Source organism: Pseudomonas sp. DR48 (genome assembly GCF_019823085.1).
GTDB lineage: Bacteria > Pseudomonadota > Gammaproteobacteria > Pseudomonadales > Pseudomonadaceae > Aquipseudomonas.
The window spans coordinates 3,466,961-3,580,820 of sequence record NZ_CP081946.1 but is presented as its reverse complement, the minus strand read 5'-3'; the positions used below and the strand labels follow the sequence as shown (position 1 = coordinate 3,580,820).

Annotated in this window: 106 protein-coding genes, 1 tRNA gene and 2 pseudogenes (1 of these 109 only partly in view); 35 read left to right on the top strand and 74 right to left on the bottom strand. The window is 59.6% G+C overall.

The window, feature by feature from the left end; all coding sequences use genetic code 11:
• Positions 1-732: the 5' end (the start) of a ShlB/FhaC/HecB family hemolysin secretion/activation protein gene (locus K5K95_RS16190; protein ID WP_222590239.1), read on the bottom strand. The gene continues 975 nt to the left of window position 1, outside the view; 732 of the gene's 1,707 nt are visible here — the first part of the coding sequence; its start codon is at positions 730-732; the stop codon falls past the left edge of the window.
• A 287-nt stretch (positions 733-1,019) separates the two neighbouring features.
• Here K5K95_RS16190 and K5K95_RS16185 point away from each other — a divergent pair, with 287 nt between their 5' ends.
• Entirely contained in the window at positions 1,020-1,295 is a 276-nt protein-coding gene (locus K5K95_RS16185) for a hypothetical protein (protein ID WP_222590238.1), read from the top strand.
• A gap of 70 nt (positions 1,296-1,365) precedes the next feature.
• Here K5K95_RS16185 and K5K95_RS16180 read toward each other — a convergent pair whose 3' ends face one another.
• The gene (locus tag K5K95_RS16180; RefSeq protein ID WP_090181378.1) at positions 1,366-2,712 is read right to left on the bottom strand and encodes a DEAD/DEAH box helicase; all 1,347 of its coding nucleotides are present in this window, start codon (positions 2,710-2,712) and stop codon (positions 1,366-1,368) included.
• 193 nt (positions 2,713-2,905) lie between these two features.
• Here K5K95_RS16180 and K5K95_RS16175 point away from each other — a divergent pair, with 193 nt between their 5' ends.
• Positions 2,906-4,204 carry a mechanosensitive ion channel family protein gene (locus K5K95_RS16175; RefSeq protein ID WP_222590237.1) on the top strand — a complete coding sequence of 433 codons (1,299 nt, stop codon included), beginning with the start codon at positions 2,906-2,908 and terminating at the stop codon, positions 4,202-4,204.
• A 136-nt stretch (positions 4,205-4,340) separates the two neighbouring features.
• On the opposite strand, the gene K5K95_RS16170 is transcribed toward K5K95_RS16175, so the two are convergent.
• Positions 4,341-4,985, bottom strand: coding sequence for a hydrolase (locus K5K95_RS16170; RefSeq protein WP_222590236.1), 645 nt, complete (start codon positions 4,983-4,985; stop codon positions 4,341-4,343).
• Between the two features lie 160 nt (positions 4,986-5,145).
• On the opposite strand from K5K95_RS16170, the gene K5K95_RS16165 reads away from it, so the two are divergent.
• The gene (locus K5K95_RS16165; protein WP_222590235.1) at positions 5,146-6,033 is read left to right on the top strand and encodes a LysR family transcriptional regulator; all 888 of its coding nucleotides are present in this window, start codon (positions 5,146-5,148) and stop codon (positions 6,031-6,033) included.
• A gap of 8 nt (positions 6,034-6,041) precedes the next feature.
• Here K5K95_RS16165 and K5K95_RS16160 read toward each other — a convergent pair whose 3' ends face one another.
• The 3 genes from K5K95_RS16160 to K5K95_RS16150 all read right to left on the bottom strand — a co-directional run bounded on the left by K5K95_RS16160 (position 6,042) and on the right by K5K95_RS16150 (position 8,333).
• Positions 6,042-6,908 (bottom strand): carboxylate/amino acid/amine transporter, encoded by an 867-nt coding sequence (locus tag K5K95_RS16160; RefSeq protein WP_222590234.1) that lies wholly within the window; start codon positions 6,906-6,908, stop codon positions 6,042-6,044.
• 345 nt (positions 6,909-7,253) lie between these two features.
• Positions 7,254-7,853, bottom strand: a complete 600-nt coding sequence (locus tag K5K95_RS16155; protein WP_222590233.1) for an FMN-dependent NADH-azoreductase — start codon at positions 7,851-7,853, stop codon at positions 7,254-7,256.
• 150 nt (positions 7,854-8,003) lie between these two features.
• Positions 8,004-8,333: a 3-phosphoglycerate kinase gene (locus tag K5K95_RS16150; protein WP_222590232.1), complete on the bottom strand. Its 330-nt coding sequence runs from the start codon at positions 8,331-8,333 to the stop codon at positions 8,004-8,006.
• A gap of 49 nt (positions 8,334-8,382) precedes the next feature.
• Here K5K95_RS16150 and K5K95_RS16145 point away from each other — a divergent pair, with 49 nt between their 5' ends.
• The 5 genes and pseudogenes from K5K95_RS16145 to aqpZ all read left to right on the top strand — a co-directional run bounded on the left by K5K95_RS16145 (position 8,383) and on the right by aqpZ (position 13,590).
• Positions 8,383-9,306 carry a LysR family transcriptional regulator gene (locus tag K5K95_RS16145; protein WP_222590231.1) on the top strand — a complete coding sequence of 308 codons (924 nt, stop codon included), beginning with the start codon at positions 8,383-8,385 and terminating at the stop codon, positions 9,304-9,306.
• 14 nt (positions 9,307-9,320) lie between these two features.
• Positions 9,321-10,126, top strand: a pseudogene (locus K5K95_RS16140) (alpha/beta fold hydrolase).
• Between the two features lie 3 nt (positions 10,127-10,129).
• Positions 10,130-10,687: a peptidylprolyl isomerase gene (locus tag K5K95_RS16135; protein WP_222590229.1), complete on the top strand. Its 558-nt coding sequence runs from the start codon at positions 10,130-10,132 to the stop codon at positions 10,685-10,687.
• A gap of 84 nt (positions 10,688-10,771) precedes the next feature.
• On the top strand, positions 10,772-12,604 hold the full coding sequence (locus K5K95_RS16130) for an ABC transporter ATP-binding protein (RefSeq protein WP_222590228.1): 1,833 nt from the start codon (positions 10,772-10,774) through the stop codon (positions 12,602-12,604).
• Positions 12,605-12,894: 290 nt separating this feature from the next.
• Positions 12,895-13,590 (top strand): aquaporin Z, encoded by a 696-nt coding sequence (gene aqpZ, locus K5K95_RS16125; protein WP_222590227.1) that lies wholly within the window; start codon positions 12,895-12,897, stop codon positions 13,588-13,590.
• A 16-nt stretch (positions 13,591-13,606) separates the two neighbouring features.
• On the opposite strand, the gene K5K95_RS16120 is transcribed toward aqpZ, so the two are convergent.
• Positions 13,607-14,731 carry a GNAT family N-acetyltransferase gene (locus tag K5K95_RS16120; protein WP_222590226.1) on the bottom strand — a complete coding sequence of 375 codons (1,125 nt, stop codon included), beginning with the start codon at positions 14,729-14,731 and terminating at the stop codon, positions 13,607-13,609.
• 282 nt (positions 14,732-15,013) lie between these two features.
• Between K5K95_RS16120 and K5K95_RS16115 the strand changes: the two genes are divergently transcribed.
• Entirely contained in the window at positions 15,014-16,345 is a 1,332-nt protein-coding gene (locus K5K95_RS16115; RefSeq protein ID WP_222590225.1) for a putative porin, read from the top strand.
• 135 nt (positions 16,346-16,480) lie between these two features.
• Here the strand turns inward: K5K95_RS16115 and K5K95_RS16110 are convergent, their stop codons facing one another.
• From K5K95_RS16110 to aceK, 5 genes are all read right to left on the bottom strand, one after another.
• On the bottom strand, positions 16,481-16,717 hold the full coding sequence (locus tag K5K95_RS16110; protein ID WP_222590224.1) for an anti-sigma factor family protein: 237 nt from the start codon (positions 16,715-16,717) through the stop codon (positions 16,481-16,483).
• Entirely contained in the window at positions 16,711-17,322 is a 612-nt protein-coding gene (locus K5K95_RS16105) for an RNA polymerase sigma factor (RefSeq protein ID WP_222590223.1), read from the bottom strand. The genes K5K95_RS16110 and K5K95_RS16105 overlap by 7 nt, the downstream gene beginning before the upstream one ends.
• Positions 17,323-17,475: 153 nt before the next feature.
• Complete coding sequence (locus K5K95_RS16100) at positions 17,476-18,597, bottom strand: beta-ketoacyl-ACP synthase III (RefSeq protein ID WP_222590222.1); 1,122 nt, start codon at positions 18,595-18,597, stop codon at positions 17,476-17,478.
• Between the two features lie 329 nt (positions 18,598-18,926).
• Positions 18,927-22,838 carry an ATP-dependent RNA helicase HrpA gene (gene hrpA, locus K5K95_RS16095; protein WP_222590221.1) on the bottom strand — a complete coding sequence of 1,304 codons (3,912 nt, stop codon included), beginning with the start codon at positions 22,836-22,838 and terminating at the stop codon, positions 18,927-18,929.
• Between the two features lie 117 nt (positions 22,839-22,955).
• Complete coding sequence (gene aceK / locus K5K95_RS16090) at positions 22,956-24,674, bottom strand: bifunctional isocitrate dehydrogenase kinase/phosphatase (protein ID WP_222590220.1); 1,719 nt, start codon at positions 24,672-24,674, stop codon at positions 22,956-22,958.
• A gap of 157 nt (positions 24,675-24,831) precedes the next feature.
• Here aceK and K5K95_RS16085 point away from each other — a divergent pair, with 157 nt between their 5' ends.
• Positions 24,832-25,740, top strand: coding sequence for a DMT family transporter (locus K5K95_RS16085; RefSeq protein ID WP_222590219.1), 909 nt, complete (start codon positions 24,832-24,834; stop codon positions 25,738-25,740).
• 133 nt (positions 25,741-25,873) lie between these two features.
• Here the strand turns inward: K5K95_RS16085 and K5K95_RS16080 are convergent, their stop codons facing one another.
• The 5 genes from K5K95_RS16080 to K5K95_RS33055 all read right to left on the bottom strand — a co-directional run bounded on the left by K5K95_RS16080 (position 25,874) and on the right by K5K95_RS33055 (position 31,586).
• On the bottom strand, positions 25,874-27,454 hold the full coding sequence (locus K5K95_RS16080; RefSeq protein ID WP_222590218.1) for an aldehyde dehydrogenase (NADP(+)): 1,581 nt from the start codon (positions 27,452-27,454) through the stop codon (positions 25,874-25,876).
• Between the two features lie 42 nt (positions 27,455-27,496).
• Entirely contained in the window at positions 27,497-28,492 is a 996-nt protein-coding gene (araD1, locus tag K5K95_RS16075) for an AraD1 family protein (RefSeq protein ID WP_222590217.1), read from the bottom strand.
• A 53-nt stretch (positions 28,493-28,545) separates the two neighbouring features.
• Entirely contained in the window at positions 28,546-29,721 is a 1,176-nt protein-coding gene (locus tag K5K95_RS16070; protein WP_140677315.1) for an L-rhamnonate dehydratase, read from the bottom strand.
• A 724-nt stretch (positions 29,722-30,445) separates the two neighbouring features.
• A complete protein-coding gene (locus K5K95_RS33060) occupies positions 30,446-31,024 on the bottom strand; it encodes an IS3 family transposase (RefSeq protein ID WP_261398156.1) in 579 nt (192 codons plus the stop codon).
• Between the two features lie 256 nt (positions 31,025-31,280).
• The gene (locus K5K95_RS33055; protein WP_261398055.1) at positions 31,281-31,586 is read right to left on the bottom strand and encodes a transposase; all 306 of its coding nucleotides are present in this window, start codon (positions 31,584-31,586) and stop codon (positions 31,281-31,283) included.
• Between the two features lie 399 nt (positions 31,587-31,985).
• On the opposite strand from K5K95_RS33055, the gene K5K95_RS33050 reads away from it, so the two are divergent.
• On the top strand, positions 31,986-32,291 hold the full coding sequence (locus K5K95_RS33050; RefSeq protein ID WP_261398055.1) for a transposase: 306 nt from the start codon (positions 31,986-31,988) through the stop codon (positions 32,289-32,291).
• Between the two features lie 76 nt (positions 32,292-32,367).
• Positions 32,368-33,123, top strand: coding sequence for an IS3 family transposase (locus tag K5K95_RS16060; RefSeq protein ID WP_261398155.1), 756 nt, complete (start codon positions 32,368-32,370; stop codon positions 33,121-33,123).
• A gap of 202 nt (positions 33,124-33,325) precedes the next feature.
• Here K5K95_RS16060 and K5K95_RS16055 read toward each other — a convergent pair whose 3' ends face one another.
• Genes K5K95_RS16055 through K5K95_RS16045 form a run of 3 tightly spaced genes read right to left on the bottom strand, consistent with a single transcriptional unit; the run spans position 33,326 to position 36,616 of the window.
• Positions 33,326-34,330 (bottom strand): 4-hydroxythreonine-4-phosphate dehydrogenase PdxA, encoded by a 1,005-nt coding sequence (locus tag K5K95_RS16055; RefSeq protein WP_222590216.1) that lies wholly within the window; start codon positions 34,328-34,330, stop codon positions 33,326-33,328.
• On the bottom strand, positions 34,327-35,283 hold the full coding sequence (locus tag K5K95_RS16050) for an amidohydrolase family protein (RefSeq protein WP_222590215.1): 957 nt from the start codon (positions 35,281-35,283) through the stop codon (positions 34,327-34,329). The genes K5K95_RS16055 and K5K95_RS16050 overlap by 4 nt, the downstream gene beginning before the upstream one ends.
• Positions 35,276-36,616, bottom strand: coding sequence for an MFS transporter (locus tag K5K95_RS16045; RefSeq protein WP_222590214.1), 1,341 nt, complete (start codon positions 36,614-36,616; stop codon positions 35,276-35,278). The genes K5K95_RS16050 and K5K95_RS16045 overlap by 8 nt, the downstream gene beginning before the upstream one ends.
• Positions 36,617-36,992: 376 nt before the next feature.
• Between K5K95_RS16045 and K5K95_RS16040 the strand changes: the two genes are divergently transcribed.
• From K5K95_RS16040 to K5K95_RS16025, 4 genes are all read left to right on the top strand, one after another.
• Positions 36,993-38,009: a Bug family tripartite tricarboxylate transporter substrate binding protein gene (locus tag K5K95_RS16040; RefSeq protein ID WP_208671751.1), complete on the top strand. Its 1,017-nt coding sequence runs from the start codon at positions 36,993-36,995 to the stop codon at positions 38,007-38,009.
• Between the two features lie 52 nt (positions 38,010-38,061).
• A complete protein-coding gene (locus tag K5K95_RS16035; RefSeq protein ID WP_222590213.1) occupies positions 38,062-38,595 on the top strand; it encodes a tripartite tricarboxylate transporter TctB family protein in 534 nt (177 codons plus the stop codon).
• Positions 38,592-40,121 (top strand): tripartite tricarboxylate transporter permease, encoded by a 1,530-nt coding sequence (locus K5K95_RS16030; protein WP_222590212.1) that lies wholly within the window; start codon positions 38,592-38,594, stop codon positions 40,119-40,121. The genes K5K95_RS16035 and K5K95_RS16030 overlap by 4 nt, the downstream gene beginning before the upstream one ends.
• A gap of 69 nt (positions 40,122-40,190) precedes the next feature.
• Positions 40,191-41,132: a LysR family transcriptional regulator gene (locus tag K5K95_RS16025; protein WP_208671748.1), complete on the top strand. Its 942-nt coding sequence runs from the start codon at positions 40,191-40,193 to the stop codon at positions 41,130-41,132.
• 38 nt (positions 41,133-41,170) lie between these two features.
• Here the strand turns inward: K5K95_RS16025 and K5K95_RS16020 are convergent, their stop codons facing one another.
• Positions 41,171-42,034 (bottom strand): DMT family transporter, encoded by an 864-nt coding sequence (locus K5K95_RS16020; protein ID WP_222590211.1) that lies wholly within the window; start codon positions 42,032-42,034, stop codon positions 41,171-41,173.
• 333 nt (positions 42,035-42,367) lie between these two features.
• Between K5K95_RS16020 and K5K95_RS16015 the strand changes: the two genes are divergently transcribed.
• Both K5K95_RS16015 and K5K95_RS16010 read left to right on the top strand, forming a co-directional pair.
• Positions 42,368-43,018: a hypothetical protein gene (locus tag K5K95_RS16015; protein ID WP_310504352.1), complete on the top strand. Its 651-nt coding sequence runs from the start codon at positions 42,368-42,370 to the stop codon at positions 43,016-43,018.
• A gap of 42 nt (positions 43,019-43,060) precedes the next feature.
• The gene (locus K5K95_RS16010) at positions 43,061-43,240 is read left to right on the top strand and encodes a hypothetical protein (protein ID WP_222590210.1); all 180 of its coding nucleotides are present in this window, start codon (positions 43,061-43,063) and stop codon (positions 43,238-43,240) included.
• Positions 43,241-43,283: 43 nt separating this feature from the next.
• Here the strand turns inward: K5K95_RS16010 and K5K95_RS16005 are convergent, their stop codons facing one another.
• Both K5K95_RS16005 and cysK read right to left on the bottom strand, forming a co-directional pair.
• A complete protein-coding gene (locus tag K5K95_RS16005; protein WP_222590209.1) occupies positions 43,284-44,222 on the bottom strand; it encodes an aspartyl/asparaginyl beta-hydroxylase domain-containing protein in 939 nt (312 codons plus the stop codon).
• Between the two features lie 221 nt (positions 44,223-44,443).
• Positions 44,444-45,418, bottom strand: a complete 975-nt coding sequence (gene cysK / locus K5K95_RS16000; protein WP_222590208.1) for a cysteine synthase A — start codon at positions 45,416-45,418, stop codon at positions 44,444-44,446.
• 126 nt (positions 45,419-45,544) lie between these two features.
• Here cysK and K5K95_RS15995 point away from each other — a divergent pair, with 126 nt between their 5' ends.
• The 3 genes from K5K95_RS15995 (at position 45,545) to K5K95_RS15985 (ending at position 49,001) form a co-directional block, all read left to right on the top strand.
• On the top strand, positions 45,545-46,621 hold the full coding sequence (locus K5K95_RS15995; protein WP_222590207.1) for a DUF748 domain-containing protein: 1,077 nt from the start codon (positions 45,545-45,547) through the stop codon (positions 46,619-46,621).
• 330 nt (positions 46,622-46,951) lie between these two features.
• A complete protein-coding gene (locus K5K95_RS15990; protein WP_222590206.1) occupies positions 46,952-47,797 on the top strand; it encodes an AAA family ATPase in 846 nt (281 codons plus the stop codon).
• A 25-nt stretch (positions 47,798-47,822) separates the two neighbouring features.
• A complete protein-coding gene (locus tag K5K95_RS15985) occupies positions 47,823-49,001 on the top strand; it encodes a vWA domain-containing protein (protein ID WP_090181333.1) in 1,179 nt (392 codons plus the stop codon).
• 123 nt (positions 49,002-49,124) lie between these two features.
• Here K5K95_RS15985 and K5K95_RS15980 read toward each other — a convergent pair whose 3' ends face one another.
• The 4 genes from K5K95_RS15980 to K5K95_RS15965 all read right to left on the bottom strand — a co-directional run bounded on the left by K5K95_RS15980 (position 49,125) and on the right by K5K95_RS15965 (position 52,866).
• A complete protein-coding gene (locus K5K95_RS15980; protein WP_222590205.1) occupies positions 49,125-50,051 on the bottom strand; it encodes a biotin-dependent carboxyltransferase family protein in 927 nt (308 codons plus the stop codon).
• Entirely contained in the window at positions 50,048-50,752 is a 705-nt protein-coding gene (locus tag K5K95_RS15975) for a 5-oxoprolinase subunit B family protein (RefSeq protein WP_222590204.1), read from the bottom strand. The genes K5K95_RS15980 and K5K95_RS15975 overlap by 4 nt, the downstream gene beginning before the upstream one ends.
• On the bottom strand, positions 50,749-51,501 hold the full coding sequence (locus K5K95_RS15970; protein ID WP_222590203.1) for a 5-oxoprolinase subunit PxpA: 753 nt from the start codon (positions 51,499-51,501) through the stop codon (positions 50,749-50,751). The genes K5K95_RS15975 and K5K95_RS15970 overlap by 4 nt, the downstream gene beginning before the upstream one ends.
• 78 nt (positions 51,502-51,579) lie before the next feature.
• A complete protein-coding gene (locus K5K95_RS15965; RefSeq protein ID WP_222590202.1) occupies positions 51,580-52,866 on the bottom strand; it encodes an MFS transporter in 1,287 nt (428 codons plus the stop codon).
• A gap of 147 nt (positions 52,867-53,013) precedes the next feature.
• Here K5K95_RS15965 and K5K95_RS15960 point away from each other — a divergent pair, with 147 nt between their 5' ends.
• Entirely contained in the window at positions 53,014-53,928 is a 915-nt protein-coding gene (locus K5K95_RS15960) for a LysR family transcriptional regulator (protein WP_222590201.1), read from the top strand.
• A gap of 121 nt (positions 53,929-54,049) precedes the next feature.
• On the opposite strand, the gene K5K95_RS15955 is transcribed toward K5K95_RS15960, so the two are convergent.
• Genes K5K95_RS15955 through K5K95_RS15945 form a run of 3 tightly spaced genes read right to left on the bottom strand, consistent with a single transcriptional unit; the run spans position 54,050 to position 55,906 of the window.
• Complete coding sequence (locus K5K95_RS15955; RefSeq protein WP_222590200.1) at positions 54,050-54,592, bottom strand: DUF2937 family protein; 543 nt, start codon at positions 54,590-54,592, stop codon at positions 54,050-54,052.
• A gap of 13 nt (positions 54,593-54,605) precedes the next feature.
• Positions 54,606-55,382 carry a class II glutamine amidotransferase gene (locus tag K5K95_RS15950; RefSeq protein ID WP_090181320.1) on the bottom strand — a complete coding sequence of 259 codons (777 nt, stop codon included), beginning with the start codon at positions 55,380-55,382 and terminating at the stop codon, positions 54,606-54,608.
• 26 nt (positions 55,383-55,408) lie between these two features.
• Complete coding sequence (locus K5K95_RS15945; RefSeq protein ID WP_222590199.1) at positions 55,409-55,906, bottom strand: MFS transporter; 498 nt, start codon at positions 55,904-55,906, stop codon at positions 55,409-55,411.
• Between the two features lie 152 nt (positions 55,907-56,058).
• On the opposite strand from K5K95_RS15945, the gene K5K95_RS15940 reads away from it, so the two are divergent.
• Positions 56,059-58,113, top strand: a complete 2,055-nt coding sequence (locus K5K95_RS15940; protein ID WP_222590198.1) for a S9 family peptidase — start codon at positions 56,059-56,061, stop codon at positions 58,111-58,113.
• Positions 58,114-58,333: 220 nt separating this feature from the next.
• A complete protein-coding gene (locus K5K95_RS15935) occupies positions 58,334-58,807 on the top strand; it encodes a cyclic nucleotide-binding domain-containing protein (RefSeq protein WP_222590197.1) in 474 nt (157 codons plus the stop codon).
• Here the strand turns inward: K5K95_RS15935 and K5K95_RS15930 are convergent.
• Positions 58,804-59,094, bottom strand: coding sequence for a hypothetical protein (locus tag K5K95_RS15930; RefSeq protein ID WP_222590196.1), 291 nt, complete (start codon positions 59,092-59,094; stop codon positions 58,804-58,806). The two genes, K5K95_RS15935 and K5K95_RS15930, sit on opposite strands and share 4 nt — an antisense overlap.
• An 80-nt stretch (positions 59,095-59,174) precedes the next feature.
• Between K5K95_RS15930 and K5K95_RS15925 the strand changes: the two genes are divergently transcribed.
• The 4 genes from K5K95_RS15925 to K5K95_RS15910 all read left to right on the top strand — a co-directional run bounded on the left by K5K95_RS15925 (position 59,175) and on the right by K5K95_RS15910 (position 61,414).
• Positions 59,175-59,861 (top strand): spermidine synthase, encoded by a 687-nt coding sequence (locus tag K5K95_RS15925; RefSeq protein ID WP_222590195.1) that lies wholly within the window; start codon positions 59,175-59,177, stop codon positions 59,859-59,861.
• Between the two features lie 47 nt (positions 59,862-59,908).
• On the top strand, positions 59,909-60,283 hold the full coding sequence (locus tag K5K95_RS15920; protein WP_090181308.1) for a YajD family HNH nuclease: 375 nt from the start codon (positions 59,909-59,911) through the stop codon (positions 60,281-60,283).
• 191 nt (positions 60,284-60,474) lie between these two features.
• The gene (locus K5K95_RS15915; RefSeq protein ID WP_090181306.1) at positions 60,475-60,945 is read left to right on the top strand and encodes an RNA methyltransferase; all 471 of its coding nucleotides are present in this window, start codon (positions 60,475-60,477) and stop codon (positions 60,943-60,945) included.
• 91 nt (positions 60,946-61,036) lie between these two features.
• Entirely contained in the window at positions 61,037-61,414 is a 378-nt protein-coding gene (locus K5K95_RS15910; RefSeq protein ID WP_222590194.1) for a DUF2892 domain-containing protein, read from the top strand.
• 109 nt (positions 61,415-61,523) lie between these two features.
• Here K5K95_RS15910 and K5K95_RS15905 read toward each other — a convergent pair whose 3' ends face one another.
• Together K5K95_RS15905 and K5K95_RS15900 are read right to left on the bottom strand one after the other, a co-directional pair.
• Entirely contained in the window at positions 61,524-62,753 is a 1,230-nt protein-coding gene (locus K5K95_RS15905) for a hypothetical protein (protein ID WP_222590193.1), read from the bottom strand.
• Positions 62,754-62,789: 36 nt separating this feature from the next.
• Entirely contained in the window at positions 62,790-63,239 is a 450-nt protein-coding gene (locus K5K95_RS15900; RefSeq protein WP_007898698.1) for a YcgN family cysteine cluster protein, read from the bottom strand.
• 278 nt (positions 63,240-63,517) lie between these two features.
• On the opposite strand from K5K95_RS15900, the gene K5K95_RS15895 reads away from it, so the two are divergent.
• On the top strand, positions 63,518-64,111 hold the full coding sequence (locus K5K95_RS15895; protein WP_222590192.1) for a nitroreductase family protein: 594 nt from the start codon (positions 63,518-63,520) through the stop codon (positions 64,109-64,111).
• A gap of 126 nt (positions 64,112-64,237) precedes the next feature.
• Here the strand turns inward: K5K95_RS15895 and K5K95_RS15890 are convergent, their stop codons facing one another.
• From K5K95_RS15890 to K5K95_RS15865, 6 genes are all read right to left on the bottom strand, one after another.
• Complete coding sequence (locus tag K5K95_RS15890; RefSeq protein WP_222590191.1) at positions 64,238-65,170, bottom strand: D-2-hydroxyacid dehydrogenase; 933 nt, start codon at positions 65,168-65,170, stop codon at positions 64,238-64,240.
• Between the two features lie 121 nt (positions 65,171-65,291).
• Positions 65,292-65,585, bottom strand: coding sequence for a YcgL domain-containing protein (locus tag K5K95_RS15885; protein WP_007898694.1), 294 nt, complete (start codon positions 65,583-65,585; stop codon positions 65,292-65,294).
• Positions 65,582-66,715, bottom strand: a complete 1,134-nt coding sequence (rnd, locus tag K5K95_RS15880; RefSeq protein ID WP_222590190.1) for a ribonuclease D — start codon at positions 66,713-66,715, stop codon at positions 65,582-65,584. The genes K5K95_RS15885 and rnd overlap by 4 nt, the downstream gene beginning before the upstream one ends.
• 123 nt (positions 66,716-66,838) lie before the next feature.
• Positions 66,839-67,501 carry a class I SAM-dependent methyltransferase gene (locus K5K95_RS15875; RefSeq protein ID WP_222590189.1) on the bottom strand — a complete coding sequence of 221 codons (663 nt, stop codon included), beginning with the start codon at positions 67,499-67,501 and terminating at the stop codon, positions 66,839-66,841.
• Positions 67,502-67,572: 71 nt separating this feature from the next.
• Positions 67,573-69,219 (bottom strand): phosphoethanolamine transferase, encoded by a 1,647-nt coding sequence (locus K5K95_RS15870; protein ID WP_222590188.1) that lies wholly within the window; start codon positions 69,217-69,219, stop codon positions 67,573-67,575.
• Between the two features lie 179 nt (positions 69,220-69,398).
• Positions 69,399-70,781 carry a glutamine synthetase family protein gene (locus K5K95_RS15865; protein WP_222590187.1) on the bottom strand — a complete coding sequence of 461 codons (1,383 nt, stop codon included), beginning with the start codon at positions 70,779-70,781 and terminating at the stop codon, positions 69,399-69,401.
• Between the two features lie 515 nt (positions 70,782-71,296).
• Between K5K95_RS15865 and K5K95_RS15860 the strand changes: the two genes are divergently transcribed.
• Positions 71,297-72,481, top strand: coding sequence for a cyanate transporter (locus tag K5K95_RS15860; RefSeq protein ID WP_222590186.1), 1,185 nt, complete (start codon positions 71,297-71,299; stop codon positions 72,479-72,481).
• Between the two features lie 178 nt (positions 72,482-72,659).
• Positions 72,660-73,595, top strand: a complete 936-nt coding sequence (locus tag K5K95_RS15855; RefSeq protein ID WP_222590185.1) for a LysR family transcriptional regulator — start codon at positions 72,660-72,662, stop codon at positions 73,593-73,595.
• A gap of 3 nt (positions 73,596-73,598) precedes the next feature.
• On the opposite strand, the gene K5K95_RS15850 is transcribed toward K5K95_RS15855, so the two are convergent.
• The 6 genes from K5K95_RS15850 to K5K95_RS15825 all read right to left on the bottom strand — a co-directional run bounded on the left by K5K95_RS15850 (position 73,599) and on the right by K5K95_RS15825 (position 79,206).
• Entirely contained in the window at positions 73,599-73,964 is a 366-nt protein-coding gene (locus tag K5K95_RS15850) for a 5-carboxymethyl-2-hydroxymuconate Delta-isomerase (protein ID WP_222590184.1), read from the bottom strand.
• 57 nt (positions 73,965-74,021) lie between these two features.
• Positions 74,022-74,948 (bottom strand): LysR family transcriptional regulator, encoded by a 927-nt coding sequence (locus tag K5K95_RS15845; RefSeq protein ID WP_222590183.1) that lies wholly within the window; start codon positions 74,946-74,948, stop codon positions 74,022-74,024.
• Between the two features lie 72 nt (positions 74,949-75,020).
• On the bottom strand, positions 75,021-77,144 hold the full coding sequence (locus K5K95_RS15840) for a DUF6311 domain-containing protein (protein ID WP_222590182.1): 2,124 nt from the start codon (positions 77,142-77,144) through the stop codon (positions 75,021-75,023).
• The gene (locus K5K95_RS15835; RefSeq protein WP_222590181.1) at positions 77,141-77,527 is read right to left on the bottom strand and encodes a GtrA family protein; all 387 of its coding nucleotides are present in this window, start codon (positions 77,525-77,527) and stop codon (positions 77,141-77,143) included. Before K5K95_RS15835 ends, K5K95_RS15840 begins: the two co-directional genes overlap by 4 nt.
• Positions 77,524-78,234 carry a class I SAM-dependent methyltransferase gene (locus tag K5K95_RS15830; protein WP_222590180.1) on the bottom strand — a complete coding sequence of 237 codons (711 nt, stop codon included), beginning with the start codon at positions 78,232-78,234 and terminating at the stop codon, positions 77,524-77,526. Before K5K95_RS15830 ends, K5K95_RS15835 begins: the two co-directional genes overlap by 4 nt.
• A 3-nt stretch (positions 78,235-78,237) precedes the next feature.
• On the bottom strand, positions 78,238-79,206 hold the full coding sequence (locus K5K95_RS15825) for a glycosyltransferase family 2 protein (RefSeq protein ID WP_222590179.1): 969 nt from the start codon (positions 79,204-79,206) through the stop codon (positions 78,238-78,240).
• Positions 79,207-79,483: 277 nt separating this feature from the next.
• On the opposite strand from K5K95_RS15825, the gene K5K95_RS15820 reads away from it, so the two are divergent.
• Entirely contained in the window at positions 79,484-79,675 is a 192-nt protein-coding gene (locus tag K5K95_RS15820; RefSeq protein ID WP_090181275.1) for a YegP family protein, read from the top strand.
• Positions 79,676-79,829: 154 nt separating this feature from the next.
• On the opposite strand, the gene K5K95_RS15815 is transcribed toward K5K95_RS15820, so the two are convergent.
• The 19 genes from K5K95_RS15815 to K5K95_RS15725 form a co-directional block, all read right to left on the bottom strand.
• A complete protein-coding gene (locus K5K95_RS15815; RefSeq protein WP_222590178.1) occupies positions 79,830-80,534 on the bottom strand; it encodes an NAD(P)H-dependent oxidoreductase in 705 nt (234 codons plus the stop codon).
• Positions 80,535-80,543: 9 nt separating this feature from the next.
• Complete coding sequence (locus K5K95_RS15810; protein WP_222590177.1) at positions 80,544-82,199, bottom strand: ABC transporter ATP-binding protein; 1,656 nt, start codon at positions 82,197-82,199, stop codon at positions 80,544-80,546.
• A gap of 2 nt (positions 82,200-82,201) precedes the next feature.
• A complete protein-coding gene (locus K5K95_RS15805; RefSeq protein WP_222590176.1) occupies positions 82,202-83,029 on the bottom strand; it encodes an ABC transporter permease in 828 nt (275 codons plus the stop codon).
• A gap of 3 nt (positions 83,030-83,032) precedes the next feature.
• Entirely contained in the window at positions 83,033-83,992 is a 960-nt protein-coding gene (locus tag K5K95_RS15800) for an ABC transporter permease (protein WP_222590353.1), read from the bottom strand.
• Positions 83,993-84,158: 166 nt separating this feature from the next.
• Positions 84,159-85,760: an ABC transporter substrate-binding protein gene (locus tag K5K95_RS15795; RefSeq protein WP_222590175.1), complete on the bottom strand. Its 1,602-nt coding sequence runs from the start codon at positions 85,758-85,760 to the stop codon at positions 84,159-84,161.
• A 106-nt stretch (positions 85,761-85,866) separates the two neighbouring features.
• A complete protein-coding gene (locus K5K95_RS15790) occupies positions 85,867-87,282 on the bottom strand; it encodes an aldehyde dehydrogenase family protein (RefSeq protein ID WP_222590174.1) in 1,416 nt (471 codons plus the stop codon).
• Positions 87,275-88,465: a pyridoxal phosphate-dependent aminotransferase gene (locus K5K95_RS15785; protein WP_222590173.1), complete on the bottom strand. Its 1,191-nt coding sequence runs from the start codon at positions 88,463-88,465 to the stop codon at positions 87,275-87,277. Before K5K95_RS15785 ends, K5K95_RS15790 begins: the two co-directional genes overlap by 8 nt.
• A gap of 27 nt (positions 88,466-88,492) precedes the next feature.
• On the bottom strand, positions 88,493-90,100 hold the full coding sequence (locus tag K5K95_RS15780; RefSeq protein WP_222590172.1) for a 5-guanidino-2-oxopentanoate decarboxylase: 1,608 nt from the start codon (positions 90,098-90,100) through the stop codon (positions 88,493-88,495).
• 10 nt (positions 90,101-90,110) lie between these two features.
• Entirely contained in the window at positions 90,111-92,201 is a 2,091-nt protein-coding gene (locus K5K95_RS15775; protein ID WP_222590352.1) for an acetate--CoA ligase family protein, read from the bottom strand.
• 27 nt (positions 92,202-92,228) lie between these two features.
• Entirely contained in the window at positions 92,229-93,389 is a 1,161-nt protein-coding gene (locus tag K5K95_RS15770; protein ID WP_222590171.1) for an acyl-CoA dehydrogenase family protein, read from the bottom strand.
• 42 nt (positions 93,390-93,431) lie between these two features.
• The gene (locus tag K5K95_RS15765) at positions 93,432-94,223 is read right to left on the bottom strand and encodes an enoyl-CoA hydratase/isomerase family protein (RefSeq protein WP_222590170.1); all 792 of its coding nucleotides are present in this window, start codon (positions 94,221-94,223) and stop codon (positions 93,432-93,434) included.
• 627 nt (positions 94,224-94,850) lie between these two features.
• Positions 94,851-95,585, bottom strand: a complete 735-nt coding sequence (locus K5K95_RS15760) for a hypothetical protein (protein ID WP_222590169.1) — start codon at positions 95,583-95,585, stop codon at positions 94,851-94,853.
• 185 nt (positions 95,586-95,770) lie between these two features.
• Entirely contained in the window at positions 95,771-97,177 is a 1,407-nt protein-coding gene (locus K5K95_RS15755; RefSeq protein WP_222590168.1) for an amino acid permease, read from the bottom strand.
• Positions 97,178-97,363: 186 nt separating this feature from the next.
• Positions 97,364-99,628, bottom strand: a complete 2,265-nt coding sequence (locus tag K5K95_RS15750; protein WP_222590167.1) for an ATP-binding protein — start codon at positions 99,626-99,628, stop codon at positions 97,364-97,366.
• On the bottom strand, positions 99,625-100,398 hold the full coding sequence (locus K5K95_RS15745; protein ID WP_222590166.1) for a substrate-binding periplasmic protein: 774 nt from the start codon (positions 100,396-100,398) through the stop codon (positions 99,625-99,627). Before K5K95_RS15745 ends, K5K95_RS15750 begins: the two co-directional genes overlap by 4 nt.
• 5 nt (positions 100,399-100,403) lie before the next feature.
• Positions 100,404-101,120, bottom strand: coding sequence for a response regulator (locus tag K5K95_RS15740; RefSeq protein ID WP_222590165.1), 717 nt, complete (start codon positions 101,118-101,120; stop codon positions 100,404-100,406).
• A gap of 92 nt (positions 101,121-101,212) precedes the next feature.
• A complete protein-coding gene (locus tag K5K95_RS15735) occupies positions 101,213-101,860 on the bottom strand; it encodes a TetR family transcriptional regulator C-terminal domain-containing protein (protein ID WP_090181253.1) in 648 nt (215 codons plus the stop codon).
• Positions 101,861-102,107: 247 nt separating this feature from the next.
• Positions 102,108-102,887, bottom strand: coding sequence for a class II aldolase/adducin family protein (locus K5K95_RS15730; protein ID WP_222590164.1), 780 nt, complete (start codon positions 102,885-102,887; stop codon positions 102,108-102,110).
• Between the two features lie 75 nt (positions 102,888-102,962).
• Positions 102,963-104,000 carry an ABC transporter substrate-binding protein gene (locus K5K95_RS15725; RefSeq protein WP_222590163.1) on the bottom strand — a complete coding sequence of 346 codons (1,038 nt, stop codon included), beginning with the start codon at positions 103,998-104,000 and terminating at the stop codon, positions 102,963-102,965.
• 216 nt (positions 104,001-104,216) lie between these two features.
• Here K5K95_RS15725 and K5K95_RS15720 point away from each other — a divergent pair, with 216 nt between their 5' ends.
• Both K5K95_RS15720 and K5K95_RS15715 read left to right on the top strand, forming a co-directional pair.
• The gene (locus K5K95_RS15720; protein WP_222590162.1) at positions 104,217-106,178 is read left to right on the top strand and encodes an FAD-dependent oxidoreductase; all 1,962 of its coding nucleotides are present in this window, start codon (positions 104,217-104,219) and stop codon (positions 106,176-106,178) included.
• Between the two features lie 69 nt (positions 106,179-106,247).
• Positions 106,248-106,847: a cupin domain-containing protein gene (locus K5K95_RS15715; protein WP_222590351.1), complete on the top strand. Its 600-nt coding sequence runs from the start codon at positions 106,248-106,250 to the stop codon at positions 106,845-106,847.
• Positions 106,848-106,937: 90 nt separating this feature from the next.
• Here the strand turns inward: K5K95_RS15715 and K5K95_RS15710 are convergent, their stop codons facing one another.
• From K5K95_RS15710 to K5K95_RS15690, 5 genes and pseudogenes are all read right to left on the bottom strand, one after another.
• Entirely contained in the window at positions 106,938-107,315 is a 378-nt protein-coding gene (locus K5K95_RS15710; RefSeq protein WP_222590161.1) for a hypothetical protein, read from the bottom strand.
• On the bottom strand, positions 107,308-107,607 hold the full coding sequence (locus tag K5K95_RS15705) for a hypothetical protein (protein WP_222590160.1): 300 nt from the start codon (positions 107,605-107,607) through the stop codon (positions 107,308-107,310). The genes K5K95_RS15710 and K5K95_RS15705 overlap by 8 nt, the downstream gene beginning before the upstream one ends.
• A gap of 316 nt (positions 107,608-107,923) precedes the next feature.
• Positions 107,924-108,256, bottom strand: a complete 333-nt coding sequence (locus tag K5K95_RS15700) for a hypothetical protein (protein ID WP_222590159.1) — start codon at positions 108,254-108,256, stop codon at positions 107,924-107,926.
• A 91-nt stretch (positions 108,257-108,347) separates the two neighbouring features.
• Positions 108,348-108,578, bottom strand: a pseudogene (locus tag K5K95_RS15695) (type II toxin-antitoxin system HicB family antitoxin); the annotation flags it as partial.
• Positions 108,575-108,880 (bottom strand): hypothetical protein, encoded by a 306-nt coding sequence (locus K5K95_RS15690; RefSeq protein ID WP_222590157.1) that lies wholly within the window; start codon positions 108,878-108,880, stop codon positions 108,575-108,577. The gene K5K95_RS15690 and the pseudogene K5K95_RS15695, both read right to left, overlap by 4 nt.
• Before the next feature lie 244 nt (positions 108,881-109,124).
• On the opposite strand from K5K95_RS15690, the gene K5K95_RS15685 reads away from it, so the two are divergent.
• Positions 109,125-109,415 carry a DUF3077 domain-containing protein gene (locus tag K5K95_RS15685; RefSeq protein WP_222590156.1) on the top strand — a complete coding sequence of 97 codons (291 nt, stop codon included), beginning with the start codon at positions 109,125-109,127 and terminating at the stop codon, positions 109,413-109,415.
• A gap of 671 nt (positions 109,416-110,086) precedes the next feature.
• Here K5K95_RS15685 and K5K95_RS15680 read toward each other — a convergent pair.
• From K5K95_RS15680 to dapA, 5 genes are all read right to left on the bottom strand, one after another.
• Positions 110,087-110,176: transfer RNA gene (locus K5K95_RS15680), tRNA-Ser, on the bottom strand.
• A gap of 83 nt (positions 110,177-110,259) precedes the next feature.
• Positions 110,260-110,973: a phosphoribosylaminoimidazolesuccinocarboxamide synthase gene (gene purC / locus K5K95_RS15675; RefSeq protein ID WP_008034929.1), complete on the bottom strand. Its 714-nt coding sequence runs from the start codon at positions 110,971-110,973 to the stop codon at positions 110,260-110,262.
• A gap of 28 nt (positions 110,974-111,001) precedes the next feature.
• Positions 111,002-111,760, bottom strand: coding sequence for an MBL fold metallo-hydrolase (locus K5K95_RS15670; protein ID WP_222590155.1), 759 nt, complete (start codon positions 111,758-111,760; stop codon positions 111,002-111,004).
• Between the two features lie 4 nt (positions 111,761-111,764).
• The gene (gene bamC / locus K5K95_RS15665) at positions 111,765-112,880 is read right to left on the bottom strand and encodes an outer membrane protein assembly factor BamC (protein WP_222590154.1); all 1,116 of its coding nucleotides are present in this window, start codon (positions 112,878-112,880) and stop codon (positions 111,765-111,767) included.
• A gap of 17 nt (positions 112,881-112,897) precedes the next feature.
• A complete protein-coding gene (dapA, locus tag K5K95_RS15660) occupies positions 112,898-113,776 on the bottom strand; it encodes a 4-hydroxy-tetrahydrodipicolinate synthase (RefSeq protein ID WP_222590153.1) in 879 nt (292 codons plus the stop codon).
• Between the last annotated feature and the right edge of the window lie 84 nt (positions 113,777-113,860).

Here is a 113,860-nt window from a genome sequence, read left to right as displayed (position 1 = left end):
CCACTGCTGCTCGCCGGTGCTGCGCTGGCCGTCGTTGCTGCGCGACAAACCGGCACGCCACGGCTTCTGTGGAGTGTTCTTGACCAGCACTTCGCTGCCGCCGACGTTCTTGCCCGGCGCCAGTTCCATCTGTGCCTGGTTCGATGGCAAGCGATTGAGTTGATCGACCAGTTGCTCGATTTCGCGCAGGTTGACCAGCTCGCCGGTCTTGCCCGGAAAAGCCATGGCCAGTTCGCGGTCTGACAGCTGGCTGTCTTGCGCGCCCTTCAACCCTTCGAGCTTGCCTTCGACCACCAGCACCTTCAAATGCCCGCCGGACAAATCCTGTTGTGGCAAGTAGGCGCGGCTGGTGACCAGGCCTTTTTCGATGTAGTGATCGGTGATGACTTTCAGCAATTCGTTGAGCTGCGTAACGCCCAGGCATTGGCCGATGTACGGCTTGAGCAGACGTGTTTTTTCGCGATCGGAAAGGCTGTCGGCGCCTTTGAGTTCGATGTCCTGGATCGGGAAGCAACGCGTGTCGGCAGGTGCCGTGGGTGCGGCGGGCTTGGCTTCCTTGCCGGGTAGTTCCTTGAGCTCTTCGAGACGCCGACGCTGGTCTTCGAGCAAGCGATCCTGGCGTTCGCGGATCAGATCGGTTTCACCGGGGGTGGGGGCGGAATAAGCAGGATTCAGCGGAGAAAGGCACAGCAAAGCCAGGCACAACCTCGCCACGAGGGCGGGTGGGCACATGTTCGATCCCTCGAAATGAAGAGTGATAGCAAAATAGTGGCGCGATATTAGAGAGCCACTATTCTGGCGTCAAATAATGGATCCATTCGAGTAGGTTAGGCGACGAACGGTCTTGGTTAAATCAGCTGCTTCCGGCAGGGCTGCAGGACGTTTCCTGATGGAGCCGAGAAAAGAGGCCGTATTTGACGAGATATTTCCGAAGAGCGATGCGTCCTACAGCCAGATGAACTTTCAGCTACCCGCAACCTCAACCGTTTAACCGCCAAATACGGAATTCGAGGCTTGCCATGAAAACCCTGATAACGCTCACCCTCGCCGCCACGTTTGCCTGTGCCCTCCCCGCTTGGGCCTGCACGCCGGAGGAAGCCACCGCCAAGCGCGAACAGCTGGCCAAGGAAGTGTCCAGGCTCACCGAGCAGAATCCGACCAAGGCCAAAGAAATCAACGCCGAGTTGCAGAAGATGGATCTGGGGACCGCCAGCAAGGATTTGCCGGACAAGTGCCAGTTGATTGATCAGCGTCTGAAGGAGTTGCAAACGGCAGACAAAAAAGTCGAAGGCTGATCAGTCGTTAAATCCTGGGTATAAAAAAACCGGACATCAGTCCGGTTTTTTTATGGGTCGCTACAACGGCTTATTCAGCTGCTGGCGCTTCCGGCTTGCGGCGCTTGAGTGGCGCCATGCCGTCCTTGCTGACCAGCGACAGTGCGTCGGTCTTCGGGCGGTTAGCGATCTTGCGCTTGGTCGGTGCCTTGGCGCCGGTTTTCTTCTTGTCGCCCTTGGCGTCGACCTTTTTCTTCTTCACGCCAACGGCTTTGCCCGAGGCCTTGACCTTTTTCGGTCCGCCGTAGGTGCCTTTGACTTCCTTGATGGTGCGGCGCTCGAAGCTCTGCTTGAGGTAGCGCTCGACGCTCGACATCAGGTTCCAGTCGCCGTGGCAGATCAGCGAGATGGCCAGGCCATCGTTGCCGGCGCGACCGGTACGACCGATGCGGTGAACGTATTCGTCGCCGCTGCGGGGCATGTCGAAGTTGATCACCAGATCCAGGCCTTCCACGTCGAGGCCGCGAGCGGCGACGTCGGTGGCGACGAGGATCTTCACGCCGCCTTGCTTCAGGCGGTCGATGGCCAGCTTGCGGTCCTTCTGGTCCTTGTCACCGTGCAGGACGAACGCTTTGTAGTCCTGCGCCACCAGGCGGCCGTAGATACGGTCGGCCATGGCCCGGGTGTTGGTGAACACGATGGCCTTCTGATAGGTCTCGTTGGCTAGCAGCCAGTTCACGATCTGTTCTTTGTGCTGGTTGTGGTCAGCGGTAATGATCTGCTGACGGGTGGTCGCGTTCAGATCGCTGACGTTGTTCAGCTGCAAGTGTTCTGGATTGTTCAGGACCTTGGCGACCATCTCGCGCAGGCCCGAACCGCCGGTGGTGGCGGAGAACAGCATGGTCTGCTGGCGGTTGGTGCACTCTTCCACCAGGCGCTGGACGTCTTCGGCAAAGCCCATGTCGAGCATGCGGTCGGCTTCGTCGAGGACCAGCACTTCGACTTCCTTGAGGTCAAGGTTGCCGGCGTTCAGTTGCTCGATCATCCGGCCCGGCGTACCGATCAGGATGTCCGGCACCTTGCGCAGCATAGCGGCCTGGACCTTGAAGTCTTCACCGCCGGTGATCAGGCCGGATTTGATGAAAGTGAACTGCGCAAAGCGCTCGACTTCCTTGATGGTCTGCTGCGCCAGTTCGCGGGTCGGCAGCAGGATCAGGGTCTTGATGCTGACGCGGACTTTCGCCGGGCCGATCAGACGGTTGAGGATTGGCAAAACGAATGCAGCGGTCTTGCCGCTACCTGTTTGCGCTGTCACCCGCAGGTCACGCCCTTGGAGCGCCAGCGGAATAGCCGCTGCTTGCACTGGCGTTGGCTCGACAAATTTAAGCTCGGCCACGGCTTTGAGCAGGCGTTCGTGCAGGGCGAATTGGGAAAACACGGGTGCTACCTCGAAGAAATACAAAAAAACAGCTGCATAGGGTAACGGTTTCGAGCGCGAAGGCCGAGTGTCTTTATACAAACGACGGTAAACAGTGGCTTTTTTGTTGCCTGATTTGTCTCCAAACGTCATGCATTGCGTCTTAAATGCTCTAATCGCCCCGTCGCGTCCCATAGAAGAACCGTTTTCGCCCATGGATATCAAACAGCTCTGGCTCAACGCCCAAGACCTTTGGGGTGCCCTCGATCAGCACCCGCTCCTGCATTCCAGCCTGGCGCTGATCCTGCTGCTGATGATTGCGCTGGTCCTCGGACGAGTGGCGCGCTACCTCATTCTGCATGCGACCAAAATCCTCGGTCGCCAGCCAGCGCTGCACTGGATCAACGACTTTCGCCACAACAAAGTGTTTCATCGGCTGGCGCAGATGACGCCCTCGCTGGTGATCCAGTTCGGCCTGCATCTGGTGCCGGAATTGAGCAAGACCAGCCTGATTTTCCTCGGCAATGTCGCGCTGTCGTTCACCATTCTGTTCCTGTTGCTGGCGGTCAGTGCCCTGCTCAGCGCCCTTCTGGACATCTACGCGCGCACCGAGCATGCCCGCACCCGCTCGATCAAAGGCTACGTGCAGCTGACGAAAATGGTGCTGTATGTGTTTGGCGCGATCATCATCGTCGCCACGTTGATCGACCGCTCGCCGCTGTTGCTGCTGTCTGGCCTGGGTGCCATGTCGGCGGTGATTCTGTTGGTCTACAAGGACACCCTGCTGTCGTTCGTTGCCAGCGTGCAACTGACCAGCAACGACATGCTGCGGGTCGGCGACTGGATCGAGATGCCGCAAGTCGGTGCCGACGGTGACGTGGTGGACATCACGCTGCACACGGTGAAAGTGCAGAATTTTGATAAGACCATCGTCTCCATCCCGACCTGGCGCCTGATGTCCGAGTCGTTCAAGAACTGGCGCGGCATGCAACAGTCCGGCGGGCGACGGATCAAGCGCAGCCTGTTCATCGACGCCAGTGGCGTGCGCTTCATCCGCGATGACGAGGAGTTGAAGTTGTCCCAGGTTCACCTGCTGACCGACTACATCAGCCGCAAACAGGCCGAACTCAAGGCCTGGAACGAGGCTCAGGGCAATGTGGCGGCGATGTCCGCCAACCGTCGGCGGATGACCAACATCGGCACCTTCCGCGCCTATGCACTGGCCTACTTGAAGAGTCACCCGGAGGTCCAGCCGAACATGACGTGCATGGTCCGCCAGATGCAGACCACCGCCCAAGGCATCCCGCTGGAAATCTACTGCTTCACCCGCACCACGGCGTGGGCCGATTACGAGCGGATTCAGGGGGATATTTTCGATTACCTGCTGGCGGTGCTGCCGGAGTTTGGCTTGAGCCTGTATCAGCAACCGAGTGGTGGGGATTTGCGGGCTGGGTTGCTGCCGGCAATGCTCGGTGCCAGCCACATTCCCGAGCCTGAAAAACACATCATGTAACCCCCGCAGAACCCAAAGTGGGAGCGGGCTTGCTCGCGAAAGCGGTGTGTCAGTCAAAGCAGATGTCGACTGACACTTCGCCTTCGCGAGCAAGCCCGCTCCCACAGGGGATTGCATCGTTTTCGGGATGGACGGGTTACTTGATCTGACGCTGCGGTGCCTTGTGCACCATGGTGTAAGCGTAATCCACGCCCATGCCATACGCGCCGCTGTGTTCCAGCACCAATTCCATTACCGCTTCATAAGTGTCCTTGTGTGCCCAATCACGCTGATACTCAAGCAGGACCTGTTGCCAGGTTACCGGTACCGCACCGGCCTGAATCATCCGCTGCACCGACATGTCGTGTGCTTCCTTGCTGGTGCCGCCGGATGCATCGGTGACGATGTATACCTCGTAGCCTTCAGCCAATGCTTCGAGTGCCGGGAAGGTCAGGCAGACCTCGGTCCACAGCGCGGCAATGATCAGCTTCTTGCGGCCGGTGGCTTTCACTGCGTCAACCAGTGCCTTGTCTTCCCACGAGTTCATCGAGGTGCGCTCGATCGGCTTTTGCTCCGGGTGAACCGCCAGCAACTCGGGCCAGATGTAACCGCTGAAGCTTTCAGTTTCAACAGAGGTGTAGATGGTCGGCACGTTGAAAATCTTGGCGGCCTTGGCCAGGCCTACCGTGTTGTTCTTCAGCGTTTGACGGTCGATTGACTGCACGCCAAAAGCCATTTGTGGCTGGTGGTCGATCAGGATCAGGGCGGAGTTGGTTGGGTTGAGCAGTTCACGAATAGACATGGCGCGTTCCTTTTGATGTCGATTTTTCAAAGTCAGTAATGGGTGAGTCGACGTTGCCGTCAGCGGCTTTGTCGTCGGCTTGGATGTCACTTTAGAAGCTGGCACAAAAAGGGACAATCCCATAAAATCGAGAATCATTGATTCTAAAATAGGGACAATCATGGATCGCATCGAATGCATGCGCGCCTTTGTCGTCACGGTCGGCGAGAATGGTTTTGCCGCGGCTGCACGGGCAATGGATGTGCCGCGATCAAAAGTCAGTAAACAGATTCAGGCGCTGGAGGAAGCCATCGGTGTGCAATTGCTGCAGCGCACCACCCGCAGCCTGCACTTGACCGAGGCTGGCGCCGAATACTTCGACGCCGCCCGCGAAGTGCTGGCCGCACTGGACGATGCCGAACAGCGCGCGCGTAACGGCATCGGCGAATTGCGCGGAGTGTTGCGGGTCAATGCGCCGATGTCCTTCGGCCTGCGTCGACTGGGGCCGCTGATCCCGCTGTTCCATGAGCAGCACCCGAACATCGAGTTGCAACTGGTGCTCAGTGACCAGCAGGTTGACCCGGTGCGTGGTGGTTTCGACGTGACCATCCGCATCGCCAGCCTGCCGGACTCGACGATGATCGCCCGGCAGCTGGCGCCGGCTCCGCGCATCATGGTGGCGTCCCCGGCGTATCTGGCGCGCGCAGGCATACCGCAGACCCCGCAAGACTTGCGCGCCCATCAGTGCCTCAACTACGGGTACCTGCAAAGTGGCGTCAGCTTGCAGCTGTGTAACGGCACGGAAACTCAACGGGTCAACGTGACCGGCCCTTTACACGCCAACAATGGCGACTTGCTCGCCCAGGCCGCCGAAGCCGGCATGGGCATCGCCCTGTTGCCAAACTTCATTGTCGAGGATGCACTGGCGGCTGGCCGCCTGGTGCCGGTGATGTGTGAATGGCAGGCCCCCGCGATCACGATCAACGCGGTGTACCCTTCGGCACGTAAGGTCCCGCAGAAAACCCGGACGTTCATTGAGTTTTTGGTGGAGCAGTTATCGGAGAAATAACGCAGGGTTTAGTGTGCGATTGCAGGTTTGCGGATGCCCAACCGACTGATCCACACCGCCGCCAGAATCACCGCCCCACCAAAGAACAATCGCCCCAACTCCTCATGCTGATTCCAGATCAGCAGATTGATCAGCAACCCCAGAGGGACATGCAGATTATTCATCACCGCCAAGGTCCCGCCGTTCACCAGGCACGCGCCCTTGTTCCACCAGTACATTCCCAACGCGGTCGAGACCAGGCCGAGGAATACCAGCACGCCCCATTGCAGCGGTGCTTCAGGCAGGAAGTTCTGTTTGCCGAACAGCAGGAACGCCGGCAATACCACCGCCAAGGCACCCAGATAGAAATAGCCAAACCGTCGATAATGCGGCAGATCGCTCGGATGTCGCGCCACCAGATGCTTGTAAAGCACCTGCCCGGCGGCGTAGGTGAAGTTGGCCAGTTGCAACAGCAGGAAGCCCATGAAGAAGTCCGGGTTGATCCGGTCGTAGCGAATCACTGCCGCGCCCATCACCGCCACCAATGCCGCGACCAGAGCCCACGGATTGAAGCGCCGGTTCAGCGCGTCTTCGATGAGGGTCACGTGCAGCGGCGTGAGGATGGTGAACAGCAACACTTCCGGAACGGTCAGCACCCGGAAGCTCAGGTACAGGCAAACGTACGTCACGCCGAACTGCAACGCACCGATCAGCAGCATACCGCGCATGAACGCCGGTTCTACCGAACGCCAGCGTGTCAGCGGAATGAACACCAGCCCCGCCAGCAACACCCGCACCAGCACCGCGAAGTAACTGTCGACGTGACCGGCCAGGTATTCGCCGATCAGACTGAAGGAAAACGCCTGGATCAGCGTGACAAAAAGTAGATAGCCCATGCTCGCCTCGTTTCGAATGGCGGCGACGATAGCGGTTTTTTTTCGTTATCGCGAACAGTCCGCCAACACACATCCCCTGTGGGAGCGGGCTTGCCCGCGAATGCGGTGTGTCATTCGACTTCAATGCAGCCTGATACACCGCTATCGCGGGCAAGCCCGCTCCCACAGGGTTATGGGTATGCCCGTCAAATCGCAGGCAAAAAAAAGCCCGATCTCGCTAAAGCGTTCAATCGGGCTACAGCACTCAGGAGCAACAAGTGCAAAGGGAGGTTCGATACGCGTAAAGCCTTGAAGGGGTTGCGCCAGGTCACTTGAACATCAAGGGATTATCTGGCGATTAAAGCCTCAAGCCACTTGGGAAAGTTTGGCATTGGCCTGGTTCAGGCCTTTCTCCTGGAAGTCACCGCCCAGGTTCATGCCTTCGGCGTGAATAAAGGTCACGTCGTGGATCCCGATGAAAGCCATTACCTGACGCAGGTACGGTTCCTGGTGATCAGAGGTGCTGCCGGCATAGATCCCGCCGCGAGCGGTCAGCACGTAGGCGCGCTTGCCGCTGAGCAGGCCTTGCGGGCCGGTCTCGGTGTACTTGAAGGTCACACCGGCACGCAGCACATGGTCGAGCCAGGCTTTCAAGGTGCTAGGGATGGCAAAGTTATACATCGGTGCGGCCATGACCAGCACGTCGGCAGCCAGCAGTTCGTCGGTCAACGCATTGGAGCGATCCAGGGCAACCTGTTCGATGTCGTTGCGTTGTTCGGCAGGTTTCATCCAGCCGCCGAGCAGGTTGATGTCCAGGTGCGGCACCGGGTTCACCGCAAGGTCACGCACGGTGATCTGGTCGGCGGGGTGGGCGGCTTGCCACTGGCTGATGAAGGTCTGGGTCAGTTGACGAGAAACCGAGTCTTGCTGACGGGCGCTGCTTTCGATGATCAGAACGCGTGACATGGGATGTAGGCTCCATCTGAGAATGCTGTAAGGCGATGGAGTGAAGGTTAAACAGAGTCATATCGATGAAAAAGCGCAAATAACTGCTATAACCCATCAATAATTTCGTTTATAAGCGGAGCATGCCGTGTGGGTGTGCTCCGCCGGGTGTCATTTAGGCAAGCACGTCAGGTCGATGCGCATCTTGATGATGGTGCGGGTGAACTTGGCAGTTGCGTTTTTGTGTTTGCCGGCGGGCACTTCGATCTTGCGGGTGCGCGGCGCTTCCGGGCCATTGTTGAACACCACCGTACAATTCGCATCGGTGGTGCCGTAGTTGTTCACCTGGATGGAGGCGATGTCGCTATCCGTGTCATACGCGTTGTAGTCGATGCTCATGCCGTTCAGCTTTTTTTGAACATCGACCGGATAAGCAAACGCCGTCAGCGGCAGCATCGCCAGCAGCATGCAACCCGATACCACACAACAAAGCTTTTTCATTCAGCAGTCTCCATAAAGGGCTGCCAGCTTAGGACAAGAGGAGCTATCCATGAAAGCGCCCCGCGTGACCCTTGATCAATGGCGAACGTTACAGGCCGTGGTCGACCACGGTGGTTTCGCCCAGGCCGCCGAAGCGCTGCACCGCTCGCAATCGTCGGTGAGCTACACCGTGGCGCGCATGCAGGACCAGCTTGGCGTACCGCTGCTGCGCATCGACGGCCGCAAGGCGGTGCTGACCGAGGCCGGCGGCGTGTTGTTGCGTCGCTCGCGACAACTGGTGAAACAGGCCAGTCAGCTGGAAGACCTGGCTCACCACATGGAGCAAGGCTGGGAAGCGGAAGTACGGCTGGTGGTCGACGCCGCGTACCCGAGTGCGCGCCTCGTGCGAGCCCTGACGGCGTTCATGCCGCAAAGCCGCGGTTGCCGGGTGCGCCTGCGTGAGGAAGTATTGTCTGGCGTCGAGGAAGTGTTGCTCGAAGGCGTGGCTGACCTGGCCATCAGCAGTTTCAGCATTCCGGGTTACCTGGGGGCGGAGTTGAGCGACGTCGAATTCGTCGCGGTCGCTCACCCCGAACATGCCCTGCATCGCCTCAACCGCGAATTGAATTTCCAGGACCTTGAAAGCCAACTGCAAGTGGTGATCCGCGACTCCGGTCGCCAGCAACCCCGGGACGTCGGCTGGCTCGGCGCAGAACAGCGCTGGACCGTTGGCAGCCTGGCCACCGCAGCGACCTTTGTCAGCAGCGGCCTGGGTTTCGCCTGGCTGCCCCGACACATGATCGAACGCGAACTCAAGGAAGGCACGCTCAAGCTGCTACCGTTGGACCAGGGTGGCAGCCGCAATCCGAGCTTCTACCTGTATTCGAACAAGGAAAAACCCCTGGGCCCGGCCACGCAGATTCTCATCGAACTGCTGCGTACCTTTGATACCGCGCCGCTGGATGCAGCGTTTGCCGCCCCTGAACAAGCCTGACACGGAGTGAACCCATGGCTTATTTCGAACACGAAGGTTGCAACCTGCACTATGAGGAATACGGCCACGGCACGCCGCTGCTGCTGGTCCACGGCCTGGGTTCCAGCACCCTGGACTGGGAAGAACAGATCCCGGCGCTGTCGGCCCGTTACCGGGTCATCGTCCCGGATGTGCGCGGCCACGGCCGCTCGGACAAGCCCCGCGAGCGCTACAGCATCGCCGGGTTCAGCGCCGATCTGGTCGCCCTGATCGAGCATCTGAACCTGGGGCCGACACACTATGTCGGACTTTCGATGGGCGGCATGATCGGCTTTCAACTGGCCGTGGATCAGCCGCAATTGCTCAAAAGCCTGACCATCGTCAACAGCGCGCCCGAGGTCAAATTGCGCAGCCGTGACGACTATTGGCAATGGTTCAAGCGCTGGAGCCTGATGCGCGCCCTCAGTCTGGGCACCATTGGCAAAGCCTTGGGCGCCAAACTGTTCCCTAAACCGGAACAGGCCCATTTGCGTCAAAAGATGGCTGAGCGCTGGGCAAAAAACGACAAACATGCTTATCTCGCCAGCTTCGATGCGATCGTTGGCTGGGGGGTTCAGGAACGACTTTCAAAGGTGTCCTGTCCAACCCTCATCATCAGTGCCGACCGTGACTACACACCGGTCTCGCTGAAAGAGGCGTACGTAAAATTGCTGCCCGATGCGCGGCTGGTGGTGATCGCCGATTCGCGCCACGCCACCCCGCTGGATCAACCGGAACGCTTCAACCAAACGCTGCTCGAGTTCCTCACCGCAGTTGACACCACCCCACTCAGGATCACTGACCCATGCTGAAAAAAATTGCCCTCGTCGCTGGCTCCGTACTGTTTGCCGCCAACCTGATGGCTGCCACGCCAGCCAAGGCGCCGCACGTTGAATTGATCACCACCAACGGCACAATTGAGATCGAACTGGACCCGGTCAAGGCGCCGATCAGTACCAAGAACTTCCTTGATTACGTGAACAGCGGCTTCTACAACAACACGATTTTCCACCGTGTGATCCCGGGCTTCATGGTCCAGGGCGGCGGTTTTACCCAACAAATGCAGCAAAAAGAAACCAAGGCAGCGATCAAGAACGAGTCCAAGAACGGTCTGCATAACGTACGTGGCACATTGTCCATGGCTCGCACTTCCGATCCGGATTCGGCCACCAGCCAGTTCTTCATCAACGTCAAGGACAACGATTTCCTCGACAATGGTGACGGTTACGCCGTGTTCGGCAAAGTGGTCAAGGGCATGGACGTGGTTGACGTCATCGTCAACTCCCCGACCACCACCAAGAGCGGCATGAAAGATGTTCCGGCTGACCCGGTATTCATCAAGTCCGCCAAAGTCATCAACTAAACTGCACAGGAGTGCTTGAGCGGCTGCCGTATCCGGCGCCGCTCATTTCGTTCAAAGGAAAGCCCGCGCGCGGGCGGAGAACTGATGCTTTATCGCCGTTTTGAAAAACTGATCGACATTTTCCGTGATGCACCGACGGCGGCTCCGCCGGATCGGGTTCTCCCCTTCTATACCTATTACCTGAAGCAGGTCTGGCCGAGTTTCGCCGCCCTGCTGATCGTCGGCCTGTTTGGTGCACTGATCGAAGTGGCGCTGTTCAGCTATCTGAGCCGCATCATTGACCTTGCCCAAGGCGCGCCCGACGTCAACTTCTTCAAGGAACACGGCATCGAGCTGGCGTGGATGGCCGTCGTGGCGCTGATCCTGCGCCCGGTGTTCGTGGGTCTGCACGACCTGCTGGTGCATCAGACGCTGAGCCCCAGCATGACCAGCATGATCCGCTGGCAAAACCACAGTTATGTGCTCAAACAGAGCCTCAATTTCTTCCAGAACGACTTCGCCGGGCGTATCGCCCAGCGCATCATGCAGACCGGCAACTCGTTGCGCGATTCCGCCGTACAAGCGGTGGACGCGCTATGGCACGTGCTGATCTATGCGATCAGTTCGCTGGTGCTGTTTGCCGAAGCCGACTGGCGCCTGATGATTCCATTGCTGAGCTGGATCGCCGCCTACGTCGGTGCGCTGTACTACTTCGTGCCACGCGTGAAGGAGCGCTCGGTGGTGTCCTCGGATGCGCGCTCAAAACTGATGGGGCGCATCGTCGATGGCTACACCAACATCACCACGTTGAAGCTGTTTGCCCACACCAATTTCGAACAGCAATACGCCAAGGAAGCCATCGAGGAACAGACGGTCAAAGCCCAACTGGCCGGCCGCGTGGTCACCAGCATGGACGTGGTCATTACCACCATGAACGGCTTGCTGATTGTCACGACCACAGGCCTGGCCCTGTGGCTGTGGACACAGTCGCTGATCACGGTCGGCGCCATTGCATTGGCCACCGGCCTGGTGATCCGCATCGTCAACATGTCCGGTTGGATCATGTGGGTGGTCACTGGCATTTTCGAAAACATCGGCATGGTCCAGGACGGTTTGCAGAGCATCTCGCAGCCGGTCAGTGTCACCGATCGCGATCAAGCCAAACCGCTGGCTGTCGCCCGTGGCGAAGTGCGCTTCGAGCATGTGAATTTCCACTACGGCAAGAAGAGCGGGATCATTGGCGACCTCAATCTGGACATCAAGCCGGGTGAGAAGATTGGCCTGATCGGTCCGTCCGGCGCCGGTAAATCGACGTTGGTCAACTTGCTGCTGCGCCTGTATGACGTCGAGGGCGGACAGATTCTGATCGACGGGCAGAACATCGCCGACGTCGGCCAGGAAAGCCTGCGCGAACGGATCGGCATGATCACTCAGGACACTTCGCTGCTGCACCGCTCGATCCGCGACAACTTACTGTATGGCAAACCCGACGCCACCGACGCGCAACTCTGGGAAGCGGTGCACAAGGCCCGGGCCGATGAATTCATTCCCTTGCTGACGGACTCCGAAGGCCGCACCGGTTTCGATGCGCATGTGGGTGAACGCGGGGTGAAACTCTCCGGCGGCCAGCGTCAGCGGATTGCGATTGCTCGCGTGCTGCTCAAGGACGCGCCGATCCTGATCATGGACGAAGCCACCTCGGCGCTGGACTCGGAAGTCGAAGCGGCGATCCAGGAAAGCCTGGAAACCTTGATGAAGGGTAAAACCGTGATCGCCATCGCCCACCGGCTCTCGACCATCGCCCGGATGGACCGGCTGGTAGTGCTGGAAAACGGCAAGATCGCCGAAACCGGCAGCCACGCTGAGCTGCTGGCCCATGGCGGATTGTATGCACGGCTGTGGCAGCACCAGACGGGCGGCTTTGTCGGGATCGACTGACTCGAATTCACCACCTACCCCCTGTGGGAGCGAGCTTGCTCGCGATGACGGCGTAACAGCCGACATGTGTGCCGACTGGCACGCCGCCATCGCGAGCAGGCTCGCTCCCACAGGGGTCTGCGACAACTTGAAAACCGCCACAACCCGTCAACCACGGGCTCTGGCTGTTTTTTATCGCCACTGGAAATCCGCAAAAATCCTGCTGTACTCAGCCAAGGTTCTGGATCCGAGCCTGTCGTAACTGCAGGAAGCATCACTCAATGATAGGTCCGCCTATCAAGGACGCTCTCATGTCTCTGTTCAAACGTTCAGTCACTGAGTTGTTGGGTACGTTCTGGCTGGTGTTGGGAGGTTGCGGCAGTGCAGTCCTCGCCGCATCTTCTCCGCTTGGGATTGGAGTGCTGGGCGTGGCCATCGCGTTTGGCCTCACCGTGTTGACCATGGCGTTCGCCATTGGCCATATCTCAGGTTGTCACCTTAATCCCGCCGTCTCGGTCGGATTGTGCGTCGGGGGTCGCTTCCCGGCCAACGAGCTGCCCGCCTACATCATCGCCCAGGTCATTGGCGCGATTATCGCTGCCGCTTTGATCTACTACATCGCCAGCGGCAAGGAAGGCTTCGACCTTTCGGCCGGACTGGCCTCCAACGGCTACGGCGAACATTCTCCGGGCAAATACTCGATGGCCACGGGCTTTGTCTGTGAACTGGTGATGACCGCAATGTTCGTGCTGATCATCCTCGGCGCCACCGACAACCGCGCCCCCGCCGGGCTGGCTCCGATCGCCATCGGCCTGGCCCTGACGCTGATCCACTTGATCTCGATTCCCGTCACCAACACCTCGGTCAACCCGGCACGCAGCACAGGCCCGGCGCTGATCGTCGGCGGCTGGGCCATCGCGCAATTATGGATGTTCTGGGTGGCGCCGCTGCTGGGCGCGGTGATTGGCGGCGCGACCTATCGCTGGCTGGGCAAGGCAAGCACTTGATGCCTCCCGGCGAGGATCAGTCTTGGCGATACGGCAAGGCGGTCCTCGCTTCCTCGGCATAGGCCAGCACGCCGAGACGCTCCTGCTGCAGGAAGTCTTTTACCGCCGCTTTCAGGCCGGGGTGGCGCAAGTAATGCCAGGAATGGGTGATGACCGGTTCAAAGCCGCGAATCAGTTTGTGCTCGCCCTGGGCGCCAGCATCGAAACGCTGCAAGCCATGGGCGATCGCGTAGTCCATGCCCTGATAAAAACAGGTCTCGAAGTGCAGGCGGTCGAATTCCGCCAGGCACCCCCAATAACGCCCGTAAAAGCTGTCGCCACCCACCAGACTGAAAGCCATCGCTACCGGCCGTGAGCCTTGCTTGGCCAGGACCACGCGAATGGATTCGGGCATGCGTTCGGCCAGCAGACTGAAAAACTCGCGCGTCAGGTACGGCGCTTGCCGACGCACCGCGTAGGTATTGGCGTAACAGGCGTAGACGAAATCCCACTGCGCCTGATCCAGCTGTCCACCTTCAAGCCATTCAAACTCGATGCCCTGCCCCGCCACCTGCTCGCGTTCCTTACGCATCTGCTTGCGCTTGCGAGAACTGAGCGCATCGAGAAAGTCCTGAAAATCCCGATAACCGCGATTCTGCCAATGGTACTGGCAGCCAATCCGTTGCAGCCAGCCTGGCTGTTCGGCCAATGCGGCGTCGGTGAACGGGTCGGTGAAATTGATGTGAGCGCTGGAAAGTTCTTCGATCTCAAGGTAGCCCGGCAGGCTCTTCAGCAATTCGAAACCGTCTTCGACACTGGCCGCCAGCAAGCGCGGCCCGCTGACCGGACTGAACGGCACGGCGGTCAACAGCTTGGGGTAATAGTCGATACCGGCGCGCTCGCAGGCATCGGCCCAGGCGTGATCGAACACATACTCGCCGTAGGAATGCCATTTGCGGTAACTGGGCAACGCCGCGATCAGCCGCCCGCCTTCGGTGTGCAGTAAATGCTCGGGCTGCCAGCCGGAATGCGGGCCGAGGCTGGCGCTGTCTTCCAGCGCACTGAGGAACGCGTGGCGCAGGAACGGCTGAGCCTGCGGCACCAAGGCATCCCAGGCGCGCGGTGAGACATCGGACAGACTTTCCAGGCGTTGCAACGGCATCAACTTCCTCTCCACTTCTTGGCGCGACAGCCCCGCGAGTATCGCTTATCGCGGCGCAATCCACACTCGCGATTCGCTGACAAAGCCCGGAATAGAAAGTTCACTCGCGCTTTGTATCGTCATCGACCCGCCATCACTTTGCCACTGGTTTGTCATAAACCATCGCGATACTGGCGCCAGTTTTTATAGCGCCGGGTTCTAAACCTTTCCCTGTTTCCGTCCATCAATGGTCGGTTGTGTCCTGGATGGCTTTGTCATCCCCTTACATCTTCGGAGATTGATATGCGTCTTGCTTCCACGAAAACTGCGGCGGCCCTGTGTGGCGGTCTGCTGCTGGCCATGAGCGTTCCGGCCAGCGCCGCAGTCGACGCCAAACTGCTCGACATGCTCAAGGCGAACGGTTCCATCACGCCTTCTCAGTACACCGAACTGCAAGCCGAGCTGGCCAGGGATCAGAAAGACCAGCAAATCGCCCGTCAGGCTCAACAAGAGACCAACGAGCAAATCGCAGCGACTGCGAAGAAAACAACGGAACTGAGCACCTTCGACCAGAAACTCGCCTGGGCCGCCAAGACCCAATTCAAGGGTGACGTGCGGTTCCGTCAGGAAACCGTGAAAAACGATGGCGTTCCAAACAACAAAGACCAGGATCGCCAGCGCATTCGTGCCCGCCTGGGTGCCTACAGCGAAATCAACCCGCAAGTCGACACCGGCATTCGCATTGCAACCGGCAGCAACGATGATGCCCGCTCCACCAACCAGGACCTGAACAACTACTTCGACAAGAAGTCGATCTGGCTGGACCAGGGTTACGTCGATTACCACCCGGACGCGATCAAGAACCTGCACCTCGTCGGCGGCAAGATGCCGCAACAATGGGTGAGCATGGGCGACATCATCTGGGATAGCGACATCAACCCGGAAGGCCTGGCAGCGACTTACAAATACCCGCTGGGCGGCAGCACCGAGCTGTTCGGTAGCGCCGGTCACTACACCCTCAAGGACAACGTCGACGGCGAAGGCGTGCAGTTCAAACACGACCTGCGTCTGTACGCTGGCCAGTTGGGTGCGCGCTTCGCCATCACCGACAGCATGAAAATGACCTTGGGCGGCAGTGTCTATTCGTACGACAACGACGCGAACAGCGCCTGCCCGACCACCGGCACTGTCACCGCGCCATGCGCCCTGGCCGTCAACGGCAACAGCCCGAACGAACGCTTCAAACTGTATGAAGGCTTTGGTCAACTCGACTTCAGCAACCTGCCAGTACCGCTCTCGTTGTACGGTCAGTACGTCAACAACAAAGACGCGAGCAACGATCAGGACACTGGTTGGTTGGCCGGCGTCAAGTCCAAGATCTACGGCTTCGCAGTGGACTACAACTACCGCGATGTACAGCGTAACTCGGTTGTCGGCGCCTTCACCGACTCCGACTTCGCCAACGGCTTCACCGGTTCGCGCGGCAGCAAGTTGAAAGTGAGCTACGAGTTGGACAAGAACTTCAACCTGGGCGCGACGTACTTCCTGGCGACGTCTGACCAAACCAACGCCAACATCAACAAGAAAGATTCGGACATCAACACCCTGCAACTGGATGCCGAAGCCAAGTTCTAAGCACCACCGCCATACGCCTCAGGTCATGGACGCTTGAGGCGCTTTTACAGTCTGGCCTGGATGGATCGATCCCCATCATCCGTTCGGTGCATCCACGCCGGCCTGCTTCTCCTCCCCCGCGACAACTTCATCGATCTACGGAATGTCCTTGCGACGCTCCGCGGCGAGACGCTCGGCGAGCGCATCGATATCCGGCACAACCTTCTGCGGCAAAATACGCAACGTTGCCTGCATCAACCGCATCTGCCGAATGAACCGCCGACAATTGGGGCAGAACATCAGATGATGGCGCACCATCAGTCGCTCACGAAAACTCAGTTGGCCATCGAGGTAGTCGCTGGAGCGTGCCACTTGTTCCTTGCAGGTCAGCATTCGCCGGTTTCCTCAAAATGTTCTACGGTCGCAAAGACCTTCAACCGTGCCCGATGCAGCAGCACGCGAACATTGGAGAGAGAGATTTCCAGAAGATTACAGATCTCTTCCAGCTCCAGTCCCTGACGCTCGCGAAGTAACAGAACACTGCTTTGCAGTTCCGACAAGCTTAGCAAGGTGTGCTCAAGGCACTCGCGCAACTCGTTTTCGGTCAACAGCGCCTCAGGAGTGTCTTGATGCCAGGCGAACGGGGCGATCAGCCAGTGGCCATCTCCGGGTGAAAAACGATCGTCATCGAGGGTGCCGTGAGGCGATGGAAGGTCATCGAGCAAGACTTCCCGACGATTTTGCTTGTAGCGACCCTTGGCCGAGTTTGCGGTGATGGTCAGCAACCAGGTCTTGAGGCTGGAACGCCCCTCGAACCCTTTCAGGCTGCGTACCACCGACAGCCAGGCATCCTGCACCACTTCGTCGGCATGCCGGTTACCCACAATGGCGTACGCCACTGCGCGCATGGCGCTCTGGTAAGTGCTGACCAACTCTTTGAAAGCCAGTTGCTCACCTGCCAGTAACCGCTCCAGCAGTTGCGCGTCGTCAGCCGCCATTTGCAAATCCCCTTGTCCCGACCTCGAATATGAGCCAGCAGGATCTTGCCGTAAGCAAAGTCCTGCTGTCATGTCCGAAAATTACAACGTCCTGACGACTTCGAATGTAGGAAAAGTCTTCGAGAGCCAAAGGAAAGTGCGACAACCGCTCACTTAACGCTTGCGCAGAATCACGCTGCCAATCGAGTAGCCGGCACCGAACGAGCTGAGCACGGCCAGCGAACCCGCGGCCAGATCGTCCTGATTCTTGTGAAACGCAATCACCGAACCGGCCGAGCTGGTGTTGGCGTAGGTGTCCAGAATCACCGGCGCTTCTTCTTCGGTGGCTTCGCGACCCAGCAGTTTCTTGACGATCAGGTGGTTCATGCTCAGGTTGGCCTGGTGCAACCAGAAGCGTTTCACGTCACCGATGTTGAGTTTGTTTTCTTCCAGGTGGGTAGCGATCAGCTCGGCCACCATCGGGCAGACGTCGCGAAACACTTTGCGGCCTTCCTGGACGAACAGCTTGTCTTTGGTGCCGATACCCTCTTCCGCCGCGCGGTTGAGGAAGCCGAAGTTATTGCGGATGTTGTTGGAGAACTTGGTCAGCAGTTTGGTGCTGACCACATCGAACTGATACTTGGACGTCGCCAGATCAGCACGCTCGATGATCACTGCCGTGGCGGCGTCGCCGAAGATGAAGTGGCTGTCGCGGTCGCGGAAGTTCAGGTGACCGGTGCAGACTTCCGGGTTGACCATCAGGATCGCCCGGGCCTGGCCCAGTTGCACGCTGTTGGCGGCCGCCTGGATACCGAAAGTCGCCGAGGAGCACGCCACGTTCATGTCGAAACCGAAACCCTGGATGCCCAGCGCTTCCTGAACTTCGATGGCAATGGCCGGGTAAGCCCGTTGCAGGTTGGAACACGCGACGATTACGCCGTCGATGTCCGCGGCGGTCTTGCCGGCGCGCTGCAAGGCTTGCTCGGCGGCACCGATGGCCATCTGGCAAAGCACCGACCATTCGTCGTTGGAACGCTCAGGCAGCCGTGGCGCCATGCGTTTCGGGTCGAGGATGCCGTCCTTATCCATGACAAAGCGGCTTTTGATGCCAGACGCTTTTTCGATGAACGCAGCGCTGGACTCGGTCAACGCTTCGACTTCACCACGGGCGATGGCCTCGGCGTTGTCGGCGTTGAACTGCGCGACGTAAGCGTTGAAAGACTGCACCAGCTCTTCGTTGGAAATGCTGTTGGCCGGGGTGTACAGGCCGGTGCCGCTGATGACGACGTTATGCATGGTCGTTTCTCTAATCTGTTCAGGCAGAAAGTATTGGCACCGACGTACCAACACACAAAGGGTCTGCTTCCGTCACGGGAAGCACACCTGGCATCGCTTTATTCCGTACCGCCCGAACCTGAAGGGGCTCAAAACCGCGGGACCGGCGTTTATAGGCGCGAAGTTTGCCATAAACCTCGTGGTTTGGCCCTATTTGCTGGATCAAACACATACCAAATGTGGGAGCGAGCTTGCTCGCGATAGCGGAGTGTCAGTCAACATTGATGTTGAAGCTGACGGCCTCATCGCGAGCAAGCTCGCTCCCACAGGGTATTGCGCAAGCCTTGGATTCAGGGTTCGACCTGGGTCCACTGCTTGTTCAGGCGCTTATCGGAGATCGGCACCTTGGTCCCCAATTGCTGGGCGAACAGCGAAACCCGGTATTCCTCCAGCCACCAGCGATAAAGCTCCAACTGCGGATCGCGCTTGCCTTCCTGGGCGTGTTTGTTGGCACGGGTCTGGTATTGCGTCCAGAGACCGGACAATTCGCCGCTCCAGACCCGGTCCCTTTGTACCTGAGCGCCGATTTTCTCGAAGCGCTGCTCGACCGCTTTCAGATAGCGCGGCAGTTCCTTGAGCCATTGCATCGGGGTTTCCCGCACGAACCCCGGATACACCAGATGACTGAGCTGCTGCTTGATGTCGTTCAGGGCCACGGCTTGCGCCAGGTCGATCTTGCCCTTGAAGCGTTTTTGCAGGCCATGCCAGAGCTTCAAAATCTCCAGCGTCAGCTTCGCCAGGCGTTCGGCGTGCTCGGTCCAGCCGCCGCGCTTGCGCTCGGCCAGCGACGCCAACCCGGCGCCATCGCGAGGCAACGGGTCTTCGCCATCGAGAATGCAGTTGTCGAGGCTAGCCAGCAGGATGTCTTCCACCAGCGCATCGATGCGCCCCAGCTCGCGGTACATCAACCCCAGCTCGGTCAGCCCCGGCAACTTGCCGCGCAAGAACTTCGCCGGCTCGGCCAGTTGTTGCATGAGCAAACGCTGCAACGCACGACGATGCTGGAACTCGGCTTCGGCCGGGGTCGAAAAACGCCCTTCCTTGACCGTGCCGCTCTCCTCCACCAGCGCCGGATACACCGTCATCGACAGCCCGGCGATCTTCTGCTGGGTTTTCTCGGCAACCGCGGCAAAGACTTTCGGCTCGACCGGCCGTTGATTCTTCGCGGTTTGCGGCACGGCCAACGCAGCCTGACTGGCTTCGGCAAAGCGTGCAGTCAGTTCCGCCAGATCCCGTCCTTCGCCGAGAAACTTGCCTTGGCCATCGACGATTTCCAGGTTCATGCGCAAATGGCTGTCGACCTGTTGCGCGGCTTCCGCCCAGGCTTCGTCGCTGACCCGCGCACCGGTCATGCGCAGCAGTTCACGGCCCAAGGCCTGAGGCAACGAACCTTCGGCGAAGGTCATGCGCTGCAAGGCGGCTTTGACGAAGTCCGGCACCGGCACGAAATTCTTGCGCAGGGCTTTAGGCAGGTTACGGACCAAGGCAATGCACTTGGCCTCGATGACGCCCGGCACCAGCCATTCCAGGCGTTCCGGCGGCAGCATCGGCAGCAACGGCGCCGGCACGCGCAGGGTCACGCCGTCGCGCGGGTGGTTAGGCTCAAAGTGGTAACTGAGCGCCAACTCCAGATCGCCGATGTGCAACGTGTCCGGGTAATGCAACGCAGTGACTTCACTGGCCTCGCGGGCCAGCACGTCTTCTTCGCGCATGATCAGCAGTTGCGGGTCTTTCTGGCTGTTGACCCGGTACCAGCTGTCGAAGGTGGCGGTCTGGTGAATCTCCGCCGGCAGTCGCGCATCGTAGAAGGCGAACAGGGTTTCTTCGTCGGCCAGAATGTCGCGACGGCGGGCCTTGGCTTCCAGTTCGTCGAGCTGTTCGAGCAACTGCGCATTGGCAGTCAGGCACTTGGCCTTGGATTGAATCTCGCCGCGCACCAGGCCTTCGCGAATGAAAAACTCACGAGAAACGACCGGATCGATCGGCCCGTAATGCACCGGGCGACGACCGACGATGATCAGCCCGAACAAAGTGATCTGCTCAAACGCCACCACTTGGCCGCGCTTCTTTTCCCAATGCGGTTCGAAATGGTTTTTCTTGATCAAGTGCCCGGCCAGCGGCTCGATCCAGTCAGCGTCGATCTTGGCGACCATCCGTGCGTAAAGCTTGGTGGTTTCCACCAGTTCGGCGGTCATCAGCCATTGCGGGCGTTTTTTGCCCAGCCCCGAGGACGGGTGAATCCAGAACCGCCGCTGACGGGCGCCAAGGTAATCGCCTTCATCGGTTTTCTGGCCGATCTGGCTGAGCAGGCCCGACAGCACGGCTTTGTGCAGCTTCGGGTAATCCGCCGGCTCTTTGTTGATGCTCAGTTGCATGTCGCGGCAGATCAGGCTCAGTTGGCGGTGAGAATCGCGCCATTCGCGCAGACGCAGGTAATTCAGGAAATTCTTGCGACACCAGTTACGCAACGGGCTGGCCGTCAGTTCCAGGCGCTGCTCTTCAAAACCGCGCCACAGATTGACCAGCCCGGCGAAATCCGAGTCCACGTCTTTCCACTGCGCGTGGGCCTGATCCGCCGCTTGCTGGCGTTCCGGCGGACGTTCGCGCGGGTCTTGAATCGACATGGCGCTGGCGACGATCAGCACTTCCTGCAAGCTGCCCAGTTTCGCCGCTTCCAGCAGCATGCGACCCATGCGCGGGTCCACTGGCAGGCGCGCCAATTGGCGACCGAGCGGTGTCAGCTGACTGTTGCGGTCGACTGCAGAGAGTTCTTGCAGCAGGTTGAATCCGTCGCTGATGGCTTTGCCATCCGGCGGCTCGATAAACGGGAAATCGGTGATCTCGCCGAGGCGCAGATGCAGCATCTGCAAGATCACCGCCGCGAGGTTGGTACGGAGGATTTCCGGGTCGGTAAATTCCGGGCGGCCGAGGAAGTCTTCTTCGGCGTACAGGCGGATGCAGATACCAGGCTCGACCCGTCCGCAACGGCCTTTGCGCTGGTTGGCGCTGGCCTGGGAAATCGCTTCGATGGGCAGGCGCTGGACTTTGGCGCGGTAGCTGTAACGACTGATGCGCGCGGTGCCGCTGTCGATCACGTAGCGGATGCCCGGCACGGTCAGCGAGGTTTCAGCGACGTTGGTCGCCAACACCACGCGACGACCCGGGTGCGACTGGAATATCCGCTGCTGCTCGGCCGGCGACAAGCGCGCGTACAACGGCAGAATCTCGGTGTGCTTGAGCTGGGCCTTGCGCAGCATGTCCGCCGCGTCGCGAATCTCGCGCTCGCCGGGCAGGAACACCAGCACGTCGCCGGGGCTCTTGCGCTCGCTGCGTTCGAACGCGGCGATTTCGTCGAGGGTGGCAAGGATCGCCTGATCGACGGTCAAGTCATCCTCGACCCGATTGCCCTCTTCGTCCTGCTCCAACGTCAGCGGGCGATACCAGGTTTCCACCGGAAAGGTACGGCCCGAGACTTCGACGATGGGCGCATCATCGAAATGCTTGGAAAAGCGCTCAAGATCGATGGTTGCCGAGGTGATGATGACTTTCAGGTCCGGACGACGGGGCAGCAGGGTTTTCAAGTAACCGAGCAAAAAGTCGATGTTCAGGCTGCGTTCGTGGGCTTCGTCGACGATGATCGTGTCGTAGCGTTCGAGGTAGCGGTCGTTCTGGGTTTCCGCCAGCAGGATGCCGTCGGTCATCAGTTTGATCAGGGTGTTGGAATCGCTCTGGTCCTCGAACCGCACCTGATAACCGACCAGCGCGCCCAACGGCGTCGCCAATTCCTCGGCAACGCGGCTGGCCACGCTGCGCGCCGCGATTCGGCGCGGCTGGGTATGGCCGATCAGGCCATGCTGGCCACGACCGATTTCCAGGCAGATCTTCGGCAACTGGGTGGTTTTGCCCGAGCCGGTTTCGCCGGCGATGATCAGCACCTGGTGCTTGAGCAACGCTTCCTTGATTTCATCGCGCTTGGCGGCGATCGGCAAACTGTCGTCGTAACGAATCACCGGCAGGCTGGCACGCCGGGCCAACACCTGATCACAGGACGCCTGCATGCGCGTCACCCACTGGGCCAGTTTGGCCTCGTCGGGTTTCTTGCGCAGCTCAAGCAACTGCCGCCGCAGCCGGTGGCGGTCGGCAAGCATGGCGTGATCGAGGTTTTTCAGCAGTTTGTCGATGGAGGGCGATTCGTCAGTCATAGAAGCAGCGGCAAGCTGTAAGCCAAAAGCGGCAAGGGTAACAGAGAAGCGGCTGCAAGCTGCAAGTGGCAAGCTTCAAGCAGATCGGCTTTTAACTTGCAGCTTGCAGCTTGCGGCTTATAGCTGATCTCCTCCTTTACGCCGATACGGGAACACATCAATGATCTTCCCCGCCCGAATCGCCTCTTGCAGGCTCTTCCAGTAATCGGCGTTGTACAACTCGCCATGCAACTGATCGAACAACTTGCGCTGCCCGGCATCGGCAAATAAAAACGGCGGAAACTCTTCGGGGAATACGTCCAGCGGTCCGATCGAGTACCACGGCTCGGACGCCATCTCGTCTTCCGGCGTGCGCGGTTGCGGGATGTGGCGGAAATTGGCTTCGGTCAGGAAGCAGATCTCGTCATAGTCATAAAACACAACGCGGCCGTGACGGGTCACGCCAAAGTTCTTCAGCAGCATGTCGCCCGGAAAAATGTTCGCCGCCGCCAGTTGCTTGATCGCCAGGCCGTAATCTTCCAAAGCCTCGCGAACCTGCGCGTCGTTGGCGTTTTCCAGATACAGGTTCAACGGTGTCATCCGCCGTTCGGTCCAGCAGTGACGGATCAGCACCGTATCGCCTTCCACCGACACGGTGGACGCCGCTACCTCAAGCAGTTCTTCCAGGCAAGCCGGATCGAATTTGCTCAGCGGGAAACGGAAGTCAGCGAATTCCTGGGTGTCGGCCATGCGCCCGACCCGGTCGACGCTTTTCACCAGTCGGTATTTTTCGATCACCGTCGCGCGGTCAACGTTTTTCGACGGTGAGAAACGGTCCTTGATGATTTTGAAAACGGTGTTGAAACCCGGCAGGGTAAACACGCTCATCACCATCCCGCGCACACCCGGCGCCATGATGAACTGGTCGTCGGTGTTGGCCAGGTGATTGATCAGCGCGCGGTAGAACTCGGACTTGCCGTGTTTGTAGAAACCGATCGAGGTGTACAGCTCGGCGATGTGCTTGCCCGGCAGGATGCGCTTGAGAAAACCGATGAATTCCGCGGGCACCGGCACATCCACCATGAAATACGAGCGGGTGAACGAGAAGATGATCGACACGTCCGCTTCATCGGTAATCAGCGCATCGATCTGAATTCCGCGGCCCTCGCGGTGCAGCAGCGGAATCACCAGTGGCCACTGTTCATCCTGGGTATAGATGCGACCCACCAGGTACGCGCCTTTATTGCGGTACAACACCGAGGAAAACAACTCGACACTCAGTTCCGGGTCCTTGCAGACCCAGTCCGGCAGGTTTTCGCGCAGTTGTGCTTCGAGGCGGCGCAGGTCGCCGGCAAGGTCGGCGTAGTCTTCGCTGAACCGGTAGTCGGCAAAAATGCTCGCAAGCATGCCGGACAGCTGGCCCTGTGGCTTGTAGGTACGGGTTTGCGCGGCGCGGGCACGGCGCAGGCTCGGCCGGGTGGTGTGGATGAACATGCAGCCGTCGCTGATCAGGTCATGACTGAACAGCCCGCAGAAAATCGAGTTGTACCAGGTTTCGGACAGTTCATCGTCGAAACGCAGGTCGATCAGGGTGATGTAGGCGTTTTTGACCAACGGCCAGCAGCTGACGTCCAGGGTGTCGGCGTCAAAAGCGATGTGCAGGCGTTCTACCGTTTCGCCGACCTTCTCTTCGTACAGATTGATCCGTGCAGCCGAGGCGACCTGCGCCTCTTGCCACTTGGCCTGCTCGAAGCGGGCCCGGGCGCCGTCGGTGATCTGCCGGAAATGCTCGCGGTAATCGTCAAAGCCATCGAGGATCATTCGGGCGATGTCGGCGGCTGGCCATTGCTGCGGCATGGTGAGACCTCTGCGGGAATTCGGAAGCCCTGAGCTTAGCCAGTGAACCGGGTGCAGGAGAAGCGTAATTTTCGAGCAGAATTATTTGCTCGTTTTCCGGTTGCCATCGATCAGGCGCTCGGCAACACTCTCGTCCCCATCCAGCAAGGAGCACACCGTGAACCCCGTCGATATTTTCCGTTTACTGTCACTGGCGGCGATTTGGGGTGCGAGCTTTCTGTTCATGCGCATCATCGCCCCGGTGATTGGCTCGATCCCCACGGCTTTTTTCCGTGTGTCGATTGCCGCCGTCGGCTTGCTGGTGATTCTGGGGTTGATGCGCATCAGCTGGGACTTCAAAGGCAAACTCAAGACAGTAATGCTCCTGGGGGTGATCAACTCCGGCATTCCGGCGACGCTCTATTCGGTGGCCGCCCAGGTATTGCCAGCCGGTTACTCGGCCATTTTCAACGCCACCACGCCGCTGATGGGCGTGCTGATCGGCGGTCTGTTCTTTCATGAAAAACTCACGGCCGCCAAGCTGGGCGGGGTGCTGCTCGGCCTGATGGGGGTCGGCATCCTGACCCGTGCCGGCCCGGTGGCGTTCGACCTGCAATTGCTGATGGGCGCCCTCGCCTGCCTGCTTGCCACCACGTGTTACGGCTTCGCCGGCTTCCTGGCGCGCCGTTGGCTCGATCACGCTGGCGGTCTGGACAGTCGCCTGTCGGCGGTGGGCAGCATGATGGGGGCCACGTTGTTTTTGCTGCCGCTGTTCGGTTACAGCGTGATTACCCAGCCACCGGCAAGCTGGGGTGGCTGGAATGTCTGGCTGTCGCTGCTGGGGCTGGGCCTGGTGTGCACGGCCTTGGCGTACATTGTTTACTTCCGCCTGCTCAGCTCGGTCGGGCCGGTGAAGTCGATGACCACGACCTTCCTGATCCCGCCGTTCGGCGTGCTGTGGGGGGCGTTGCTGCTGGATGAACCGCTGTCGATGGCGCATCTGTATGGCGGGGTGTTGATAGCGGCAGCGTTGTGGCTGGTGTTGAAGCCTGCGGTGGTGAAGCCGAAAGAGGCAGTTGCCCGCTAATTCTGCGGCGCCGCTACTTAAGCCTTCGCGGGCAAGCCCGCTCCCACAGGGGGATCTGAAGTGGACACACAGTTTGTATTCACACAGGTCAAATGTGGGAGCGGGCTTGCTCGCGAAGGCGTCGACTCAGACGCTACAAAGCTGACTGACTCACCTCCCCATCCACCAATCGCCGAATCCCCAGGGGATTGGCGTTCTGCAACGCCTCGGGCAGCAGTGCATCCGGATAGTTCTGGAAGCACACCGGCCGCAGGAAACGATCGATGGCCAGCGTTCCCACCGACGTCCCGCGTGAATCCGACGTTGCCGGATACGGCCCGCCGTGCACCATCGCCTCACACACCTCGACCCCGGTCGGATAACCATTGAGCAGAATCCGCCCGACCTTTTCCTGAAGCAACTCGGTCAGCCAACGGTACTCCAGCAATTCATCCGGTTCACCGATCAATGTCGCCGTCAGCTGCCCGCGCAACCCCTGCAATGCCGCTGCCAGCTGCGCCCGGCCCTCGACTTCGACAACGATGGTGGTCGGCCCGAAAACCTCTTCCTGCAGCAATTCATCGCCCTTGAGCAACAGGCTGACGTCGGCCTTGAACACCTGCGGTTGAGCCTGATTGCCCTGTTGCGGTTTGCCCGCCAGGTGCGTCAGCCCCGGGTGTTCGTGCAGCTCGGCCAGGCCTTGGCGGTAGCTGACCAACGCGCCGGCATTGAGCATGGTTTGCGCCGGTTGCTGGTCCATGTTGGCGCAAAACGTTTCCAGGAACCGGCTGAACTGCGGTGAACGCAGGCCGATCACCAAGCCCGGATTGGTGCAGAACTGACCGCAGCCCAACGTCACCGAACCGGCCAGTTGTGCAGCGATCTGCTCGCCTCGCAGGGCGAGCGCTTCGGGCAGCAGGAACACCGGGTTGATGCTCGACATCTCGGCAAACACCGGGATTGGTTGCGCCCGGGTGGCGGCCATGTGGGCCAGGGCATTGCCGCCCTTGAGTGAGCCGGTGAAGCCCACAGCCTGAATCGCCGGGTGCTTGACCAGCCATTCGCCGACGCCCCCGCCAAAGGTCATGTTGAACACACCGGCGGGCATTTCGGTTTTTTGGGCCGCGCGAATGATCGCATCCGCGACCCACTCGGCCGTCGCCATGTGCCCGCTGTGTGCCTTGAATACCACCGGGCAACCCGCGGCCAGTGCCGAGGCGGTATCGCCGCCGGCGGTGGAAAACGCCAAGGGAAAGTTGCTGGCGCCGAACACCGCGACAGGCCCTAACGCGATGCGGTATTGACGCAGGTCCGGACGCGGCAATGGTTGGCGATCCGGCAGTGCCCGATCAATGCGCGCCCCATAGAAATCACCGCGACGCAGGACCTTGGCGAACAAGCGCATCTGGCCGCTGGTTCGACCGCGCTCGCCTTGAATGCGCCCTGCGGGCAAAGCGGTTTCGCGGCACACGGTGGCGACGAAATCATCGCCCAGTGCATCGATTTCATCGGCAATGGCATCGAGGAATTGCGCACGTTTCTCCGCGCTCAGGTTGCGATAGATCGGGTACGCAGCCGCCGCAGCGTTCGCGGCCGCGTCGACTTCGGCTTCGGATGCCTGGAAGAAGCTGCCGGGCAGTGCCTCGCCGGTGGTCGCGTCGAGGCTTTGCAGCTGAACGGTGCCTTCGGCGCTGCGGCGACCGCCGATGTAGTTATGTCCAAGTAGCGTGGTCATGAGGGTTTCCTTGACCGGCGGGTTGCGCCGGTGATTAGAGACTTAAAGCACGCGGACCTGGCCGATGGCCAACGGCTGGGTGCCTTCGCCAATCCCGTTTTCCAGGGGCGCGCCGAACTCATCGAGGCAGATCTGGAAGCGGTCACCCGGCTGGGTTTTCACACCGTCAGCAAACGACAGTGTGGCGGTGCCGAAGTAATGCACGTGAACATCACCAGGGCGCAAAAACTGAGCGTATTTGAAGTGGTGAAATTCGAGGTTGGCGAGGCTGTGGCACATGTTGTCCTCGCCGCTGAGAAACTCTTTTTCCCAGAGCGTTTCACCATTGCGAATGATGCGGCTGGTGCCAGCCAGATGCTTGGGCAACTCACCCACACGCAGCTCCGGACCGTAGGCGCAGAAGCGCAGCTTCGAATGGGCGAGGTACAGGTAATTGCGCCGTTCCATCACATGGTCGGAGAACTCGTTGCCCAAGGCGTAACCGACGCGGTACGGCTGGCCGTCGTCGCCGATCACATAGAGGCCGGTCAGCTCCGGCTCTTCACCGGCATCTTCGGCAAACGGCGGCACCGGGAAGTCTGCGCCGGGACGCACAACGATGCTGCCGTCGCCCTTGTAGAACCATTCCGGTTGAGCACCGACCTGGCCGGCCGCCGGTTTTCCGCCCTCCAGCCCCCATTTGAAAATGCGCATGGTGTCGGTCATGCCGGCTTCGACCGCGCCATCGTGCTGGTGCATTTTGTCCCGGGCCGAGGCGCTGCCCAAATGGGTCAGGCCGGTGCCGCTGATCAGGCAATGGGCCGGGTCTTCGTGGTCCAGTGGCGGCAGGACGCGACCCTGCTGCAACAGTTGCGCGTAATCCGGGCCTGGCGCAGTGCCGCACCGGGCGACTTCTTCTTGCAGGCTACGTTGCGCGCGGATGGCCGCGAGTGCCAGTTCACGGGTGCTACGGATGCCGTTGAGCACCTGGAGCTGTGCGCCCTCGACGAGGCCCACCTGGCGTTCACCGGCAGTGTATTCAAATTGAATCAGGCGCATGACGGCCTCCAGAAAGTCGTGAATGGCGCCGCCTTGTTTGCGGCGCCTCAAGATCACTCGATGATGTTGAAATCGCTCAGGTACTCATCAGAGATTTCCAGGCCCAGGCCAGGCTTGTTATCGTCGAGCTGGATGTAGCCGTTGACCGGTTGCGGCTCGCCCTTGAACACGTAGTAGAAGAGTTCGTTGCCAACCTCGACGTCGAACACCGGGAAGAACTCGGCCATTGGCGAGGCGGTGGTGGACATGGTCAGGTGATAGTTGTGCATCTGCCCGGCGTGCGGGATCACCGGCACTGACCAGGCTTCAGCCATGGCGTTGATCTTGCGCGCCGCGGTGATGCCGCCGACACGGTTGGTGTCGTACTGGATCACGTCGACGGCACGGCGCTCCAGCAGGTCTTTGAAGCCGTAGGAAGTGAACTCGTGCTCGCCGCCGGAGATCGGCATGATCCCCATTTTTTTCAGCTCGATATAGCCTTCGATGTCGTCGGCAATCACCGGTTCTTCGAGCCAGCGCGGTTCGAACTCGGCCAGTTTGGGCAACATGCGGCGGGCATATTCCAGGGTCCAGCCCATGTAGCATTCGAGCATGATGTCGATGTCGGGACCGGCCAGGTTACGCAGCGCCCGCACTTGCTCGATGTTCTTGCGCATGCCCGCCGGGCCGTCTTTCGGGCCGTAGCCGAAACGCATTTTCAGCGCGGTGAAACCCTGGTTCAGGTAGCCCTGGGCTTCTTCGAGGAACAGGTCGAGGTTGTCGTTGGCGTAGAGCTTGGAGGCGTAAGTCCAGATCTTTTCCTTGGTGCGCCCGCCTAGCAGTTTGAACACCGGCTTGTTCACCGCTTTGCCCATGATGTCCCAGATGGCGATGTCGATCGCCGAGATCGCCGCCATGCCGATGCCTTTGCGGCCCCAGGCATGGCTCTGACGGTACATTTTCTGCCAGATGTATTCGTTGTCGAACGGGTCTTCGCCAATCGCAATCGGCGCCAGATAAGTGTCGATGATTTCCTTGGCCACACGCGGTGCCAGGGCGCAGTTACCGATGCCGACAAGACCGGTGTCGGTCTCGACTTCCACCACCAGCCAGCCGTGGAAACGGAACGAGCCCATGGCATCGCCGCGCTCGAACAGGATGTCGCTGGCGTTGGTGCAGAAGTGCGCTTGCGGGGGAACGACTTTACCTTTCCACTCGAAAACGCGGGTACGGATGGCTTTGATTTTCATGAATACAGTTCCTTGCGCTACCGGCTTTTTGTAGTTGTTGGGTCGCTGCGCAGAGCCGTTCGTGCGGCCGGCTCCGGGCATTCGATGGAGCGACTTTAGCCAGCGCCCGGGTCGTGCGGATAATCACTTATGCGTATCCGGCGATAACCTGGGGTGATCGCAAAAACACGATATCCGTCAGATCGGGTTATCAGCCCCAACACAAAAAAATGTGGGAGCGAGCTTGCTCGCGATGGCGGTCTGACAGTCACTTCAAGGTGTCTGTACTGTCGCCATCGCGAGCAGGCTCGCTCCCACAGTGGTTGTTGGTGTTACTTGGATTTTGTGTTCAATACAAAACCCTGTGGGAGTGAGCCTGCTCGCGATAGCGGTTTGTCAGTCACTGAAAGGGTGACTGAACCGCCGTCATCGCGAGCAGGCTCGCTCCCACAGCGGTTGTTGGTGTTACTTGGATTTTGTGTTCAATACAAAACCCTGTGGGAGTGAGCCTGCTCGCGATAGCGGTTTGTCAGTCACTGAAAGGGTGACTGAACCGCCGTCATCGCGAGCAAGCCCGCTCCCACAGTGGTTGTTGGTGTTACTTGGATTTTGTGTTCAATACAAAACCCTGTGGGAGTGAGCCTGCTCGCGATAGCGGTTTGTCAGTCACTGAAAGGGTGACTGAACCGCCGTCATCGCGAGCAAGCTGAACTGGTCAAGTAAATCCGGACACCGGTTACGGTGTTTATGCCGCTTTTTGCTCCATGGCTATTGGCGACAAGTATTTGTTGTAGCTGTGGAGCCTGGTGCGGTTGTAGTACATGAAAAAACGGACCATGTCGGTTTGTGCTTCTTCGCTCGTGCCATAGCCGCCACGCGGCACCCATTCTGACTTCAGAGTGCCGAAAAAGCGTTCTGTTGGAGCGTTGTCCCAGCACTGCCCGCGATGACTCATGCTTTGCAAGATGCCATGACGCGTCAGCTCCTCTTGAAACTTGCGGCTGGTGTACTGACAGCCTTGATCCGAATGGAACATCAGTCCAGGTATGCACACTCGAAGCTCTGTCGCCATCCGTAGCGCTTTGCTAACCAAGTTGGCGTCATTAACCAGGGAAAATGCCCAACCAATGACACGGCGCGCAAACAAGTCGATCACGATGGCCAGGTGAACCCAGCGCTTACCCACCATCAAACTGGTAACGTCGCCACACCAGACTTGGTTGACCGCGGCTGGCTTGAAATTGGCGCTTAAGCAGATTGGGCGCGACAAATGCTTCAACTCCTTTGGATCTGAATGGGTGAGGCTGGCGCTGTTTACTGACAATGTTGGCCTCCCTCATCAGTGCTTTAGCCAGGCTTCTGCCTACAGCTATGTTTTGGGCCTGAAGATGCCTTGCTGATCGCTCTGGACCCCATGGCTTCCCGGCTTTCGCTGTGTAACTCGACGACTTTGCCTCTTAGTTCTTCGCGTCTGATCCTTGGCTTGGTGCACCGCTGAACCCATTCATAAAAACTACTGCGCTTAACGTCGAAAACGCGACACAAGATGGCGGTCGGGTATGACTCTCTTAGCTCCGCGATCATCGAAAACGATCGGGGTCCGACATCAAGAGAGCGGTAGCCTTTTTTAAGATCTCGGCCTCCATTTCCATGCGTTTGATTTTGGCTTTCAAATCCTGAATCTGGCGCTGATCTTCGGTAATGGCCTTGGTGCCTTGAACCGGTTGCCCCTTGTGTTCCTTGCGAACCTGATCCACCCAACGTCGTAAGGCTGTGGCACTAATGTCCAGCGACGCGCAGACTTCCTGTACCGAACAATTGTCATCAATCACCATGTTGGCCGCACGGTGTTTGAACTCGCGGGAAAAGACTCTTCTTTCTTTCATGGAACCTCCAAATTGGCGAAATCATATCGCCCTTAAGAAGTGTCCGGAATTATTAGGCCAGTTCAAGCCCGCTCCCACAGTGGTTGTTGGTGTTACTTGGATTTTGTGTTCAATACAAAACCCTGTGGGAGTGAGCCTGCTCGCGATAGCGGTTTGTCAGTCACTGAAAGGGGGACTGAACCGCCGTCATCGCGAGCAAGCCCGCTCCCACAGTGGTTGTTGGTGTTACTTGGATTTTGTGTTCAATACAAAACCCTGTGGGAGTGAGCCTGCTCGCGATAGCGGTTTGTCAGTCACTGAAAGGGGGACTGAACCGCCGTCATCGCGAGCAAGCTGAACTGGCCTAATAATTCCGGACACTTCTTAAGGGCGATATGATTTCGCCAATTTGGAGGTTCCATGAAAGAAAGAAGAGTCTTTTCCCGCGAGTTCAAACACCGTGCGGCCAACATGGTGATTGATGACAATTGTTCGGTACAGGAAGTCTGCGCGTCGCTGGACATTAGTGCCACAGCCTTACGACGTTGGGTGGATCAGGTTCGCAAGGAACACAAGGGGCAACCGGTTCAAGGCACCAAGGCCATTACCGAAGATCAGCGCCAGATTCAGGATTTGAAAGCCAAAATCAAACGCATGGAAATGGAGGCCGAGATCTTAAAAAAGGCTACCGCTCTCTTGATGTCGGACCCCGATCGTTTTCGATGATCGCGGAGCTAAGAGAGTCATACCCGACCGCCATCTTGTGTCGCGTTTTCGACGTTAAGCGCAGTAGTTTTTATGAATGGGTTCAGCGGTGCACCAAGCCAAGGATCAGACGCGAAGAACTAAGAGGCAAAGTCGTCGAGTTACACAGCGAAAGCCGGGAAGCCATGGGGTCCAGAGCGATCAGCAAGCATCTTCAGGCCCAAACATAGCTGTAGGCAGAAGCCTGGCTAAAGCACTGATGAGGGAGGCCAACATTGTCAGTAAACAGCGCCAGCCTCACCCATTCAGATCCAAAGGAGTTGAAGCATTTGTCGCGCCCAATCTGCTTAAGCGCAATTTCAAGCCAGCCGCGGTCAACCAAGTCTGGTGTGGCGACGTTACCAGTTTGATGGTGGGTAAGCGCTGGGTTCACCTGGCCATCGTGATCGACTTGTTTGCGCGCCGTGTCATTGGTTGGGCATTTTCCCTGGTTAATGACGCCAACTTGGTTAGCAAAGCGCTACGGATGGCGACAGAGCTTCGAGTGTGCATACCTGGACTGATGTTCCATTCGGATCAAGGCTGTCAGTACACCAGCCGCAAGTTTCAAGAGGAGCTGACGCGTCATGGCATCTTGCAAAGCATGAGTCATCGCGGGCAGTGCTGGGACAACGCTCCAACAGAACGCTTTTTCGGCACTCTGAAGTCAGAATGGGTGCCGCGTGGCGGCTATGGCACGAGCGAAGAAGCACAAACCGACATGGTCCGTTTTTTCATGTACTACAACCGCACCAGGCTCCACAGCTACAACAAATACTTGTCGCCAATAGCCATGGAGCAAAAAGCGGCATAAACACCGTAACCGGTGTCCGGATTTACTTGACCAGTTCAAGCCCGCTCCCACAGTGGTTGTTGGTGTTACTTGGATTTTGTGTTCAATACAAAACCCTGTGGGAGTGAGCCTGCTCGCGATAGCGGTTTGTCAGTCACTGAAAGGGTGACTGAACCGCCGTCATCGCGAGCAAGCCCGCTCCCACAGGGAAGTTGTGTTGTTTTCAGTAGTTGTTGGTGCCCATCCGGCAGGCGATTTCGAATGCCTGGCGGATCGCGCCGACGTTGGCCTTGCCCTGCCCCGCGATATCGAACGCGGTGCCGTGTGCCGGCGTGGTGATAGGGATCGGCAACCCGCCCTGCACAGTCACCCCACGGGAGAAGCCCATCAACTTGATCGCGATCTGTCCCTGGTCGTGATACATGGTCACCACCGCGTCGAACGCACTGGCATCGCCTTGCACTTTGAGGAAGATCGTGTCGGCGGGGTATGGCCCTTCAGCCGCAATCCCCAGTGCCTGGGCCGAACGCACGGCCGGGCCAATGATGTCCAGTTCTTCGCGGCCGAACGAGCCGTTATCGCCGTTGTGCGGATTCAGCCCGCACACGCCAATGCGCGGTTTTTCCAGGCCGTTGCGTTTGAGCGCGGTGTCGATAAGCTGGATCGCTTCCACCACTCGCGTCTGGCTGAGCATGCCCGGTACTTCGGCCAGCGCCACGTGGGACGTCACGCGTGAGGTCCAGAGGTTGTCTAGCACGTTGAATTCGCAGAACGGCCCATGGAAATCCAGCAGCTCGGCGAACCAGTGCAGCTCGTCGCTGTGGGCCATGCCGGCCATGTGCAACGAGGTCTTGTTCAACGGGCCGAACAGCACCGCGTCGGTGGTCCCGGCCTCGGTCAGGCGCAGGGCTTGCTCCAGGGTGTCGAGGCTGTAGCGACCGCCGATGACACTGGCTTCACTGCGCGGGAACTCACCCACCGTGTCGCCGCGAAAGTCATAGAACAACGGCGTGTCATCGACAAATGACAACTGCTCCAGCGACTCCACGCGACGGTATGGAAATTCCGTCCCGGCGATGCGCATGCCCCGGCGCATTTCGGCCTCGTCAGCAATCAGGATCACGTTGGCCTGACTGCGCACCGAAGGCTCTGCGAGCAGACGCGCGATCAGTTCCGGACCGATGCCCGCCGGGTCACCCAGCACCATGGCGATAGTGGTTTTGTTCATGCTTCACTCCTCAAGGATTCAGGCCGCACCCGGTCAATGGCGCAAGGCTCGCAGCGATAGACTTGCTTCGCGTTGCTGTAGAAAAGTCGTTGCTGATCGGCACTCGGAAAATCGGCAACGATGGATTTGAAACCGCTGTAGATCTCGTCGAACGAGCCACACAGGCTGTCCACGGGAAAGTTGCTGGCGAACATCGCCCGATCGCTGCCGAACATGGCGATGACTTCGCGCACGATCCAGGCGTTGTCCTTGGCCCGCCAGCGTTGACCGCCCTGCCCGAGGCCGGAAATTTTCACCCGCACGTTCGGCCACTGCGCCAGCCGCGCCATCGCCAGACGCCAACCCGCCAGGCCTTCGGCGCTGCGGTCGTTGGGCAAGCCAGCGTGGTTGAGAATCAGCGTGGTGCCGGGGAAATCCCGGGCCAGGCGCTCGGCTTCGTGCAGATTCCACCAAGGTGTTTGCAGGTCGAAATGCAGGCCCAGGCCTTCGAGCGCGGCGTAACTGCGGCGCCAGTGTTCGTCGCTCATCAAGCTACGCAGGTGCCCAACCTGCTCCGGCGCGATCGGTCCGCCGGGTTTGTGGCGCACGCTGCGCACGCACTTGAAACTTGCTTGCTCGGTCAGCACTGCTATGGCGTCCGGGTGGTCGAGCCAGGCTTGCGCGACGATGGCGTTCGGCACGCCGTAGCGAGCGGCCAAGGCCTCGATGAAACGGGTTTCGCCAATCGGGTCTTTCGGGTTCCATTCGGTCTCGACGTACACCGTTTGCACGACGTTATGGGCACCGGCATCGGCGAAGTAGTCATCGGGAAAATAGCGACGCTTGATCGCGCTGTAGTCACCGTAGCGAAACGGTATGTTGGCCTCGGGCGCGAGCCACGGATGGTCATTGATCGCGGGGTCCCAGAAATGGTGATGGGCATCTACGATCGGGCCGTTCCACAACTTAGTCATGACGCACCTCATCCAGGCTGATAAACAACGTCGCCAGCACAAACACTGCCGAGCACGCCGCAAAGAATCCCAGCACCGGCGCAAACCCACCGGCCATTTGCACAATCACCCCCACCAGAATCGGCACCGCGATGCCACCGGTGCTGCCGGCCATGTTCATCACGCCGCCGATCAACCCGACCCGCGCCGGTGCCGCCAGCAACGCCGGGAAGCTCCAGTAGAGGCTGCCCCACATCAGAAAAAACGCGGTCATGGCCAACAACGCCACGGCTGCAAAAGGATTGCTCAGGGTCGGCAGCAACAGGAAGGCACCGAGGGCCACCAATCCGGAAAACGCCAGCAGGCTCTTGACCGCCACCCCACGGCTGACGCCTTTGCGAATCAGGCCGTCGCAGAGGAAACCGCCGGTCAACGAACCCAACGCACCACACACAAAAATCACGAACGTGGCCGCGCCAATGCCCTTGATATCAAAACCGCGAGCCTGCGCCAGATAACTTGGGCCCCAGGTCAGCAAGCCAAAATAGACCATCGCCCAACTGGCACGACCGATCAGCAAACCGCTCAGCGAGCGGGCCGCGATGCCCAGGCCCTTGACCGGCAAACGGGCGGCTTCAGCCGCTGGCGTTGCGCGCCCGGCGTTGATCTTTTCGAGTTCTTCGGCGTTCACCTGCGGGTGAGTGGCCGGGTCGTCACGCAGGTAACGCCGCGCCAGCCAGGCCAGCACCAGGGTCGCGATACCGGCGATCACAAACGCCAGGCGCCATGAATCCAGCGAGGCAATCAGGTACGCAATGATCAAGCCGCCCAGCGCCACGCCCAACGGGCTGCCGCTGTCCATCAGCACCGCACCGCGACTGCGCTCGCTCGGCGCCAGCCACAACGAAATCAGTTTGCCGCCCGATGGAAACAACGGAGCCTCTGCGGCGCCAAGCGCGACCCTGGCGAACAGCAATGACAACCCGCCCGTGGCAAATGCCGCGATCACCTGGAAAGTCCCCCACAACCCGGTGGACCAACTGATCACCCGGTGCGGTCCGAAGCGGTCGATCAACCAGCCGCCGGGAATCTGCAGCAGCGCGTATGCCCAGAAGAAGCTGCTGAGGATCAGCCCCTGCATGCTCGGAGAGAGGGAAAATTCATGGGCGATGGTCGGCATCGCAATCGACAACGACACCCGATCGATCAGGTTGACCATGGTCAAGGCGAAGATGATCGCGAAGATCCGCCAGCGCACGCTGCTGGCCTTGGTGGTGCCGGTCAGCGGTGCGGCCGCGGCGATCGGTTGGGCAACTGCGCCGGGCAGATGCAGGGAAGCACTGGGACGAGCCATGGTGCGTACCTCATTTATTATTTTTGTGGATGCAAAACGCAGCTTCTGGGCGGCGCTGGTGAGCACTATCGAAGGCTCAGTGATAACCGTCTAATCAAAACTTGAAATAAGGCGATAGCCTCGGGTTATGGCATGCCCGGCTTTCATTGAGCTTTCAGCCGATGCCCCTGCTATCGGATTTCAATGAAAAAGGCTCTGGGGCAGAGTCTTGAGCCATCACCGTCACATTGTCCGGCGCGACGTATAACTCCAGGCTATCGGTGTATGTATTGTTTTGACTAGACGCGGGGACCGAGGCTTCACACACTCACTCCAGGCTTGCGGCTTTACCGCTCTGACAAGCCACTCATAACAACTACAAAAACGAGGCCCTTCCATGCGAAATGCATTCGTCCGTCGCACATCCCGTCTGTTTCTTGGTTGCACTCTGGTCGCCGCCGGCGTCCTTCCCGCATTGGCCAGCGCCGCCTGGCAACCGGACAAAAACGTCGAAATCGTTGTCGCTGGCGGGCCCGGTGGCGGCACCGATCAACTCGGCCGGCTGATCCAGTCAATCATCACCACCCACAAGTTTCTCGACGTTAATACCATCGTCCTCAACAAGGGCGGCGGCAATGGCGCCGAAGCCTTTCTCGACTTGAAGATGAACAAGGGCGATCCGGAAAAACTGGTGATCGGCACCAACAATATCTACCTGTTGCCGCTGGTGTCCAAGCTCGGCTACCAATGGCAGGAACTGACCCCTGTAGCGGCCGTGGCCGAAGATGACTTCATCCTCTGGAGCTACAAAGACGCCCCCTGGAAGGACGCCAAAGGCTTCTACGAAGCGGTCAAGGCCGACCCGTCGAACCTGCGCATGGGCGGCAGTCAGTCCAAGGATGTCGACCAGACCCTGACCCTGCTGCTGAACCAGACCAACAACAGCAAACTGGTGTACATCCCGTTCAAGAGCGGCAGCGAAGCCGCGACCCAGCTGGCCGGCAAGCACATCGCCGCCAACGTCAACAACCCCAGCGAAAGCATCAGCCAATGGCGCGGCGACCAGGTCGAGCCGCTGTGTGTGTTCAGTAAAGAGCGCATGAGCTACACCGAGAAAGTGGCCGGTGACAAATCCTGGGCCGATGTGCCGACCTGCCACGAACAAGGCCTGGGCATCGATCAGTATCGCTTCCCGCGCACCGTATTCATGCCGGGCGAAGTCACCGCCGAACAGCGCGCGTTCTATGTCGAACTGATGCGCAAAGTCACCGAGACCCCGGAGTTCAAGGCCTACGTCAAGCAGAACGCTTTGGTGCCGACCTTCCTCGAAGGCGAGCCACTGACCGCCTACATTGAGAAAGACACCGCCCGCGTCACCCCGGTGTTCAAAGAAGCCGGCTGGCTGAAAAACTGAGTTGTTCTCGGCCGTCCGCTTGCGCACGGCCGTCACCTCTGGAGGTGTTTTGATGTCCCATTCTTCGGATTCACCGGCGCTGGTCGGCACCCGCTGGGTCGAACTCGGCCTGGCACTCTTCACCATGCTGATCGGCGTGGTGGTGATGTTCGGCAGCGTCGAACAAGGTATTGGCTGGGGCGATTCCGGGCCCGAGCCGGGTTACTTCCCCTTCTATATCGGCCTGCTGTTGAGCGCCGCCAGCGTCGGCAACGGTGTGTTGACCGTGGTGCGCTGGCAGGCCCTGAGCCTTTCATTTGTCAGCCGCAGTGCGTTCAAGCAAGTGATGTCGGTATTCATCCCGATTGCGCTGTTCGTCGGCGCCATGCCATTCACCGGCATTTACGTGGCTTCGGCCTGTTTCATCGCCTGGTTCATGTGGCGTGACAAGGTCCGCGTCAAACCCTATGGCAAGTGGATGATCGGCACCGTATCCCTCGGCGCGGTACTCGCCAGCTACCTGATTTTCGCGCTGTGGTTCAAGGTCCCGCTGGATGCCGGCCCAATGGGCGACTGGATTAGCCTGGCCGGGAGAAGCTTCAAATGAGTGAGTTCGATTCCCTGCTGCAAGGCATGAACCTGATCCTGACCCCGGGCCATATCGGCCTGATGGTGATCGGCGTGCTGCTGGGCATTCTGGTCGGCGTATTGCCCGGCCTCGGCGCCCCCAATGGCGTGGCGTTGCTGCTGCCGCTGACGTTCACCATGTCGCCGGTGTCGGCGATCATTCTGCTGTCGTGCATGTATTGGGGCGCGCTGTTCGGCGGCTCGATCACCTCGATTCTGTTTAATATCCCCGGCGAGCCCTCATCGGTGGCGACCACGTTCGACGGCTACCCGATGGCCCGCGAAGGTCGCGCCGCCGAAGCCCTGACCGCCGCGTTCAGCTCGGCACTGATCGGCGCGTTGGCCGGGGTGTTGCTGCTGACGTTCCTGTCGACCCGGATTGCCGCGTTCGCCATGTCGTTCAGCTCGCCGGAGTTCTTCGCGGTGTACCTGTTGGCGTTCTGCACCTTCGTCGGCATGAGCAAGAATCCGCCGCTGAAAACCGTGGTGGCAATGATGATTGGCTTCGCCATGGCTGCGGTGGGGATGGACACCGTCTCCGGTAACCTGCGTCTGACCTTCGACCAGCCAATCTTGATGACCGGCATCAGCTTCGAAGTAGCGGTGATCGGCCTGTTCGGCATCGGCGAAATCCTCTGCACCGTCGAGGAAGGCCTGGTGTTTCGCGGCGAGCATGCGCGCATCACGCCGATGGTCATCCTGCGCACCTGGGCCAAATTGCCGCGTTACTGGTGGACGATTGTGCGCAGCACGTTGGTCGGTTGCTGGATGGGCATCACGCCGGGCGGTCCGACGGCCGCCTCGTTCATGAGCTACAGCCTGGCGCGGCGCTTCTCGAAGAACCGCGAGAACTTCGGCAAGGGTGAACTCGAAGGCGTGATCGCCCCGGAAACCGCCGACCACGCGGCCGGCACCAGTGCGCTGTTGCCGATGCTGACGCTCGGTATTCCCGGTTCAGCCACCGCAGCAGTGATGCTTGGCGGCTTGATGATCTGGGGTTTGCACCCCGGCCCGACGCTGTTCGTGGAGCAACATGATTTTGTCTGGGGCCTGATCGCCAGCATGTACCTGGGTAACGTGGTGAGCCTGATCGTGGTCCTGGCCACCGTGCCGCTGTTCGCTTCGATCCTGCGCATTCCGTTCTCGATCATCGCGCCGATTATCATCATGGTCTGCGCCATCGGCGCTTACTCGGTGCACAACTCGTTCTTCGACGTGGTGCTGATGCTGGGCTTTGGCGCGCTGGGTTATCTGTTCAAGAAACTCGGTTACCCGATCGCGCCACTGGTGCTGGCGGCGGTGCTGGGGGACAAGGCCGAAGATGCGTTCCGTCAGTCGATGCTGTTCTCCGACGGGCACCTGGGTATTTTCTGGTCAAACCCCTTGGTTGGCAGCCTGACCACGGCAGCGCTGTTGATGCTGTTCTGGCCGTTGATTTCCAAGGCACTGGGCACCTTGACGGGCCTGCGCAAACCCCACATCGCCAAGACCAAATCGGTGCTGTGACACAGCAATGCTGGCAACGCCTGACATTTGTTGTCAGGCTTGCCGCAGTCCTTTTTGCGAGCACGGCCCATGACCCGAATTCCTGCTGCCAATGTGATCCACAGTCGACTGCGCCTGCGCCAATTGCGGCTGATGCTGGCGTTGCAGGAATTCGGTTCGTTGCGCCGCGCCGCCGATCACATCGGCATGACCCAACCGGCTGCGACCAAGATGCTGCACGAAGCCGAGGACTTGCTCGGCGTCGAGCTCTTCGAGCGTCTGCCTCGGGGAATGCGCTCCACCCCGTTCGGGGAAACCGTCATCTATTACGCGCGCATGGTGTTTGCCGAACTCAGCGGCATGCGCGAAGAACTGGTTGCACTGGAATCCGGCAACCTCGGCCGGGTCGCGGTCGGCGCGATTCCGGCGCTGGCCTCGGGGCTGTTGACCCGCACCATCGCGACCTTGAAACAAAGCCACCCGCGGCTGTCCATGAGCATTCAGGTCGACACCAGCGACGTGCTGGTGCAGGCGCTGTTGCAGGATCAACTGGACATTGTATTGGGGCGGATTCCGGCCGGTGCACGGGCCGAAGAATTGCTCTTCGACAGCCTCGGTGAAGAAGCCTTGTGCGTGATTGCCGGCGCGCAACATCCGCTGGCGAAGGAAAAACAGCTGAGCTGGGCTGAATTGCAGAACATGACCTGGGTGTTGCAACAGCACCCGAGCCCGATGCGCGCGATCATCAATCAGGTGTTCCACAACGCGCGGGTCGACATTCCCAGCAGCATCGTTGAAACCACCTCGATCATGACCTTGCTCTCGTTGATCCAGCAGACCGACATGCTCGGCGTGACGCCCGTCTCGGTGGTCGAGGACTATCCGGGGCGTGATTTGCTGGCGGTGTTGCCGATCAAGTTCGAGGCACGGTTGCCGCCGTACGGACTGATCACCCGACGCCATCGCATTCAATCATCGGCGATGCAGGCGTTCATGAATTCGGTGCGGGCCGAGCATGCGCTGGCCAAATGAAAAAGGCCCGGAGTGCATGCCCCGGGCCTTGTTTTGCTTCAAGCGGTTTTACGGAACACGAACACCAGACCGATGATGATCAGCAGCATGCCGAGCTTGCTCAATGCCGCCAGCCGATTACCGAAAATCAGATAGTCCATGACCGCCGTCACCGCCGGCACCAGGTAAAACAGACTGGTGACATTCACCAGATTGCCCCGGGCGATCAAGCGGTACAGCAACAATGTCGCCAATACCGACACCACCAATCCCATCCACAGCACGGGCACAAAGAACCCGGTGCTGTGTTCAAAATGAAACGGCTGGAACGGCACGAAAATCCCGCAGAGCAACAACCCCGCCAGGTACTGCACCGGCAGCGTGCCGAGGGGATTGTCAGTGATGCGTTTCTGCATGATCGAGCCGAACGTCATGCTCGCCAGCGCCAGCAGACCGAAGAGCATTCCGGCCAACGACATGCCGGCCAGACCGATGCCCTGGTAAACCACCATGATCAGCCCGGCCAAGCCCAGCATCAGACCGAACATTCTGCTGGCTGAGCGCTGACGTTCCATGATCGCCACCGTGAGAATCGGTTGCACGCCCATGATCGTGGCCATCACCCCGGGCGTCACCTTCAGGTCCAGGGCCAACAGATAGAAAATCTGATAAGCCCCCAGCAGCAGCACGCCCGTGGCCATCGCATACAACATCGGTTTGCCGCCCTTGGGCAGCTTCAGCTTGAGCAACGGCACCAGCAGCATCAATCCGCACAAGGCGATGACGAAGCGAATCAGCAGAAACGCAAAGGGTGATGCGTGGGCCAGGCCCCATTTGGAGAAGATCGCCCCGCTGCTCCACAGCAGAACGAACAGGCTCGTGGACGCCGCCGCGAGCGCGGATTGTTTCGAAAGGACAAACATGAATACCACCTGTCATCAGGCAAAAAGCCAACTCAGCCGAAGCTGAAGTTCAGTAGTTTTTCTGGCGGGCAAAGGGCAACAGCAAAAAGAAGCTGATCAGCCCGAAATGCCAACGCCCGGCGGTGATACGACTGCGCACACCGGCGTGCTACGAACAGGCGGGGGGTAGTGACTGATCTGCGCAGGCTGCTGATTCCCGCACGGCACCACGACAGCGTTGAGCGCTGAATCGAGGACCGCATTGATGAGGGAAGCTGGCATGGGCTGATCTTTTTTGATGGGGTGAATGGTGGAGTGGAAATCACCGAGCGCCGACTATAACCAGCGACTGACATGGATTGCAATGACTTGGACAAAGGGCCAGCAGCGACAGCGCGTACCGCACAATCTACCTTGGAGGTGAACAAACGCCCAATTGTGGGGACATGGAATGCAAGAGATCACATGCCAAGGGAACGGACTCAACTTCGGTATCAGTTGTACAGGTCAAAGGCTCGAAAACTGGCCACTGTCACTATCACTCGGCTTCACCATGAACTGGAACAGAAAGGGTTAGCCTATGTGGACTTATCCAGAGTTCGTTTCGAAGCGATCACGCCCCAGGCAATGAACGCTTTCCGACACTGGAATGACCCGCACTTTTCATGGAACGAGGTCGCAGGATGGAAAACAAGAGAGCCAATGTGTTTCGATTTAGCGATCTGGTTTGATTTGGAGCTATGCGGGCTGTGTTTCGCAAATCCGAACCAGAGTCGGCAACGCGTAAAAATAGTCCGTCTTGAAGGAAGTTCAGCCAAGTGTCATCCCCTGAAGAGTCTCATCGCATCGCTGTCACTGACCGCCGTGACTCACTATGCGCAAATCATTGGCAGCAAGCAGATCGAAATTCAGGAACCCGTGGAAGGGGCTATCCCAACCTATCAGCAACTTGGTTTCAAATTCGACATACAGGGTCGCCTTGTGATGCTTGTTGAGTGCGATTAGTATCGAATCACTGTTCATTTAATGATCACTGCTGGAGACGCAATGAAAGCGCTCGCTGAAAAAAATGCTTCTGATGGGCAGCCCATCAAGATAAATCGGAAACGTCCATCTACAGAGTTGCCTGAAAGTGTCTTGCGTCGTATCCGAGATACGCTGACAAACCCCGTAGCCGATGAACCTGCCGGTGTTCTCGCGGGCAAGTCATTTAAATTTTCCTCATAAAAAAACCACTCCTCAGGAGTGGTTTTTCATTTCGTGTCCGGTTTCACCCAAACAACCAATACCCCAACAACGTCAACACCACCACCGCCAACACCGGCCGCAATACGCGGTAGGCCTTGGGATTACGGCGTTTCCAGCGTTTGACTACGCCACTGAATTTATCGCTGGAGTTCTTGCTCCAGGCGTAAGCCCGGTTAATCCCGCCGACACGTTCATCATCAAGGTTCTGCGGGGCGGTGGCGCGACCGAGCAGGCCGCTGATCCAGCGGTTGATGCGGGTCATGACGCGATTGCTCAGCGGCCGTTCGACGTCGCAGAACAGAATGACGCGGGTTTTCTCGGTTTCGTTCTTGACCCAGTGTACGTAGGTTTCATCGAACATCACGTCTTCGCCATCGCGCCAGGCGTAAACCTGGCCGTCGACGAAGATGCGGCAATCATCGGAATTCGGCGTCGACAGCCCCAGGTGATAACGCAGGGAACCTGCGAACGGATCGCGGTGCGGGTTGAGGTGACTGCCGCCCGGCAGCAACGCGAACATGGCACCTTTGACATTGGGAATGCTGCTGACCAACGCCACGGTTTTCGGGCACAAGGCTTCAGCCGAAGGCAGCGGTTTGTCATACCACTTGAGGTAGAAACGCTTCCAGCCCTTCTTGAAGAACGAACCGAAACCGGCGTCGTTGTTCTTTTCGGCGGCGCGGATATACCCCTCGTCGAACAGGTGCATGGCTTCGTCGCGGATGACTTCCCAGTTGTCCTTGAGCACGTCCAGCTCCGGGAACTTGCTGCGGTCCAGATACGGCTTGGACGGCACACCCGAGAACAGGTACATCAAGGCGTTATAAGGCGCAAACAACGCTGAGTGGTTGACGAACTGACGCAAGACCGGCAACCGCGCCTTGCCACGCAAATGCACATAGAGAGTGCTGCCGAGGAACAGCAACAACACTGACGCTTTCGCGGCTAAGGAAAAGGTCATTAATGACTCCTTGAGAATAGGCTCTATGCGCAACGCCTCTTACCCGACGTGGCAGCCGGCCATGATAAACATTACCGGCCTCGAGAAAAACCCGCAAAACCAAACATTCAGTATTAAGCATCGTGCAACAAAGCACTTATTAACATAGGGCTCCTGAACAGGGGCTGATCTGGATCAGCTCCTGTTCAGCCGCCGACTATCCGCGCGTACGTAGCGCCTTGTTACTGTTCATTCTCCTGATCGGTAAACAGATCGCTGAACAACATGCTCGTCAGGTAGCGCTCGCCGGAGTCCGGCAGGATGACCACAATCGTCTTGCCCTGCATTTCCGGTGTTTCGGCCAGACGAACCGCAACCGCCATTGCTGCACCGCAGGAAATCCCGCACAAAATCCCTTCTTCCTGCATCAGGCGCAGTGCCATGGCCTTGGATTCCTCATCGGTCACCAGCTCAACGCGGTCGACCATCGACAAGTCCAGGTTTTTCGGGACAAAACCGGCACCAATGCCCTGGATTTTATGAGGGCTTGGCTTGATCTCTTCACCGGCAATCGCCTGGCTGATCACCGGCGATACCACCGGCTCTACCGCCACCGAGATAATCGGTTTGCCCTGCGTATTCTTGATATACCGCGAGACTCCGGTAATGGTTCCACCCGTTCCTACCCCGGCCACCAGCACGTCTACCGCGCCGTCGGTGTCGTTCCAGATTTCCGGGCCGGTGGTTTTCTCGTGAATCGCCGGGTTGGCCGGGTTTTCAAACTGCGCCGGCATGAAGTATTTGGCCGGGTCGCTGGCAAGGATCTCGCTCGCCTTCTCGATGGCGCCTTTCATGCCCTTGGCCGGTTCGGTCAGCACCAGTTCTGCGCCCAGGGCTTTCAGCACCTTGCGACGCTCGATACTCATGGAGGCCGGCATGGTCAGCATCAATTTGTAACCACGAGCCGCCGCAACGAACGCCAGGCCAATGCCGGTGTTGCCCGACGTCGGTTCGATGATGGTCATGCCAGGTTTGAGTTTGCCGGAGCTTTCGCCGTCCCAGATCATGTTCGCGCCGATCCGGCACTTGACCGAATAACCGGGGTTGCGCCCTTCGATCTTGGCCAGGATGGTCACGCCGCGCGGGGCAATGCGGTTGATCTGCACCAGCGGTGTATTGCCGATGGAATGGGCGTTGTCAGCGTAAATACGGCTCATGGCTGGGTCCTTGTACAGCGTTGAATTAGCTCCCAAAGGTATGCCTGTTGCCGCTGGTCGTCCAGTCAGGTCGAACGTCCGCTGTCCGGCGCAGTCAATCCTTTACATAGCCAGAGGTATGCCACCATGAAACGTCGATACAGTTGGCCTCTGTGGACACTCGCCGGCCTTGCTCTGGTACTGATTGCCCTGCATATCACTCTGCCGTACCTGGTGCGTGATTACCTTAATGACAAACTGGCGAACATGGGCGATTACCGAGGTCAGGTGACCGACGTGGACCTGGCCTGGTGGCGCGGCGCCTACAAAATCAACGGACTGAAAATCGTCAAGATTGAAGGCAAGGTGCCAGTACCGTTCGTCAACGCGCCACTGATCGACCTCGCTGTCAGCTGGCATTCGCTGATCTATGACCATGCCGTGGTGGCCGAAGTGAAGTTCTTCAACCCCGAGGTGAACTTCGTCGACGGCGGCGCCAACAAACAGAACTCCCAAACCGGTAAAGGCACCGACTGGCGCGCGCAGTTGAGCAAACTGGCGCCGATCACCCTGAACGAGGTGCGCATATACGACGGCAAGATCAGTTTCCACAATTTCAGCTCCACTCCCCCAGTCAACATGAACGCCACTCAAGTCAACGCCAGCATTTTCAATCTGACCAACGTGGTCGATACCGAAGGCAAACGCGATGCCCGCTTCGAGGGTAAGGCGCTGTTGCTGGGGCACGCGCCTCTGGAAACCAGTGCCACCTTCGACCCGTTGAGTAATTTCGAAGACTTCGATTTCCGCCTGCGGGCCAAGAACATCGAACTCAGACGCATGAACGACTTTGCCTCGGCCTACGGCAAGTTCGACTTCAATGCCGGTCACGGCGACGTAGTGATTGAAGCGCAAGCCAAAAAGGCAAAATTGACCGGCTACATCAAACCGCTGTTGAAGGACGTCGACGTGTTCAATTGGCACCAGGACGTGGAAAACAAGGACAAAGGGCTATTCCGTTCAATCTGGGAGGCCATTGTCGGTGGCTCCGAAACCGTGTTGAAAAATCAGGGCAAGAACCAATTCGCAACCCGGGTTGAACTAAGCGGCAACGTGCATCAGCAAGATATCAGCGCGTTCGGTGCGTTTTTGCAGATTTTACGCAATGGTTTCATTCAGGCATTCAATGCCCGGTATGAACGGCCGAAGCCGGAAGCTGGTTAAGGCTTGCGGGTCACGGTGTAGCGACCGGTGTCTTCGGCAGCCCGCGCCGGGCTTGATTGCTGCTGGAGGAAGTCCCACCCCAGACAGGCGAGTGCCAACGAACGTGGCACCGCTTCACGGCCACTGCTGTAGCGCGTGATGCTGCGGGCGCTGATGTATCGCTGCGCTGGCTAGCAGCCGAGACTGAGTCAAGATGTGACGCTCCATTCAGAGACTGAATAAGTCGTCTGCGTTCACAGTCGACCGGCCTGCGCGTTATAGTCGGGCACTACAATTATTGCGCCCCGCCCTGCCCCGTTCAGGTCGGCGTTACCGTTCGAGGATTAGCAGATGAAGTTCGAAGGCACCCAGGCCTACGTCGCCACCGATGACTTGAAGCTGGCGGTCAACGCCGCCATTACCCTGGAGCGTCCACTGCTGGTCAAGGGCGAACCGGGCACCGGCAAGACCATGCTCGCCGAGCAACTGGCCGAGTCCTTCAACGCCAAGCTGATCACCTGGCACATCAAGTCCACGACCAAGGCGCATCAGGGTCTGTACGAGTACGATGCGGTCAGCCGTCTACGCGACTCGCAGTTGGGCACCGAGAAGGTCCACGACGTTCGCAACTATCTGAAAAAGGGCAAGCTCTGGGAGGCTTTCGAGTCTGAAGAGCGGGTGATCCTGCTGATCGACGAAATCGACAAGGCCGACATCGAGTTCCCCAACGACCTGCTGCAAGAACTCGACAAGATGGAGTTCTACGTTTACGAGATCGACGAGACGATCAAGGCCAAGAAGCGCCCGATCATCATCATTACTTCCAACAACGAGAAAGAGCTGCCGGACGCCTTCCTGCGTCGCTGCTTCTTCCACTACATCGCGTTCCCCGATCGCGTGACGCTGCAGAAGATCGTCGACGTGCACTACCCGGACATCAAGAAAGACCTGGTCAGCGAAGCGCTGGACGTGTTCTTCGATGTGCGCAAGGTCCCGGGCCTGAAGAAAAAACCATCGACCTCCGAACTGGTGGACTGGCTCAAACTGCTGATGGCCGACAACATCGGCGAAGCCGTACTGCGCGAACGCGATCCGACCAAGGCCATCCCGCCACTGGCCGGCGCGCTGGTGAAGAACGAACAGGACGTGCAATTGCTCGAGCGCCTGGCGTTCATGAGCCGTCGTGGCACTCGCTAAGCTCCATTAGATAGAGGCCAACGCCATGCTGCTCAACCTGTTCAATGAAATGCGCGCCGCCAAAGTGCCGGTCTCTGTGCGTGAGCTGCTGGACCTGATCAACGCGCTGAAACAGCGCGTGACTTTCGCCGACATGGACGAGTTCTATTACCTGTCCCGGGCGATCCTGGTGAAGGACGAAAAGCATTTCGACAAGTTCGACCGGGCGTTCGGGGCTTACTTCAACGGCCTCGAAAAACTCGACGATCACCTTCAGGCGTTGATTCCCGAAGACTGGTTGCGCAAGGAATTCGAGCGGTCACTGACCGACGAGGAGCGAGCGGCGATCCAGTCCCTCGGGGGCCTGGACAAGCTGATCGAAGAGTTCAAGAAGCGCCTCGAAGAACAGAAAGAACGTCACGCCGGCGGCAACAAGTGGATCGGCACCGGCGGCACCAGCCCGTTCGGCTCTGGCGGCTTTAACCCGGAAGGCATCCGGGTCGGCGATGCCGGCAAACGCCAGGGCAAAGCCGTCAAGGTGTGGGATCAGCGCGAGTACAAGAACCTCGACGACTCGGTGGAACTGGGCACCCGCAACATCAAGGTTGCCCTGCGCCGGTTGCGCAAGTTTGCGCGTCAGGGCGCGGCGGAAGAGCTGGACATCGATGGCACCATCGACCACACCGCCAAAGATGCCGGGTTGCTGAATATCCAGATGCGCCCGGAGCGGCGCAACACCGTCAAGCTGTTGCTGCTGTTCGATATCGGCGGATCGATGGACGCGCACGTGAAGATTTGCGAGGAACTGTTCTCGGCCTGCAAGACCGAGTTCAAGCACCTGGAGTACTTCTACTTCCACAACTTCATTTATGAATCAGTGTGGAAGAACAACATGCGCCGCACCTCCGAGCGCACCGCGACCCAGGACCTGCTGCACAAGTACGGCGCCGACTACAAAGTGATCTTCATCGGTGACGCCGCGATGGCGCCCTATGAAATCACCCAGGCCGGCGGCAGCGTCGAGCACTGGAACGAAGAAGCCGGTTACGTGTGGATGCAGCGGTTCAAGGAGAAGTACAAGAAGCTCATCTGGATCAACCCGTATCCGAAAGATACGTGGAGCTATACGTCGTCGACCAATATCGTTCGGGACTTGATTGACGACCAGATGTACCCGCTGACGTTGCGGGGGTTGGAGGAAGGGATGCGGTTTCTGTCCAAATAGAGATTTTTGTTGTCTGTTAGGCCGCCTTCGCGAGCAAGCCCGCTCCCACATTTGATCCAAGTCGCCCACGCATACTGTGTTCACCGGAGATCTAATGTGGGAGCGGGCTTGCTCGCGAAGCTTTTAGCGGCTCAAGAAGCGGCGTAGATAGTGGACCTGCTCCCGATGCGCCACGTCCTGCACCACCGGTTTCAATCGCACCTTCGCTCCCGGCAGGCACTGCGCCAGACGCGCCAACGCCAATGGCGTCAACGCGCCCAAGCGCGGATAACCGCCGATGGTCTGCCGATCGTTGAGCAACACGATCGGTTGTCCATCTGGCGGCACCTGGACCGCGCCGAGTGGGATACCTTCGGAAATCATCGGTTTGCCCTGATAGTGCAACGCCGTTCCCAGCAAGCGGATGCCCATGCGGTCGGCGCGGCTGTCGAGCGTCCAGAAACTGTTGAAGGCATCGAACAGGCTTTGTCCGCTGAACTCACCGATCTGTGCACCGAGCACCACATCCAGCGGTAAATCGACCTTGAAATCCGGGCGATGCTCTTCCGGCAACTCTCGTAGCAACAACAGCGAACTGCCGCGATAACTCAGCTGCGCACCTTTGGCCAGTGCCCGGCCCATGCCATCCAGACCACCGAGTTCTTCGCGGACCACCGTGGCGCTGCTGCCCAACACTTTGGGGGCTTCAAACCCACCCGGCGCGGCGAGATAGGCCCGCGCCCCGAGCAACGGTTGAGTGAATTGCAAGCGCTGCCCTTTGTTCAGCCGGAAACTGCGCCACGGCGCCAAGGCCTCGCCATCCACTTGCGCGCCCAGGTCCGCGCCGGCCAGCGCCAGCACGCAATCCTCCTCGGCCACCACGGTGAACCCACCCAGGGTGATTTCAACCACCGTTGCATCCAACTCATTGCTCAGCAACCAGTTGGCCCACGACATGGAACGCCAATCCAGCGCGCCGCCCTGAGTCACGCCCAGGTGCCGCACGCCGAAACGGCCAGCGTCCTGTATCAGACACAGCGGCGTACTCGCTTCAATCGATAGATGGCTCATGCCTGCGCCTCCAGCGGTGTGTCATCGCCGCCCAAGTTGATGAACTCGGCATGGCTGACCGCTTCAAAGCGCACCGTATCGCCCGGTTGCATCAGGCTGTAACCGTCGCGTTCGCGGTCGAACAATTTGGCCGGCGTGCGACCGATGAGGTTCCAGCCGCCGGGTGACACCACCGGATAAGCAGCAGTTTGCCGTTCGGCGATGCCCACGCTGCCAGCCGCAACCTTTTTACGCGGCGTATTCAGACGCGGTGCAGCGAGCACTTCTTCCACCAGTCCCATAAAGGCGAACCCCGGCGCAAAGCCCAGGGCGAACACCTGATATTCACGTTCGCTGTGCCGGCGGATCACCTCTTCCACCGCCAACCCGCTGCGCCGGGACAACAGGCTCAACTCCGGGCCGACGCTCAGGTCATACCAGACCGGCAGCACATGGCATTTGCCGCCGGTGCGGGCATTCGGTGAGAGGTCGATCAAGGCTTCGGCGATCAATTCCCTAGCCTGGGACGGACTCAACGCGCTCAGGTCGTAATGCACCATCAACGTCGTGTACGACGGCACCAGATCGATCAGATGCCCGGCGAAGGCCGCACGCAGGCTCTCGCTGGCAGCCAGCATCCACGGCATGTTTGCCTCGGCGATCTGGTCAAACAGACGCACCATCAGGCAATCCAGCGCCACCACTTCTACCCGCGGTTTCATGGTGCGCTCTGCTGATCGAGGGCTGCGCGGATCCGGCGCACGGCCGCCACCGAACTCGCGTTATCGCCGTGCACGCATAGGGTATTGGCTTGCAGGAACAAGGCGCTGCCGTCGCTGGCTGTCAGGTTGTCGCCACGGGCAATGGTCAGGGCTTGCTCGATGATTGTCTCGGGATCGTGATGCACCGCGCCCGGCAGTTGCCGCGAGACCAGCATGCCCGCACTGTCATAAGCGCGATCGGCGAAGGCTTCGAACCACAGCGTCACGCCGTATTCATCGCCCAACTGCTGGGCGGCGCTGTTGTCGCGGGTCGCCATCAGCATCAGCGGCAAGGTCCGGTCATACGCCGCCACGGCCTGAAGCACGGCGCGCAACTGCGCTGGATTGGCCATCATGTCGTTGTACATCGCGCCGTGCGGCTTGACGTAACTCACCTGCCCGCCCTGAGCCCGGCAGATGCCGTCAAGGGCACCAATCTGGTAATGCAGAATGTCTTGAAGTTCCTGGGCGGTGTACGACATGGAACGGCGGCCAAAACCGACCAGATCTTGATAGGCCGGATGTGCGCCAATCTTTACGCCGTTGCTCAGGGCCAGGCTGACGGTCTTGCGCATGATGCTCGGGTCGCCGGCATGGAAGCCGCAGGCGATGTTGGCGCAGTCGATGAAGGGCATGACCTCGGCGTCCAGACCCATGGTCCAGTTGCCAAAGCTTTCGCCAATGTCACAGTTCAATAGCAGGCGGCTCACGGTGAACACTCCTGTAGGCATATTCTTTTTTTACTGCCGGGCAGATACCCCGCAGATTATCAGTTGCTGCCGTTTTTGTTATTGGGCATCCAGTTGTTTGCCACGGGTTTCCGGCAAGCTCAGCGCCGCGAGAATCACCACGCCGTAGGACACCGCCGCAAACGCCCCGATGCCTACGCTCAACGGCACCTTTTGGCTGAGCAAGCCGATCAGCAGCGGGAACAGCGCCGCCAGTGCCCGACCGATGTTGTAGCAAAAACCCTGGCCCGAGCCGCGAATTCGCGTCGGAAACAACTCAGTCAGAAAGGCGCCCATGCCACTGAAAATTCCCGAGGCAAAAAAGCCCAGCGGGAAGCCCAGCCACAGCATCACAGCGTTACTGACCGGCAATTGGGTGTAGAGCAAAACAATGGTGAACGAGCCAACCGCGAACAGAACGAAATTCTTCTTGCGGCCAAGGATGTCAGTCAGATACGCGCTGATGACGTAGCCGATGTAGGAACCGACGATCACCATCGCCAGGTAACCACTGGTGTTGAGTACGCTCAATCCCCGCTCGTTTTTGAGGAAAGTCGGCAACCAGGAAGTGATCGCGTAGTAACCGCCCAGCGCGCCCGTGGTCAGCACCGACGCACGAATCGTGGTGAACAGGATGCCGGGGGCAAAAATCTCGTAGAACTTCGCCGGATTGCCTGGCTCCTGTTTGGCCTTGGCTTTGCGGTAGATTTCCGGGTCCTTGACTAGCCGACGAACGAATATCACGAAAATCGCCGGCACGATGCCCAGGATAAACAGCGCACGCCAGGCGTCTTCCGGCGGCAACACCGAAAACAGCAGCGCGTACAAAATTGCCGTCAGTCCCCAGCCCAGCGCCCAGCCCGATTGCACCATGCCCACCGCCTTGCCACGGTCCTTGGCGCGAATCACTTCGCCCATCAGCACGGCACCAGCCGTCCACTCGCCGCCGAAGCCGAACCCCATCAAGGTGCGGCTGATCAGCAATTGTTCGTAGTTTTGCGCGAAGCCGCAGAGGAAAGTGAAGCCGGCGAACCACAGCACCGTCAGTTGCAAGGTGCGTACGCGACCGATGCGGTCGGACAGAATCCCCGCCACCCAACCACCGATGGCCGAAGCGATCAGCGTGCTGGTGTGAATCAGCCCGGCCTCGCCGGTAGTGATGCCCCACATTGCAATCAGGGTCGGGACCACGAAGCTGAGCATCTGCGTGTCCATGCCGTCCAGGCCATAGCCGATCTTGCAGCTCCAGAAGGTCCGGCGTTCCTGCTGATTGATGTTGCGGTACCAGTCGAAAGGTCCCGGGCGAGCCGTGGCCTTGGGGATGTCGAGCGTGTCGGGCGCACTCATGGCAACTCTCCGTACAAATTTTATTGGTATTGTTCTGAGCCCCGACGACGCCTATCGTGGGAACCGGATGGCCTGATTTTTGGGCTGCCGGCCCTGCTGCGTCCAACTAATAAAAACCCGCCCTAGACATAAGAAAAACTTTATCCCATGAACCTGAAGTTTCTTGAGACCTTTGTCTGGGTCGCCCGCCTCAAGAGTTTTCGCCTGACGGCCGACAAGCTGTTCACCACCCAGGCGTCGATTTCCAGCCGCATCGCGGTGCTCGAAGGCGAGCTCGGCGTGAAGCTGTTCCTGCGCGATTCTCGCGGTGTGAGCCTGACGCCCGAAGGCCTGAAAGTGCTCGAATACGCCGAGCAGATGATGGACACCATGCAGGCGCTGAAGCAGTCGATCGAGACGCGCTCGAGCAAAGTCGGGCGTGTGCGGATTGGCGTGATGGACACGGTGATTCACACCTGGCTGAGCCCGTTGGTGGCGCAGATGATGGATCACTACCCATTGGTGGAAATCGAACTGGTAGCCGATACCGCGCTGAACCTCTGCGATCAGCTGCAAAAAGGCTTCCTTGATCTGATCCTGCAGACTGATCTGGTGCGCCAGGAAAGCGTGCGCAGCCTGGAGCTGGCGAGCCACCCGATGGGCTGGATCGTGGCAAGCAGCTCGATCTACAACCGCGAGTATTCAGGCATTGCCGACCTGGCGCGCGAACGGATCATTACTTACTCGAAAAACTCCCATCCGCATCAGGACATCCTGAGCCTGATGCAGGCGAACGGGATACTGACGCCCCGGCTCAATTGCGTGAATTCGGTGTCGGCGATTACCCGGTTGCTGCGCGACGGATTTGGCATTGGCGCATTGCCGCCGGTATTGGTGGCCGAGGAGCTGGCACGGGGGGAATTGACCCTGCTGGCCATCGATCAACGGCCACCGAATTTGCAGGTGGTGGTGTCGTGGCGGGTTGGGGTGGAATGGGTCGAGGAGATTGTGACCCTGTGTCAGCACGTGCTGGAGGGGTATGCGCAGAAGGTGGGCGAGGAGTACATCACGTTGAGTCGTTGAAGATGATCGTTCCCACGCTCTGCGTGGTAACGCCTCAACGGACGCTCCGCGTTCGGCTTTGGATGGGACGCGGAGCGTCCCGGGCTGCATTCCCACGCAAAGCGTGGGAACGATCATCGGCCTAGAGGCCGCGCACATCCCGGTCTACGATCGGCCGGCTCTGGCGCAGGCGTTTGCCGCCCAGCACCACCCAGTCGATCAGACGGAACAGGCATTCAATCCCGAACGACAGCAGCAACGCGCCGCTCATGCCCCAGATCATCGCTTCCGGCGTCAGCAGGATCTGGTAGCTGTAGCCGTACCAGGTTTCCTTGCGAATATCCGGGTCAGCGGCCAGCGCCACTTGCAGGAAGCGGATGTACCACGGGCCCTGCATGGCCTGGAACTGCTTGTCGAGTGCCAGCTGGCGGGTGAGCATGGTGCTCAGGCTGTCGGCGTCGCTGCGAAAGATCGGGTCTTCGCTTTCACGATAATGAGCGACCAGCGCCTGCATATCGCCCTTGAAGAACTCATTGGCCGTGCCCTGGAAACCATTCAAGCCGGTCTGGGCCTCGATCAGATGCGCTTCGACCCGTTTCGCGTAATCGCTGATAAACCCCGGCACCTGAACGCCAATCAACAGGCCCGCCGCAAACAACACCAGCCGTAGATAACTGAGCAACATGAGGGGTGAGTCCTTATTCGGTCTTGCCTTGGCTGACGCATTCGCCGCGTCGCCAGAGGCTCCATTGGCCCGGTTCGTAGCGGGTCCAGGTTTCGTTTTCGGTGAGAGGTTCGGTGGCGATCACGGTGACCACGTCGTTGGGCGTGGTTTCGGCCTGGAAATCGACGATCACATCGACATCTTTCAGACGCGCCGGGCCGAAAGGCGCACGACGGGTGATCTGTGCCAATTTGGTCGAGCAATAGCAGAACAACCAGTCACCGTCGCTGAGCAGGCAGTTGAATACGCCTTTGCTGCGGTACTCGGCGCAGGCGGCCACGAGGTCCGGCAACAAATCTTCGACTTCAACCGGCTCCGGGAACGCTGCACGAACACGGTTGAGCAGATCGCAGAATGCCGCTTCGCTGTCGGTATCGCCGACCGGACGATAGAAGCTGGCGGTCGGATTGAAATCGGCCAACTGACCGTTGTGGGCGAAACACCAGTTGCGCCCCCACAGTTCCCGCACGAACGGATGGGTGTTGGACAGGCAAACCTTGCCGACATTGGCCTGGCGAATGTGGCCGATCACCACTTCACTCTTGATCGGATAGCGTTGCACCAGGTTGGCGACTTCCGACTCGCAGCTTGCGGCCGGGTCCTGGAATAGCCGCAGGCCACGTCCCTCGTAGAAGGCGATGCCCCAACCATCACGGTGCGGGCCGGTGCGGCCGCCGCGCTGCATCAGCCCGGTGAAGCTGAACACGATATCGGTCGGCACATTGGCGCTCATGCCCAATAACTCACACATGCTCGGATTCTCGCTTCAAGGCCGGATTACAAACGCGGTTCGACCCGCAAACGCTGAGGGTTGCTCGGAACGGGTGGACGACCGTACCGATCATCGCCAGCCCCGCCGAAGGGCTGATCGTCTTCCGGTTCGTCGGCCCGGGCCGCGGCCTTGGCGGCAGCCGCCTGTTCCTTGCGAGCCCTGGACGCGCGTTCGATCGGAAAACGGATCGCCACGACCACCAGGTAAAGGCCGAAAGCGATCATGGCGTACATCAACAGGTCGGAAATCGCTCGCCAGGCGTTGTTGCCGACTTTGAAAGCCAGGTCCAGCGTGGTGATGGCAATGGCCGGGGCCACTTTTTCCTTCACCGGGTCGATGATGGTCGGGCTGAACAGCAGCACGGCGACCAGCAGTTGCAGCGGCTCACGCAACCAGCGCCACATCCAGCGGGTCATGCGCATCCACACCAGCAGGCAGCCTAAAGCGGCAAAGGCGTAGAGGCCCCAAGCGATCAGATAGTCGTTCTCGGTCATGGTGTCCATGGCAAGGCAGGCAAAGAGGCGCTTATAGTAACGACTTTTCGCACATCAGGCTTGTCCCAATGCCAGTCGGTCAAGACACAAGGCCGACCGAGACATCAAGATTTGCATTGCGCCTGCAAAACCCTATTTCGTACAACGCCCGAGAGCCCTTCATGCCCCTATCCGTCAACGTTTCCGTCGCGCCCATTGCCCGCAAGGCCAACGGGGATGATCCGTATGCCTGGCTGCAGGAGCGCGACACCGACGCGGTGCTCGATTACCTCCAGGCTGAAAACAGCTATCAAGAGGCGCAAACCGCCGATCAGGCCGGGCTGCGCGAAACCCTGTTCGAAGAGATCAAGGGCCGGATTCTCGAAACCGACCTGTCGCTGCCCTCCCCTTGGGGCCCGTACCTGTATTACACGCGCACCACGGCCGGTGACGAATACGCCCGTCATTACCGCTGCCCTCGCCCGGCCGATGACAGCCTGCAGCTCGACGAAGCCCGGGAGCAACTGCTGCTGGACCCGAACGAACTGGCCAAGGGCGGCTTCTTTTCCCTCGGCGCGTTCAGCATCAGCCCGGACCACCAACGCCTGGCCTACAGCATCGATTCCACCGGCGATGAGATTTACACGCTGTTCGTGAAGGAATTATCCAGCGGTCGTGTCAGCGAACTGGAGTTCCAGAACTGCGAAGGCAGCATGACCTGGGCCAACGACAGCCTGACACTGTTTTTCGGCGAACTGGACGACACCCACCGTCCGCACAAACTGTTGCGCTATCGACTGGACGGCACCGCAGCCGAAGAAGTCTTCAACGAGCCCGACGGCCGGTTCTTCCTGCATTGCTACCGTTCCAGTTCCGAGCAACAGTTGCTGTTGTCGCTGGGCAGCAAGACCACCAGCGAAGTCTGGGTCCTCGACGCCTCGCAGCCGCATCAGGCGTTCACCTGCATTGCGCCACGGGTGGAAGACCATGAGTACGACGTCGACCACGGCACGCTGAACGGTGAATGGACCTGGTTCATTCGCACCAACCGCGACGGTATCAATTTTGCCCTGTACACCGCCGTCGATACTGGCATGGCGCCGACCGAGGCCGACTGGCAGAACCTGATCCCCCACAGCGACACCACGATGATCGAGGGCATGAGCCTGAACCTCGGCGTGATGACCCTGAGCCTGCGTGAAGGTGGCTTGCCAATCATCGAGGTTCACCCACAGGAGCTGCCGCATTACCGCGTGCAACTGCCGGATGCGGCTTACAGCCTGCATGTGCAGAACAGCCTGGAGTTTGTCAGCGACAAAATCCGCCTGCGGTACGAGGCGCTGAACCGTCCGGCGCAAATCCGCCAGCTGGACCTGGCCAGCGGCGAACAGACCGTCCTCAAGCAAACCCCGGTACTGGGTCCGTTCGACGCCGATGACTACGTGAGCCAACGCTTGTGGGCCACTGCGCCCGATGGCACACAAGTACCGATCAGCCTTGTGGTCAAACGCGAAGCACTCGGAAAACCTGTACCGCTATATCTGTACGGCTACGGCGCCTACGGCGAAAGCCTTGACCCGTGGTTCTCCCACGCCCGTTTGAGCCTGCTGGATCGTGGCGTCGCGTTTGCCATAGCTCACGTGCGGGGCGGCGGCGAGCTCGGCGAAGCCTGGTACCGCGCCGGCAAGCAGGAACACAAGCACAACACCTTCAGCGATTTCATCGCCTGTGCCGAACACTTGATCGCCAACGGTTTCACCACGCCCCCTCAATTGGCGATCAGCGGCGGCAGCGCCGGTGGCTTGCTGATCGGTGCGGTGCTCAATCAGCGTCCTGACCTGTTCGGCGCGGCGATTGCCGAGGTGCCGTTCGTCGATGTGCTCAACACCATGCTCGACCCGGACCTGCCGTTGACCGTTACCGAATACGACGAGTGGGGCAATCCCGAAGAGCCGGACGTCTATGATCGGATCAAGGCCTACGCCCCGTACGAAAACGTCACCGCGCAAGCCTATCCGGCGATGCTGGTGATTGCCGGCTACAACGACAGTCGCGTGCAGTACTGGGAAGCGGCGAAGTGGGTGGCGAAATTACGCGCGACCAAGACCGACAATAATCCGCTGCTGCTCAAGACCGAATTGGGTGCTGGCCACGGCGGGATGAGCGGCCGTTATCAGGGATTGCGTGACGTAGCACTCGAATACGCATTTGTTTTCAAGGTTTGGGGAATTGCCTGAGGAACTTGGCCCGGCGTTTTGGTCTTAAGACCAGACGCCGGGACCCGATACACGCATATCCTTGTGGGAGCGGGCTTGCCCGCGATGAGGCAATCAGACTCAACATCAACGTTGGCTGTGACACCGTCATCGCGGGCAAGCTCGCTCCCACAATGGGTTTGTGGTGAGTCCAGATCCTGAACAGAACCAGACAGACACAAGAAAAAAAGACCGTGCCGACATGTCAGAACCGACCTTACTGAACAACGAAATCCGCGACTGGCTGATGGATTGCGGCCTTTTCGATCAATTGCTGCCGGCAGACTTCGCGGCCGCTTCAGGCTACTTCAGCATCAGCACCATCGCCCAGGGCGAAGAGATTTTCCACGAAGGCGATGCTGGCAGTTTCATGTGCATCATCCATACCGGCCAGGTGTCGGTGCAGAAGACTAACGGCGACGGGCAACTGGTGACCATGGCCACCTTGCGCAGCGGTCGCTCGTTCGGCGAAATGGCCGTGCTCGATGGTGAACGGCGCTCGGCCAGTTGCGTGGCCGCCAGTCACTGCCAGCTGCTGAACCTGGGCAAGGACTCTCTAGAAAAGATGATCAACGAGGCGCCGAAAATCGCCGCCAAGATTATCCGCGCCCTCGCCGTCGCCCTCTCCAAACGCTTGCGCATGGCCGACGGGCAACTGATCTCGCAGCAGATCTAACCGCCGGGCGACTTGTCCTTTGTGTTGTTTGGCTCAATGCCCGGTACCGGCTGATCCTTGGTCGGCGGACTGGGCATCTCGATCGGCACCAACGGTGGACCACCGCTGCCCTGCCCGGCCCTGGGCAGGGGCGTCGGAGTGATTTGCGGGTAAGGCGTAGGTGTTGCGGTGCCGGGCGACCCCGGCAGCGGCGCGGGGCTGGTTGGAAGGGTTTGCAATTGCTGGGCCTGCACTGCAGTTATCGAGAGCGCGGCCAAGGCAATGACCGTTAGAATGGTGCGCTTCATCAATGGCTCCGTTGGCCTTGTTGTCATTGGCAGGCTACTCCCAACTGCCTCTGTTTGCCTTCCCCCAATTTGAGATTTCCATGAAACGTTTTGTTCTGCTCGACACCGCCCCTATCCCCGAGAACGGCGGCGCCCTTTGCCTGTTCGAGTATGGCGAGGATTTCGTCATCAAGATCCAGGGTGGCGATGGCGGGCAGTTGATGAACACCCGCATGCACGGTTCCGAGGATGCCCTGGCCGAAATCCCGTGCCGCAAGGTGGCGGGTCGGCCCGATTCGCGCGTGCTGATTGGCGGCCTGGGCATGGGCTTCACCCTCGCCTCGGCCCTCAAGCATTTGGGCAAGACCGCGCAAGTGGTGGTCGCCGAACTGGTGCCCGGCGTTGTGGAATGGAACCGTGGTCCACTGGGCGAGAAATCCGGGAATCCGCTGCTCGACCCGAGGACGGTGATCCGCATGGAGGATGTGGCCAAGGTCCTGCAAGCCGAGCCACAAGGTTTCGACGCGATCATGCTCGACGTCGACAACGGTCCCGAAGGCTTGACCCAGAAGGCCAACAGCTGGCTCTACTCCGCCGGTGGTTTGAACGCTTGCGCCAAGGCGCTGCGGCCCAAAGGCGTGCTGGCCGTGTGGTCGGCAAGTGCGGACCGGCAGTTTTCCGACAAGCTGAAAAAGGCCGGTTTCAAGGCCGAAGAAGTCCAGGTCTTCGCCCACGGCAACAAAGGCACACGTCATACCATCTGGATTGCCGAGAAGCTCAAGGGCTGAGCTAAACTGCTCCTATACCGTCATTAGTCTTTTACAAAGGTGAACCCATGAGTTCGTCAACGCCTCCGTCCAACACGTCGAAGCTGGACCGCATCCTTGCCGACAACCAGCGCGACAAGGAAATGGGTTACCGCGACAAGGCCCTGAAAATGTACCCGCACGTGTGTGGCCGTTGCGCCCGCGAGTTCTCTGGCAAACGCCTGAGTGAACTGACCGTGCACCACCGCGACCACAACCACGACAACAACCCGCAGGACGGCTCGAACTGGGAATTGTTGTGCCTGTATTGCCATGACAACGAACACTCGCGGTACACCGACCAACAGTATTTCGACGAAGGCTCGCTCAGCAGCCCGAAAATCGCCAAGGCGACGCACAACCCGTTTGCGGCGTTGGCGGGGTTGATGAAGAAAGACGACTGAAATTTTAGTTGCCTGATGCTGATCGTTCCCACGCTCTGCGTGGGAATGCAGCCCGGGACGCTCCGCGTCCCTTCACAGCCGGACGCGGAGCGTCCGTTGAGGCATTCCCACGCAGAGCGTGGGAACGATCACTGCCCGCCCTCCCCCAATCCCCGTATAATCGCCGTTTTTTCCCCGAAGGCACCCCGCTCGTGGCAGACAAACGGTACAGCTGCATTGGTTTGTATAACCCCAAATCACCGGAAAACGTCGGCTCGGTGATGCGCGCCGCCGGCTGCTATGGCGTGGCGTCCGTGTTCTACACCGGCAAGCGCTATGAGCGCGCCGCTGATTTCGTCACTGACACCAAGCGCGTCCACTACGACATTCCGCTGATCGGCATCGACGACCTGAAGAAAATCCTGCCCCTGGGCTGCGTGCCCGTCGCGGTGGAGCTGGTCGAAGGCGCTCGCTCGCTGCCGGAATACACGCACCCGGATCGCGCGCTGTACATCTTCGGCCCGGAAGACGGCTCGCTGGATAAAGAGATTCGCGACTGGTGCGAAGACGTGGTCTATATCCCGACCACCGGTTGCATGAACCTCGCCGCCACCGTCAACGTCGTGCTGTACGACCGCATGTCCAAGGGACTCAACACCCGTTCCGGATCGAAATTCCGCTGAATCACCCGACATCCGATGGAACAAGCCGACCGCCCTGGCAGTCAGCTTAACTATCTATTCTTGAAGCAGCGATTCCGCCAGGAGACAGATCATGAACGAACTCAAACGCGTAGAACGCATCGAATCCACCCCGTTCCAGACTCATTCCGATCAGAACGTACAGGGTTGGGAGCGCATCGGCTCCCTGGCCGGTGGCGTGGTGATGATGGGCAAAGGGCTGCGTCGCGGCGGTGTGTTCGGCTTGATTCAAGTGGCGATCGGCGGCGTGGCACTGGCCCGTGGCATTACCGGGCACAGCTCGGTCAAGAGCCTGCTGGAAAAGAGCCGTCAGGACATGAACAACGTGCGGGCAAAGATTCAGCGGGCCGGTGAAGAGTTGAACCAGTTGAAGGCCAACGCCGAGGCGGCGACCAAAACCGCTACCGTGACCGGGAACGATTCGTTGAAATCGCCTGAAACCGGGGTTTGACTTCTTAGGATAAAAGATCGCAGCCTCGTTTCACTCGACAGCTCCTACAGGGATACACATTCCAATGTAGGAGCTGTCGAGTGAAACGAGGCTGCGATCTTTTGATTTTCTATTGCAGCAACTCGGTATCGAGGACTTTGGAAGACTCGCCGATCACACTTTCCGCGAGCTGGACGAATTCCTTGGTGTCCACACTCTCCAGGTGCATCGCCCCGCGCAATACATCATCCAACGAGCGCTTGTTGCGGGTTTTCAAGCGAATCTCGCGATCCAGCTCCTGCAGCAACAGCACCGCTTTCGACACCTGCGCCGGGTTGATCTGCTCGCCCCGTAACGTCGTGACTTTCTGGCCGTCCCTGGCCAGTTTCTTCTGCAAACCCTCATACCGCTCATCACTCATGCCGCCGGCGCGACGCACCAGCTCAATGGCGTAATACTCGGCAAACCCTTCGCTGATCCAGTCGCTGCGCTGCTGATCGTTGATCCTCCCGAACACCTGCGCCAACTCACGCACCACCGCACTGGTGCCGCTTTCGCTCACCAACGGCAGGCGTGAGTTCAGGTAGATCGATTCGTGGGCGCCCAGACTGCCGCGCCACATCGGGTCGTTGGCGCCGACGATCAGCAGCTTGGTCGGATGGCGCGGATACACCGCCTGTACTTGCGGCCAGACAAACGTCAGCAAGGTCAGCACGTCCATGCGGTGCATGCCCTGACCCCGAGGCGACGCCACGGTGACTTCGGTTTCGCCAAGCCGGGTGCGACGGCTGCCCAGGTGACCGGCGAGCATCCAGCCCGTGGGCCGGTCGAACAGTCGAGAGACGTTATCCACGCGGAATTTGTTCTTGCCGACTCGCGGCCACGCGGTCTCGACGCTTTTCCAGCCGTTGGGCAATTCGAATTCAAGGCGTGAAACCAGTTCGATGCCGTCCTGCTGATCGAGTTTGGCGGGCGGCACCAGGTCGTCGCCTCGCATCAACGCCCAGGTCGGGGTCATGCGGGTGTCGAAGCTGCCGTTCTTGCGCCCGTGGCTGATGCGCACGCGGTAACTCAGGCTGGCCTTGTCCGCAGCCGGATGCCAGACACCGCGCGCCTGTTTGCCCGGGGTGAGTTTCCATTGGCCGTCGGCCTTGAAGTCGCTGTAAAGGCTGCCATCGCCCAGGTCAAAATCCAGGCTGCGCACCGCGGAGCCCTGAGCCAGGGTGAGTCGCACCTCCGCCTGGTCACTTTGCGGCAACAGGCGCACGTGGTAGTCCAGATCGATCTTCTTCGCCGCCCACACGGACGAACTCAGGAGCAACAGCCCAACGGCCAACGCCCGGCGCAATCCCACAGCCATACACACTCCTTCGTGACACGTTAAAACCGACAGCGCTTAACCCGCCCGGAAGATCAGATGATCTTCCCAGTCATCTTCGGCCACACTGCCTTCGGCAAGCATGCGCCCGGACTGGGAAATACGTTCGTGATGCACCGCATCGCGATCACCGCACACCAGGTGATGCCAAAGCGGCAGGTCCTTGCCTTCGCTGACCAGGCGATAGCCGCAGGTCGGCGGCAGCCATTTGAACTCGTCAGCCTTGCCCGGCGTGAGCTGGATGCAATCGGGCACAAAGTCGCGCCGGTTCGGGTAATCGGTGCACTGACAGGTTTTCAGGTCCAGCAGTTTGCAGGCGATACGTGTGTAATAGACGGAATTATCGTCTTCATCTTCGAGCTTTTGCAGGCAGCACAAGCCACAGCCATCGCACAGCGATTCCCATTCCTCTTGATCGAGTTGATCGAGGGTTTTGCGTATCCAGAACGGTTCGACTTTGGCGGCCATGGCTCAAGCATCAATATCAGGTGGTGAAAAGGCCGCCAGTCTAGTGCCAAGGCCCTTGCGGGCCAAGCATTGGCGACTGCCGGTAGAACGGGCTTGTCAGTTTTTGCGCCGCCACGTAGCTTTGCCAGTCGCAAGGAGCCATGCCCGGATGCCATTAACGCTCGACCGCGTTGCATTCAGGTGAACTGCCAGGCTCTCGACAAACCTTAGCGCCCAGCTCAACTGCGCCTGCAGGTGTCAGACGACCCTCACTTTCAAACGTTGCAAGGAATCTCTTGATGAGTGCAAATCAACGCGTTGCCGACTATGCGATCCATCCTCAGTTCACCGATCGCTGGTCTCCCCGCGCCTTCACCGGCGAAACCATTCCGGAAGAAACCCTGCTGAGCTTTTTCGAAGCGGCACGCTGGGCGCCTTCGGCATACAACTCGCAACCTTGGCGATTCCTGTACGCGCGCCGCGACACGCCAAACTGGGAGCGTTATCTAGGTCTGCTGAACGAATTCAACCGTTCCTGGGCACAACATGCCTCGGCGCTGGTGATCGTGATCTCGAAAACCACTTTCACGGCCCCGGGTGCCACCGAGGAAACCCCGGCCCTGTGGCACACCTTCGACACTGGGTCGGCATGGGGCCATCTGGCGCTGCAAGCAAGCATCAGCGGCTGGCACACCCACGGCATGGCCGGTTTCGATCAGGAACTGACCCGCAAGGAGCTGAACATCCCTGAAGGTTATGCGCTGCACGCAGCGGTAGCGGTGGGCAAACTGGGTGACAAGGCGACGCTCGCCGATTACCTGCAAGCCCGTGAAGAACCAAGCCCGCGCCGCCCGCTGAGCGAGCTGGCGGCAGAAGGCGATTTCACCCTCTAAGCCACACTGCAAAACCAATGTGGGAGCGAGCCTGCTCGCGATGGCGGTGTATCAGTGACAGAGGAACTGACTGATATGCCGCTATCGCGAGCAGGCTCGCTCCCACATTTTTGATGGGTGGTGATTTCAATACCCGCGATTGAAATCCACTTCCCCGCGCAGCGCTTCACCCGCCTGATACGCCCGCAAGTTTTCGACGAACAGGTTGACCATCATCGGTGGTGAGGTCGGCGCGGAACTGTGCCCTGTGAGCAACAAGCCCCAGGCAGTCCAGAATGGATGGCGCTGTGGCAGCGGCTCCTGACGGCAGACGTCGATCACCGCACCCGCCAGGTGCCCTTCCTTCAAAGCCTCAACCAGGTCTGCATCGACCACCGCCACACCGCGCCCGACGTTGATGAACACCCCGGTCGGCTTGAACTGCTTGAACAGTGCCGCATCGTACAAGTCATGGGTATTGGGGGTGTTCGGCAGCAGGTTGATCACGTAGTCCACTTCACCGACCAGACGCGGCAAGTCCGCCAGCGCGCCGACTTCGACAAACGGCGCCTGCTCGCGGGCTTCGCTGGCGATGCCGTATAACTCGACGCCAAACGGCAGCAAAAATTGCGCGACGGTGCGGCCGATGTCGCCCGTGCCGACGATCAACACTTTGCGTCCCGCCAGGCTTTGACCCTGACGGCTGTCCCACTTGCGCTCGACCTGGCTGACCAGACGCGGCAGCACTTCGCGCTCGTGGCCAAGCATGTAGGTCAGCACGTATTCAGCCATGACCTGGCCAAAAATCCCCACGGCACGCGTCAGGCGGTAGTGGCGCGGCAAGCCGTCGGCCAACAATGGCGTGATGCCCGCCCAGGTCGATTGCAGCCATTGCGGCTGATGGCCCTGACGCAGCAGGGTGGCCAGCAGATCTGGCTGGCCGAGCCAGATCGGGCAGTCGGCGGCCTGGCGGGCCAGTTCGGCGGAGTCACCGCTGGTCAGCACGTCCAGCTCAGGCGCGGCCTGACGCAGCAATTGGGCATAAACAGGGTGATCGTGTTCAGCAATCAGAACGCGCATGGTTCAAACCTTTCAAAAACAGTGCACACGGCCACCGACGGAGAATTCCCCCATCGTCCTGGCCATTGCCAAAAATTATTCCAGTTTTTCACACAGACGCTGAACAGCGCCTGTCTGCGGCTCACATCGGGTCGTTGCGTCGCAGCAACTCTTCCGGCAAGTGTTCGATGTATTCGTCTTCCGCCGGCGGCATTTGCAGGTGGTAACCCTGCTTCTCAAGGTTTTCCAGGACCACGGTGATGTCCTCGCGCGACAGTTTGCGCTCGGGGGTCAGGACCAGGTCGAAAGCGTGATGGGGTTTGCCGAAAGCGGCCATCAGGCTTTCCGGGACGCGCTCCAGTGCATCGCTTTTGAGCACATAGAGGTACATCTCGTTTTTCTTCAGGCTTCGGTAGATGGAACAAATACGTTTCAAGGCTGTTCTCCGGCGGTGGCCAGGCTGTCGAGCAGCGCCTGGCCCATCAATTCGCGGCGCCAGCCACGCAGCGAATCAGGCAATTGGTATGGACCGTTGGGATAGCCGCTCTTGAGCAGCGCTTCCAGGGTTTTCTTGCGCAGCATCAGCTCCGGCGCAATGTTCAGGCGCTCTGCTTCAGCCTGGCCGATCGCTCGCAGCTGTTTGACCAGCGCCGCAGCGTCCACCGGCAAAGGCTCCGGCACCGCAGGCGGCCACTGATCAGGCGACACACTGCCAGAGCGCTTGATCAGATCAAGCAGAAATTCGCCGTCCTGACGCACGGTACGCGGGTGCATGTCTTCGATTTTCGCCAACGCTGCGAGGTTGTCCGGCTGAGTCCGCGCCAACGGCCACAGCGAATGCTCACGCACGATGCGATTGCGTGGCAAATCACGGGCGCGAGCCTCACGCTCACGCCAGGCGCAGAGTTCACGCAATACGGCCAGTTGGGCGCGGGACAGCTTCCAGGCCAGTTTGGCTTCGCGATAGACCTCGTACGGATCGACCTCGCGGCGCAGGTTGGCGACCAGCTCAGCGCCGTCTTCCAGGACCCAGGCGTATTTGTCGTCAGAAAGCTTCGGACGAAGCTGTACGAAAACTTCCGCCAGGTGCAAGGCATCTTCGGCGGCGTAGCTGATTTGGGTGTCGGAAAGCGGACGTTGCAGCCAGTCGGAACGGGTCTCGCCCTTGGGCAGGTCGATGCCGAGCACCTCCTGTACCAACCGCGAATACCCCATGGAGAAACCGAGGTTCAAGTAAGCGGCGGCCAGTTGGGTATCGAACAGCGGCGTCGGCAGACTGCCGGTCAGGCGCAACAAGACTTCGAGGTCTTCACTGCACGCATGGACGACTTTGACCACCGCCGGGTTTTCCAGCAATGCGGCCAAAGGCTGCCAGTTATCGATGGTCAGCGGGTCGATCAGGTAAGCGCGTACGCCATCGCCAATCTGCAGCAGGCCTGCGATCGGGTAAAAGGTGTCGACCCGCATGAATTCGGTGTCGAGGGCAACGAACGGCAGTTGCTGCCACTCGGCGCAAAACTGACCGAGGCTTTCGTTGTCGCGAATCCAGTGAATATCGATGGCCACACGGCTCTCCCTTGAAGAATGGCGCGCAGTATATATCGCCCCCGGCGATTTCCGCGCATCCACTGAACAAGAGCTTTAGCGAAAAGGCCTGCCAGACGGCAAGAAATGTCTGACAAGTGGAGGCTAGCCTGCCTTACGCAAAACATAGACGCGCGTCCGCGCGCAGCCCGGCAGGAAATCCTGATGGCTGAGCAAGCAGAATCCCGCACGCTTGAATTCAGCTTCGACCTCGGCCTTGCTGGCCAGATACTGGGGCTGAGCACCCACCGCGCCCGAGCGCTGGAGCTTGAAATACGCATCGACCCGTACCGCCACAATCACCGTGTCGCGGCTGACTCGATGGAATTCCTTGAGCATGGCCAACCGATGTTCGGCGCTATCGATGTCTTGAAACAGATGCATGCAAAAAATGCAATCGACCGCATTCTCCGGCAAGCCAATGTCGAAGGCCGAGCTCTGAAAGGTCTTGATCCGCTTGAGCAGACTCTGCGGATGGTGAGTCTGGGCGTGATTGAGCATGTCCTGCGACGGATCGGAGGCGAGGATCACGCGGTTCGCGTGCTCGGCCAACACCGGCCAGAAACGCCCGGCACCGCAAGCCACATCCAGAATCAAGCCTGGCTCGCCGGCGACCTTGAGCGCGCTGCGCACCAACTGCTCATCGCGCCAGAACGCCCAGCGACCCGCCAAGCCACGCGGTCGCGGCTGAAGACAGACGCGAGTGTGTTCCTGGTCGTAGCGCCGTGCGAACTCAAGTTCAATGGCTGATGGAGGTTGCGCAGACATGTGCAATGACTCTTGTTGAAGGAACTACAGGCCGCTGGTTAGCGGCCGGTGCGTGAAAAAGGTCGATACACTCACTTTTTAGCCAACACGCCGTCAGCCACCCCACGGCAACCCGCGAACATATCCAGCCCCTTGTCGTAGACCTTGCTGTTGACCGCCAGTAAGCCCAGCATCGAATGGAACAGGTTGTCCTGGCTCAATGGCTTGTCACGATTCTGTTGCAGGCACTGGGTGTCGACCGAGAACGACTTTTGATAGTTGTCGGAGAACCACGTCAGCATGGCTACGTGTTTCTGTTGTTCCGGCGCCAGCATGTACGGCGTGCCATGCAGGTACAGGTTGTATTCGCCCAGCGACTCACCATGATCCGACAGGTAAAGCATGGCGGTGTCCACTTTGCCCTGGTTTTTGCGCAGTAGATCAATCAGGGTCGACAGTACGTGGTCGGTGTAGACCAGCGTGTTGTCATAGCCGTTGACGATACTGTCGCGACTGCAATTGTTCAGGGCATTGCTTTCACAGACCGGAGTGAAGCGTTCGAACTCCTTCGGATAGCGTTTGAAGTATTCCGGACCGTGGCTGCCCATCTGGTGCAAGACCAGGACCGTGTCTTTATTCAGGTTATCGATGAAGTGCTGCATACCTTGCAGGAGTATTTCGTCGCGGCATTCGCTGTCGGCGCACAACACCGGGTCCTTCAGATTGCTGACGTCATCGAGGGTGACCCTGTCGCACGTGCCTTTGCAGCCTGACTGATTATCACGCCAGATCACGTCCAGACCGGCACGTTTGAGCACGTCCAGCAGGCCCTCTTCATTTTTCGCCTTGCTGGCGTCGTAGTCCTTGCGGGTCATGTCCGAGAACATGCACGGCACCGAGACGGCTGTTTCCGTGCCGCAGGAGTGCACATCGGTATAGGCAATCAGGCCGGCTTCTTTATTCAGTTTGGGTGTGGTGTCGCGGGCATAACCGAGGATGCCGAAGTTCTCGGCCCGGGCACTTTCGCCAACCACCAATACCGTCAGGGATTTACGGTCATGGGCCTGCCATGAAGCATCGCGTTGGGCATCTTCACCGATTTTCATGAAGGGCTGCCGCGCGGAGACGACTTGCTCACGCAAATAGCCGAACGAGGCGCCGATGTAGTTGCTGGGCACCACCATCAGTCGCAGTTCATGGTGATTGCGAAACAGCGAGGACAAGCCTTGATAGTTGACCAGCGCGACACCGCCGATCACAGCAACCGAGGCGACAGTCACCAGCGCTTTGCTCAACAGGTCACGGTGCCAGCGCCGATAATTGACCGGGGTTTTCCACAATAACCATGAAGGCAAAACACCGAGCAACACAATATAGGCCAGTAACTTCAACGACAGTAAGTCACGCACTTCGGTCGCGTTGGTTTGCGCAAAATTACGCAACATGCCGGTGTCAATCAGCACGCCATACTGGCTCATGAAATACGCCACCCCGGCGCTGATCATGAACATCAATATCAACACAGGCTTCATCACGCGCCGGAACGCCATGAAGGTCAGCACAATGTTGAAGGCAGCCAGAACCATCGCGCCGAATGCGACGCGCATGACAAGGCCCTTGCCATCGGATGCGGTGATTTCAAACAGGTGCTGCCAAAGCACTAAATTGAAGCCGGCTAGTAAGAAGGCACTGACAATCAGTGTCACCCACTCGGGGCGCACGGGTTTGATTTTCAACATAATGATCGGCGGGTCCTAAAGAGAAGCGTCTTCGGCCAATGTGAAAAATTCATTGACCGAGGCGTCACTAACTGTAACCAGTCAACCATCAATTTTTTGTGAAAATCAAGCCAACGAATAGTTTGCTCAAAAATTCAACCCATAACTTTGTATTTATTTGAGGAAGGTTCAGCCTTCGTTCAGGCCTGGTGCAGATACCATCGCCAGTCCTGCTCCCCTACCTCGCCCATGAACTGTCGGTATTCGGCGCGCTTCACCGCCAGGTAAACGCCAAGGAATTCGTCGCCGAACGCCTCACGCGCCCAGGTCGACCCTTCCAGCGCGCGCAATGTGGTCAGCCAATCGGTCGGCAACAATTTCGTGGCCTGGGCGTATCCATTGCCCTGCACCGGTGCACCGGGGTCGAGTTGCTCGCGAATACCGCGATGAATGCCGGCCAGGATCGCCGCGGCCGCCAGATACGGGTTGGCGTCGGCGCCACAGATACGGTGTTCGATGTGCCGGGAGAATGCTGGCCCACCAGGCACGCGCAGACTCACGGTGCGGTTGTCCACGCCCCACGTGGCCGCCAGAGGCGCGTAGCTGTTGGTCTGGAATCGACGGTAGGAATTGGCGTTCGGGCAGAACAGCAACAATGAATCGAGCAATGTGCCAAGCATGCCGCCCACCGCGTGTCTGAGCAGCGGCGTGCCGTCCGGGGCGTCGCTGGCGAACAGGTTGTTGCCTTCCTTGTCCGCAAGACTGACGTGCAGGTGCATGCCGGTGCCCGCCAGGTCATCGAACGGTTTGGCCATGAAGCAGGCTGTCATGCCGTGTTTATGCGCCACGCCCTTGACCAGCCGTTTGTAGCGCACCGCTTCGTCCATCGCCTGCAGGGCGTCGGTGCGGTGTTCGAGGGTGATTTCCACCTGTCCCGGCGCGTATTCGGAAATCGCCGTGCGCGCCGGAATGCCCTGCAGTTTGCAGGCACTGTAGAGGTCCGCCAGGAACGGCTCTATCTGCTCGAGCTCACGCAAACCATAGACTTGAGTGCCACGCGGCCGGCCTCCGTCGACATCCCGTGCCGGCTGCGGCCGACCGTTGCTGTCGCGTTGCTGGTCCAGCAAATAAAACTCCAGCTCCGCCGCCATGACCGGGTAATAGCCGTCGGCCTGCAAGCCTTCGATCACTTTCGCCAGCAAATGGCGGGGGTCGGCAATCGTCGCCGGCAGGCCTTCCTTCGGGTGCATGCTGACTTGCACCGCCGCCGTAGGCATCAGCCGCCAGGGCATGCGTGTCAGGCTGGCGCTGATCGGGTACGCCCGGCAATCGATATCGCCGACGTCCCAGACCAGGCCGGAGTTCTCGACGTCATCGCCATTGATGGTCAAGCCCAGGATGGTGCTCGGCAACGGCCGCCCGCTCTCGTAGACCGCCAGCAGTTCATCTCGGTGCAACAACTTGCCCCGGGGCACACCGTTGTTGTCGAGGATGAATAACTCGAACATCTCGATATCCGGGTTCTGTTCGAGAAAGGTCAGGGCTTCTTGCAGGGGAGCGAAGGAATTCGTGGCACGACTCATGGGGATTCTCTTTTTCCGCGTCAGGCGAACGCGCAGGCGTCGCCGATTCGATCCTGGCGCACAGCGCAGGACCCGTAGGAACAATTAACGGGAAAGGCAGGAATCCGGTGGACGCGCGTGACGGCAGTGCCACAGCGCCCAGAAGGCTAATTCGGAGGGAAGTGCGACGGGACAACCGTCCATAGCGAAAACCGAAGAAAACAGATGAATTGCAGCGTCACACGGCAGGTCAGGTCGTTAAATCGGGATTTGAAGAACTTTGGGTGCACGAAGACTAAACAATCGTCTACAAGTCACTTAAAACCCTGTGGGAGCGGGCTTGCCCGCGATGACGGATTAACATTCAGCAGATTTGTTGACTGAACAACCGCTATCGCGGGCAAGCCCGCTCCCACAGGGGGAATCTGTCGTACGGCGCAGGTATTTAATTTTTAAATACCTGTGCGGATTATCTGATTTGCCGCCTTCAAGCCTCGCGCGCTTAATCGGCCCCTTGATTATCCAAGGTCCGCTTGATGGAAAACGTTCGCGCCACTACCCGCCCCGCCCTCTGGCTGATGGTCTGCATCATTCTCGTCGCCCTGAACCTGCGCCCCTCCATGGCCGCTGTCGGGCCGTTGCTGTCGGCCATCCGCGCAGACATTCCGTTGAGTTTCAGCCTCGCCTCGCTGCTGACGATGCTGCCGGTCATGGCGATGGGGTTGGCGATGTTCTTCGGCCTGAGGGTCAGACAACGGTTCGGGGAACAGCGCACCGTGGTGATTTCGCTGGTGATCATTAGCCTGGCCACGGTGTCGCGGCTGTTCGTCGACTCAGCCGTCGAACTGATCCTCAGCGCCATGCTCGCCGGCATTGGCATTGCGCTGATCCAGGCACTGATGCCGGCGCTGATCAAATCCCGTTTCAGCGACAACGTCGCCGTGGGCATGGGGCTCTACGTGACGGCGATCATGGGCGGCGCGGCGATGGCGGCATCGTTTGCCCCGCTGGCGATGACCCGCACCGGCAGTTGGCGCGTGGGGCTGGCAATCTGGGCGGCATTGGCGGTGGTCGCGCTGCTGTTCTGGACGGCCGGGCGCCCGGGAACGCCGACACTCAATGCGCCAGCATCCCGCACGGAATCCTTCTTCGCCAATTCCCGCGCCTGGCTACTCGCGATCTTCTTCGGCTTGGGCACCGCGTCCTACACCTGTGTGTTGGCCTGGCTGGCACCGTACTACGTGGAAAAAGGCTGGAGCGAACAAGACGCCGGTTTGTTGCTGGGCTTTTTGACGGCCATGGAAGTGTTGTCCGGGCTGATCACACCCGCCATCGCCAACCGCAGCCGCGACCGGCGCAGGGTGCTGGTGGTGTTGCTGGCGCTGATCATGGCCGGTTTCTGTGGGCTGATTCTCGACCCGCTGTATTTGAGCTTGCTGTGGCCGTGTCTGTTGGGCCTGGGCATTGGCGGACTGTTCCCGATGAGCCTGATTGTGTCGCTCGATCACCTGGACAACCCGCAACGCGCTGGCGGACTCACAGCTTTCGTGCAGGGCATCGGCTACCTGATCGCCGGCCTCTCGCCTCTGATGGCCGGCATGGTCCGCGATCGACTGGGCAGCTTCGAATGGGCCTGGTGGTGCCTGACCGGCGTCATGGCGCTGATGATACTGATGGTGTTGCGCTTCAATCCGCGGCATTACGCTCGACACATTCACTGACGCACAATCCACCATAAGGTCTTCGGGAACATGGCGTCAGTCGTGTTCGGAACATTTTCTGTCCCACAACTGACTGTGAAACTTCCTACGGGGCATTCTCCTGGCACCATCGTTCCGTTAGGATCTTTCGCACAAGTTTGCGCACTGTCAGCGCAAGGAGCACAGCGAGACAGAACGGATGCTGAACAGTAACTTGCTAAGAAAGCTAGACATGCAGGACCTCATGGTGTTTGTCGCCGTGTATGAGCAAAGCAGTGTCACCGGTGTGTCAGAGGCGCTTTGCGTCAGTCAGTCCACCGTCAGTTACTGCCTGAAAAAACTGCGGACCAGTTTTGAAGACGAGTTGTTCATCAACACCCGCACGGGCATGCGTCCCACCTACAAAGCCGGCACCATGTACACGCATGTGCTGAAAATCCTCGAAAGCATCAACTTGTGCCATGCCGGCGCCCAGACCTTTGACCCGACCTTGCAACCGGTGACGTTCAACATCTGCGCGCCGGAATACTTCGAACAGTTGATCCTGCCGCGACTGTTGAAAAGCTTCGATTTCGCCGATCTGCCGGTGATGGTCAACATGCACAAGTTCGAAACCGACATCCCGGCGGAAGAATTGCGCGAGGGCAGCCTCGACCTGGTGATTTGTTTCGGCCCCCACTTTCATCGAAGCCACAGCGATTTCAAATCCCGACAACTGCTAGAAGATGATCTGGTCTGCGTCTTCGACAAACGCGCCACGCCATTGCAGGCGCGTTTAAGCTTGCAAGCGTTCGTCGAGCGCCGGCATGTGTTTCCCACCCCGTGGACCTCCACCACCAACATGGTCGACGGTTGGCTGGCGCAGCAGGCGCACAAACGGCAGATTGTCGCCCGCGCCAACAGCTACAGCGCGGCATTGAAATTGATCACCGGCACCGACTTCATCCTGACCCTGCCCCGCCGTGTCCAGCAATTGCTGGCCAACGAGTCGATCTTCAATCACTGCGAAGCGCCCAACGGCTTGCCGGGATTCACCCTCGACATGCTGTGGAGCCAAGGCGCCGATCAGGACAGCGCCAACACCTGGCTGCGCGAACAAGTGATCAAGGCCTGTGCCGGGCAGGAAATGGCCTGAAACTCAGTGGCCGATGGCCGTCTTGGTGTAGGACTCTCGATCGATGTCGAGGATCTCCACACACACCTGGACTTCAACACCGGTCGGCCACTCACACAGGTCCTGCGCCACGGCCAGCAGACTCTCGGACAACTGCTTTTTGATCTGCGGCGAGCGACCGCTCAACAACGCCAGCTTCACATGCACGAATGCCCGCTCGGCCAACGCGGTGCCGACCTTGAACGTCTGGACCTTCACGGCGCGACTCTTGATGTCGAACTCCGCAGCAAACTGACCGGAAGCCACCAACGTATTGTTGAGCCGGAGCAATGCCAGGTCGGCATTCAGTCCGGGCAGGTTGGCGGTGTATTCCATGTGCAGGTGGGGCATGGTTTGGCTCCTGAAATGTTCTGGAAAGGTCCTACATATAACACAGCGTTGTCTGGCTCACGGAGACTGCGGCAACACGTTGCGCTCACTCATGAACGCCTCCAGCCTCGAACGCAACCAGCGTTCGGCCGGGTCGGTATCGACGTGGCTGAGCCAGACCATCGACAGGTCCAGCGTCGGGGTCTTGAACGGAAAGGGCTCTGAGAACAACTGACCGGATGCGGCCATCGCCTCGGCGGCGTAATCCGGAAGGCTGGCGATCAGGTCGGTGCCGGCAAGCAAGGCCGGCAGTGAGCTGTATTGCGGCACCGATAGCACGACCTGACGCGTGCGGCCAATCTCCGCCAGCCATTCATCGGCGTAGCCACTGACGTTGGCCGTGTGTGACACCAATACGTGTGGCCGTGCGCAATATTCATCAAGGGTCAGCGGCGTGTCGGACGCATCGGCGCGCAAAATGCTCGGCTGGATGTGCCGCAACAACTTGCGCTTGGCATTGGCCGGCAAACCACGGGTCTGGCTGATACCGACGGTGATGTCGCCGGACGCCAGCAAGTCGGGAATACGCCAGTAATCGACATGCTGAACCACGAATACCACCTTGGGCGCTTCCTGGCGCAAGGCCCGTAGCAGCGGTGGCAGCAGACCAAACTCAACGTCGTCCGACAAACCGATGCGAAAGGTCATGGTGCTGCTGGCCGGGTCGAAGTCGTGGGTCAGGCTCAACGCCACCGACAATGAATCCAGCGCCGGCGACAAGTGCAGGATGATTTCCTCGGCCCGCGCCGTCGGTTCCATGCGATGACCGACCCGAATGAACAGGGGATCGTTGAACATCGTGCGCAATCGGTTGAGTGCCGCACTGATGGTCGGCTGGCCAAGAAACAGCTTTTCTGCCACCCGCGTCACGTTGCGTTCGAGCATCAGCGTTTCGAACACCACCATCAGGTTGATGTCAGCCTTGCGCAGTTCATTGCGATTCATTCGTTGTCCCCGGTCCCCGATACTTGCGGCAGTGTAGAAAGGCCCGAGGAAGGCGTCTACGTGCAGCCCTCCTCAATTGACCGTCAACGCCTTCAATCCGAGCGCTAGTTGCCGAACGTCAGCACCAAGCCCGAACTGTTTTGGGCTGACGGCATCGGCGAACTGCATTTGCAGCCTCAAGACGCCCTGACTCGACACCCGCTCTTGCATCCCGGCAGTGAGGGGAACCTCGATGACGTTGCCATCGGCCTGCTCAAGCTGGGCGGACATGGCCGGCATGCCATTGATGCTGATGACGACACGCTGACGCGCGTGGCCAGGGGGCAGAAACGCCGTGGCTTCCAGGCGCAGCGAATGCACGGGCGCCTGCACCCGGAACATCACTTCAGCGTCCGGACTTTTCGACCAGGTGCCCCAGGGCTCGGTCTCGGACCAGCCCTTGGCCAACAGCGCGCCACCCAGGCTGCCATCGTTGAACAGCGTTTTTTGTCCGGGCTCGATAGCGGGAACCAGCTCCAGCGGATTGATTTGCGAGGATGCCTGCAAGCAAGTCCCGCACTGTTTCCACCCTGGGGCCAGCACCGTGAAGCCATCAATCCTGGCGAATAGGTCCGTTTGCGTATCGATGTTTCTCACCGACTGGATCAGCGCACGCTCGTCGAGCAGGTACAACGAGTCGGCGTCATATTTGCCCGACGCCATGGCCCGAGCCGTTTCCTGCTCGGATTCAATCCATTTGGCAGTGTCCATCCGCCCAAGGTAAACCGCGTTTGTCGCCAGGCCATGGGCACCGGCAAAATCGGCCACCGCCATCCACTTCGGGGACAGGTTCTGCGGAACGATCCAGCGAATCTTGCGGTAACGAGCCGCGGCGCTTTCCCAGAACGGATCGACCATGGGCGACGCCCATTCCGACGCCGGCGCCACCATCAATTGCTTGCGAACGCCGACCCAGCCCGCATGTGTGTCCAGCACCTGGATGAACAGCGCCAGTGACAACAGACTCAAGGCTGTGCGCGGAGTGTTGGCGCAAATGACCAGGAAAATGATGGCGATGATGATCGCGTAGTACACCGGCCAGAACATTCGTCCTGAAGCCCTGAAAATGTTGGCGACCGAAATCACCCACGCCGGCAGTGGATAGGTCCATTCGAGTGAGCCTAGCGCCAAGTTATTCGAGATCGAGAACAGGCTCAGCCCCACCAGCGCCGCCAGTAAAATGGGTCTGCGCCCCAGTCGCCGAGCAAATCCGGTGTTGCCTTGAAGCAGCCCCACCAGCGCACAAATCCCCAGGGTGATCAGTCCGAGCCCCAGAAAGAGAAACCCTTCACCGTCACCGTACCCTTGAACACCGGGTATATCTTTCAGGATGTAGGACCACTGCCCAGACCAATTGCCCGGATCGAACAGTGACAGCAGGTTCATGGCGTACATGCCAAAACCATCCGATACCGCGCCGCCGCCCACCGAAAAATAACCCGCCTGCCAGCAACACAAACTGACCAGTGAAAACAGCCCGATCAATTCGATGGCCGCAGACTGTAACGTCAGTTTTTTCCTGAAGTAGCCGGCAGCGAGGTCTGCGATCCAGATCGCGGCAACCATTGCCAGAAAGTACGCATGGACCAACGCAGCCACCGCCAGCAACGAGCCCCAAGCCAATCGCCGACGGTGCAATTGCGGGTGCAGGCCCAGGTACAACGAGGCCAGCACCAGAAAATGCCCGCCCAGGGACAAATGGAACGGCAGGCGCATGAGCATCGGCGGAACAAAAAGAAACAACGCAGTACTCACCGCGCGCACAGCCACATGTGAGGTCATCAGCCCCACCACTTTCCAGGCGAACCAAGCCTGCAAAACGAAGCACGCCAGGAACCACAGGCCGAAATACTGGAAAGGCGTCGGTAAAAGCGAGGCGAACGGTTTAAACAGGAAGGCCAACAGCGGATTGGAATCAGAAAAGATGATGCCGTTGCTCAATTCCAATCCGTAGGAAGGGTTGAGCCCTATCGGAAAGGTCCACGGCGACTGCCGGAAAAATACCCATCCCAGATAATGCGTTGCCGGGTCTCCGTTGCCCAGCCACGCAATGTTCTGCGGATTGAGCGCCCGAGGACCGATGACAATGAAAAAGGCCATGACACCGATCAACAATGGCAACAGGTTGATCGCCAGGCGTTTGACTGAGTCGGTCATCGGTACGTCCAGAAGTTATGCAATACAAAGGTGAACGCCGGAATGGTCAGCGCCACCGCGCAAATACCCAGTAAGTAATGCAGCCCGGCCATTTGCGCGGCCCAGGCCACCAGCATCGCCAGGAGAAAACCTGCCCCCGATACCATCATGAAGCGCAGCAACGTTCGGCCGTGCAGCCGCGCGGAAAAGCTCCAGGTGGTATTGATCAGGTAGGACACCACGGTCGCCACGGCAAACGCGACGCCATTGGCAACGGGCGGTAATGGCGCTACATAGTTGATGAACAACACGGCCACCAGCGCATGCAAAGCCGTGACGAACAACCCGGTCACGGCAAAACGCAAGCCGCGCTGGATCAAGGCGGATTTTTCGCCTGGCGTCACGGCTTTTGCGCCAGGACAAACACCGTCAACCCGGCGAGGCGATTCGCGCCCATGAAGGGCAGCTCGATATTGCACAGCGTCTTCAAAATCGTATTCACCAGTGGATGGTGCTGCTTGAGTTGCGAGCGCGGGGGCGACGGTTGTGCACCTTTGGGCAACAAGCGCAGGGTCGCCGCGATCGGGAACACCAGGCCGAAGTAATAAGCGCCCTGCTTCACGGTCAAACCGCAATTGCGCACTACCGCTTCCAGTTGCGCAAGGGTGTAGCGACGCTTGTGTTCAAGAAAGTCATCGTGCCCGCTCCAGAGAAACTGAAACGCCGGCACTGTTATCAGGAAGCGGCTGCCGGACGGGACCTTCTCGACGTAGGCCTTGAGTAATCCGACGTCGTCATCGACATGCTCCAGCACGTCCATCAGCAACACCAGATCGGCGTCCACCGCCTCGATACTGCGACGGTAATGCACCGGTTTACCGTCGGTTGTGGCGTCCGAATCGGCGTCATAACTGATGTCCACGCACCACGCCTCACTCGCCGATGAATGAGTCAGCAAATGGTGGGAAAAGAACCCCGAACCGGCACCCACGTCGAGAATTCGCCTGTACGGCGTAGTGCCCAGCAACCGCATGGTCGCTGCGGCCTTGGAGGCGTAATACCAATGCCGATCGATGCTTGAACCGAGGATGTCGGTTTCCTTGAGATCCATGGTTCAGTCCTTGGGATCATAGACACGCCGCACCACATATACCGGGCGACGTTTTGACTCGATGTAGGTTCGCCCCAGGTATTCACCCAGCACCCCGATGCCGATCAATTGCAGGCCACCGAGAAAGGTGACGGCAACCATCAGCGAGGCATAACCCGGCAGATCGACCCCGGAGATCAGGGTGCGCAGCACAATAAAGATGGCGAACGAAAAAGAGATCAGTGAAACGAACAGCCCCAGATACGTCCAGATGCGCAGCGGCTCCGTGCTGAAACTGGTGATGCCCTCGAGGGCGAAATTCCACAAGCGCCAACCGTTGAACTTGGTCGTCCCGGCCACACGTTCCGGGCGCTCATAATCCACATAAGTGGTGCGAAACCCGACCCAGGCGAACAGACCTTTCATGAATCGCCGCGATTCCGGCAACGTTTGCAAGGCATCGACCACGCAACGGTCCATCAGCCGGAAATCACCGACGTTTTCCGGCAGGTGTTGTTCGGCAATTCTGTTGTGCAGGCGGTAAAACCAGTTGGCAGAGGTTTGCTTGGCCCAGGAGTCGGTCTTGCGACTGACGCGGTGGCCCAGCACCACTTCATAGCCTTCGCGCCAACGGGCGATCATTTCAAGGATGACTTCGGGCGGGTCCTGCAAATCGGCATCGATCGGCACCACGGCCTGGCCGGTCGCCGTCTGCAAACCGGCGGTCAACGCCGCTTCCTTGCCGAAATTGCGACTCAGGTCGACGATACGAATACGCGAGTCGCTCTTCTGTCGCTCCAGCAGCACCTCGAGCGTTGCGTCAGTGCTGCCGTCATTGACGAACACGATCTCCAGCGCGATCAGCGCCTGATCCCTGAAGACGTCAGTGATCCGCGCGATGAACACATCGAGGGTCGCGGCTTCATTGAAGACCGGGATGACGAGCGAAAGCGCCAAAGGCCCGGTCAGGTGCGGTCCGTGCTGATGAGTCAATTGATTGCTCTTTTTTTATAGTGATTTTTCTACAATCCGGGGTCGACGGCAGATGTTCGACACCGAGAGCCGAATCGTATTAAGCAGGACCAGGAGTGGTGATGCAAGGGCGAAACTGCGGGGATTCTGGCCATTTAGTCGCGGCAGGTTGCAGCGTAGGAAAAGCCTTCAAACTATTGGAAACACATGCTTGATGGCCAAAAAATCCTGCTCCGCTAGGCTTGCTTCGATGCGCCACACAGGTTGTCGCAATTACCCAACGCATGGAGCGAGCAGTATGTATTTCGAGATTTACAGACAATCCAAAGGCACCCCGAGCACCGGTAAAGGACAATGGCGCTGGCGCCTGAGGGCCGGGAATCACGAAACGATCGCCAGTGGAGAGTCGTATGTGAACAAGGCGGATTGCCTGCACGTCATCGGGTTGATCAAGGGGGTTGAGTGTGAGACGCCGGTGAAAGAAATCTAAGGTTGAATTCACTGGCCCCATCGCGGGCAAGCCCGCTCCCACAGGGATCTACTGGGGCCACACAATCGTGTGTTCATCCAAGATTCCTGTGGGAGCGGGCTTGCCCGCGATAGGGCCCGAAAAAACACCATCAAACTATGGCCAAAAGCCTTCTTCAACGGGGCAACGGATACAACGCCTCATCAAACTGCGCCAACCGCGGAAACTGCATCGGCTGGTCATCACTCAAGTGCTCAAGACGCTCCTGATAACCCACCAGGAAATCCTTGCGCGCTTCGTCGCTGATGTACGGCACATGCCACGCTACAAACGGCTCCAGCACATCAAAACCGACATACGCCAGCGTACCGCGCAGAATCGGGCGCAGCATGTCCTCCAGCGGACCATGAATCGCGCCATCACCGAACATATGCTCGCGGCCACCCAGGGTCACGGACACCAGCGCCTTCTTGCCGCTCAACCCGCCCTGATCATAAAAGCGTTTGCCGCCATAGCAGACACCGGATACCAGCACCCGATCAATCCAGCCCTTGAGGATGGCCGGGGTCGAGAACCAAAAAATCGGAAAGTTGAGGATCAACAGGTCCGCCCACAACAGTTTGTCGAGTTCCTGCTGGATGTCCGGCGCCAGCGACTGGCTTTTCACCCCCAGACGCTGTTCCAGCGCATACACCAGGTACTCCGGGTTTTCCCGCGACGAAAAATCATCGGCGCTGGCCACCGGGTTCCAGTTCATCGCATACAGGTCGCTGACCTGAACCTCGTGTCCTTGGGCTTCCAGGGTCGTGACAGCCTGGTCACGCAAGGCGGCGGTAAAGGATTTCGGCTCCGGGTGAGCGTGGACAATCAGTACTTTCATGACAATTCCTTAAACGTTTACAAGCGTGGAGTTTGAAGAAGGTAACGTTCGCGAGGCCAGTAACCGGTCAAGCCAGTCCGGGTCCATTTGCGGTTCGGATGAAAACAGCAGCGCTGTGTAATCCTGATGCGGCGGCGTGAAAATGGCGCTGCGCGAGCCGTGGTCGACCACCCTGCCCCGCTGCATCACCAGCACTTCATCGGCAATCGCCCGCACCGTGGCGACATCGTGGGTGATGAACAGATACGCGACGCCCAGTTGCTGCTGAATACGGTTGAGCAGTTTCAGCACGCCTTCGGCCACCAGTTGATCCAGCGCCGAGGTCACTTCATCGCAAATGATCAGTTGCGGATCGGCCGCCAAAGCGCGGGCGATGCACACGCGCTGCTTCTGCCCGCCAGACAGTTCTCGGGGCTGGCGCTCCATGAACGTCGCCGGGTCGAGCTCGATCATTTCCAGCAGTTCAGCCACCCGTGCACGCATCGCCTTGCCCTTCAGGCCAAGGTAAAACGTCAGCGGCCGGCCAATGATGTCGACGATACGCTGGCGCGGGTTCAGCGCCGTGTCGGGGATCTGGTAAATCATCTGGATACGCCGCAGTTGCTCTTTGCTGCGTTGACGAAAGTCCGCCGGCAGCGCTTCGCCGTCATACAGTACCTGACCCGACGTCGGTGCCAGCAGGCCGGTGATCAAGCGCGCGGTCGAACTCTTGCCACTGCCGGACTCGCCGATCACCGCCAGGGTTTGGCCGCGATGCAGGCGCAACGAGACGTCGTGCAACACCGGTTGATGGCCGTAGCTGGCGCAGCTGTTGCGCAACTCCAGCAAGGGTTTTTCCTGCGCTGGGCACGGTTTGGGCTCGGTGCGGAAGCTGCGCACCGCCCAGAGTGACTTGGTGTAGTCCTCTTGCGGGTCGCCGAGCATTTTGCGGGTTTCGGCTTCTTCCACAAGTTTGCCGTGGCGCAGCACCATGATCCGATCAGCCATTTGCGCGACCACCGCCAAGTCGTGGCTGATGTAGATCGCCGCGCTACCGTAAGTCGCCACCGCGTCGCGAATGGCCGCCAGCACCTCAATTTGCGTGGTGACGTCGAGGGCGGTAGTCGGTTCGTCAAAGATGATCAAATCTGGATGACAGGCCATGGCCATCGCGGTCATCACCCGTTGCAATTGCCCACCGGACACCTGATGCGGATAGCGTTGACCGATCTGTTCGGGATTGGGCAAGCGCAACACCCGGTACAACTCCACCGCTTCTGCCATCGCCTGGGCACGGCTCATGCCACCGTTTTTCACCGCCGTTTCCACGTGCTGGTCAATCAGCCGATGCGCGGGATTGAACGAAGCGGCAGCGCTTTGCGCAACGTAGGCGATGCGCAGGCCACGCAATTTGCGCATGGCTTCGGGGTTGGCGCGCAGCAGGTCGATGCCGTCGAACTGCACCGAGCCGCCAGTGATCCGGCAACCGTCGCGGGTATACCCCATCGCCGCCAGGCCGAGGGTCGATTTGCCGGCCCCCGACTCGCCGATCAGCCCCAGCACTTCGCCGCGTTGCAGGGTCAGGTCGATGCCCTTGATCAGTGGATGCCAGGCGTCTTCGTAATGACCTTCGATGTGCAGGTCACGGATTTCCAGCAATGGTTTTTCATGGTTGAGCACGCTCATGTTCAGCATTCCTTGAGGCCGCTGGATTTGTGCAGCATCCAGTCGACGACGAAGTTGACGCTGACCGTGATCAACGCCACGGCCAGGGCGGGCAGCAACGGGCTGATGTCGCCGAAGGTGATCAGCACCGCGTTGTCGCGGACCATACTGCCCCAATCGGCGGTGGGCGGTTGAATGCCCAGGCCGAGGAACGACAGCGCACTGATGAACAAAAACACGAAGCAAAAACGCAGGCCGAACTCGGCAATCAGCGGCGCGGCAGCGTTGGGCAGCACTTCGCGGGTCACCAGCCACCACAGGCCCTCGCCGCGCAGGCGTGCCGCTTCGACGAAATCCTGGACCACCACGTTCATCGCCACTGCCCGCGACAGCCTAAATACCCGGGTCGCGTCCAGCAAAGCGATCACCAGCACCAGCGACGTCGCGGTGGTGCCGACCACGCTGAGGATCAGCAAGGCGAAAATCAGCTGCGGGATCGCCATCAGGATATCGACGAGCCGCGACAACCCCTGATCGACCCAACCGCCCTTGATCGCAGCGATCAAACCGCTCAAGCCACCGAGCAGAAACGCCAGCACGGTGGTCAGGAAGGCAATGCCCAAGGTGTTGCGCGCGCCGAAGACCAGGCGGCTGAACATGTCGCGACCGAGGTTATCAGTGCCCAGCAGAAACTCGCCGCTCCACGGCGCGAAGCCTTCGCCCACCACCTGGGTTTCGCCATACGGCGCCAGCAGCGGGGCAAACAGCGCCACGAGGATGTACAGCACAATGACCAGCATGCCGAACTTCGCACTCAGCGGCGCCCGGACCAACAGTTTGAGCAGGCTCATCGTCTACCCCTTCGGATGCATCAAGCGTGGGTTACTGGCGATGGACAGCACATCCGCCGTGGTATTGAGCAGGATGTAGGTCGCCGCGAAAATCAGGCTGCAGGCCTGGACCACCGGGATGTCGCGCTTGGCCACCGAGTCCACCAGCAACTGGCCCAGCCCCGGGTAGACGAACACCACCTCGACCACCACCACGCCGACCACCAGGTAGGCGAGATTCAGCGCCACCACGTTGACGATCGGCGCCAGCGCGTTGGGCAAGGCGTGGTGGAAAATGATGCGCGACTGGCTGATGCCCTTGAGCCGGGCCATTTCGATGTAGGGGCTGGCCAGCAGGTTGATCAGTGAGGCGCGGGTCATGCGCATCATCTGCGCGATGACCACCAGGCTCAGGGTGGCGACCGGCAATACCGAACGCTCCAGCACCGTGCCGAAGGAAGCATCCGGCGCGAGGTTGGAAATGCTCGGGAACCAGTCGAGTTTCACCGCGAACACCAGGATCAGAATGTAGGCGACAAAAAACTCCGGGAACGAAACGGCACTGAGTGCTGTGGTGTTGAGCAAGCGGTCGAACCAGCTGTTGCGATACAGCGCCGACAGCATGCCCAGCAACAAGGCGAGCGGCACCGAAACCAGTGCCGCCAACGCCGCCAGACTGAAGGTATTGCCCAGGCGTGAGGCGACCAGTTCGGCGATGGGCCGCTGGTTGGCCAGCGAAACGCCGAGATCACCTTGCAGCAAGTGCGTGATCCAGTGCCCGAAGCGGGTCAGCGGTGGCAGGTCCAGGCCGAGCTGAGTGCGAAATGCCGCGACAGTTTCCGGGGTGGCGGACTGGCCAAGCATGGCCTGGGCGATGTCGCCCGGAAGCATGCCGACGGCCAGGAAAATAATCACCGATACCGCGAAGAGCGAGAGCAGGCCTAGGGCCAGGCGCTGCAGGAGCAACTTGAAAATACTGTTCATCATGCGGTTCCTTGAATCGGTCACGCTGGCGAAGACTGCAAATTTCTACTGTGGGAGCGGGCTTGCTCGCGAAGGCGGTGTGTCATTCAACGGATGTGTTGAATGTGGAACCGCTTTCGCGAGCAAGCCCGCTCCCACAGTTGATCTTCACTGGTTTGGAGATTCCTTACGCCTGCCACCAGCGCTCGATGACGCGCAGCCCGTCGAGTTCGCCATACGGCGCGGTTTGCCCGCCGTGTGCGACGCGGTTCGAGCGTGCCGCCACCGAGCTGGCAAACAACGGCACAATCGCACCGCCATCGTCCCGGCACAGCGCCTGCATTTCGTTGTACATCTCGCGGCGCAGCGGGTCGTTCATCTCGCCACGGGCAGCGTTGAGCAGCTGATTGAAACGCGGGTTGTCCCAATGGGTTTCGTTCCACGCCGCGCCCTTGGCGTAACCGATGCTGAACATCCGGTCGGCGGTCAGGCTGCTGTACCAGAACGAGGTGGTGAACGGCTGCTTCATCCAGACATTGGAGAAGAACCCGTCAGCCGGCTCGCGCACCACATCGATGTCGATCCCGGCCTGACGCGCCTGCTCCTTGAACAGCACAGACGCATCCACCGCCCCGGCATATGCCGCGTCGGACGCTTGCAGCTTGACCTTGAGCGAGTCGACACCGGCCTGGCGCAAGTAAAAACGCGCCTTGTCCGGGTCATAAGCGCGTTGTTCCAGCGCGGTGTTGATGAAGCGGCTGCCCGGCTGGATCGGGTGATCGTTACCCACCAGGCCATAACCGTGCAGCACCGAGGCCAACAGTGTTTCGCGATTGATCGCGTGCTTCATCGCCAGGCGAATATTGCTGTTCTGGAACTGCTGGCTGTCGCACAACATCGGGAAGGTGTAGTGCTGGGCGCCTTTGGTTTCTTCAATCACCAGGTTCGGATTGCGCTTGAGCAAGGCCACGGTTTTCAGGTCGACCTTGTTGATCACATCGACCTGCCCGGTGACCAGCGCATTGATCCGCGCCGCACCGTCGGAGATCGCGATCAGCTCGGCGCTGGCGAAATGCGCGCGGCCCGGTTTCCAGTAATCGGGGCTGCGTTCCAGGCCCATGCGCACGCCCGGTTCGAAGTCCTTGAGGCGATAGCCGCCGGTGCCGACGCCGGCCTGCCAGTCCGCCACACCGTCCTTGGCTGGCATGATGACCAAATGGTAATCGGCGACCACATAGGAGAAATCCGCGTTGCCCGAATGCAGCTCGAAGACCACGCTGTCAGGGCCCTGGGCGCTGACCTTGGCGACGTCGCCCAACACGGTCTTGGCCGCTGACGTGGACTTTTCGCCGAGGTGATGCTGGATCGATGCCACCACGTCGTCGGCGGTCAGGGTTTTGCCATTGTGGAAGGTCACGCCCTGACGCAGTTTGAAGGTCCAGATGCGCGCGTCCGGGGTCGATGTCCAGCTCTCGGCCAATTCCGGAATCGCGGTGCCGTCCACGGCGATTTCGGTGAGGGTGTTATAGACCGCCGAGAAGCCGACAAAAGTGAAGGTGTCGCTCCAGGAGCCGGGGTCTTTCGAATCGGTGGTGCTGCCACCCGCCAGGCCCAGGCGCAGCACGCCACCCGTTTTTGGCGTTGCGTCCTGGGCGAATGCGCCCAACGGCAACCCCATGGAAAACGCCCCGGCTACAGCGGCGGCGGCCGCGCTGTACTTCAGGAAGTCCCGACGGTGGAAACTGAATTCATGGTTCGCTTGAGTAATGTTGTTTTTGTTATCGCTCATTGCATGGCCCCTGATCAACAGCAGAGTGAGTAATGAATTACCGGTTTGAAACCACGTAAAACACCGGGCCAAGGCCCGGTGCGCAGATCGTTTGAATCGTTTACGGTCACACCTGGATCGCCTTCACTTCAACAAACTCGTTGAGCCCTTCTTCGCCCCATTCACGGCCATTGCCCGATTGCTTGTAACCACCGAACGGCGCCTGATAATTGAACGCCGCACCATTGAGGAAGCACTGTCCGGCGCGCAACTGCCGCCCCAACTGCAAGGCACGCTCAGGGCTGCCGGCCCACACGCCGCTGGACAATCCGAACGGTGAGTCGTTGGCGATCTGGATCGCCTGCGCTTCATCGGCGTAAGGAATCAGGCACAGCACCGGGCCGAAGATTTCTTCCTGAGCGATGCGCATACGGTTGTCGACGTCGGCAAACAGCGTCGGGCTGACGTAGTAGCCGCGTTCGAATGCATCGACCGTGTCGCCGCCACACACCAGGCGCGCACCTTCCTGCTGGCCGACCTGAATGTAGTCACGCACGGTGCGCCGTTGCGCTGCCGAACACATCGGCCCGAGGAAGCTTTGCGGGTCAAGTGGATCGCCCATGCGCAGGCTTCGGGTTTCGGCGATGGCCAGCTCCACGGCCTCAGCGTAACGACTGGCGGGCAGCAGCATGCGGGTCAGCGCGGTGCAGGTTTGCCCTGAGTTGATCATCACGTCCTGCACGCCGTAGCGCACGGCGGCGGCCAGGTCGGCGTCCTCTGCAATCAGCAACGGCGACTTGCCGCCCAGCTCCAGACACACGCGCTTGACCGAAGGCGCCGCCGCTTGCGCCACGCGAACCCCGGCGCCGGTGGAACCGGTAAACGACACCATGTCAACGTCCGGGTGTTTGGCCAGCGCTTCGCCGACCTTCGAGCCAGGCCCACTGACCAGATTGAAAACGCCGGCCGGCAAGCCGATGGCCTCGATCATCTGCGCCAGCAAAAAGGCATGCAGCGGGGTTTCCTGGCTCGGCTTGACCACCACGGTGCAGCCGGCGGCCAGCGCCGGGGCGAGCTTGCCGATCAGTTGATGCAGCGGGTAGTTCCACGGATTGATGAACGCGCAAACGCCGACTGCTTCACGAATGATCAGCGAGTTGCCGACCTCGCGCACTTCGGCCATCAAGCCTGCGAGCTCAACGTATTGCTCAAGCCCGAGGATCGGCCCGTCGACCTGCACCGACCGGCACCATTGCACCGGCATTCCCAGTTCAGCGGTGATTACTGCGGCCATCTCGTCGGCCCGCACGCGCAACTGCTCGGCAAGCGCGCGGATGTAGCCGGCGCGCACACTTGATGGCGTCCGTGACCAAGGACCGAAAGCACGGCGGGCGGCATCCACCGCGTTGTCGACATCGCGCTCATCGCCGAGCGGCACCGAGCCAGCGATCTCTTCAGTGGCAGGGTTGATCACCTCGGCGATGCCCTGCCCTGACGGGGTTTGCCAGCGGCCATCGATAAACAGCGTCTTGTGGTTATGCATAGACCGGGGCCTCCAGCAATTCAGTGGCGCAACGGGTGATGCGCTGGCAAGCGTCACGTAACGGTTCCTCACCCAACACCAGGCCCAGACGGATGTGCCCGGCGGCGCTCGGACCGAACGCTTCACCGGCCAGCACGGACACGCCGTGACGGTCGAGCAGGCGGTCGGCAAACGCTTGGGCGCTGAGACCGGTGTCGCGGATATCGACCATCACGAACATTCCGCCATCGGGTTTCAAGGCGCGCACACCGGGGCAATCGGCCAGGCATTCACAGACCAGATCACGGCGCTGGCGATAGGCTTCGCGCATCGCTTCAAGCTCCGGCAGATTGCTTTCGAGCGCGACCACAGCGGCGTCCTGAACAAAGTCCGGCAAACCGTAAAGCATGCACAGCGCGAGGTTTTCCAGGTGCGCGGCCAAGGATGGCGGCGCAATCGACCAGCCGATTCGCCAACCGGTCATGGCGTGGGATTTCGACAGGCTGTTGAGCGTCGCGGTGCGCTCGGCCATGCCCGGCAAACTCGCCGGGCTGACGTGTTCGCCGTCAAACAGCAACTCGCTGTAGACCTCATCGGAAATCAGCCACAAGTCGTGGGCGATGCACAACTGCGACAGCGCGAGCCAGGTCTCGCGCGACAAACTGGCGCCCGAAGGATTGTGTGGACTGTTCAGCGCCAGCGCCCGAGTACGCGGCGTGATGCGCGCGGCGACGTCTTCGGGCAGCACCCGAAAACCGTTCTCGGAGCGCACCGGCACCGGAACGACCACCGCGCCGCATGCACCGAACACCGCTTCATAGGTCACGTACATCGGCTCGGCGACGAGCACTTCATCGCCCGGATTGAGCACGCACTGGGCGACGCAGAACAACGCACATTGCGCGCCGGCCAGAACGGTGACTTGATCCGCCGAGACCTGCTGGCCGCTGCGTTGGCCGTAATGCCGGGCGATGCTTTCACGCAGCGCGCGCTTGCCACGCACGTCGGCGTAATGGGTGTTGCCCGCCAACAAGCTATCGATGGCAGCCTGCACAATCGGCACCGGCGTGTCGAAATCCGGGTCGCCGACTGACAACAGCAAAATGTCTTCGCCCTGTTCCTGCAATGCCAGGGCGCGGTAATGGATGTCCCACGCCGCAGCACCATCACCGGCGATACGTTGAGTCAGATCGGAAAAGCGCATGGCGATACCTCAGCCAGAAATTGAAAGTCAGTGCGCGCACGCATGCTTGAGTTCGATCAGGGTCACGCCATTGCGCTTGAAGCCGTGGCGCAAGTCGGTTTGCAACTCGGCCAGGCTTTGCGGCTGGCTCACGGTGCAACCGAAGGCGCGGCCGAGGGCAGCGAAATCCGGGTTGCGCGGCAGCACGCCAATCGGCTCGATGTCGAGCCCGAGCATGTCGTCGCGGATCTGCCCGAGCGCGTCGTTGTTCCACAGCAACACCACCAGCGGGCTGTCCAGCTCCTCGACGGCGGTGGCCAGTTCCTGCGCGGTGTAGAGGAAACCGCCATCGCCCACCAGCACCAGCCCCGGCCGTTGCGGCGCGCCGAACTTGGCGCCGATCCCGGCCGGCAAGCCATAGCCCAACGTGCCGTAGCCGGTCGGGTGTAACCAGCTGCGCGGCGCCAGGCTGTTGAAGGCGTAATTGCCGGTGTAGGCCAGTTGGGTCATGTCGGTGCTGATGAACGCGTTGTCCGGCAGCTCGGCGGCAATTCGTTCGAGAATCGCCTGGTGGATCGACTGCAACGGGCCGTGACTGTTTCTTACGGCTTGACGCAGTGTCGCGACGGCGGCGATGGCAGCGCTGGCATCTCGATGAGCGGGCGGCAGGCGCTCCAGCAATGCGGCGAGGGTTTGCTGTGCATCGCCGTGCAACGCCACAGCGCAGGGATAGAAGTCGTTGAACTTGCGCGGATCGATGTCGACGCGCAGCAGCTGCGCATTCAGTGGCAGGCGCTCGCGCCAGAAATCGGTGTCGGCCATTTCGGTGCCCACTGCCAGCACCACATCGGCCTCGGCGATCATTTGCCAGCCGGGTTCCACGCACAGGGTCGAACCGGCGTTCAGCGGTGCGTCCGGCGCCAACAGGCCTTTGCCGGCGACGCTGGTGAACAGCGGCGCGGCGAGTCGGGTGCTGATTTCTTGCAAGGCATGTTGCGCATTCAGTGCACCACCACCGGCAAGGATCATCGGCCGTTTGGCGTTTTGCAGTTTGCTCGCGGCTTCATCCAGCGCGACGCTTGAAGCGGCGCCACGGCTTGGGCGACGCACCACGTCATTGCTCCAGTCGCGACTGACTTTCGCCGACAGCACGTCGAGCGGCACCGAGATGTGCACCGGACGCGGACGCTCGCTGTCGAACACCGCGTAGGCGCGGGCGATCAGTTCAGGCAAGTCGTCTGTGCTCAACGCAACCGCCGAAAACGCGGTGATCGGCGCGGTCATGGCGCGCTGATCCTGGGTTTCGTGCAGGCAACCCCAACCCTTGCCGAGGCTGGCCGTGTGGTTGACGCTGGAAATCACCAGCATCGGAATCGAGTCGGCATACGCCTGGCCGATACCGGTCGCGGCGTTGGTCACACCGGGGCCGGTAATGATGAAGCACACGCCCGGTTTGCCACTGACGCGGGCATAGCCGTCCGCCATGAAACTCGCGCCTTGCTCGTGACGGGTCAGCACATGGCGGATGCCGCTGCCGGGCAGGCCGCGATACAGTTCCAGCGTGTGCACGCCGGGAATACCGAACACGGTGTCGACGCCGTAGTTGGCCAACAGACGCACCAGGGCTTGGCCGCCGGTCAATGTCGTGTTTTGCATGTTCACTTCCTCACTCGTGGCCGAGGCGAATCAACGCATCGACCGCAGTCGTGCCATGGGCACCGACCAACAATGGGTTCACATCGAGCTCCAGTAATTGCGCGGCGTTCTCGCAGGCGTAATCGGCCACCGCGCGGATCGCCGCGACCAGCGCATCCAGATCCGCCCTTTCGCGACCGCGAAAACCTTGCAGCAACGCCGCACTGCGCAAGCTCAACACGGCATTACGAATGGCACCGTCGGTGGTCGGCAACAGCAGGCTGCGACTGTCCTTGAGCAACTCCACCAGAATCCCGCCCGCTCCGATCACCAGCGCCAGGCCGAAGTCGTTTTCGCGTTTGATGCCGACAATCAATTCAGCCAAGGGCGGTGTCGCCATCGGCTCCAGCAGGACCTGATCGAACGGCACCTTTGGCGCGTACGCGGCAATGCTGGCGCGCATTGTTGTCAGCGCCGCGCTCAGGGCCGCTTCATCTTTGAGATTCAACGCCACGGCGCCGGCTTCGGTTTTGTGCGGCAGTTGCGCACTCACCGCTTTGAGCACCAATGGATACCCCAACGCGTTAGCGTCGGCCAATGCCTTGTCCGGCGTGCTCAATACGCCGTTGGGCGTCGGCAGGCCAAAGGCGCGCAACGCTGTTTTCGAATCCCACTCGTTGAGCAAATGACCCTCACCGACCAACGCTTGTGGACAATGCGGCACCAGCGCCGATTCACCGAGCGCCAGCAACGCCTGGCGATTGCGCTGATAGCCGGCAATCCGGCCCCACGCGGCCAAGCCGTCTTCGACACCTTGCAGCGCCGCCACGCCTTGGGCATGCAAGCGTTCGCGAGCGTGGGCCGGCAGCAGTTCCGGGAACGCCGAGGTGACAAAACCGGTCTTGCCGTGACGGACCAGGGCGGCGCAGTAAAGCTCCAGCAGCAGGTCGCATTCCTTGCGTTCGCCGGTGTATTCCGATGGGTAATCGAGCACCAGCATCGCCGCATCCGCTTCGGTGCGCAGGGCGCTGTCGAGCATGCGGTTCAAGGCCTCGCCGTCGCCCCAGATCGCGGTGGTGAAATCCAGCGGATTGACCAGGTTGGCGTAGCTTGGCAGCACCTGCGCGAGTTCTTCACGCTGACCTTCGTCGAGTTTGGGCAAGCTCAGTTCGTTGCGTTCGGCATAGTCGGCAATCAGCCCGGCGTCACCGCCGGAACAGGCCAGCGCGATCAAGCTGTTGCCCGACGGTAGCTTGCCGCACGCTGCCGCTTTCAGGGTTTCGACAAAGCTCACCGGGCCGCTGACGCGGATCACGCCGAGACGCGCAAACAGACTGTCGTACAGCGTGTCCGAACCTGAAAGCGAACTGGTGTGACTGAGCGCCAGCTCGGCACCGATCTGCGACACGCCGGTTTTCAGGGCGATGATCGGGATGCCCTTTTCCAGCGCCTTGTGTGCGGCGCGGGCGAAACCTGGAACATTCTTCAAACCTTCAAGGTGCAAGCCGATGGCGGTGACGCGTGGCTCATCGAGCAGCACGTCCATCAATTCGGCGATGCCCAGTTGCGCCTGGTTGCCGACCGACGCCATGTAGGCCACCGGCAAGGAGCGGTCGCTCATCGACAGGTTGTAGGCGAAGTTGCCGCTCTGGGTCAGCACCGCGACGCCCTTCTCCACCGCTTTGCCGCCATGGGCCACCGGCCACAACGCGGCGCTGTGCAGGTAGTCGAGCAGGCCGTAGCAGTTGGGACCGAGCAGCGCCATGTGACCGGCGGCGTTGAGCAACTGCTGCTGCAAGGCCTGGCCTTCGGCGCCGGTTTCAGCGAATCCTGAGGCGTAGCAAATCGCTCCGCCCGCGCCTTTCGCGGCCAGTTCGGCGACGCAGGTCAGGGTCAGCTCGCGGTTGGTCGCGATGAATACCGCGTCCGGGCCGCACGGCAGTTCGGCGATGCTACGCACGCACGGCACGCCTTCAAGGTTGTCGTGCTGCGGATTGACCAGCCACATCTGCCCGAGGTAGCCGCCTTCGGCGCAGCGTTTGAGCGCACGGGCCATGCTGCGGCCACCGACAAACGCCAGGTGGCGCGGCGCGAGCAGGCGCTTGAGGTTGTCACGAATCATCTGCGACATGGGTAATCTCCAGACCGGTCAGCGCAACAGCGGCCGCAGCAATTCACGGGAAATGATGTGGCGCTGGATCTCCGACGTGCCTTCCCAGACCCGCTCGATCCTCGCGTTACGCCAGATGCGTTCCACCGGGCATTCATCCATCAGGCCCATGCCGCCAAAGATCTGCACCGCCTCATCGGCGACCTTGCCGAGCACTTCACTGGCGAACAGCTTGGCCATGCCGGCCTCGCCATCGGTCATGCTGCCCTGGTCCATTTTCCAGGCGGTGTGCAGGGTCAGCAGTTCAGCGGCGCGAATCTGCGTGACCATGTCGGCGAGCTTGAACGAGATGCCCTGATAGGTGCCGATCGGCTGACCGAATTGCTTGCGATCCGCCGCCCATTGCAGCGACACGTCGAGTGCACGTTGCGCCTGGCCGACACAGTTGGCGGCGACCATTACGCGCCCGGCGGTGAGCCAGGCGTTGGCCACGTCCCAGCCCTTGCCGACTTCGCCCAACACTTTGTTGGCCGGCACGCGGCAGTCATCGAAGAACATTTCAAAGGTGTGGTAACCACGGTTGCTCACGCACTTGGGCCCCCGGCGAATGGTCAAGCCCGGCGTGTCGCGATCGACCAGGAACGAGGTCACGGCGTTGCGCTGTTTGCCGTTGTGTTCGTAGGTGTCGGTGACGGCGAACACGATGGCGAAATCGGCGTGCCCGGCGTGGCTGATGAAGTGTTTGCTGCCATTGAGCACGAAATCATCACCGTCGCGCACGGCGCGGGTCTTGATCGCGTTGGCATCGGAACCGGCGCCCGGCTCGGTCAGCGCGAAGCAATCGATTTTCTCGCCCTGGATGCACGGCAACAGGTAGTCCTTGATCTGATCGCCGGTGCAGGCCATGAGGATTTTCGACGGCCGCGCAACGAAAACATGCAGCGCCCATGACACCTTCGACAGCTCACGTTCGATCAGCGCCTGGGACACATAATCCAGACCACCACCGCCCACTTCTTCCGGCATGTTGAACGCATAGAAACCGGCGGCGATGGCCTTGCCGCGAATCTGCGCAGCCAGCTCCGGGGAGACTTCGTCGGCGCGGTCGACCGCTTCCTCATGCGGCAGCAGTTCCTTGGCGACAAAGCTGCGTACCGCGTCCACCAACATTTCTTGTTCTTCGGTCAGTTGGAAATTCATGGGGCTACCTGTTGTTCGTTCACGGGTTGGGGAGCGGCGGGCTTATTTGCCGGCAAACTTCGCCGGGCGTTTTTCGATGGAGGCGCGCAAGGCTTCGGCGCCGTCCTCGCTGCGACCGCAGAGCAGACCGGCGGCGAGCTCGGCTTGCAGTTGCTCCGGCAGGCTGCGTTGGGCGCCTTCGCGCATGAGTTTTTTGGTCTGGGCGAAGGCGAACGTCGGGCCGCTGGCCAGGCGCGTGGCCAGTTCAGTCGTCACTTCGAGCAGTTGTTCATCGGCGCAGACTTCGCCGACGAGGCCGGCCGCCAAGGCGCGGTCGGCGCCCCACAACTCGTCGAGAAACAGCAGGCGTTTGGCTTGTTCGGTGCCGATCAGGCGTGGCAGGTGCCAACTGGCTCCGGCGTCCGGCGAGTAGGCCATGCTGGTGTAGCCGGCCTTGAATCGCGCCGATTGCGCGGCGATGCGCAGGTCGCAGCAGAGTGTCAGGTCCATGCCGGCGCCGACGGCGGTGCCGTTGATGGCGGCGATGGTGGGTTTTTCCAGGCTGTACAAACGGCTCATCAGCGCGTGGGCGGTTTCGGTCCAGCCGTAGGTTTCGAGGGCGCCACGGGCTTCGGCTTCGGCCCATTCGGCGAGGTCGGCGCCGGCGCAGAAGCTGCGACCGCTGCCGGTGAGTACGACGACTCGAACGGCGGGATCGGTGTTGAACTGGTCGAGCAAGGCGTGCAGGTTTTTCAGGGTCGGGATGTCCAGCGCGTTGCGCTGGGCGGTGCGATTGAGGGTGATCCAGGCCACGCCGGCTTCGACTTGGCTGAGCAGAGAGGAGTGAGTAGTCATGCGAATCCTCGAATTATTGTGTTTGGCATGAGGTGATGCGACTTGAAGCCATACTAAACGAGTGTTCAGCAAGGCGGCAATCTGTGGTTGATTTGGCTGTAACAGCTTTAAATTCAATTTAAGTTATTGTTTTTAAAGAGTTTATTTTTTACGAGGAGTGTTATGGGGATGGGGCTGTTACAACTTTGAACAACTGGGGACAAGGGATTGGGATTGGGATTGGATTGGGGGCATATCCGTTTCTGCGGTAACGGCGGCTGGCGGTTTCGCTTTTACAGCGAGTCACTTTTGACAAACGCGGTACGTCTCAAAAGTAACCAAAAAGTCTTGCCCCTCCATTCGGTGCCTCGCCTAGGCTCGGCATGCCCTCTCTCCGGCATTGCTCCGGGGGCGGCTACCGCGGCATCCATGCCGCGGGGCCCCCTACGCAATGCCTGCGTTCGGCCTCTGGGAAAGGGGCAGACAGATCAAGATCAAAAGCCGAAGCAACTGCAAGGGCAAGGGCAAGGGCAAGGGCAACAATGAGATCGTTCCCACGCTCTGCGTGGGAATGCCGCCAGGGACGCTCTGCGTTCCACTGTGGATGCAAAACTTGTGTTTTGCGCAGAGGTTCTCAGGACATGCCTTTCAGAGATTGCGCGACAGTGCCCGGCGCACGCTGTCGCTGTTCAGCGCAGGGCTTTCGGGTTCGGCAGCGCTTTGCGCGGGTGCAGGGCTGTCGAGTTCGAAGGAGAGTTCGACCTCGACCGGGCTTTCAGCTTGAACAGGGCTTGGCGCCCGGCCGCGACTGGCGACCAGGGTGTCCAGCTTCTCGAGGTAGGCGTTCAGGTCGCTGATCAGCAGTTTCTTGCGCTGGGAACCTTGATACAACGCGTAGCAAAGGTAACCGCCCGCCGCCAGAAGACCGAGCCCGGCGGTGGCAACACCGGCAACACACAAGCCGGAGACGATCAGCACGGTCTTCCAGTTGAAGGGCGTCAATTCCAGCTCGGTATTCAACGCACTCGCGTCGCGCAGTACCCAGCGCTTGGACGCCGAGTGGTTCAGCAGGATCGAGTGCAGAGGAGAACCGTCTTTTTTCACGGCGCTGATCAACGAGATATCCTGACCGGTGCGCAATGGAACATCCACGCCACGCAACTTCACATCGTGCTCGACGCCGTCCGCGGTTTTGACCCAGAACTCATGATTGATGATCGACACCGAACTGACGCGAACCGGCGTCAGATCCCCGTCCTTACCGTTTACAGGAACGCCACCCGTGGTCGTCACACGCGTCTCACTGAGCTTCTCGCTGCCCACCACTTCACCGCTCAAGACAGTGAAAACAACGCGCTTATCGCCATGAGTGAAGTTGTGCATTTCGATTCCTTGATAGGCCCACGTCAATCGACGCGCAGTAGAAAATCCGTATGCCGCGGATGCTACTAACTAGCCACTATCCTGTCCAGAATTCGCCACCGCGTGTGATGCGGAAGGTCACCAAATGCATTCCCACGCGGAGCGTGGGAATGATCAAACGGATGCACACACAATCAATCAATCAATCAAACAGCACTCGGCGCCAAAACCACCCCACGCTTGCGATGAATCAGGAAATACGCCCCATAACACAGCGCAATAAACCCAAACCCCCAATACAACGAAGGCCGCTGCGTCTCATCCAGCGCCAAAAACACAAACAACGAACAGCACAACGCAATGCACGTCAGGGGCAACAGCGGAAACCACGGCGCGCGGTATTTCAGATCGCTGAGCTTGCCGCCATCACGCAGATAAGCCTTGCGGAATTTGTACTGCGCCAGCGCAATCACAATCCAGGTCACCGTGCCCGACATCCCGCTCACCGCCATCAGCACCATGAACAGCGTGTCTGCCGCCACAAAACTGGTCATCAACGACACCAACGCAAAACACAACGTGATGCTCAGCGCCCGCAGCGGCACCCCACGCTTGCTCAGCGGAGACAGACTTTTCGGCGCCATACCCGTCTTCGACATCGCCCACAAAATCCGCGTAGAGGCATACAGGCCCGAGTTACCGACGGAAAGAATCGCCGTGAGAATCACAAAATTCATCAGGTCGGCGGCATAGGGAATGCCGACCATGTCGAACACCTGCACGAACGGACTTTCCATCAACCCGGCCTGCTGCCACGGCACAATCGCCGACAGGACAACGATCGCCAGCACATAGAAAATTAATACGCGAAACACCACGTTGCGCACCGCGCGCGGGATGCTTTTTTCCGGCTGATCGGTTTCGCCGGCGGCCACGCCCATGATCTCGCAACCCTGAAACGCGTAGACCACGGTCATCATCACCGCGAACACCGCCGACAGGCCGTTGGGGAACAGTGAGTCGCCGATCAGGTTGGTCATCATTGGCGCCGGTGCGCCACTGGTCAGCGGGATCGCGCCAAAAATCACCAGCACACCGACCACGATGAAACCCAGAATCGCCGCGACCTTGATCCCGGAGAACCAGTATTCCGCCTCACCGAAAGCGCGCGTCGCCAACGCATTCAGGCCGAACAGCACCACCACGAACAACGCCGACCAGTACCAGATCGGCACTGCCGGAAACCAGCGCACCATCAGCATGCCCGCCGCCGTGAACTCCAGCCCTACGGTGGTCGCCCAACTCATCCAGTACACCCAGCCGATCATGAAACCGGTGGCCGGCCCGATGAATTTGGTGGCGTGGGTTTGAAATGATCCGCAGACCGGCATCTGTACGGACAATTCGCCCAGGCACACCATCACCAGGTACATCAGGAAGCCGGCGACCAGGTAGGCCAGAATCGCCCCCACCGGTCCGCCCTGGTTGATCGTTACGCCGGAGCCCATGAACAGCCCGGTGCCGATCACGCCGCCCAGCGACAACATGAAAATGTGCCGGCTCTTGAGGGCGCGGGTCAGTTGGATGCCTTTACGTTCGGTAGATTCGCTCATGTCCGCCCCCCATCAGCAAGGTGCGCGGGGCGTGAGAAAGGATCAGCTTTACGGCAGTTCATTATTATTATCTCCAATAAGCTTCGAAGACCGCGCGGTGGCGGTGGCGTCGATTATTGGAAGACCATGTAAGGTGCGGTTGACCGTAAAGATCGAAGTTGTAAAAAGTCGTAACGAACTTGTACGTCAGGTGTGCAGTAGCTCGGCCAGCGTCTGTTGCGAACGCTGCAAATGCGCCTGAACCTGCGTCGCCAATGCCCGCACTGCCGACTCATCGTTGATCCGCGCAGCCTCTTCCAGGGCACGCAGCACATTGGCCAATGCTCGGAAACCCAATGAGTCGCTGCTGCCGGCCAGACGATGGGCAAGGTGGGCGACTTCGGTGCAATCGTCGGCCTCGATCGCTTCCTTGAGTGCCTCGCGATGCTGCGTGATCGCATCGCGCAACACTGCCAGCAAACCCCGAAGTTTCTGTTCGCCGAGCAAGGTGCGATGCGTGTCCAGCAACGGCCAGTCCATCACCTCATCCACCCTTTGCGGCGCCGACAAAAGCGCTTGTCCGTCCAAGGCCTGGCGCAAATTGTCGAGCTTCAGGGGTTTGGCGAGGATGCCATCCATCCCGGCATCCAGATATCCGCGTACCAATGCCGGCTGCACGCTGGCGGTCAGGGCGAAAATGCGGCAGTGACGATTCGGCCCCTCGGTGTTGCGAATCCGTTTGCACAACTCGACACCGCTGATGCCCGGCAGATGCACATCGAGCAAAATCAAATCGAAGGTCTGCGCAGCGCAGTGCATCAGCGCCTGTTCGCCCTCCCCTGCAAGCCAGACCCGATGCCCGTCCCCTTGCAACAAACCGCTGACCACTTCACGGTTCAGAGCCACGTCTTCAACAACCAGAACATTCAGCGCGTGATCGGGCTTACTGTGGATCGCCACGTCGGCCAAATCGGCGATGCCCGGTTGCAGCGTCACCTCGAACCAAAAACAACTGCCCTGCCCGACCTCACTTTCAACACCGATCTGCCCGCCCAGCTGCTCCACCAGATGCTTGCTGATGGCCAACCCGAGACCGGTTCCGCCAAAGCGTTGCGCGACCTCTTCACTGGCCTGGGTGAAGCGCTCGAAAATCTTTTCCTGCACCGCCTCAGCAATGCCGATGCCGTTGTCCGTCACGCTCAATCGCAGCCGCTGCCCGGTCTGCCCGGGGAGAGACGTCAGCAACGCCACATCGACGCGAACCTCGCCGCCTTCGGTGAACTTGATCGCGTTAGCCAGCAAATTGCTCAGCACCTGACGCAGGAATTGCTCGGCACCGTGATGCCTGTCAGCGACACGCGGCTCAACTCGGCAGTGCAGCGTCGTATCGTTGCTCAGCGCGCGCGGCTCGAGCAGCGTCAGCACCTCGTCGAGCAAATGCCTGAGCGAGAAATTCACCGGTTCCGGGTGACTGACGCCCTCCTCCAGTCGAGCGAAATACAACACCTCATTGAGTATCGACAACAACCCTTCGCCGGCCTTGTACAGCGCATCCAGACGTTTGCCGTCACGCTCATCCAGATTCGCGCCGCGCAGCAATTGGGCCATGCCAAGAATGCCGTTGAGCGGTGTGCGCAATTCGTGGCTCATGGTCGCCAGGAACCGCGACTTGGCGAGGTTGGCGGCCTCGGCTTCGTCCTTGGCGCGCATCAGGCTGGCGGTGCGCCGTTCGACCATTCGCAGCAACTCATCGCGGTTGTTCTGCAAGGCCAGTCGATCGGTTTCCCGTCGCTCAATGTCACTGAGGATCGCCCGACGCATGTCGTCCAGGGCATGGGCCACGGTGTCGATTTCGTCTTCGTTCGCGCTGCGGCGCTTGTCCAGATGCAAGGGCTCGAGCCAGTCACCGGCAGCGATGCGCCGGGCGAATTCGGCCATGACTTGCAGGTGCCGGGTGACCAAGCGGTAAAACAACCCCGACAGCGCCACCGCCAAACCGCACAGAAACACGCTCATCCACAGCAGGCTGGTCAAACCAGTGGCGTACAAACGCTGATGCACGGCGCCCAGATCGGTGCTGACCTCCAATTGCCCCAGATGCCGCAAAGGCCCGGACGGCGGTTGATAGTCCAGCTCGAAACGCTCGATGCGCAGCGGCCCGACCGGGTCGGCGTTGCCTTGCAGCAGATCGAAATCGGGGCTGCTCAGGTGCACCCGCGCCACGTCGGAAAAGTCCACCAGACCGCGCAATTGCACATTCAATTGTTCCTGGTTCAAGTCCCAGAGACTGCGCTCCAGGCTGGCCAGATAACCGGCGCGGATCAGCTCCATGCGCGAGTCGATGTCACGCATCTCGCGGCGGTATTCGAAGTACAACTGCACGGTGCTCGCCAGCACGGTGAAGCACAGGCTGAACAACAGAATGAACAGCAGCAGACGCCGCAACAGTCCACCGGGCCGGGCGCGGATCATTTGGAATTGACCGGCAGGTTGATCATGTCGCGGTAGGTGACTTCGCTTTCGTTGAGCAAGCGCTCGACCTCCCCGCTGCTGACCATGCGTTGCAATTGCGCGTCGATCTCCGGCATGCGACTGGCGAGCGGGGATTTGCGCGAAACCGCAACCCGCAGGTGATCGACGCTCAAGGCGTTGGGCAACGCGACAATGTCTTGCGCGCCCGGCAGGTTTTCGACGTACAACTGACCGGTGCGCCGTTCCGAAGTGATGAAATCGATGCGCCCACGAATCAGTTTGCCGAAGTTCTGGCGGCTGTCCGAAACCCATTCGATGTTCTGCTGCTGGGCGACGAGGCGGTCGAATTCGACGCCGTAACTTTCTCCGAACAACAACCCGCCCCGGTAATTGGCCAGGTCTTGCAGACGATCAAATTTCACCGGGTGCTGACGGTTGATGAACAGCGCGACTTCTTCGCGCAGCACAGGCACCGTCGAAAAAATCATGCTCTGTTCCCGTTGCGCGGTGCTGTAGGCCAGGGCCACATCGACCCGGCCTTCGGCGACGTCGAGCAGGCAACGTTTCCAGTTGCCCAGCACGACTATTTCGACGTCATAGCCCAAACGCCCGAAGAGGTTTTTCACCACGCTTGGAGCCAGGCCGCGCACTTGTTTGCCGTCGCTCCAGGAAATCGGTGGGTACACCGGATAGTCGCAGTAGCGAATGTTCTCGGCGGCCATCGTGCTGTTGGCGACCAGCGCCAGCAACAGCGCAAACACCCGCCCCATGAGACTCAGGCCGCCACGCTGGCGGTGAACAGATACCCGGCGCCGTGGATGGTGATGATCAGTTGCGGCTCGGCCGGGTCATCGTGCAACTTGCGCCGCAAGCGACCGACCAGCACGTCGATGGAGCGATCGTTGGGCACCCATTCGCGATTGCGGATCTGGTCCATCAGTTGATCGCGGCTCAAGGTGTGCCCGCTGTTGCGCAGGAACACGCTGAGCAACTGATACTCGCCGTGGGTCAGCAGGGTTTCGCTGCCCGTGGCGTCGATGAGACGGCGGCGGTCCGTGTCCAGCGCCCAGTCGGCGAATTGTTTGACGGGCTTGGCAATGGCTGCAACCGCTTGCGGTGTCTGCGCGTGGCGAACCCGGCGGATCAGGTTTTTTGCCCGGGACACCAGTTCGCGAGGATTGAGCGGTTTGATCACGTAGTCGTCGGCGCCGCACTCCAGGCCGACGATGCGATCAATTTCGTCGTTGCGCCCGGTGATCAGAATGATCCCGACCTCGGAACGCACCCGCAGCTCCCGGGTCAGGGTCAGGCCGTCCTTGCCCGGCAGGCGGATATCGAGCATCACCAGATCGACGGTCTGGCTCGCCAGGAAGGTGTCGGCCAGCTCGGCCGTGGCGGCGCAATGCACTTCGTAACCTTCCTGGGACAGGTAGGCGTGCAGCAGTTCGCGAATCAGCGGATCGTCATCGACGATCAGTACCCGAGGAGTCATCGCTAGGTGTCCCGCAAATGCCCGAAGGCGTGTTTCTTATTAGAGTGTTTTGTTGCCATGGCGCCAGAGAGTAGCGACAGCTGAACGAGTGATCAACAGCCCGTCGTCTGGACGCAAAACCGTTGGCGACCGCCGGCCTGCAATCCGTCGACCCAGGCTTCGCAAATCTGAATGCCTTGCTCCGGGGTAAAGGTGCCCGGGTTGAGGCCCGACTCCAGCCACAAGCCGTCGAGCAATGCACTGAGGCTGATGGCGGCCAGGTCGGCGTCAAAGTTTTCCCAGCCCTCTTCCTGTGCCAACTCGGTCAGCACCTTGCGCAAAATCCCACGGTACTCGCCGTAGGAATGTTCGTGCGCGAGGTTGATCGACTCGGCCGTGCGCACCGCGCCCCAGAATGCCAACCAGGCATCGATCAGTTGCGGGTCGAGCAACTCGGCGGAAAACGAACCGCGAAAAAACGCTGACAATCGTTCGCGGGCGGTCGGCGCTGCCTTCTCCATCGCATCGCGCAACAGGCTCATGACCCGCCCCGTAATCGCTCGGTAGGCCTCGGCGACCAGTTCATCCTTGCCGGAATAGTGGTGACTGATCAGCCCGACCGAAACCCCGGCCTCGGCGGAAATCTTGCGGATAGAAGCGCCCTGAAAACCATGACGCTTGAGGCATACCAGCGTCGCTTCGATCAGGTTGGCCTTACGCAACTCCGGCTCCATGCGGGAAAAACGGGCTTCCTGACTCATGCGCGATACTCTCTGTGGATCAATCGTTAGGGACGCGGCGGTAAAGCGCGCGGGCTGAACGACTGTACAGCAAGAGTGTGGCAAGTCTCCAGCAGTTGCATACCTCATGGGACCGAGTTGCCGCCATCGCGAGCAGGCTCGCTCCCACAATTAATCCGGGGGCACTTGGTATTCGCGCCAGCCGCAAAACCCTGTGGGAGCGAGCCTGCTCGCGATGGCGCCAGCCCCACAAATGCAGGGCCACGGGTCAATCCCGATAACCCGGCGCGACCCGATCCAGCAAACGCAACAGCGCCGCCCATGCCAGTTGCATGGCGCCCGGGTCGCTCAACTCGCCTTCATCCAGCGGACGGCCGGGGTCGTTGAACTGACGCTCGGTGTGTTCGCACACCTCGGCGGGCGGCAATACCAACTCACCGGCGGCTTGCGCGGCGAGCTGGATTTCGCAGGCTTTCTCCAGGTAATACATGCGCAAAAACGCCTGGCTCACGGTCTCTCCGACAGTCAGCAAACCGTGGTTGCGCAGCATCAGCACCGGTTTGTCGCTAAGGTCTTGTACCAGACGTTGCTGCTCGCTCATGTCCAGCGCCACGCCTTCATAGTCGTGGTAAGCAACCCGCCCGTAGAACTCCATGGAAATCTGGTTCACGGGCAACAATCCGCATTTCAATGCAGCGACGGCACAACCGGACTTGGTGTGGGTGTGCAGCACGCACTGAGCATCTTCACGCGCACCGTGAATGGCGCTGTGAATCACAAAACCCGCAGGATTCACCCGGTATGGCGACGACTCCACGGCCCGACCATCCAGACCGATCTTCACCAGATCGGACGCGGTGATTTCATCGAACATCAGCCCGTACGGATTGATCAGGAAGTGATGCTCGGGCCCCGGCAGGCGCACCGAGATGTGAGTGAAGATCAGATCAGTCATGCGAAAGTGCGCGATCAATCGGTAACAGGCGGCCAGCTCTTCTCGCAGCTTTTGTTCCGTGGCGCTGCGCAGAGGGGTAGCGATCTCGTTCATTGTTTTGGTTCTCCAGGCTAATCGACTGCGCAAGACAGTAAGGCTGGACGCTTTCAAACGTCCAGCCGTTTGCGCCTACTTGCTGGCCCAGGCGTTGAAGCGCTCTTCAAGTTCTTCGCCGTGATCGACCCAGAACGCCACGTCCATCGACAGCGCACCCTTGAGGTTTTGCGGCGCAGTGGGCACCCATTGCGCGAGCTTGGCGTCCAGTCTGGCGGCGGCTTCGGTATTGGTCGGGCCATAAGGGATCTGCTCGACATACTTGACCTGGGCCTCCGGCTGATTGGCGAAGGCAATAAAGCGCTTGGCCTGATCGACGTGTTTGGAGCCCTTGATGATTGCCCAATAATCCATGCCATAAAGGCTGCCCGGCCAGACCAGCCCGAGGTGGCTGCCATTTTGCGCAGCAGCCGCCACCCGCCCGCTGTAAGTGGAGGTCATCACCACATCCCCGGCCGTCAGCCATTGCGCAGGTTGCGCGCCGGCTTCCCACCACTGGATGTAGGGCTTGAGTTCGGTGAGTTTGGCGAAGGCGCGGTCGACACCTTGCGGCGTGTTCAACACCGAATACACGTCCTCGACCTTCACGCCGTCGGCCAGCAAGGCAAATTCCAGGTTGTACACCGCGCGTTTGCGCAGCCCGCGTTTGCCAGGAATTTTCTGCACATCCCAGAAGTCGGCCCACGAGGTCGGGGCCTGCGCCAGTTTCTGCGTGTCGTAGGCAATCGCCACGCTCCACACCAGCGCCGCCGAACCGCACGCCTGCGCCGCGTCGGGAATCAATTGCTCGGCGCGCCCAAGGGTTTTCCAGTCGAGTTTTTCGTACATGCCTTCGTCGCAACCGCGCATCAGGTCCGGCCCTTCGATCTGCACCACGTCCCAATCGGCGTTGCCGGTGTCGACCATCACTTTGATACGGGCCATCTCACCGTTGTATTCGCTCTGGATCAGCTTGCTGTGATCCGCCGCGCTGAACGGCTGGAAAAACGCCACATCCTGGGCTTTCTGACCGGCGCCGCCGTAACCCACCACTACCATGTCCGGTGCTGCCTGAACGCTGCCCATGGCCAGGGACAGCAACAAGAAACCGTGCTTGAGCGTGTTCGATTTCATCAGTGGTTCCTCTTGCAGGTGCCACTCGACTGAACGTCGACGTGACCCTTTTTATTGTTGTGAGGTTCGGCCCAGGTGCGGGCGCCAGATGAATCTACTGCGGGCCATAGTAAAAAAACAAGTTGATTTTTTACTACAGGTAAATTTCTATAGGTAAATAATAACAACGCCGAAAACCCGGCCTTTCGGCTTCAGCCCGCCTGGAGTACCCGCACCATGCCGACCTCGTCCCCTGCTTTTGCGCACCTGTTCGAACCCTTGCAGCTGCGTGGCAAACGGCTGAAAAACCGCATCATGTCCAGCGGTCACGACACCTCGATGCCCACTGACAACCTGGTCAATGAGCAACTGATCGCCTACCACACTGCACGAGCCGAAGGCGGCGTCGGGCTGATCGTGCTGCAAGTGGCCGGTGTGCATGACAGCGCGCGGTACACCTCGCATGTGCTGATGGCCACTGACGATGCCTGCATCGAGGGCTATCGCAAAATCGCCGAAAGTTGCCACGCGCACGGCACGGTGGTGCTGTCGCAAATCTTCCATCCGGGTCGGGAAATCATGGAGTCCAGCGATGGCCTGCTGGCCGTCGCTTACTCGCCTTCGGCGGTGCCCAACGAACGCTTTCGAGTGATGCCACGTGCGCTCGATCAAGCGATGATCGATGAGATCGTCGCCGGTTACGGTGCGGCGGCCCGACGCTTGTATCAAGCCGGGATCGACGGCGTGGAAGTGGTCGCCAGTCACGGTTACCTGCCGGCGCAATTCATCAACCCACGGGTCAACCGTCGCACCGATGGCTACAACGGCGAGCTGGACCAGCGCCTGCGTTTCCTGCGTGAAGTGATCGCGGCGGTGCGCGCCAATACTGATGACCAGTTCATCATCGGCCTGCGTATTTCCGCCGATGAACGCGACCCTGAAGGCCTGACCGAAGACGAATCGCTGGCTGCCGTGCAATCGCTGCAAACGATGCTTGATTACGTGCACATCGTCGCCGGGACCTCGGCTTCGTTGGGTGGCGCCGTACACATCGTGCCGCCGATGGCGATCGAAGCGGCGTATCTGGCCAAGGAAGCCGGCACTTTCAAGGCCAGTCTGTCGATACCGCTGTTCGTTACCGGGCGCATCAACCAACCGCAGGAAGCCGAACTGATTCTGGCGCGCGGTCAGGCCGATGTATGCGGCATGACCCGCGCCCTGATCTGCGACCCGCAAATGCCCAACAAAACCGACACCGGCCACGTCGAAGATGTGCGCGCTTGTATTGCCTGCAATCAGGCGTGCATCGGCCACTTTCACAAAGGCCTGCCGATCTCCTGCATTCAGCATCCGGAAACCGGGCGCGAACTGATCTTTGGTCAACGGCAACTGACGAAGCAACGCAAACGCATCATGGTCGCTGGCGGTGGCCCGGCGGGGATGAAAGCGGCCGCCGTCGCTGCTCAGCGCGGACATGACGTGACGCTATACGAAGCGAACTCACAGCTCGGTGGCCAGGTATTACTCGCGCAATTGTTACCCCGACGTGCTGAATTCGGTGGTGCCAGCACCAACCTGCAACGGGAAATGGAACTGGCCGGCGTGCGCATCGTGCGCAACACCCGCGTGGAGCGGGCGCTGGTCGAACGCGAACGACCAGACGTGGTGATCGTCGCCACCGGTGCCGAACCGTATTGGCCAGCGTTCGAGCGCGGCGGAGAGTTGCAGGTGGTGGACGCCTGGCAGGTACTGCGCGATGAAGTGCAGATCGGCCGGTCCGTGATGGTGGTCGACTGGCGTTGCGACTGGATCGGCCCTGGCATCGCTGAACGTCTGGTCCGCGCCGGGCACCAGGTACATCTGGCCGTCAACGGTACCCATTGCGGGGAAAACCTGCCTCTTTATGTGCGCGATCACCTGGCTGGCGAACTGCACAAACTTGGCATTCCGATCACGCCTTACGCGCGCCTGTATGGCTGCGACGACAACACCGTCTACCTGCAGCACACCGCCAGCGGCGAGCCGATGCTCGTCGAAAACATCGACACACTCGTGCTCTGCCAAGGCCATCAACCGGTCGATACGCTGGGCGCCGAGCTGCAAGGCCTGGTGGAGTTTCGGCGCATCGGCGACTGCCTCGCCCCACGCACCGTCGAAGAAGCCATCTACGAAGGTTTGAAAGTCGCCTGGGAGCTTTGAGGCTGTTTTATACTCCGGGGCTTTTACACAATCCCCGGTTTGGAGCACGCCATGAGCAACAGCAGCAAGATGCCGCCTGCCAGCAGCGCGCCCACACAGGACAGCGCGGCGGCAGAACCGCATTTTCTCGGCACACGGATTCGTGGGTTGCGTAAACGTCGGGGCATGACCCTGGCGGAACTGGCGCAGATGAGTGAGCTGACGGCGGGCTATATCAGTCAGCTGGAACGAAACCTGGCTTATCCCTCTATTCCGGCGCTGTTCAACATCGCTCGTAGTTTGGGCGTGACCATTCAGTGGTTCTTCGCCAGTGAAGGCAATACCGCGCCTGAGGACAACGGGGTGGTGGTGCGCAAGAACACGCGAATGAGCGTGCATTACGAAGACGGGATTGTGGATCAGCTGCTGACACCACAACCAAATCGGCAGCTGGAGATGCTGCACTCGAGATTTCCACCGGGGACTTACAGTCAGCAGAGCTATAGCCATGAAGGTGAAGAGGCTGGGTATTTGCTTTCCGGGAGTTTTGAGTTGTGGGTAGGAGAGCGGCATTTTCAGCTGAGTGAAGGCGACAGTTTCAGCTTTTCCAGCCAGGAGCCGCATCGGTATGGGAATCCCGGGGAGGTGGACGCAGTGGTCATTTGGGTGATCACCCCGCCTTCGTTCTAAGGGTCAGTCGACCTATAAAGCTAAAAGATTCAGCTGCCTGCAAACTGCGCAAAAAAACCGGCGTTTCGCCGGTTTTCTTTTCACGTTCGTTTACAACCACCCGAACCCCTTTCCCATCATGGCTGCCAAGCCCAGCGCCGTGGTGATCAACGCGCTGAACAGTAAACGGAAATCCGTACGGGCCTCTCTGCGGTGCTCACGAAAATCCGTACGAGCTTCTTTGCGGTGCTCACAAAAATCCGTTCGGGATTCTTTACGGTGCTCACGAAACTCCACGCGAAGGTCGCCGAGGTCCCGCCGCACGTATTCGATATGTGTCTCAAGTTGGGATACACGCGGTTCCATCGGGTTTTCTCCTGGAGGACCTGGTGGTCTTCTTCCATTATCGTCACTGCCGTTCTTTTTGCTGCCTGGGAAACGGTCAGGGTAATGCTCATCAAGATTTACCAGCACAAAAGGCTCACTCATCGCTGACCTCCAGCACACTGGTTTTGCACTCGTCCTGAACGATGATATTTGCCAGCGCATTGAGCGAGTGCAGACGTACAAACCCACAATGCTTGCAGTTAAGCATCACCGCTGGCGTGCCGAAACGTAAATACTCCTGACCTCGCGCCCAAGGCAATCCGACACCTGTTGCACCGGCCTGGAGTGGCAATTCCCACTCATCGTGCTCACAGAATGGGCACCCGGTATTTTTTATTCGCGCCTTGAAAATATTGGCTAACCGCCCCGTATCCAGATGAATATCCCTAGGCATTGGCTAACCTCGCGACATCCCCGGGCTGATCGCCATTCTGAAACTCCTGTTCACCGCCGCTGTACATCGCCACCTCTTCCTTGAGGGAATAAATCTTCGATTAAACGAACAACCATCAGATGGTGTGCCACGTTCGGTTTTTTTGCGTGACCGCGATGTCAATATCCGGGCCTTCGCTACAAATCGAATATACCCTCGATCAATCTCGGACGTATCTGCGTACGAAGTAAGAAGATTCGCACCGTTGCGTAAGCCCGGAATTCTCTCTGTAGGATCCGTCCACAACGCTTTTTTCTGAGGCTGAAAATCGTCGGCTTCACAGATTTTTCTGATGAGCCGGGTCGTCAGATTGCAGAGCCAGAGGGCCTTGCGGCGAAAGCCCTTCATCGCTCTCAGGTGTTGCTGGAGTTGGAGGAGTGCTGGGGAGGAAAAAGCCTACAAGCCCCAAGAACCCGATTTCAATCAGTGAAAGAATTCCAAAGGTGATGAAGCCAAAGATCAGCCCGGCAACCACAATGCTCAAAGGATGAATTTGCGCTGCGTCGGGGCTATCCAGCATGTAGAGAAAAGCCTGAATAGCAACGGCGACACAGGCCGCAACGGCTGCCATCAGCTTGATAATCAACCAAAGCCGTCGCCATCTGTTCATGGTCTGCCCCGCCATCCGGTGAATTAGCTCTTTATGCATGATAGCTAATGAGGGGGATCCGCCTTGTACTCTCAGATCAGGAGTAGTTTTTGATTCTCGTCCCGCTGCAGCTCGAATAGGGCTTCTGCAGCTCACGCCCAAGCTTGGCGCATGTCTCCAGGTAATCAGTGACGGCTTCTTCAAATGCATTTCGAAGCTCCCGTTCTGAAACGCCATGAAAACTAACCACATCTTTGATACCCGCGATTTGGCCGACAAACAAACCGTCTTCGTCACTGTATTCAATTCGGCCCGCATAGCCTTGGTAATTAATTATGTTCACGGGGTGATTCCTGCTTGTTCAAGCAAAGCCGAGGCATCACGAATCTGGTAGGGCTTTGCTTCTTTGTAAGACTGGGGCAGAGCCAGATTATCTGGGTGACTCTCGGTGAAGTTGTAGGCAAAATCCGAGAGTTGCGTAAGGAGGTACGCTTGCAGTGCTTTTGGGCAGGTGACCGCCTTGTTGGCCATATCTTCGACGGGATACTCTCCAGACGTCGCTGCACATTCAGCGACCGGGCTTGGTAACCTGGTGGAATATGGCGTAACAGCGCCTCCAACTCGATTGCAGAGTTTTTGCCCCATCTGCAATTCTGTTTATGGTGGCTGTGCGTGGGACGTTTTCGGACGTGCCGGTTTCCTTGATTCCCCGGTTTACCAACCTGCGTACAGCTGCCACCCATTCGCTTGGTATCGAATGCGGCAGCTCCTCAAATCAAGGGAACTGAACAATGCGCACCATAAATCCGCTCGAAGTCTCGCTTCACTCTCTCGCTTCCGATTTACGTAACACGCCTTTGCTTTGTCTCTCCATCACTGGAGGTGGTCAATGACCGAATCAGTAGAAGCAAAAACGCTCGGCTTCACACCCATCTACTGTTCAGACAATGCTCTATTCCATGTCAGCGCGGGTGTACCCGTCAGCATTGCATTGGCACAAGCCTCTGACTTCCTGTTCCTGGCCAAAGCGCTAACAGAGGACGCGGCTTACGCAAAAGACACCGACCGGCATGCCTGGGCTGCGCACTATTTGACGGCAATGGGTAAAGCGCTGATTGATGATGTGGTGAAGGCGGTTTCGCCGAAGCCATCCTGCAAGGGCAAACCGGCTGAAAAATAGCTGCTGGCCATCATGAACAATCGCACCGACGTCTTGGCGCGTTCACCGTTTCAAATGCCTTAACCGAAATGCCAGAAACAAAAAAGCCCCGTGACTTTTCAGCCATGGGGCTTTTTCTATGTATGACGGAGAGACAGGGATTTGGATACCGTCCAGACAGAAGCCTGAAAACTTGACCACATCTCAATCGCGAGGCTTAGTGCCATATTTTCCAGTGTACGGATTTACATTCCCTCTCGTACTGTAGTTATTGTTCCTGGTGGTATCTGGGTTTGTTGCGTGGGAAGGCCGGACATACGCTCCATTACTCCGCGTATATCCGCTGATAGCATGATCAGAACGACTCACGGACGAATAACTGGATTTGGACGACGAATGTCCGCCAAAGCTGCTACCACGAGCATAGGCATTCCCTGAAAGCGCTAAGGCTGCGATCACCGCTGCCAAAAATAATCCCTTTTTCATGCGGCCTTCCACTTCAGATCAATGATGGCTCAAGGGTATCACCCTCAAAGGCTCAGGAGACAGATAACGAACGGTAACGGGGCAGTCGGCTAGTGCCAACCTTATTTTTCGGGTGATTGAGTCGTAGAAATGAGCAGTAGAATCGGAAAACACTCTGAAATGAAAAAGCCCCGTAACTTTTCAGTTACGGGGCTTTTTCTATGTAATGGCGGAGAGATAGGGATTCGAACCCTAGGTACCGGTGAAGGTACAACGGATTTCGAATCCGTCCCATTCGGCCACTCTGGCATCTCTCCAACGGCGCGCATCATAACAACACTTTTGCCGGAAGCGAACCCCCTAAGCGAAATTTTTCCGTGCTATCAGATGCTTGCGTCGATTAAAGCGGTACGCCCAGACGATTGGCGACTTCTTCGTAGGCTTCGATGACGTCACCGAGGCCCTGACGGAAGCGGTCCTTGTCCATTTTCTTGCCGGTGGCCTTGTCCCACAGACGGCAGCCGTCCGGGCTGAATTCGTCGCCCAGGACGATGGAGCCGTCGGAGAACACGCCGAATTCCAGTTTGAAGTCGACCAGCAGCAGGCCGGCGTCGTCGAACAGTTTGCTCAGGACTTCGTTGACCTTGAGCGACAGTTCTTTCATGCGAACCAGCTGCTCGGCGGTGCCCCAACCGAAGGCCACGACGTGAGATTCGTTGATGAACGGGTCGCCCTTGGCGTCGTCCTTCAGGAACAGTTCGAAGGTGTAAGGGTTGAGCTTCATGCCTTCTTCGACGCCCAGGCGCTTGACCAGGCTGCCAGCGGCATAGTTACGCACGACGCACTCGACCGGGATCATGTCGAGTTTTTTCACCAGGCATTCGTTGTCGCCCAGCAGTTTATCGAACTGGGTCGGTACGCCGGCCGCTTCGAGTTTCTGCATGATGAAGGCGTTGAACTTGTTGTTCACCATGCCTTTGCGGTCGAGCTGCTCGATGCGCTTGCCGTCGAACGCCGAGGTGTCGTTGCGAAACAGCAGGATCAAGCGGTCAGCGTCGTCGGTCTTGAAAACCGATTTGGCTTTGCCGCGGTAGAGTTCTTCACGTTTTTCCATGATGGGCTCCGCTTGCTAAGTAGGTGGGCTAGGCGATGTGTCGCCAGTCGAGCCCTGAATCTTGATCGGCCAATTGCAGCCAGTCCGGGTCGCACCCGAGGGTGTCGACAAAACATTGCCGGGCCAGCTGCGGCAGGTTGTTCTTGCTGCTCAGATGGGCCAGGACCAGGTGTTGCAGGCCTTGCCAGCCCAACTCGGCCACCAGGAATGCCGCCTGATGGTTGTTCAAATGTCCCAGTTCACCGCCCACCCGCTGCTTCAAAAAGTACGGGTAGTGACCACGAGCGAGCATGTCACGGCAATGGTTGGACTCGATCATCAACGCATCGAGGTCCCGATAGCCGTCCAGCACCTTGTCGCAATACGAGCCCAGGTCAGTCAGCAGGCCGAAGCGCCGCTCACCGTCACTGAAGACGTACTGCGTCGGCTCCTGAGCATCGTGGGCCACGGCAATGACCCCGATGCTCAGTGCTCCGATCTGCAGTTGCTCGCCGCCAGCCAAAAGGCCAGCCGGTTCGATCGGTTTGCGCATCCCGCGCAGGGTACCGCGACTGAGGTAGACAGGCAGATTGTAGCGCCGAGACAGCAAACCCACGCCATGCACGTGGTCGGCATGTTCGTGGGTCACGAGTATCGCGCTCAGCTGAGCCGGGTTCACACCCAGTCGCAGCAGGCGTTTTTCGGTTTCCCGCAGGGAGAAACCACAATCGACCAGTACATACGTGTCAGCGCTGGCTATCAGCGTGCCGTTCCCTTGGCTACCGCTGCCGAGAACGGCAAAACGCATGTGATCAGCCCAGGTTGTCCTGAATCACGCTCAACACTTTGCGCGCCACTTCTGCCGGCGCCACAGTGTTGATGTTTTTCTCGACGGTGACCTGTACGTTCTCGCCCACTTTGCTCAGGCGAACCTGATAACGCTCGGCACGGGCTTCAACTTCTTCCTTGGTCGGCGCACTGCCGAACAGGCCGCTCAAGAAGCCAGGCTTCTCGTCTTTCTTCTCGGCTTTTTCGGAAAGGTTGATGTAGTACAGGCCCAGGCTGCGGTTGATGTCTTCAACGCGCCATTCGCCTTGTTCCAATGCACGACCGACGCTTGACCAGGCACGGTCCAGGTCGGTGCCGACGTTCAGAACAGGGTTGCCACTGCCGTCTTCGCTCAGGCTGACCCGGCTTGGCGTATCGAAATCACGCGAAGCCAGCATCGAAACCGAACCGCCCTTCTCAGAAGTGCGGCTCATGCTCGCGAGCATGTCGTCGACCAATGCTGCGTCCAGGCCAGTGTTGACCGAACGGTTGGTGAAGGCCACATCGGCGGTGCTGCCGGCAGGACGCTCGGCGCTGACCACATAGACTTCACTGGTGTTGCGTTGCACGCCCGGCTCGATACGCACCCGAATGCGGGTTTCGCTGTCGGGTGCGACGCCGGCTGCGCTCAGGCGCTTGGCCATCGCTGCGGACAGTTCGTCGGAATGTTGCCAGGTGGTGGTGAATTCACCGGTTTGCGGGCGCTGTTCGTCCAGACGGAAACCGTTGTCCTGGAAGAATTGCACGGCCACTGGCCAGACTTCAGCGGGTGGATTCTGGGCAACGATCCAGCGCGAATCACCGGTCTTTTGCAGGGAATACCCGGTAGCGTCGGCCCCTGCCGACAACGGCTGCGGACGCGGCACGACGTATTCGCCCTTGACGGTGTCATCAGCGACGTTACGCGGAATAGGCAGCAGCGGGTCCAGACGTTTGGCGGTGCTGACGTCCGGCGGCAATTGCATGGGTGCAGTCTGTTGCGCTTCCAGGTAATCGCTACCACGGTCACGGAAATAACCTTCCGGGCCCCAGACCCATCCACAGCCACTGGTGCTGGAGATAATCAAGGCAAGTGCGGAAAGTCCGGCCAATCGCTTCATGCGTAGTGCTTCCTCAATTAAACCAGTACGCCGGACTGGCGCATGGCCTGCCGCAGCGGTTCGTGACAGGCAGCGCTGAGCCAGGTGAGCGGCAGACGGATACCGTCCGGCATCAAGCCCATTTCATGCAGAGCCCATTTCACGGGGATAGGGTTGGATTCGATAAACAGGGTTTTATTGAGCGGCATCAGCTTTTCGTGAATCGCACGGGCCGTAACGGCGTCGCCTTTCAGGGCGGCGTTGCACAGGTCGGCCATGTCGCGCGGGGCAACGTTGGCGGTGACCGAGATGTTGCCTTTGCCGCCGAGCAGGATCAGTTCGACTGCGGTGGCGTCGTCACCAGACAAAACCAGGAAGTCCTTGCTGACGCCATCGATGATGGCTTTGGCACGGCTCAGGTCGCCGGTGGCTTCCTTGATGCCGATGATGTTTTTCACGGTCGACAGGCGGATCACGGTTTCAGCCAGCATGTCGCACGCCGTACGACCCGGCACGTTGTACAGTATCTGCGGAATGTCGACGGCTTCGGCGATGGCCTTGAAGTGCTGGTACAAGCCTTCCTGGGTCGGCTTGTTGTAATACGGAGTGACCAGCAGGCAAGCGTCGGCGCCGGCGGTCTTCGCATTAGTGGTCAGCTCGATGGCTTCGCGAGTCGAGTTGGCGCCGGTACCGGCGATCACCGGAATGCGCCCTGCAACCTGCTTCACCACGTAACGAATCACTTCGATGTGTTCGTTCACGTCAAGGGTGGCCGATTCACCTGTGGTGCCGACCGCCACGATGGCGTGGGTGCCGTTTTGCAGGTGAAAGTCCACCAGTTTGCTCAGGCTGTCCCAGTCGAGACGACCTTGTGCATCCATGGGTGTGACCAGTGCCACCATACTGCCCGCAATCATGCAACCGCTCCTGCCGGAAAAAGAGAGCCGTAATGGTACTGGCGCCAAGATGCTTGTACAAGCGAAGTACTGCGCTGCTGCCAT

Excerpts from the sequence above, each read along its gene's own strand:
- K5K95_RS16185 (WP_222590238.1), top strand. The coding sequence starts at position 1,020 with ATGAAAACCCTGATAACGCTCACCCTCGCCGCCACGTTTGCCTGTGCC.
- K5K95_RS16175 (WP_222590237.1), top strand. The coding sequence starts at position 2,906 with ATGGATATCAAACAGCTCTGGCTCAACGCCCAAGACCTTTGGGGTGCC.
- K5K95_RS16170 (WP_222590236.1), bottom strand. The coding sequence starts at position 4,985 with ATGTCTATTCGTGAACTGCTCAACCCAACCAACTCCGCCCTGATCCTG.
- K5K95_RS16165 (WP_222590235.1), top strand. The coding sequence starts at position 5,146 with ATGGATCGCATCGAATGCATGCGCGCCTTTGTCGTCACGGTCGGCGAG.
- K5K95_RS16160 (WP_222590234.1), bottom strand. The coding sequence starts at position 6,908 with ATGGGCTATCTACTTTTTGTCACGCTGATCCAGGCGTTTTCCTTCAGT.
- K5K95_RS16155 (WP_222590233.1), bottom strand. The coding sequence starts at position 7,853 with ATGTCACGCGTTCTGATCATCGAAAGCAGCGCCCGTCAGCAAGACTCG.
- K5K95_RS16150 (WP_222590232.1), bottom strand. The coding sequence starts at position 8,333 with ATGAAAAAGCTTTGTTGTGTGGTATCGGGTTGCATGCTGCTGGCGATG.
- K5K95_RS16145 (WP_222590231.1), top strand. The coding sequence starts at position 8,383 with ATGAAAGCGCCCCGCGTGACCCTTGATCAATGGCGAACGTTACAGGCC.
- K5K95_RS16135 (WP_222590229.1), top strand. The coding sequence starts at position 10,130 with ATGCTGAAAAAAATTGCCCTCGTCGCTGGCTCCGTACTGTTTGCCGCC.
- K5K95_RS16130 (WP_222590228.1), top strand. The coding sequence starts at position 10,772 with ATGCTTTATCGCCGTTTTGAAAAACTGATCGACATTTTCCGTGATGCA.
- aqpZ (WP_222590227.1), top strand. The coding sequence starts at position 12,895 with ATGTCTCTGTTCAAACGTTCAGTCACTGAGTTGTTGGGTACGTTCTGG.
- K5K95_RS16120 (WP_222590226.1), bottom strand. The coding sequence starts at position 14,731 with ATGCCGTTGCAACGCCTGGAAAGTCTGTCCGATGTCTCACCGCGCGCC.
- K5K95_RS16115 (WP_222590225.1), top strand. The coding sequence starts at position 15,014 with ATGCGTCTTGCTTCCACGAAAACTGCGGCGGCCCTGTGTGGCGGTCTG.
- K5K95_RS16110 (WP_222590224.1), bottom strand. The coding sequence starts at position 16,717 with ATGCTGACCTGCAAGGAACAAGTGGCACGCTCCAGCGACTACCTCGAT.
- K5K95_RS16105 (WP_222590223.1), bottom strand. The coding sequence starts at position 17,322 with ATGGCGGCTGACGACGCGCAACTGCTGGAGCGGTTACTGGCAGGTGAG.
- K5K95_RS16100 (WP_222590222.1), bottom strand. The coding sequence starts at position 18,597 with ATGCATAACGTCGTCATCAGCGGCACCGGCCTGTACACCCCGGCCAAC.
- hrpA (WP_222590221.1), bottom strand. The coding sequence starts at position 22,838 with ATGACTGACGAATCGCCCTCCATCGACAAACTGCTGAAAAACCTCGAT.
- aceK (WP_222590220.1), bottom strand. The coding sequence starts at position 24,674 with ATGCCGCAGCAATGGCCAGCCGCCGACATCGCCCGAATGATCCTCGAT.
- K5K95_RS16080 (WP_222590218.1), bottom strand. The coding sequence starts at position 27,454 with ATGACCACGCTACTTGGACATAACTACATCGGCGGTCGCCGCAGCGCC.
- araD1 (WP_222590217.1), bottom strand. The coding sequence starts at position 28,492 with ATGCGCCTGATTCAATTTGAATACACTGCCGGTGAACGCCAGGTGGGC.
- K5K95_RS16070 (WP_140677315.1), bottom strand. The coding sequence starts at position 29,721 with ATGAAAATCAAAGCCATCCGTACCCGCGTTTTCGAGTGGAAAGGTAAA.
- K5K95_RS33055 (WP_261398055.1), bottom strand. The coding sequence starts at position 31,586 with ATGAAAGAAAGAAGAGTCTTTTCCCGCGAGTTCAAACACCGTGCGGCC.
- K5K95_RS33050 (WP_261398055.1), top strand. The coding sequence starts at position 31,986 with ATGAAAGAAAGAAGAGTCTTTTCCCGCGAGTTCAAACACCGTGCGGCC.
- K5K95_RS16060 (WP_261398155.1), top strand. The coding sequence starts at position 32,368 with ATGGGTTCAGCGGTGCACCAAGCCAAGGATCAGACGCGAAGAACTAAG.
- K5K95_RS16055 (WP_222590216.1), bottom strand. The coding sequence starts at position 34,330 with ATGAACAAAACCACTATCGCCATGGTGCTGGGTGACCCGGCGGGCATC.
- K5K95_RS16050 (WP_222590215.1), bottom strand. The coding sequence starts at position 35,283 with ATGACTAAGTTGTGGAACGGCCCGATCGTAGATGCCCATCACCATTTC.
- K5K95_RS16045 (WP_222590214.1), bottom strand. The coding sequence starts at position 36,616 with ATGGCTCGTCCCAGTGCTTCCCTGCATCTGCCCGGCGCAGTTGCCCAA.
- K5K95_RS16040 (WP_208671751.1), top strand. The coding sequence starts at position 36,993 with ATGCGAAATGCATTCGTCCGTCGCACATCCCGTCTGTTTCTTGGTTGC.
- K5K95_RS16035 (WP_222590213.1), top strand. The coding sequence starts at position 38,062 with ATGTCCCATTCTTCGGATTCACCGGCGCTGGTCGGCACCCGCTGGGTC.
- K5K95_RS16030 (WP_222590212.1), top strand. The coding sequence starts at position 38,592 with ATGAGTGAGTTCGATTCCCTGCTGCAAGGCATGAACCTGATCCTGACC.
- K5K95_RS16025 (WP_208671748.1), top strand. The coding sequence starts at position 40,191 with ATGACCCGAATTCCTGCTGCCAATGTGATCCACAGTCGACTGCGCCTG.
- K5K95_RS16020 (WP_222590211.1), bottom strand. The coding sequence starts at position 42,034 with ATGTTTGTCCTTTCGAAACAATCCGCGCTCGCGGCGGCGTCCACGAGC.
- K5K95_RS16015 (WP_310504352.1), top strand. The coding sequence starts at position 42,368 with ATGGATTGCAATGACTTGGACAAAGGGCCAGCAGCGACAGCGCGTACC.
- K5K95_RS16010 (WP_222590210.1), top strand. The coding sequence starts at position 43,061 with ATGAAAGCGCTCGCTGAAAAAAATGCTTCTGATGGGCAGCCCATCAAG.
- K5K95_RS16005 (WP_222590209.1), bottom strand. The coding sequence starts at position 44,222 with ATGACCTTTTCCTTAGCCGCGAAAGCGTCAGTGTTGTTGCTGTTCCTC.
- cysK (WP_222590208.1), bottom strand. The coding sequence starts at position 45,418 with ATGAGCCGTATTTACGCTGACAACGCCCATTCCATCGGCAATACACCG.
- K5K95_RS15995 (WP_222590207.1), top strand. The coding sequence starts at position 45,545 with ATGAAACGTCGATACAGTTGGCCTCTGTGGACACTCGCCGGCCTTGCT.
- K5K95_RS15990 (WP_222590206.1), top strand. The coding sequence starts at position 46,952 with ATGAAGTTCGAAGGCACCCAGGCCTACGTCGCCACCGATGACTTGAAG.
- K5K95_RS15985 (WP_090181333.1), top strand. The coding sequence starts at position 47,823 with ATGCTGCTCAACCTGTTCAATGAAATGCGCGCCGCCAAAGTGCCGGTC.
- K5K95_RS15980 (WP_222590205.1), bottom strand. The coding sequence starts at position 50,051 with ATGAGCCATCTATCGATTGAAGCGAGTACGCCGCTGTGTCTGATACAG.
- K5K95_RS15975 (WP_222590204.1), bottom strand. The coding sequence starts at position 50,752 with ATGAAACCGCGGGTAGAAGTGGTGGCGCTGGATTGCCTGATGGTGCGT.
- K5K95_RS15965 (WP_222590202.1), bottom strand. The coding sequence starts at position 52,866 with ATGAGTGCGCCCGACACGCTCGACATCCCCAAGGCCACGGCTCGCCCG.
- K5K95_RS15960 (WP_222590201.1), top strand. The coding sequence starts at position 53,014 with ATGAACCTGAAGTTTCTTGAGACCTTTGTCTGGGTCGCCCGCCTCAAG.
- K5K95_RS15955 (WP_222590200.1), bottom strand. The coding sequence starts at position 54,592 with ATGTTGCTCAGTTATCTACGGCTGGTGTTGTTTGCGGCGGGCCTGTTG.
- K5K95_RS15950 (WP_090181320.1), bottom strand. The coding sequence starts at position 55,382 with ATGTGTGAGTTATTGGGCATGAGCGCCAATGTGCCGACCGATATCGTG.
- K5K95_RS15945 (WP_222590199.1), bottom strand. The coding sequence starts at position 55,906 with ATGGACACCATGACCGAGAACGACTATCTGATCGCTTGGGGCCTCTAC.
- K5K95_RS15940 (WP_222590198.1), top strand. The coding sequence starts at position 56,059 with ATGCCCCTATCCGTCAACGTTTCCGTCGCGCCCATTGCCCGCAAGGCC.
- K5K95_RS15935 (WP_222590197.1), top strand. The coding sequence starts at position 58,334 with ATGTCAGAACCGACCTTACTGAACAACGAAATCCGCGACTGGCTGATG.
- K5K95_RS15930 (WP_222590196.1), bottom strand. The coding sequence starts at position 59,094 with ATGAAGCGCACCATTCTAACGGTCATTGCCTTGGCCGCGCTCTCGATA.
- K5K95_RS15925 (WP_222590195.1), top strand. The coding sequence starts at position 59,175 with ATGAAACGTTTTGTTCTGCTCGACACCGCCCCTATCCCCGAGAACGGC.
- K5K95_RS15920 (WP_090181308.1), top strand. The coding sequence starts at position 59,909 with ATGAGTTCGTCAACGCCTCCGTCCAACACGTCGAAGCTGGACCGCATC.
- K5K95_RS15910 (WP_222590194.1), top strand. The coding sequence starts at position 61,037 with ATGAACGAACTCAAACGCGTAGAACGCATCGAATCCACCCCGTTCCAG.
- K5K95_RS15905 (WP_222590193.1), bottom strand. The coding sequence starts at position 62,753 with ATGGCTGTGGGATTGCGCCGGGCGTTGGCCGTTGGGCTGTTGCTCCTG.
- K5K95_RS15900 (WP_007898698.1), bottom strand. The coding sequence starts at position 63,239 with ATGGCCGCCAAAGTCGAACCGTTCTGGATACGCAAAACCCTCGATCAA.
- K5K95_RS15895 (WP_222590192.1), top strand. The coding sequence starts at position 63,518 with ATGAGTGCAAATCAACGCGTTGCCGACTATGCGATCCATCCTCAGTTC.
- K5K95_RS15890 (WP_222590191.1), bottom strand. The coding sequence starts at position 65,170 with ATGCGCGTTCTGATTGCTGAACACGATCACCCTGTTTATGCCCAATTG.
- K5K95_RS15875 (WP_222590189.1), bottom strand. The coding sequence starts at position 67,501 with ATGTCTGCGCAACCTCCATCAGCCATTGAACTTGAGTTCGCACGGCGC.
- K5K95_RS15870 (WP_222590188.1), bottom strand. The coding sequence starts at position 69,219 with ATGTTGAAAATCAAACCCGTGCGCCCCGAGTGGGTGACACTGATTGTC.
- K5K95_RS15865 (WP_222590187.1), bottom strand. The coding sequence starts at position 70,781 with ATGAGTCGTGCCACGAATTCCTTCGCTCCCCTGCAAGAAGCCCTGACC.
- K5K95_RS15860 (WP_222590186.1), top strand. The coding sequence starts at position 71,297 with ATGGAAAACGTTCGCGCCACTACCCGCCCCGCCCTCTGGCTGATGGTC.
- K5K95_RS15855 (WP_222590185.1), top strand. The coding sequence starts at position 72,660 with ATGCTGAACAGTAACTTGCTAAGAAAGCTAGACATGCAGGACCTCATG.
- K5K95_RS15850 (WP_222590184.1), bottom strand. The coding sequence starts at position 73,964 with ATGCCCCACCTGCACATGGAATACACCGCCAACCTGCCCGGACTGAAT.
- K5K95_RS15845 (WP_222590183.1), bottom strand. The coding sequence starts at position 74,948 with ATGAATCGCAATGAACTGCGCAAGGCTGACATCAACCTGATGGTGGTG.
- K5K95_RS15840 (WP_222590182.1), bottom strand. The coding sequence starts at position 77,144 with ATGACCGACTCAGTCAAACGCCTGGCGATCAACCTGTTGCCATTGTTG.
- K5K95_RS15830 (WP_222590180.1), bottom strand. The coding sequence starts at position 78,234 with ATGGATCTCAAGGAAACCGACATCCTCGGTTCAAGCATCGATCGGCAT.
- K5K95_RS15820 (WP_090181275.1), top strand. The coding sequence starts at position 79,484 with ATGTATTTCGAGATTTACAGACAATCCAAAGGCACCCCGAGCACCGGT.
- K5K95_RS15815 (WP_222590178.1), bottom strand. The coding sequence starts at position 80,534 with ATGAAAGTACTGATTGTCCACGCTCACCCGGAGCCGAAATCCTTTACC.
- K5K95_RS15810 (WP_222590177.1), bottom strand. The coding sequence starts at position 82,199 with ATGAGCGTGCTCAACCATGAAAAACCATTGCTGGAAATCCGTGACCTG.
- K5K95_RS15805 (WP_222590176.1), bottom strand. The coding sequence starts at position 83,029 with ATGAGCCTGCTCAAACTGTTGGTCCGGGCGCCGCTGAGTGCGAAGTTC.
- K5K95_RS15800 (WP_222590353.1), bottom strand. The coding sequence starts at position 83,992 with ATGAACAGTATTTTCAAGTTGCTCCTGCAGCGCCTGGCCCTAGGCCTG.
- K5K95_RS15795 (WP_222590175.1), bottom strand. The coding sequence starts at position 85,760 with ATGAGCGATAACAAAAACAACATTACTCAAGCGAACCATGAATTCAGT.
- K5K95_RS15790 (WP_222590174.1), bottom strand. The coding sequence starts at position 87,282 with ATGCATAACCACAAGACGCTGTTTATCGATGGCCGCTGGCAAACCCCG.
- K5K95_RS15785 (WP_222590173.1), bottom strand. The coding sequence starts at position 88,465 with ATGCGCTTTTCCGATCTGACTCAACGTATCGCCGGTGATGGTGCTGCG.
- K5K95_RS15780 (WP_222590172.1), bottom strand. The coding sequence starts at position 90,100 with ATGCAAAACACGACATTGACCGGCGGCCAAGCCCTGGTGCGTCTGTTG.
- K5K95_RS15775 (WP_222590352.1), bottom strand. The coding sequence starts at position 92,201 with ATGATTCGTGACAACCTCAAGCGCCTGCTCGCGCCGCGCCACCTGGCG.
- K5K95_RS15770 (WP_222590171.1), bottom strand. The coding sequence starts at position 93,389 with ATGAATTTCCAACTGACCGAAGAACAAGAAATGTTGGTGGACGCGGTA.
- K5K95_RS15765 (WP_222590170.1), bottom strand. The coding sequence starts at position 94,223 with ATGACTACTCACTCCTCTCTGCTCAGCCAAGTCGAAGCCGGCGTGGCC.
- K5K95_RS15760 (WP_222590169.1), bottom strand. The coding sequence starts at position 95,585 with ATGCACAACTTCACTCATGGCGATAAGCGCGTTGTTTTCACTGTCTTG.
- K5K95_RS15755 (WP_222590168.1), bottom strand. The coding sequence starts at position 97,177 with ATGAGCGAATCTACCGAACGTAAAGGCATCCAACTGACCCGCGCCCTC.
- K5K95_RS15750 (WP_222590167.1), bottom strand. The coding sequence starts at position 99,628 with ATGATCCGCGCCCGGCCCGGTGGACTGTTGCGGCGTCTGCTGCTGTTC.
- K5K95_RS15745 (WP_222590166.1), bottom strand. The coding sequence starts at position 100,398 with ATGGGGCGGGTGTTTGCGCTGTTGCTGGCGCTGGTCGCCAACAGCACG.
- K5K95_RS15740 (WP_222590165.1), bottom strand. The coding sequence starts at position 101,120 with ATGACTCCTCGGGTACTGATCGTCGATGACGATCCGCTGATTCGCGAA.
- K5K95_RS15735 (WP_090181253.1), bottom strand. The coding sequence starts at position 101,860 with ATGAGTCAGGAAGCCCGTTTTTCCCGCATGGAGCCGGAGTTGCGTAAG.
- K5K95_RS15730 (WP_222590164.1), bottom strand. The coding sequence starts at position 102,887 with ATGAACGAGATCGCTACCCCTCTGCGCAGCGCCACGGAACAAAAGCTG.
- K5K95_RS15725 (WP_222590163.1), bottom strand. The coding sequence starts at position 104,000 with ATGAAATCGAACACGCTCAAGCACGGTTTCTTGTTGCTGTCCCTGGCC.
- K5K95_RS15720 (WP_222590162.1), top strand. The coding sequence starts at position 104,217 with ATGCCGACCTCGTCCCCTGCTTTTGCGCACCTGTTCGAACCCTTGCAG.
- K5K95_RS15715 (WP_222590351.1), top strand. The coding sequence starts at position 106,248 with ATGCCGCCTGCCAGCAGCGCGCCCACACAGGACAGCGCGGCGGCAGAA.
- K5K95_RS15710 (WP_222590161.1), bottom strand. The coding sequence starts at position 107,315 with ATGAGTGAGCCTTTTGTGCTGGTAAATCTTGATGAGCATTACCCTGAC.
- K5K95_RS15705 (WP_222590160.1), bottom strand. The coding sequence starts at position 107,607 with ATGCCTAGGGATATTCATCTGGATACGGGGCGGTTAGCCAATATTTTC.
- K5K95_RS15700 (WP_222590159.1), bottom strand. The coding sequence starts at position 108,256 with ATGAACAGATGGCGACGGCTTTGGTTGATTATCAAGCTGATGGCAGCC.
- K5K95_RS15690 (WP_222590157.1), bottom strand. The coding sequence starts at position 108,880 with ATGGGGCAAAAACTCTGCAATCGAGTTGGAGGCGCTGTTACGCCATAT.
- K5K95_RS15685 (WP_222590156.1), top strand. The coding sequence starts at position 109,125 with ATGACCGAATCAGTAGAAGCAAAAACGCTCGGCTTCACACCCATCTAC.
- purC (WP_008034929.1), bottom strand. The coding sequence starts at position 110,973 with ATGGAAAAACGTGAAGAACTCTACCGCGGCAAAGCCAAATCGGTTTTC.
- K5K95_RS15670 (WP_222590155.1), bottom strand. The coding sequence starts at position 111,760 with ATGCGTTTTGCCGTTCTCGGCAGCGGTAGCCAAGGGAACGGCACGCTG.
- bamC (WP_222590154.1), bottom strand. The coding sequence starts at position 112,880 with ATGAAGCGATTGGCCGGACTTTCCGCACTTGCCTTGATTATCTCCAGC.
- dapA (WP_222590153.1), bottom strand. The coding sequence starts at position 113,776 with ATGATTGCGGGCAGTATGGTGGCACTGGTCACACCCATGGATGCACAA.